This is a genomic window from Rhodococcus sp. GB-02 (genome assembly GCF_053470465.1).
Genome location: NZ_JBPUKE010000002.1, coordinates 518450 through 632375 on the forward strand (window position 1 = coordinate 518450; position 113926 = coordinate 632375).

113 protein-coding genes, 1 pseudogene and 1 riboswitch (2 of these 115 cut by a window edge) are annotated in these 113926 nt (G+C 62.6%); of the genes and pseudogenes, 58 read left to right on the forward strand and 56 right to left on the reverse strand.

Annotation, left to right across the window (positions count from 1 at the left end):
* The 3 genes from ACSW29_RS15530 to ACSW29_RS15540 all read left to right on the forward strand — a co-directional run.
* Window positions 1–762, forward strand: the 3' portion of a protein-coding gene (locus ACSW29_RS15530; protein ID WP_317828780.1) for an ABC transporter permease. It extends 432 nt beyond the left edge of the window; 762 of the gene's 1194 nt are visible here — the last part of the coding sequence; its start codon lies beyond the left edge, outside the window; the stop codon is at window positions 760–762.
* A gap of 93 nt (window positions 763–855) precedes the next feature.
* Window positions 856–2343: a carboxyl transferase domain-containing protein gene (locus tag ACSW29_RS15535; RefSeq protein ID WP_448277645.1), complete on the forward strand. Its 1488-nt coding sequence runs from the start codon at window positions 856–858 to the stop codon at window positions 2341–2343.
* Entirely contained in the window at window positions 2340–3380 is a 1041-nt protein-coding gene (locus tag ACSW29_RS15540) for a hypothetical protein (protein WP_347874465.1), read from the forward strand. The genes ACSW29_RS15535 and ACSW29_RS15540 overlap by 4 nt, the downstream gene beginning before the upstream one ends.
* A gap of 4 nt (window positions 3381–3384) precedes the next feature.
* Here ACSW29_RS15540 and ACSW29_RS15545 read toward each other — a convergent pair whose 3' ends face one another.
* Complete coding sequence (locus ACSW29_RS15545; protein ID WP_317828777.1) at window positions 3385–4656, reverse strand: MFS transporter; 1272 nt, start codon at window positions 4654–4656, stop codon at window positions 3385–3387.
* A 182-nt stretch (window positions 4657–4838) separates the two neighbouring features.
* Here ACSW29_RS15545 and ACSW29_RS15550 point away from each other — a divergent pair, with 182 nt between their 5' ends.
* The 3 genes from ACSW29_RS15550 (at window position 4839) to ACSW29_RS15560 (ending at window position 8504) form a co-directional block, all read left to right on the forward strand.
* Window positions 4839–6755, forward strand: coding sequence for a propionyl-CoA synthetase (locus tag ACSW29_RS15550; protein WP_448277646.1), 1917 nt, complete (start codon window positions 4839–4841; stop codon window positions 6753–6755).
* A gap of 92 nt (window positions 6756–6847) precedes the next feature.
* Window positions 6848–7693, forward strand: coding sequence for a mycofactocin-coupled SDR family oxidoreductase (locus tag ACSW29_RS15555; protein WP_317828775.1), 846 nt, complete (start codon window positions 6848–6850; stop codon window positions 7691–7693).
* A 301-nt stretch (window positions 7694–7994) separates the two neighbouring features.
* Entirely contained in the window at window positions 7995–8504 is a 510-nt protein-coding gene (locus ACSW29_RS15560; protein WP_317828774.1) for a hypothetical protein, read from the forward strand.
* Between the two features lie 7 nt (window positions 8505–8511).
* On the opposite strand, the gene ACSW29_RS15565 is transcribed toward ACSW29_RS15560, so the two are convergent.
* Complete coding sequence (locus ACSW29_RS15565) at window positions 8512–8898, reverse strand: DUF1304 domain-containing protein (protein WP_030535390.1); 387 nt, start codon at window positions 8896–8898, stop codon at window positions 8512–8514.
* 87 nt (window positions 8899–8985) lie between these two features.
* Between ACSW29_RS15565 and ACSW29_RS15570 the strand changes: the two genes are divergently transcribed.
* Both ACSW29_RS15570 and ACSW29_RS15575 read left to right on the forward strand, forming a co-directional pair.
* On the forward strand, window positions 8986–9579 hold the full coding sequence (locus ACSW29_RS15570) for a TetR/AcrR family transcriptional regulator (RefSeq protein WP_317828773.1): 594 nt from the start codon (window positions 8986–8988) through the stop codon (window positions 9577–9579).
* A gap of 46 nt (window positions 9580–9625) precedes the next feature.
* A complete protein-coding gene (locus ACSW29_RS15575; RefSeq protein WP_230814483.1) occupies window positions 9626–10246 on the forward strand; it encodes a GNAT family N-acetyltransferase in 621 nt (206 codons plus the stop codon).
* Here the strand turns inward: ACSW29_RS15575 and ACSW29_RS15580 are convergent.
* Window positions 10204–10794 (reverse strand): TetR/AcrR family transcriptional regulator, encoded by a 591-nt coding sequence (locus ACSW29_RS15580; protein ID WP_230814484.1) that lies wholly within the window; start codon window positions 10792–10794, stop codon window positions 10204–10206. The two genes, ACSW29_RS15575 and ACSW29_RS15580, sit on opposite strands and share 43 nt — an antisense overlap.
* Before the next feature lie 113 nt (window positions 10795–10907).
* Between ACSW29_RS15580 and ACSW29_RS15585 the strand changes: the two genes are divergently transcribed.
* The 3 genes from ACSW29_RS15585 (at window position 10908) to ACSW29_RS15595 (ending at window position 13250) form a co-directional block, all read left to right on the forward strand.
* Window positions 10908–12146, forward strand: a complete 1239-nt coding sequence (locus ACSW29_RS15585; RefSeq protein ID WP_317828772.1) for an MFS transporter — start codon at window positions 10908–10910, stop codon at window positions 12144–12146.
* Between the two features lie 133 nt (window positions 12147–12279).
* Window positions 12280–12726: a hypothetical protein gene (locus tag ACSW29_RS15590; protein ID WP_347874471.1), complete on the forward strand. Its 447-nt coding sequence runs from the start codon at window positions 12280–12282 to the stop codon at window positions 12724–12726.
* A 155-nt stretch (window positions 12727–12881) separates the two neighbouring features.
* On the forward strand, window positions 12882–13250 hold the full coding sequence (locus ACSW29_RS15595) for a VOC family protein (protein WP_448277647.1): 369 nt from the start codon (window positions 12882–12884) through the stop codon (window positions 13248–13250).
* Between the two features lie 4 nt (window positions 13251–13254).
* Here the strand turns inward: ACSW29_RS15595 and ACSW29_RS15600 are convergent, their stop codons facing one another.
* Window positions 13255–14601, reverse strand: coding sequence for a cryptochrome/photolyase family protein (locus ACSW29_RS15600; RefSeq protein ID WP_317828769.1), 1347 nt, complete (start codon window positions 14599–14601; stop codon window positions 13255–13257).
* Window positions 14602–14611: 10 nt separating this feature from the next.
* Window positions 14612–15199, reverse strand: coding sequence for a TetR/AcrR family transcriptional regulator (locus ACSW29_RS15605; protein ID WP_347874474.1), 588 nt, complete (start codon window positions 15197–15199; stop codon window positions 14612–14614).
* A gap of 76 nt (window positions 15200–15275) precedes the next feature.
* Between ACSW29_RS15605 and ACSW29_RS15610 the strand changes: the two genes are divergently transcribed.
* Entirely contained in the window at window positions 15276–15653 is a 378-nt protein-coding gene (locus ACSW29_RS15610; protein WP_317828767.1) for a DUF952 domain-containing protein, read from the forward strand.
* On the opposite strand, the pseudogene ACSW29_RS15615 reads toward ACSW29_RS15610, so the two are convergent.
* A pseudogene (locus ACSW29_RS15615) lies at window positions 15650–16645 on the reverse strand (ABC transporter permease). The gene ACSW29_RS15610 and the pseudogene ACSW29_RS15615 sit on opposite strands and share 4 nt — an antisense overlap.
* An 89-nt stretch (window positions 16646–16734) precedes the next feature.
* On the opposite strand from ACSW29_RS15615, the gene ACSW29_RS15620 reads away from it, so the two are divergent.
* From ACSW29_RS15620 to ACSW29_RS15630, 3 genes are read left to right on the forward strand one after another with little or no spacing between them, the layout of a single operon-like run.
* The gene (locus tag ACSW29_RS15620) at window positions 16735–17310 is read left to right on the forward strand and encodes a TetR/AcrR family transcriptional regulator (protein ID WP_448277648.1); all 576 of its coding nucleotides are present in this window, start codon (window positions 16735–16737) and stop codon (window positions 17308–17310) included.
* A 40-nt stretch (window positions 17311–17350) separates the two neighbouring features.
* Window positions 17351–18055 carry a response regulator transcription factor gene (locus ACSW29_RS15625; RefSeq protein ID WP_317828764.1) on the forward strand — a complete coding sequence of 235 codons (705 nt, stop codon included), beginning with the start codon at window positions 17351–17353 and terminating at the stop codon, window positions 18053–18055.
* On the forward strand, window positions 18052–19395 hold the full coding sequence (locus ACSW29_RS15630) for a sensor histidine kinase (RefSeq protein WP_317828763.1): 1344 nt from the start codon (window positions 18052–18054) through the stop codon (window positions 19393–19395). Before ACSW29_RS15625 ends, ACSW29_RS15630 begins: the two co-directional genes overlap by 4 nt.
* 5 nt (window positions 19396–19400) lie before the next feature.
* On the opposite strand, the gene ACSW29_RS15635 is transcribed toward ACSW29_RS15630, so the two are convergent.
* Window positions 19401–21677 (reverse strand): SulP family inorganic anion transporter, encoded by a 2277-nt coding sequence (locus ACSW29_RS15635; RefSeq protein WP_448277649.1) that lies wholly within the window; start codon window positions 21675–21677, stop codon window positions 19401–19403.
* Window positions 21678–21996: 319 nt separating this feature from the next.
* Between ACSW29_RS15635 and mgrA the strand changes: the two genes are divergently transcribed.
* Window positions 21997–23028, forward strand: coding sequence for an L-glyceraldehyde 3-phosphate reductase (gene mgrA, locus ACSW29_RS15640; protein WP_317828761.1), 1032 nt, complete (start codon window positions 21997–21999; stop codon window positions 23026–23028).
* A 13-nt stretch (window positions 23029–23041) separates the two neighbouring features.
* Here mgrA and ppk2 read toward each other — a convergent pair whose 3' ends face one another.
* Entirely contained in the window at window positions 23042–24007 is a 966-nt protein-coding gene (ppk2, locus tag ACSW29_RS15645) for a polyphosphate kinase 2 (protein ID WP_230814497.1), read from the reverse strand.
* Window positions 24008–24217: 210 nt separating this feature from the next.
* Between ppk2 and ACSW29_RS15650 the strand changes: the two genes are divergently transcribed.
* Window positions 24218–26635, forward strand: a complete 2418-nt coding sequence (locus tag ACSW29_RS15650) for a lysylphosphatidylglycerol synthase transmembrane domain-containing protein (RefSeq protein ID WP_317828760.1) — start codon at window positions 24218–24220, stop codon at window positions 26633–26635.
* A 30-nt stretch (window positions 26636–26665) separates the two neighbouring features.
* On the forward strand, window positions 26666–26878 hold the full coding sequence (locus ACSW29_RS15655) for a hypothetical protein (RefSeq protein WP_448277650.1): 213 nt from the start codon (window positions 26666–26668) through the stop codon (window positions 26876–26878).
* Between the two features lie 130 nt (window positions 26879–27008).
* Here ACSW29_RS15655 and ACSW29_RS15660 read toward each other — a convergent pair whose 3' ends face one another.
* From ACSW29_RS15660 to ACSW29_RS15695, 8 genes are all read right to left on the reverse strand, one after another.
* Entirely contained in the window at window positions 27009–28247 is a 1239-nt protein-coding gene (locus ACSW29_RS15660) for a GAF domain-containing protein (protein ID WP_448277651.1), read from the reverse strand.
* Window positions 28248–28352: 105 nt separating this feature from the next.
* Complete coding sequence (gene lpdA, locus ACSW29_RS15665) at window positions 28353–29750, reverse strand: dihydrolipoyl dehydrogenase (RefSeq protein WP_448277652.1); 1398 nt, start codon at window positions 29748–29750, stop codon at window positions 28353–28355.
* A 6-nt stretch (window positions 29751–29756) separates the two neighbouring features.
* On the reverse strand, window positions 29757–31289 hold the full coding sequence (locus ACSW29_RS15670) for a 2-oxo acid dehydrogenase subunit E2 (protein WP_448277653.1): 1533 nt from the start codon (window positions 31287–31289) through the stop codon (window positions 29757–29759).
* Between the two features lie 2 nt (window positions 31290–31291).
* Window positions 31292–32341 (reverse strand): alpha-ketoacid dehydrogenase subunit beta, encoded by a 1050-nt coding sequence (locus ACSW29_RS15675; RefSeq protein ID WP_070385568.1) that lies wholly within the window; start codon window positions 32339–32341, stop codon window positions 31292–31294.
* Between the two features lie 10 nt (window positions 32342–32351).
* On the reverse strand, window positions 32352–33275 hold the full coding sequence (locus ACSW29_RS15680; protein ID WP_317828793.1) for a thiamine pyrophosphate-dependent dehydrogenase E1 component subunit alpha: 924 nt from the start codon (window positions 33273–33275) through the stop codon (window positions 32352–32354).
* Window positions 33276–33606: 331 nt separating this feature from the next.
* Window positions 33607–35322, reverse strand: coding sequence for a glycerol-3-phosphate dehydrogenase/oxidase (locus ACSW29_RS15685; RefSeq protein ID WP_047270936.1), 1716 nt, complete (start codon window positions 35320–35322; stop codon window positions 33607–33609).
* A 48-nt stretch (window positions 35323–35370) separates the two neighbouring features.
* Complete coding sequence (glpK, locus tag ACSW29_RS15690) at window positions 35371–36879, reverse strand: glycerol kinase GlpK (RefSeq protein ID WP_230814506.1); 1509 nt, start codon at window positions 36877–36879, stop codon at window positions 35371–35373.
* Window positions 36880–36943: 64 nt separating this feature from the next.
* Window positions 36944–37771 (reverse strand): MIP/aquaporin family protein, encoded by an 828-nt coding sequence (locus ACSW29_RS15695; RefSeq protein ID WP_230814743.1) that lies wholly within the window; start codon window positions 37769–37771, stop codon window positions 36944–36946.
* Between the two features lie 239 nt (window positions 37772–38010).
* Here ACSW29_RS15695 and ACSW29_RS15700 point away from each other — a divergent pair, with 239 nt between their 5' ends.
* Window positions 38011–38994, forward strand: coding sequence for a sugar-binding transcriptional regulator (locus tag ACSW29_RS15700; protein WP_317828753.1), 984 nt, complete (start codon window positions 38011–38013; stop codon window positions 38992–38994).
* Here ACSW29_RS15700 and ACSW29_RS15705 read toward each other — a convergent pair.
* Complete coding sequence (locus tag ACSW29_RS15705) at window positions 38929–39201, reverse strand: hypothetical protein (protein WP_448277654.1); 273 nt, start codon at window positions 39199–39201, stop codon at window positions 38929–38931. The genes ACSW29_RS15700 and ACSW29_RS15705 overlap by 66 nt on opposite strands.
* 19 nt (window positions 39202–39220) lie before the next feature.
* A complete protein-coding gene (locus ACSW29_RS15710; protein ID WP_448277655.1) occupies window positions 39221–39637 on the reverse strand; it encodes a hypothetical protein in 417 nt (138 codons plus the stop codon).
* 786 nt (window positions 39638–40423) lie between these two features.
* Here ACSW29_RS15710 and ACSW29_RS15715 point away from each other — a divergent pair.
* From ACSW29_RS15715 to ACSW29_RS15725, 3 genes are all read left to right on the forward strand, one after another.
* A complete protein-coding gene (locus ACSW29_RS15715; RefSeq protein ID WP_448277656.1) occupies window positions 40424–41080 on the forward strand; it encodes a hypothetical protein in 657 nt (218 codons plus the stop codon).
* A 35-nt stretch (window positions 41081–41115) separates the two neighbouring features.
* Window positions 41116–41616 carry a hypothetical protein gene (locus tag ACSW29_RS15720; RefSeq protein ID WP_448277657.1) on the forward strand — a complete coding sequence of 167 codons (501 nt, stop codon included), beginning with the start codon at window positions 41116–41118 and terminating at the stop codon, window positions 41614–41616.
* Between the two features lie 296 nt (window positions 41617–41912).
* Entirely contained in the window at window positions 41913–42422 is a 510-nt protein-coding gene (locus ACSW29_RS15725) for a hypothetical protein (protein WP_448277658.1), read from the forward strand.
* A 203-nt stretch (window positions 42423–42625) separates the two neighbouring features.
* Here the strand turns inward: ACSW29_RS15725 and ACSW29_RS15730 are convergent, their stop codons facing one another.
* The 6 genes from ACSW29_RS15730 to pdxH form a co-directional block, all read right to left on the reverse strand.
* A complete protein-coding gene (locus ACSW29_RS15730) occupies window positions 42626–42796 on the reverse strand; it encodes a hypothetical protein (protein WP_448277659.1) in 171 nt (56 codons plus the stop codon).
* Between the two features lie 267 nt (window positions 42797–43063).
* Window positions 43064–43426, reverse strand: a complete 363-nt coding sequence (locus ACSW29_RS15735; protein WP_019744913.1) for an FKBP-type peptidyl-prolyl cis-trans isomerase — start codon at window positions 43424–43426, stop codon at window positions 43064–43066.
* 37 nt (window positions 43427–43463) lie between these two features.
* A complete protein-coding gene (locus ACSW29_RS15740) occupies window positions 43464–44762 on the reverse strand; it encodes a citrate synthase (RefSeq protein WP_230814510.1) in 1299 nt (432 codons plus the stop codon).
* 358 nt (window positions 44763–45120) lie between these two features.
* A complete protein-coding gene (locus ACSW29_RS15745; RefSeq protein WP_317828747.1) occupies window positions 45121–46068 on the reverse strand; it encodes an aldose 1-epimerase family protein in 948 nt (315 codons plus the stop codon).
* 41 nt (window positions 46069–46109) lie between these two features.
* Complete coding sequence (locus ACSW29_RS15750) at window positions 46110–47375, reverse strand: MFS transporter (RefSeq protein ID WP_317828746.1); 1266 nt, start codon at window positions 47373–47375, stop codon at window positions 46110–46112.
* On the reverse strand, window positions 47372–48085 hold the full coding sequence (gene pdxH, locus ACSW29_RS15755) for a pyridoxamine 5'-phosphate oxidase (RefSeq protein WP_448277660.1): 714 nt from the start codon (window positions 48083–48085) through the stop codon (window positions 47372–47374). The genes ACSW29_RS15750 and pdxH overlap by 4 nt, the downstream gene beginning before the upstream one ends.
* A gap of 245 nt (window positions 48086–48330) precedes the next feature.
* Here pdxH and ACSW29_RS15760 point away from each other — a divergent pair, with 245 nt between their 5' ends.
* The 4 genes from ACSW29_RS15760 to ACSW29_RS15775 all read left to right on the forward strand — a co-directional run bounded on the left by ACSW29_RS15760 (window position 48331) and on the right by ACSW29_RS15775 (window position 52633).
* On the forward strand, window positions 48331–49458 hold the full coding sequence (locus ACSW29_RS15760; protein WP_448277661.1) for a citrate synthase 2: 1128 nt from the start codon (window positions 48331–48333) through the stop codon (window positions 49456–49458).
* A 62-nt stretch (window positions 49459–49520) separates the two neighbouring features.
* On the forward strand, window positions 49521–50642 hold the full coding sequence (gene serC, locus ACSW29_RS15765; RefSeq protein ID WP_007733484.1) for a phosphoserine transaminase: 1122 nt from the start codon (window positions 49521–49523) through the stop codon (window positions 50640–50642).
* Between the two features lie 247 nt (window positions 50643–50889).
* On the forward strand, window positions 50890–51795 hold the full coding sequence (sepH, locus tag ACSW29_RS15770; protein ID WP_448277662.1) for a septation protein SepH: 906 nt from the start codon (window positions 50890–50892) through the stop codon (window positions 51793–51795).
* Window positions 51796–51847: 52 nt separating this feature from the next.
* Complete coding sequence (locus ACSW29_RS15775; protein WP_448277663.1) at window positions 51848–52633, forward strand: DUF6928 family protein; 786 nt, start codon at window positions 51848–51850, stop codon at window positions 52631–52633.
* A gap of 22 nt (window positions 52634–52655) precedes the next feature.
* Here the strand turns inward: ACSW29_RS15775 and ACSW29_RS15780 are convergent, their stop codons facing one another.
* The 3 genes from ACSW29_RS15780 to ACSW29_RS15790 are packed head-to-tail and all read right to left on the reverse strand — an operon-like array spanning window position 52656 to window position 54358.
* On the reverse strand, window positions 52656–52916 hold the full coding sequence (locus ACSW29_RS15780; protein WP_230814517.1) for a DUF2537 domain-containing protein: 261 nt from the start codon (window positions 52914–52916) through the stop codon (window positions 52656–52658).
* The gene (locus ACSW29_RS15785) at window positions 52913–53719 is read right to left on the reverse strand and encodes a TrmH family RNA methyltransferase (RefSeq protein WP_230814518.1); all 807 of its coding nucleotides are present in this window, start codon (window positions 53717–53719) and stop codon (window positions 52913–52915) included. The genes ACSW29_RS15780 and ACSW29_RS15785 overlap by 4 nt, the downstream gene beginning before the upstream one ends.
* Before the next feature lie 48 nt (window positions 53720–53767).
* Window positions 53768–54358 (reverse strand): TetR/AcrR family transcriptional regulator, encoded by a 591-nt coding sequence (locus ACSW29_RS15790; RefSeq protein ID WP_448277664.1) that lies wholly within the window; start codon window positions 54356–54358, stop codon window positions 53768–53770.
* Window positions 54359–54428: 70 nt separating this feature from the next.
* On the opposite strand from ACSW29_RS15790, the gene ACSW29_RS15795 reads away from it, so the two are divergent.
* Window positions 54429–54977 carry a hypothetical protein gene (locus ACSW29_RS15795; protein ID WP_448277665.1) on the forward strand — a complete coding sequence of 183 codons (549 nt, stop codon included), beginning with the start codon at window positions 54429–54431 and terminating at the stop codon, window positions 54975–54977.
* Here ACSW29_RS15795 and ACSW29_RS15800 read toward each other — a convergent pair.
* The 3 genes from ACSW29_RS15800 to ACSW29_RS15810 all read right to left on the reverse strand — a co-directional run bounded on the left by ACSW29_RS15800 (window position 54961) and on the right by ACSW29_RS15810 (window position 58325).
* On the reverse strand, window positions 54961–56268 hold the full coding sequence (locus ACSW29_RS15800) for an MFS transporter (RefSeq protein WP_230814745.1): 1308 nt from the start codon (window positions 56266–56268) through the stop codon (window positions 54961–54963). The two genes, ACSW29_RS15795 and ACSW29_RS15800, sit on opposite strands and share 17 nt — an antisense overlap.
* A 105-nt stretch (window positions 56269–56373) precedes the next feature.
* Window positions 56374–56805, reverse strand: a complete 432-nt coding sequence (locus ACSW29_RS15805; RefSeq protein ID WP_230814521.1) for a MarR family winged helix-turn-helix transcriptional regulator — start codon at window positions 56803–56805, stop codon at window positions 56374–56376.
* A 65-nt stretch (window positions 56806–56870) separates the two neighbouring features.
* Window positions 56871–58325, reverse strand: a complete 1455-nt coding sequence (locus tag ACSW29_RS15810) for an NCS2 family permease (RefSeq protein WP_003940242.1) — start codon at window positions 58323–58325, stop codon at window positions 56871–56873.
* 102 nt (window positions 58326–58427) lie between these two features.
* On the opposite strand from ACSW29_RS15810, the gene ACSW29_RS15815 reads away from it, so the two are divergent.
* Complete coding sequence (locus ACSW29_RS15815) at window positions 58428–58685, forward strand: DUF2530 domain-containing protein (protein ID WP_151531711.1); 258 nt, start codon at window positions 58428–58430, stop codon at window positions 58683–58685.
* A 470-nt stretch (window positions 58686–59155) separates the two neighbouring features.
* Entirely contained in the window at window positions 59156–59632 is a 477-nt protein-coding gene (locus ACSW29_RS15820; protein ID WP_448277666.1) for an ABC transporter substrate-binding protein, read from the forward strand.
* Here the strand turns inward: ACSW29_RS15820 and ACSW29_RS15825 are convergent.
* The 3 genes from ACSW29_RS15825 to ACSW29_RS15835 all read right to left on the reverse strand — a co-directional run bounded on the left by ACSW29_RS15825 (window position 59622) and on the right by ACSW29_RS15835 (window position 63742).
* Window positions 59622–60173, reverse strand: a complete 552-nt coding sequence (locus ACSW29_RS15825; RefSeq protein ID WP_448277667.1) for a phosphatase PAP2 family protein — start codon at window positions 60171–60173, stop codon at window positions 59622–59624. The genes ACSW29_RS15820 and ACSW29_RS15825 overlap by 11 nt on opposite strands.
* A gap of 6 nt (window positions 60174–60179) precedes the next feature.
* Window positions 60180–62852: a sacsin N-terminal ATP-binding-like domain-containing protein gene (locus ACSW29_RS15830; protein WP_448277668.1), complete on the reverse strand. Its 2673-nt coding sequence runs from the start codon at window positions 62850–62852 to the stop codon at window positions 60180–60182.
* 68 nt (window positions 62853–62920) lie between these two features.
* On the reverse strand, window positions 62921–63742 hold the full coding sequence (locus ACSW29_RS15835) for a DUF3027 domain-containing protein (RefSeq protein ID WP_317828792.1): 822 nt from the start codon (window positions 63740–63742) through the stop codon (window positions 62921–62923).
* A gap of 38 nt (window positions 63743–63780) precedes the next feature.
* Here ACSW29_RS15835 and ACSW29_RS15840 point away from each other — a divergent pair, with 38 nt between their 5' ends.
* The 3 genes from ACSW29_RS15840 (at window position 63781) to ACSW29_RS15850 (ending at window position 66869) form a co-directional block, all read left to right on the forward strand.
* Window positions 63781–64611, forward strand: coding sequence for a glutaminyl-peptide cyclotransferase (locus ACSW29_RS15840; protein ID WP_448277669.1), 831 nt, complete (start codon window positions 63781–63783; stop codon window positions 64609–64611).
* 69 nt (window positions 64612–64680) lie between these two features.
* Window positions 64681–66375 (forward strand): MFS transporter, encoded by a 1695-nt coding sequence (locus tag ACSW29_RS15845; protein WP_448277670.1) that lies wholly within the window; start codon window positions 64681–64683, stop codon window positions 66373–66375.
* The gene (locus tag ACSW29_RS15850; protein WP_207624414.1) at window positions 66375–66869 is read left to right on the forward strand and encodes a DUF2771 domain-containing protein; all 495 of its coding nucleotides are present in this window, start codon (window positions 66375–66377) and stop codon (window positions 66867–66869) included. The genes ACSW29_RS15845 and ACSW29_RS15850 overlap by 1 nt, the downstream gene beginning before the upstream one ends.
* Window positions 66870–66956: 87 nt before the next feature.
* On the opposite strand, the gene ACSW29_RS15855 is transcribed toward ACSW29_RS15850, so the two are convergent.
* Window positions 66957–67370, reverse strand: a complete 414-nt coding sequence (locus ACSW29_RS15855; RefSeq protein ID WP_007733502.1) for a cold-shock protein — start codon at window positions 67368–67370, stop codon at window positions 66957–66959.
* A 215-nt stretch (window positions 67371–67585) separates the two neighbouring features.
* On the opposite strand from ACSW29_RS15855, the gene ACSW29_RS15860 reads away from it, so the two are divergent.
* The 3 genes from ACSW29_RS15860 to ACSW29_RS15870 all read left to right on the forward strand — a co-directional run bounded on the left by ACSW29_RS15860 (window position 67586) and on the right by ACSW29_RS15870 (window position 69273).
* Window positions 67586–67813 carry a hypothetical protein gene (locus tag ACSW29_RS15860; RefSeq protein WP_003940194.1) on the forward strand — a complete coding sequence of 76 codons (228 nt, stop codon included), beginning with the start codon at window positions 67586–67588 and terminating at the stop codon, window positions 67811–67813.
* A gap of 33 nt (window positions 67814–67846) precedes the next feature.
* Window positions 67847–68236 (forward strand): YccF domain-containing protein, encoded by a 390-nt coding sequence (locus ACSW29_RS15865; RefSeq protein ID WP_003939919.1) that lies wholly within the window; start codon window positions 67847–67849, stop codon window positions 68234–68236.
* A 255-nt stretch (window positions 68237–68491) separates the two neighbouring features.
* A riboswitch (cyclic di-AMP (ydaO/yuaA leader) is annotated at window positions 68492–68701 on the forward strand.
* Window positions 68702–68709: 8 nt separating this feature from the next.
* Window positions 68710–69273, forward strand: coding sequence for a transglycosylase family protein (locus tag ACSW29_RS15870; RefSeq protein WP_230814530.1), 564 nt, complete (start codon window positions 68710–68712; stop codon window positions 69271–69273).
* Between the two features lie 82 nt (window positions 69274–69355).
* Here ACSW29_RS15870 and ACSW29_RS15875 read toward each other — a convergent pair whose 3' ends face one another.
* Window positions 69356–69544: a hypothetical protein gene (locus ACSW29_RS15875; protein WP_019744939.1), complete on the reverse strand. Its 189-nt coding sequence runs from the start codon at window positions 69542–69544 to the stop codon at window positions 69356–69358.
* Between the two features lie 60 nt (window positions 69545–69604).
* On the opposite strand from ACSW29_RS15875, the gene ACSW29_RS15880 reads away from it, so the two are divergent.
* Both ACSW29_RS15880 and ACSW29_RS15885 read left to right on the forward strand, forming a co-directional pair.
* Window positions 69605–71929, forward strand: coding sequence for a helicase-associated domain-containing protein (locus tag ACSW29_RS15880; RefSeq protein WP_347874495.1), 2325 nt, complete (start codon window positions 69605–69607; stop codon window positions 71927–71929).
* Window positions 71930–72016: 87 nt separating this feature from the next.
* A complete protein-coding gene (locus tag ACSW29_RS15885) occupies window positions 72017–72142 on the forward strand; it encodes a hypothetical protein (RefSeq protein WP_007733507.1) in 126 nt (41 codons plus the stop codon).
* 425 nt (window positions 72143–72567) lie between these two features.
* Here the strand turns inward: ACSW29_RS15885 and ACSW29_RS15890 are convergent, their stop codons facing one another.
* Together ACSW29_RS15890 and ACSW29_RS15895 are read right to left on the reverse strand one after the other, a co-directional pair.
* Window positions 72568–73218, reverse strand: coding sequence for a TetR/AcrR family transcriptional regulator (locus ACSW29_RS15890; RefSeq protein WP_448277671.1), 651 nt, complete (start codon window positions 73216–73218; stop codon window positions 72568–72570).
* Between the two features lie 54 nt (window positions 73219–73272).
* Window positions 73273–73587, reverse strand: a complete 315-nt coding sequence (locus ACSW29_RS15895) for a hypothetical protein (RefSeq protein ID WP_317828733.1) — start codon at window positions 73585–73587, stop codon at window positions 73273–73275.
* A 215-nt stretch (window positions 73588–73802) separates the two neighbouring features.
* Between ACSW29_RS15895 and ACSW29_RS15900 the strand changes: the two genes are divergently transcribed.
* The 5 genes from ACSW29_RS15900 (at window position 73803) to ACSW29_RS15920 (ending at window position 80829) form a co-directional block, all read left to right on the forward strand.
* Complete coding sequence (locus ACSW29_RS15900) at window positions 73803–74996, forward strand: LLM class flavin-dependent oxidoreductase (RefSeq protein ID WP_448277672.1); 1194 nt, start codon at window positions 73803–73805, stop codon at window positions 74994–74996.
* Window positions 74993–76072, forward strand: coding sequence for an alcohol dehydrogenase catalytic domain-containing protein (locus ACSW29_RS15905; protein ID WP_448277673.1), 1080 nt, complete (start codon window positions 74993–74995; stop codon window positions 76070–76072). The genes ACSW29_RS15900 and ACSW29_RS15905 overlap by 4 nt, the downstream gene beginning before the upstream one ends.
* 179 nt (window positions 76073–76251) lie before the next feature.
* The gene (locus ACSW29_RS15910) at window positions 76252–77910 is read left to right on the forward strand and encodes a DNA repair helicase XPB (RefSeq protein ID WP_019744947.1); all 1659 of its coding nucleotides are present in this window, start codon (window positions 76252–76254) and stop codon (window positions 77908–77910) included.
* A 102-nt stretch (window positions 77911–78012) separates the two neighbouring features.
* Entirely contained in the window at window positions 78013–80091 is a 2079-nt protein-coding gene (locus ACSW29_RS15915; protein ID WP_448277674.1) for a peptidase, read from the forward strand.
* A gap of 75 nt (window positions 80092–80166) precedes the next feature.
* Entirely contained in the window at window positions 80167–80829 is a 663-nt protein-coding gene (locus ACSW29_RS15920) for a DUF3239 domain-containing protein (RefSeq protein ID WP_003940490.1), read from the forward strand.
* Between the two features lie 9 nt (window positions 80830–80838).
* Here the strand turns inward: ACSW29_RS15920 and ACSW29_RS15925 are convergent, their stop codons facing one another.
* From ACSW29_RS15925 to ACSW29_RS15950, 6 genes are read right to left on the reverse strand one after another with little or no spacing between them, the layout of a single operon-like run.
* Window positions 80839–81825, reverse strand: coding sequence for an LLM class F420-dependent oxidoreductase (locus ACSW29_RS15925; protein ID WP_448277675.1), 987 nt, complete (start codon window positions 81823–81825; stop codon window positions 80839–80841).
* Between the two features lie 13 nt (window positions 81826–81838).
* Window positions 81839–83071 (reverse strand): MFS transporter, encoded by a 1233-nt coding sequence (locus ACSW29_RS15930; protein WP_317828728.1) that lies wholly within the window; start codon window positions 83069–83071, stop codon window positions 81839–81841.
* On the reverse strand, window positions 83068–84414 hold the full coding sequence (locus ACSW29_RS15935; RefSeq protein WP_448277676.1) for an LLM class flavin-dependent oxidoreductase: 1347 nt from the start codon (window positions 84412–84414) through the stop codon (window positions 83068–83070). The genes ACSW29_RS15930 and ACSW29_RS15935 overlap by 4 nt, the downstream gene beginning before the upstream one ends.
* A 31-nt stretch (window positions 84415–84445) precedes the next feature.
* Window positions 84446–85318, reverse strand: a complete 873-nt coding sequence (locus tag ACSW29_RS15940; protein ID WP_317828726.1) for an ABC transporter permease — start codon at window positions 85316–85318, stop codon at window positions 84446–84448.
* Window positions 85311–86132, reverse strand: a complete 822-nt coding sequence (locus ACSW29_RS15945; protein ID WP_003940477.1) for an ABC transporter ATP-binding protein — start codon at window positions 86130–86132, stop codon at window positions 85311–85313. The genes ACSW29_RS15940 and ACSW29_RS15945 overlap by 8 nt, the downstream gene beginning before the upstream one ends.
* On the reverse strand, window positions 86129–87208 hold the full coding sequence (locus tag ACSW29_RS15950; RefSeq protein WP_019744955.1) for an ABC transporter substrate-binding protein: 1080 nt from the start codon (window positions 87206–87208) through the stop codon (window positions 86129–86131). The genes ACSW29_RS15945 and ACSW29_RS15950 overlap by 4 nt, the downstream gene beginning before the upstream one ends.
* Before the next feature lie 277 nt (window positions 87209–87485).
* Between ACSW29_RS15950 and ACSW29_RS15955 the strand changes: the two genes are divergently transcribed.
* On the forward strand, window positions 87486–88448 hold the full coding sequence (locus tag ACSW29_RS15955; protein WP_317828725.1) for a sigma-70 family RNA polymerase sigma factor: 963 nt from the start codon (window positions 87486–87488) through the stop codon (window positions 88446–88448).
* Here ACSW29_RS15955 and ACSW29_RS15960 read toward each other — a convergent pair.
* The gene (locus ACSW29_RS15960; RefSeq protein ID WP_448277677.1) at window positions 88424–90145 is read right to left on the reverse strand and encodes an FUSC family protein; all 1722 of its coding nucleotides are present in this window, start codon (window positions 90143–90145) and stop codon (window positions 88424–88426) included. The two genes, ACSW29_RS15955 and ACSW29_RS15960, sit on opposite strands and share 25 nt — an antisense overlap.
* A gap of 186 nt (window positions 90146–90331) precedes the next feature.
* Between ACSW29_RS15960 and ACSW29_RS15965 the strand changes: the two genes are divergently transcribed.
* A complete protein-coding gene (locus tag ACSW29_RS15965; RefSeq protein WP_448277678.1) occupies window positions 90332–91510 on the forward strand; it encodes an acyl-CoA dehydrogenase family protein in 1179 nt (392 codons plus the stop codon).
* Between the two features lie 4 nt (window positions 91511–91514).
* On the opposite strand, the gene ACSW29_RS15970 is transcribed toward ACSW29_RS15965, so the two are convergent.
* Both ACSW29_RS15970 and ACSW29_RS15975 read right to left on the reverse strand, forming a co-directional pair.
* Window positions 91515–92141 (reverse strand): TetR/AcrR family transcriptional regulator, encoded by a 627-nt coding sequence (locus ACSW29_RS15970; protein WP_448277679.1) that lies wholly within the window; start codon window positions 92139–92141, stop codon window positions 91515–91517.
* A complete protein-coding gene (locus ACSW29_RS15975) occupies window positions 92138–92794 on the reverse strand; it encodes a TetR/AcrR family transcriptional regulator (protein WP_317828721.1) in 657 nt (218 codons plus the stop codon). Before ACSW29_RS15975 ends, ACSW29_RS15970 begins: the two co-directional genes overlap by 4 nt.
* A 183-nt stretch (window positions 92795–92977) precedes the next feature.
* Between ACSW29_RS15975 and ACSW29_RS15980 the strand changes: the two genes are divergently transcribed.
* Genes ACSW29_RS15980 through fadD11 form a run of 7 tightly spaced genes read left to right on the forward strand, consistent with a single transcriptional unit; the run spans window position 92978 to window position 101247 of the window.
* Window positions 92978–94534: a flavin-containing monooxygenase gene (locus tag ACSW29_RS15980; RefSeq protein WP_448277680.1), complete on the forward strand. Its 1557-nt coding sequence runs from the start codon at window positions 92978–92980 to the stop codon at window positions 94532–94534.
* Window positions 94534–95466: a metal-dependent hydrolase gene (locus tag ACSW29_RS15985; protein ID WP_317828719.1), complete on the forward strand. Its 933-nt coding sequence runs from the start codon at window positions 94534–94536 to the stop codon at window positions 95464–95466. Before ACSW29_RS15980 ends, ACSW29_RS15985 begins: the two co-directional genes overlap by 1 nt.
* The gene (locus tag ACSW29_RS15990; RefSeq protein WP_448277681.1) at window positions 95463–96554 is read left to right on the forward strand and encodes a PDR/VanB family oxidoreductase; all 1092 of its coding nucleotides are present in this window, start codon (window positions 95463–95465) and stop codon (window positions 96552–96554) included. Before ACSW29_RS15985 ends, ACSW29_RS15990 begins: the two co-directional genes overlap by 4 nt.
* Window positions 96551–97051 carry an SRPBCC family protein gene (locus tag ACSW29_RS15995; RefSeq protein ID WP_448277682.1) on the forward strand — a complete coding sequence of 167 codons (501 nt, stop codon included), beginning with the start codon at window positions 96551–96553 and terminating at the stop codon, window positions 97049–97051. The genes ACSW29_RS15990 and ACSW29_RS15995 overlap by 4 nt, the downstream gene beginning before the upstream one ends.
* Complete coding sequence (locus ACSW29_RS16000; RefSeq protein ID WP_448277683.1) at window positions 97048–98481, forward strand: aldehyde dehydrogenase family protein; 1434 nt, start codon at window positions 97048–97050, stop codon at window positions 98479–98481. The genes ACSW29_RS15995 and ACSW29_RS16000 overlap by 4 nt, the downstream gene beginning before the upstream one ends.
* 4 nt (window positions 98482–98485) lie before the next feature.
* Complete coding sequence (locus ACSW29_RS16005) at window positions 98486–99448, forward strand: SDR family oxidoreductase (RefSeq protein WP_448277684.1); 963 nt, start codon at window positions 98486–98488, stop codon at window positions 99446–99448.
* Window positions 99445–101247: a fatty acid--CoA ligase FadD11 gene (gene fadD11 / locus ACSW29_RS16010; RefSeq protein ID WP_448277685.1), complete on the forward strand. Its 1803-nt coding sequence runs from the start codon at window positions 99445–99447 to the stop codon at window positions 101245–101247. Before ACSW29_RS16005 ends, fadD11 begins: the two co-directional genes overlap by 4 nt.
* Here fadD11 and ACSW29_RS16015 read toward each other — a convergent pair.
* The 5 genes from ACSW29_RS16015 to ACSW29_RS16035 all read right to left on the reverse strand — a co-directional run bounded on the left by ACSW29_RS16015 (window position 101223) and on the right by ACSW29_RS16035 (window position 105048).
* A complete protein-coding gene (locus ACSW29_RS16015; protein ID WP_347874514.1) occupies window positions 101223–102308 on the reverse strand; it encodes a sulfate/molybdate ABC transporter ATP-binding protein in 1086 nt (361 codons plus the stop codon). The two genes, fadD11 and ACSW29_RS16015, sit on opposite strands and share 25 nt — an antisense overlap.
* On the reverse strand, window positions 102305–103114 hold the full coding sequence (locus ACSW29_RS16020) for an ABC transporter permease (RefSeq protein ID WP_230814555.1): 810 nt from the start codon (window positions 103112–103114) through the stop codon (window positions 102305–102307). The genes ACSW29_RS16015 and ACSW29_RS16020 overlap by 4 nt, the downstream gene beginning before the upstream one ends.
* Window positions 103111–103920, reverse strand: coding sequence for a molybdate ABC transporter substrate-binding protein (modA, locus tag ACSW29_RS16025; protein WP_317828712.1), 810 nt, complete (start codon window positions 103918–103920; stop codon window positions 103111–103113). Before modA ends, ACSW29_RS16020 begins: the two co-directional genes overlap by 4 nt.
* Before the next feature lie 28 nt (window positions 103921–103948).
* Window positions 103949–104344, reverse strand: a complete 396-nt coding sequence (locus ACSW29_RS16030) for a TOBE domain-containing protein (RefSeq protein WP_003940157.1) — start codon at window positions 104342–104344, stop codon at window positions 103949–103951.
* A 125-nt stretch (window positions 104345–104469) separates the two neighbouring features.
* Window positions 104470–105048: a carboxymuconolactone decarboxylase family protein gene (locus ACSW29_RS16035; RefSeq protein WP_230814557.1), complete on the reverse strand. Its 579-nt coding sequence runs from the start codon at window positions 105046–105048 to the stop codon at window positions 104470–104472.
* A 135-nt stretch (window positions 105049–105183) separates the two neighbouring features.
* Between ACSW29_RS16035 and ACSW29_RS16040 the strand changes: the two genes are divergently transcribed.
* A complete protein-coding gene (locus tag ACSW29_RS16040) occupies window positions 105184–106374 on the forward strand; it encodes a pyridoxal phosphate-dependent aminotransferase (protein WP_448277686.1) in 1191 nt (396 codons plus the stop codon).
* The gene (locus ACSW29_RS16045; protein ID WP_030535335.1) at window positions 106371–107381 is read left to right on the forward strand and encodes an AraC family transcriptional regulator; all 1011 of its coding nucleotides are present in this window, start codon (window positions 106371–106373) and stop codon (window positions 107379–107381) included. Before ACSW29_RS16040 ends, ACSW29_RS16045 begins: the two co-directional genes overlap by 4 nt.
* Here ACSW29_RS16045 and ACSW29_RS16050 read toward each other — a convergent pair.
* On the reverse strand, window positions 107378–107803 hold the full coding sequence (locus ACSW29_RS16050) for a VOC family protein (RefSeq protein ID WP_230814559.1): 426 nt from the start codon (window positions 107801–107803) through the stop codon (window positions 107378–107380). The two genes, ACSW29_RS16045 and ACSW29_RS16050, sit on opposite strands and share 4 nt — an antisense overlap.
* A 57-nt stretch (window positions 107804–107860) precedes the next feature.
* Entirely contained in the window at window positions 107861–108301 is a 441-nt protein-coding gene (locus tag ACSW29_RS16055) for an Lrp/AsnC family transcriptional regulator (RefSeq protein WP_020970517.1), read from the reverse strand.
* Window positions 108302–108380: 79 nt separating this feature from the next.
* Here ACSW29_RS16055 and ACSW29_RS16060 point away from each other — a divergent pair, with 79 nt between their 5' ends.
* The 3 genes from ACSW29_RS16060 to ACSW29_RS16070 all read left to right on the forward strand — a co-directional run bounded on the left by ACSW29_RS16060 (window position 108381) and on the right by ACSW29_RS16070 (window position 110726).
* Window positions 108381–109118 (forward strand): AzlC family ABC transporter permease, encoded by a 738-nt coding sequence (locus tag ACSW29_RS16060; RefSeq protein ID WP_317828707.1) that lies wholly within the window; start codon window positions 108381–108383, stop codon window positions 109116–109118.
* A complete protein-coding gene (locus ACSW29_RS16065; protein ID WP_003940007.1) occupies window positions 109111–109440 on the forward strand; it encodes a branched-chain amino acid transporter permease in 330 nt (109 codons plus the stop codon). The genes ACSW29_RS16060 and ACSW29_RS16065 overlap by 8 nt, the downstream gene beginning before the upstream one ends.
* A 140-nt stretch (window positions 109441–109580) precedes the next feature.
* Window positions 109581–110726: a HoxN/HupN/NixA family nickel/cobalt transporter gene (locus tag ACSW29_RS16070; protein ID WP_448277687.1), complete on the forward strand. Its 1146-nt coding sequence runs from the start codon at window positions 109581–109583 to the stop codon at window positions 110724–110726.
* A 22-nt stretch (window positions 110727–110748) separates the two neighbouring features.
* Here the strand turns inward: ACSW29_RS16070 and ACSW29_RS16075 are convergent, their stop codons facing one another.
* Window positions 110749–110913, reverse strand: a complete 165-nt coding sequence (locus tag ACSW29_RS16075; protein ID WP_448277688.1) for a hypothetical protein — start codon at window positions 110911–110913, stop codon at window positions 110749–110751.
* Window positions 110914–111125: 212 nt separating this feature from the next.
* Between ACSW29_RS16075 and ACSW29_RS16080 the strand changes: the two genes are divergently transcribed.
* The gene (locus tag ACSW29_RS16080; protein WP_448277689.1) at window positions 111126–111500 is read left to right on the forward strand and encodes a hypothetical protein; all 375 of its coding nucleotides are present in this window, start codon (window positions 111126–111128) and stop codon (window positions 111498–111500) included.
* A gap of 270 nt (window positions 111501–111770) precedes the next feature.
* Here the strand turns inward: ACSW29_RS16080 and gap are convergent, their stop codons facing one another.
* Window positions 111771–112766, reverse strand: coding sequence for a type I glyceraldehyde-3-phosphate dehydrogenase (gene gap, locus ACSW29_RS16085; protein ID WP_448277690.1), 996 nt, complete (start codon window positions 112764–112766; stop codon window positions 111771–111773).
* A 23-nt stretch (window positions 112767–112789) separates the two neighbouring features.
* Window positions 112790–113368: a TetR/AcrR family transcriptional regulator gene (locus ACSW29_RS16090; protein WP_448277691.1), complete on the reverse strand. Its 579-nt coding sequence runs from the start codon at window positions 113366–113368 to the stop codon at window positions 112790–112792.
* A 129-nt stretch (window positions 113369–113497) separates the two neighbouring features.
* Here ACSW29_RS16090 and ACSW29_RS16095 point away from each other — a divergent pair, with 129 nt between their 5' ends.
* Window positions 113498–113926: the 5' portion of a hypothetical protein gene (locus ACSW29_RS16095; RefSeq protein WP_448277692.1), read on the forward strand. Its footprint extends 156 nt past the window's final position; only the first 429 of its 585 coding nucleotides appear in the window; it begins with the start codon at window positions 113498–113500; its stop codon lies off the right edge, out of view.

The window sequence follows — 113926 nt, forward strand, 5'->3', positions numbered from 1 at the left end:
GCTGCAGGGATCGATCCGGCCCAACTCGCCGAAGCCACGTCCACTGCTGTGGTCACCATCGATGCCATCGATCCCCCGGATCCCGAACAGGGCCAACGCATAGCGATGTCGATCGCTGCCGTGGTGCTGCTGTACATGCAGATCTTGCTGTTCGGAACGTACGTGGCGATGGGCGTCGTCGAGGAGAAGTCCAGTCGCGTCGTCGAGTTGCTGCTCTCCACTCTGCGTCCGCTGCAGTTGTTGTGGGGCAAGGTTCTCGGAATCGGCGCTGTCGGCCTGATTCAGATGGCTGCTTATGCTGTCGCGGGCGTCGCCACCGGATTGGCGACGGGCGTCCTGACCGTGACGGGCACCGCGATCGGTGTTCTGTTCGGCACTCTCGGGTGGTTCATTCTCGGCTTCCTCTTCTTCGCCGTGCTGTACGCAGCGGCCGGGTCCATGGTCTCGCGACAGGAGGACGTCAATGCCACCGCGATGCCACTCGCGCTGCTTGTCATGGCAATGGTCAGCGTGGCTTTCGTCTCGGTGAGCAATCCAGAAGGAACCCTGAGCAACGTCCTGAGTTGGATTCCGCCGTTCTCGGCGATCCTCATGCCCCTGCGCATTTCCGCCGGTGTTGCTTCTCCTTTCCAGATCGTGGGAACCATTCTGCTGATGCTGGTCGTGACTGCTGCACTGTCGATGATCGCGGCAAAGATCTACCAGCGCTCCATCCTTCGCATCGGCAAGGTCGTTTCATGGAAAGAGGCGTTCGGACGCTGATTCTCCGGCGCACAACTGGCGCCACGCGACCCCGGCAGCACCCCGTCCAGGTAGGTTCATCCTGGACGGGGTGCTGCTTACTTGGAGGACGTTGTGCGAATCTCGGCCGAAGAACTACTCACTGCGGTACTCGATCCCGAGAGTTTCGCCTCCTGGGACTCCCCGCCCGTCGACGTCGGGCCCGGCCCGAAATACTCGGAAGACCTGGCGAAGGCCCGCGAGAAAAGTGGAGTGGACGAGTCCGTCGTCACCGGTGTCGGTACAGTTCGGGGCCGTCGGGTCGCGGTAATTGCCTGTGAATTCAGCTTTCTCGCCGGTTCCATCGGAGTCGCCGCGGCCGAGCGGATCGTGACCGCCGTCGAACGTGCTACGGCAGAACAACTCCCGCTGCTCGCCTCGCCCACCTCTGGCGGAACGCGGATGCAGGAGGGCACCGTCGCCTTCGTTCAGATGGTGAAGATCGCTGCGGCAGTGGCCGTTCACAAAGCGGCACACCTGCCTTACCTGGTTTACCTGCGCAATCCCACCACCGGCGGGGTCTTTGCCTCGTGGGGATCCCTCGGTCACATCACCGTCGCGGAACCCGGTGCTCTGGTGGGATTCCTCGGACCCCGTGTCTACGAATCGCTCTACGGCGAAAAGTTTCCCGATGGCATCCAGACGTCCGAAAACTTGTATCGCAACGGCGTTATCGACGGCGTCGTACCCGTCGACCGCCTCCGTCTGCTGGTCAATCGAGCGTTGTGCGTGCTCACCGATCCCCCGGCTCCGGCGACCGCGGACCCGATTCCCTCACCCGAGATTCCCGATGTTCCCGCCTGGCAGTCGGTGATGCTCTCGCGCCGGGCCGATCGACCAGGCATTCGGCAGTTGCTCCACCATGCCGCGACCGAACAGGTACCGCTCAGCGGCACCGGGCAGGGCGAAACCGACACGACGATCTTGCTCTCGCTCGCCCGCTTCCGAGGCTTTCCGTGCATCCTGCTCGGCCAGGACCGCAGTGGCCAATCCGCGCTCACCACGATGGGACCGGCCGCGCTTCGTGAAGCCCGACGGGGCATGAAACTTGCCGAAGAACTACAACTCCCGCTTGTCCTCGTGATCGACACTTTGGGCGCGTCGCTGTCCAAGGAAGCCGAGGAACGTGGACTGGCCCCTGAGATCGCCCGCTGCATCGCCGACCTCGTGACGCTGAAGACCCCGACAGTGTCGGTGTTGCTCGGCCAGGGGACAGGCGGCGGGGCTCTCGCGCTGCTGCCCGCCGATCGGGTGCTCGCGGCACAGAACGGGTGGCTCGCTCCCCTGCCGCCGGAAGGCGCCAGCGCGATCGTCCATCGCGACATCAGTCACGCACCGGAGATGGCCGCCGCGCAGGGCATTCGTTCGTTGGATCTGCTTCGAGACGGCGTGATCGACGCGATCATTCCCGAAACGCCTGACGCGGCCGACGAACCCGTGGAATTCTCCAAGAGGGTAGGGGCTGCGATAGCGCACGAGCTGTTCATGCTTGCCGAAGAGTCGGACACCGATCGCCAGTCCTCCCGTATCGCGCGCTATCGAAACCTGGGAGTTCCGCAATGACGACGAAGGACCGGAATGCGCTGACGCTGCCGCACAGTTACGACCGCGCGGCACTGGCTCGTTTCGAATTGTTCCTGTTCGCCGGCGTCGCGACCGTGCTGATCACCCGCGCCTATCTGGCAGCAACGGGCTATCCCCAGATCGGGGGCGGCGCCCTCCACATCGCACACGTTTTGTGGGGCGGATTGCTGATGGCCGTCGCCATCGTCGCTACCGCCATCACCGAAGGCTCTCGCACGCGTGACCTGGCGACCTTCGTCGGCGGAATCGGATTCGGCCTCTTCATCGACGAGGTCGGAAAATTTGTCACCGCCGACGTCGACTACTTCTACCAGCCTGCCATCGCGATCATGTACGTCGTCTTCGTACTCTTCTATCTGGCCGCGCGCGAGGTGGTGATTCGGCGCGGTATGAATGATCGTCATCGGCTCGCCATCGGCGCGCGAGCGCTCTCGGACCTCGCACTCGGCCAGCTCGACGAGATCCAGTACAACCACGCCCTCCGAGTGCTCGACGGCGTCGAAGACCGCAGCCTCACGGACCTCGTCGACTCGATCAAGGCCGGCCTGCACACACAGACTCCGCCGGTAGGCGGTATGGAATCGAAGATCACTCGTGGCCGCAATGCCTTCTTCCACCGCGCCGAGGAACTGCTCCGACACCGTGTCGTCCGCCGACTGGTACTGACCCTGTTCGTACTGCAGGCTCTTCTGGCGATAGTCCAGGTGATCTACGCGTTGGTGTCCGAGAACGTCGTCGAGGCCGACGACGTCTCCGATCTGGTGGTCCAGATCTCCACCGTCGCAACCGGAATTCTTGTGGTTCTGGGAGTGTGGTTCCTCTTCCGAGGTCCGTACCTGCGAGCCCTGAGGCTCCTGCGTGCATCCCTCATCGTCAGCCTCCTTGTGACGCAGGTGTATCTGTTCACACAGGACCAGCTCGGCGCGCTGTTCGGATTCGCAGTGTCACTGTTCATGCTCGCGACTCTTCGCATCGCGATTCGAAGCGAAGAGGCCGCCGCAGCTCTACCGCAGTAATCCTCTACCGCAGTGAGACCGCAGGCCGACTCGGTAGATCGCGGATCCCGCGGAGCGGGCTGAAGAGCAGGACCAATCCGCACGGCGCGATCAGGCAGGCCATGATCCACATTGCCCCGCGCAGTCCCACCGCGTCGCCGAGGTATCCTGCCGCCAGAGCACCGAGCGGAATGCTGCTGTGCAGCAGGAACATACTCGTTGCCACTACTCGACCGAGACGGTCCGGCGGACAGTAACTTTGACGGAAACTGCCGAGCACCACGTTGCACGACACGACGCCCGCAACCATCACCATGCCACCGGCACAGAACCAGAACAGGCCGGCCCCGTACGTCGTCAGAGGTGCCAACAGGATGAACGGTCCCGTCACCAACTGACAGATCAGAACACTTCGGGCAGTGCCGAATCTGCGGCCGAGCGGTCGCGCGATCATCGATCCGACAATTCCGCCCACCCCGGCAATCGCCAGGAGAAGCCCGAGTCCGAACTCCCCCACACCAACCGTCTTTTCCAGGAACACGATCTGAATCGTGGAGTACCCGGTGAGACCGAAATTGAGCAGAGTGCCGTAGACGACGATCGACCGCAGATACGGATCAGCTGCGACGAATCGCAGTCCGAGCGCTATCTGGCGCCGCAACGGCTCTCGGCCGCCGAGCCCGCGATCAACCGTTTCCTGCGCACGAATCAGCCAGATACACACGAAGCAGAAGACGAAGGTGAACGCGTCGACCAGCAGACCGGCAGCGAGCCCGACCGTCGCTACCAACAGTCCGCCGAAACTGGGGCCGATCACCCGGGTTGCTGCCTCGGCGCCCTGAATCTTCGAGTTCCCTTCGACAAGATCCGCTTCGGCAAGCACCGTGGGGAGATACGCGTGGTAGGCCGCCTGGAAGAAAACGGTGGCGGTGCCGGTGAGCAGCGCAACCAGAAGCAGGTGGCCGTACGTCACCGCCCCCATGAGGCCCGCAATCGCGACGCTCGCGAAGAGCACCGCGCACGCAGCGTTTGCGATCATCATGATCGGACGGCGGCGCAGCCGGTCGATCCAGGCACCGGCAGGTAATCCGACGATCAACCACGGCAACCAGACCGCCGAGGCCAGCACACCGATCTGGAAGTTACTCGCGTCGAGTTCGCGAAGCGCGATCAGAGGCAGTACGACGGTCGTGACACCGTTTCCGATGCCGCTGACTGCGTCGCCGGTCCACAGAAGTCGGAAGTCACGCTGAGCGAGGACTCCCCAGAAGCCTGCGCGTTGCGCTGCACCTGTCACATCGATCCCCCTTCCAATCCCTGGCCTATCCCGCCCCACCCGCACACACCACTGACCGACGGGACAGGCCCGCCCGGCGCAAAGGGACGGTACCCGCACCGCTACTGAGGCGCACCACACTGACGGTGACCTAAGGTGTTTCAGGTCACCAGTAAGCGAAGTTCACGAGAGGACACACGTCGATGAGCTCTTCTGAGCAGGCGTCCCACACCACGTATGCCGACGCATATCGCGAGAGCATGGATCAGCCGGAGAAGTTCTGGCTCGACGCTGCGCGTGCCGTCGACTGGGATGTCGCCCCAACGAGGGCTCTCGACGATTCCGCCGCACCGATCTATCGCTGGTTCCCGGATGCTTCGCTCAACACCAGCTTCAATGCACTCGATCGGCACGTCCGCGACGGCCGCGGCGATCAGACCGCGTTGATCTTCGACTCCGCGATGGTCCCCACCAAGGCCACGTACACCTACGCCGAACTCCTCGAGCAGGTCTCGCTCTTCGCCGGTGTCTTGAAAGATCAGGGCGTCGTGGCAGGTGACCGAGTCATCATCTACATGCCGATGATCCCCGAAGCCGCGATTGCGATGCTCGCGTGTGCGCGTATCGGCGCTGTGCATTCGGTGGTGTTCGGCGGCTTTGCGGCCAAGGAACTCGCAACCCGTATCGACGACGCCGGTCCAGTGGTGCTCGTGACGGCGTCCGGTGGCCTCGAGCCGGGACGAACCATCGAGTATCTGCCGATGGTCGAGAAGGCTCTGCAACTGTCGGCTACGCCCGCGCACACCGTGATCGTGAAGAATCGTGAGCAGATTCCCGGCGCCGCTGCCGACTACAAGTCAAGTGCCGCAGCCTGGTTCGATTGGGACGAGCTGATCGCCGACGCCACCGCGGCCGACCCGGTGTCGGTCGCCGCGACGGATCCGCTCTACATCCTCTACACCTCCGGAACGACCGGCAAGCCCAAGGGCGTCGTCCGGGACAACGGTGGCCATGCCGTTGCGCTGACGTGGACCATGAAGAATCTGTACGACATCAGCCCAGGACAGGTGTGGTGGACCGCCTCCGACGTCGGCTGGGTGGTCGGCCACTCCTACATCGTCTACGGACCTCTGCTCGCCGGAGCCACGACGGTCATGTACGAAGGCAAGCCCGTCGGGACCCCCGACGCCGGCGCCTTCTGGCGCATCATTTCCGAATACAACGTGTCGGCACTCTTCACCGCTCCGACAGCGATCCGCGCGGTCCGCAAGGCCGACCCGGACGCAAAAGAGCTTGCCAAGTACGACATCTCGTCGCTCGACACACTGTTCGCTGCCGGCGAGCGCTTGGACCCCGACACCTACGAGTGGGCTACTCGGATTCTCGATCGCCCGGTGGTCGATCACTGGTGGCAGACCGAAACCGGTTGGGCCATCTGCGCCAACCTGCGCGGCCTCGAACCCATGGCGATCAAAGCAGGCTCCCCCACCGTCGCCTGCCCTGGATACCGCGTCGAAATCGTCGACGGCAAGGGCGAACTCGTGGGTCCGGGCGCCGAGGGCAACATCGTGATCGGCCTGCCGCTTCCTCCCGGAACGCTCGCCGGACTGTGGCGTGACGAGGACCGTTACGTGAAGTCCTACCTGTCGACATTCGAAGGCTACTACCTCACCGGCGACTCCGGATACATCGACGAGAACAACTACGTCTTCGTCCTCGGACGTAGCGACGACGTGATCAACGTTGCCGGACACCGCCTTTCGACCGGAAGCATGGAGGCTGTCGTCGCCGGCCACCCGGCCGTCGCCGAGTGCGCCGTCATCGGCATTCACGACGAGCTCAAGGGGCAACGGCCGAGCGGCTACGTCGTGCTCAAGTCCGGCGTCGACATCGATCCCGAAACACTCCGACAGGAACTGGTCGCGCGGGTGCGAGACCAGATCGGTGCCGTCGCCACGTTCCGGGACGTCACAGTCGTCGCGGCCCTGCCGAAGACGCGCTCCGGCAAGATCCTCCGCAAGACCATGCGGCAGATCGCCGACAACGAGGAGTACACGGTCCCGTCGACCATCGAGGACGCGAGCGTACTGGACGAGTTGTCCAAACTCCTTCGCGGATAAGGATTCAGCGAATTCCCCTGCCTGTTTGCCTCCGGACGTAGCAGTATGAACACGTTCCAGTTCTGGCGATTCACACGGGCAGGGGAAGTTCGATGGGCAATTTGGACGGTCAGGTCGCATTCATCACCGGAGCGGCGCGTGGTCAAGGGCGCGCGCATGCCGTCAAGCTCGCATCCGAGGGCGCGGACATCATCGCGGTGGATCTCTGCGCGCCGGTCGCCACGGCGGGCTACGACATGGCCACCGAGGCCGACCTCGCCCAGACCGTCGCACTGGTCGAAGCTCAGGGCCGGCGCATCGTCGCGTCCGTAGCGGACACTCGCGACCTCGATGCCCTGAAATCAGCTGTCGACGCCGGAGTCGAGGAACTCGGCCGACTGGACATCGTGATCGCCAACGCAGGCATCGCGGCGTCGGCAAAATTATCCTGGGACTTGAGCGCCGAAGAGTTCCGCGAGCTGATGGACATCAACGTCACGGGCGTATGGTTGACGACCAAAGTATCGATTCCGCACATCATGAACGGCAATCGAGGTGGATCGATCGTGTTGATCAGCTCGATGGCCGGGCTTCGAGGCGTGCCGGGTATCGCACACTATTCCGCATCGAAGCACGCCGTTCGGGGATTGGCGAAGTCTCTGGCCAACGAACTCGGCTGGGCAGACATTCGGGTCAACTCCGTGCACCCGGGCAATGTACGAACCACGATGATCGACAACGAACCGATGGTTCGCGCGTTCCGTCCGGACTTGGAGAATCCCGTCCTCGCGGACACCGCTCCGATCATGTCGAAGTTGAATCTACTGCCCCATCCATGGGTAGATCCCGAAGTGATTGCGGATGCGGTGTTCTACCTGGTGGGGCCGGCCGGGCGCGGGATCACCGGGATCGCCCTACCGATCGATCTCGGCACCTCGGAAAAATTCGCCGGCGGCTGAAGGCCCGAACTGATGCAGAATTGCCTCTGCCGGATGGGTCTCGAGCACCATCCGGCAGAGGCAATTCCGGCTTGATCAAGCCTTCGTAGCAACAGAACAAGTAGTCGACAACCTCATAGGCGCTCCTCGTCTGGCGTGGGAAAAACCGTTGTGGGATGCGCAACAAACCCAAGACCCAGCGTAGAAGCATTTGGCCGCAAACGCGCGTCATTCGGCACTATTTTTTTGGATTCGGGCATACTGGACAACGCTCCCACCACGTATTATGGACCCGAGTTCACACTTACAGGGGGTAGGCACAGTGACGGTCAAATACGCCGTAATGGACCCGATTCACGGAAAAGTCGAGATCTCGTTCGATGTCGACACGGGGGTCGTCGACGTCCGAAACGGCAACTCACACGCTCTGTTGACGCGTCGAGTCGATTCCCCACGCCGTGAAGGCACACCCATCGGAACGCGCGCCGCCGCCGACTTGTTCTTCACTGTCGGTGGCGACGAAGTCGAACTCACTGTCGGCAAAGGGTTTCTGTCCCGTCGCTCGTACTCTGTCTCGGCACTCGTCGACGGCGTGAGTTTGAACTTCGCCCCAGTCGACGACGCGAACAGTGCCTTCACCCGCGACGGATTGCGGATCGGGCTCTTCTCCAAGAACGAGGAATCCGATCCTAGGCAGACCGACGCAGTCTGGTCGAGCATGCCGAGCACCGACGAACTTGTCATCGGATACGCCCTGGCCGAAGCCTTCGATTGTGGAGCACTCAACGGGGCTTTTGCGTTGATCGAATCACTGGTGCTCGGCGGCGGATAGAGACCACTCAGAGCAGGTGGATTACCAGCAGAACAACGGCAATAGCTGGGAAAAGCATCTGCACGACGGCTGCGCGGGCTTTGTCGGGAGACGAGAGAATCAGCACCAACCCCGCGGCAACCATCGATCCTGTGCCTGCCAGGACGAGGGCAATTCCGACCGACGCGGAGCCGGTCGCCGCAATCACGATGCCGACCGCCGACACGATCGCCAGGAAAAGATTGTAAAAGCCCTGGTTGAAGGCGAGCGGCTGCGTGGTGATCGCCTCTTCCTCGGACTTCACGCCGAACGCGGCGCGGGTCTTCGGGGCCGTCCAGAGAATCGATTCGAGGACAAAAATGTATACGTGCACTGCTGCGGCCAGTCCCGCGAAGATGTAGCCGGCGACGTTCATCGGTGAGCTCCTGTTGCTTCGAGTGAATTCTGTATCGTTCAGTCCAATATATACTGGACCGAACGATACAGAAAGAGCGAGGCTTTGATGGGCAGATCACAAGAATTCGACACAACAGCCGTGGTCGCTGCCGCGTTGGACGTCTTCTGGGCACGCGGATACGAAGGCGCCTCACTCGGCGACCTCGAATCCGCGACGGGGCTGAGTCGGTCAAGTCTCTACAACTCGTTCACCAACAAGCGCGGATTGTTCGACGCCGCCGTGCAGATGTACCTCGAACATGTCATCCGGCCACGTCTGCGCAGCCTCACTACGAATCCGGGACCGGACGTCATCGACGACTACCTTTCCTCGCTGGAACAAGCGATCGGCACCATGACCGCCGACTCACCGCGGCGAGGTTGCCTACTTCTCAATACTGCTGCCGGACTCGGCGCGCACGATGACGCGGCGGCAGCCGTGATCCGCGCTTATCGGCAAGAACTTGCTGTTGCCATTCGCAGCGGGCTACAAGCCACATTTCCGACCGAGACAGACGCTGCCCTGACGGATCGCACTCGAATCCTTCTCTCCTGCAACGTAAGTGCACTAGTCCTCGCGCGAGTTGATACCGAAGAGGCGATCGCAACTCTGAAATCCGCGCGCCGACTGAACGCAGAGTGGCAGAGCCGGAACATGTAGCTCGCATCGTTACCCACAATCGAACGGGTAAGCAATGATGCTTCACATGCCCAAGTTGACTACGCCCGCGATCGCCAGTGGCTATCTCGGGGGGATAGACCAACCCTCGATCCACGTCGGGACTTCAGCGATTCTCCGGCCGTGGACCTACGACGACGCCCCGGCTGTCGTGGAAGCCTTTCGAGATCCGTCGATTCAGCGTTGGCACGTACGCCGCGCCGACTCGATCGACGAAGCACGGAATTGGCTCACCCAGTGGCGAGACGGGTGGGCAAGCGAATCCGAATGCCATTGGGCGATTGCCGCCCCCGAGACGAATGAACTCCTCGGCCGAATCACGGCAAAGGGGGTGAATTTGTGGGACGGCACTGCTGAGCTCGCGTATTGGATGACGCCAGCGGCGCGCGGCCGCGGACTCTGCACCCAGGCTGTAACCACACTGTCCGAGTGGGCATTCCGCGATGCCGGGTTTCACCGCCTGGAACTCGAACACTCGATCCACAACCCACGATCGTGCCGAGTCGCCACCAAAGCAGGGTTCAGCGAAGAAGGTGTTCGACGAGGCTCCGCCAGGCATGCTGACGGCTGGCACGACATGCACGTCCACGCCCGCCTACGCAGCGATCAACCTTCGACAACGACCCGCGCCGCGAGGGCAAGTGTCTGATCCACCAATTCCGCAACGCGCTGCGGCGCGACCGGTTCGAGGTCGAACAGAATTCGGTAGATGATCGGCGCCACCACGTGGTCCACTACCGAATCACCATCCACGGCGGCAGCTTCCGGCCAACGTGCGAGGATCACGTCGATCTGCGTTCGACAGAAGAAGGCGCACTTGAACTTCTTCGTACCGTCGGGCGCGTGCGTCTGATCGTCGCTCATCAGCACATCTCGCAGCGACGCGCGACCGACGGGCGCGGACATCTCCTCGAGATATTCCTGCGCCCAGACCGTCAGATCTCCTCGGAGTGAACCCGTTTCGCGAGGGTCGGCGTCCGGACGCAATCGCTCAATCGAGACATCGGCAAAAACTTCGTTGATGTCGCCCCAACGCCGATAGATGGTCGACGGGGTCACTCCCGCATCGGTCGCGATCATCGGCACCGTGATCTCGGCTCGATCACGCTGTTCCAGTAACTTGCGCGCCGACGCGTGGACGGCCTGTTGGATACGCGCACTGCGGCCACCGGGGCGCGGACCTGCGGACGGACTCATGATTCCAATACTAACGCAAAGATGTTGCATTAGGATACGGCCAGGCGTAGCGTCCCAAAAGCAAAGCATTTGCGTTTGAAGTCTTCATCACCCGCACGGGAAGCGCCACGACAATGACAACGACCACTTCACCACCGGCCGAGAGCACTTCGCGCCCACGCTTGGGGCGAGGCGTCGCTTTCACACTCATCGCCGTCATCATCGCCACGTTCCTGGGCGCCTCCGCGACCCCGACGCCGCTGTACGAGCACTACCAACAGTTATGGGGATTCTCCTCGCTGGCGTCGACGCTCGTGTTCGGCATCTACGCTCTCGCATTGCTCGCCACGCTCTTGACCGCCGGATCCCTGTCCGATCACATCGGCAGGCGCCCGGTCCTGCTCGGAGCACTCGCGCTCGAGGCAGTCTCGCTTGCACTGTTCGCCTCGGCCGACGGTTTGACCATCCTGCTCATCGCCCGGGTCGTACAGGGTGTTGCCACCGGCGCCGCAATCAGCGCTCTGGGTTCGGCGTTGATCGACCTCGAACGCACTCCTGGCCGCGGATCGATCATCAACAGCGTCGCTCCGACCGTGGGACTTGCCCTCGGAGCCGTGGGTTCGAGTCTCATCAGCGAGCACCTGCCACGACCCACCAGCACTGTCTACCTGGTCCTTCTCGTACTGGTCGTTCTCGAAATCCTCGGGGTTTGGGCCGCTCCCGAGACTTCGGGCGGTCGCCCCGGAGCTTGGCAGTCGCTACGCCCCACCCTTGCTGTTCCTCGCGAGGCCCGAACCATGATTGCGCTCACCGCACCGTGCCTGATCGCGGTCTGGGCACTGGGCGGTTTCTACCTCTCACTCGGACCGGCGCTGGCGCGCAACGCACTTGACGTTCACAGCTCGCTCATCGGTGCCATCATGGTCGCAACACTGACGGGATTCGGAGCCGCAGCGGTGCTCACCTTCCGCAAACTCGGCGGCCGAACCGTGATGCTGATCGGAACCACCGCATTAGTGCTCGGGGTGGCCGTCACACTCATCGGTGCTGAAACATCCTCTGCAGTATTGATTCTGGTCGGTACGGCTGTTGCCGGGATCGGCTTCGGAGCAGGATTCCAGGGAACCATCCGCACTGTCATGCCGCTGGCCGAGAACCACGAACGCGCGGGGTTGTTGTCCACCGTCTACGTCATCGCATATCTGGCCAACAGCCTTCCGGCATTGCTGGCCGGCTACCTGGTCGGCAAGGTGGGGTTGGTGGATACGACGCGTGGCTACGGAGCACTCGTCATGGTTCTCGCGGCCGCCGCACTGATCGGTCTGCTGGTCACCGGCGAGCGAAAGGTCGAAGCTGTCTCCGTGTCGGAGTAGGTGTCCCCCGATCGGTGGACACACCGTTCCTCCTGCACAGGGTCCAGGGAGTGGACATACGACATCGATCCGCTCCGACATAGTTGTCTTCGAGACAGACAACCGAACGCCCACCCGGACAAGGACATCAACGATGACGAACCCACGCTACGTAGTTGCCGCAATCACGGCTCTGGCCGCTGGTGCCCTCACTTTGGGGTTGAGCGGAATCGCCAGTGCCGGAACCCTTCCCGCGACCGGCAACACCATCACGATGACGATCAGCAACGACACCGAACAGACAATTCATCTCCAAGGCGCCGACAACCCCTACGGACAGTGGATGCAGAGCCCACGCCAGTCGCTCGCGCCCCACGAGACCGAGATCGTCACGGCATACAACCAGGACCCGCGCGGCCTGACCGTCGACGTCGTCTATTCCACTCCCGGCGGCGGACAAGCCGTCTTCATGGCCAACGACTATCCGCAGTTCGACACCGACGGAACTCGCACCACCGACCCTGATCACTACTTCATCTCGAGCTACATCGACGGCTACTACCCGAACCTGAGCGTCGGGTACCACCTCAGTGCGGTGTGACTGCAGCAGTCGTCATAAGTAATCCAGCTGCCTCTCAGACGCACTTGTTCTTGGACATTCGTCCGGCGCGCGGGGATTGTTGAACACAGCCCCGCACGACCAGGCACACGCCCCGCTGCCGGTGGCCCGAAATCAACGGGAGAGGGAAAACCACAGTGCGACTACCCAACCAGTTTCTGATCTACGTCAGCGATGCCGCCTCCGCAGCAGCGTTCTACGGCGAATTGTTCGACGCGAAGCCTGAGGTCCTCAGCCCTCGGTACATGACCTTCGACCTCGGCGGCGGTGTGGTCCTTGCACCGTGGAGCGGCAAGTCACGAGACCTCGATCCCGCGACACCGCGCAATTTCGAAGTCGGCATGTTGGTCGACGGCGGGAGCAATGAAATTCGGGCGATCTACGACGAGTGGGTGGCCAAGGGTGTCGAGGTCGTCGAAGAGCCAAACGAAGATGTCTTCGGTCTGACATTCGTCATTTCAGATCTGGACGGAAACCGCCTCCGCGTAGCGCCCGCAGATCACTGAGCACTCAGCCCTTGACCTCGCCGTACCGGCGCAAGGCTTCCTCACGCTCATGCGCGTGATCGACGATCGGGTCCGGGTAGTCGACCGGGCGCATCGCCTTCAACGAGTGGACGGCCTTCCCGGGAACATCGCGGAGTTCGGGTACCCACCGACGGACGTATGTGCCGTCGGGATCGAACTTCTCTCCCTGCGTGATGGGGTTGAAGACGCGGAAGAAGGGCGAAGCATCTGTGCCCGACCCTGCAGTCCACTGCCACCCGTGCTGATTGGAGGCCAAGTCACCGTCCACCAGATGCGACATGAAGAACCGTGCGCCACGCCACCACGGAATGTGCAGGTCCTTCACCAGAAAAGACGCGACGATCATTCGCACCCGATTGTGCATCCAGTTCTCGGCAGCGAGTTGCCGCATGCCGGCATCCACGATCGGGAAGCCGGTCTTGCCCTCACACCAGGCAGTGAAGGCAGCGTCTGCGTCGACTCCCCCGTCGTGACGTAAACGGTCGAACTTGTCGTCGTAGTTTTTCCGCGCGCTGTCGGGGCGTTGAAACAGGATGTCTGCGTAGAAGTCTCGCCACGCCAACTGGCGACGGTAAGCCTGAGCGCCGTCGCCGAGTCGCTTGGAGAGATCTGCCAACATCGTTCGAGGATGGATCGTGCCGTACTTGAGCGGAATCGACATCCGGCTCGTGGTGTCGAGGTCAGGCCGATTTCGTTCGTCGTCGTACCGGTCAAGATCGTTCTCACAGTATTCTTTCCACTGTTCGAGGGCGCCGACCTCACCGACGAAATCGCTGACGGCGGCGGATGGCGCGGGGATACTCACCCGGCGCGGGCCACCGTCCTTGTCGCTCGGATCGAACCAACGGACCGTCTGCGCATCGGTCGACGCGGGGCCCCGCCAACCGTGTTCCATCCACTGACGGAAGTACGGCGTGAACACCTTGTACGGGTCACCGTCCGCCTTGGTGACGCGTCCGGGTGCGACGGCGTACGGAGATCCGGTGGCGATCAACTCCACCTGCTCCGCCACGGCCGCGTCGCGCCGTCGGCCGTAAGGTCCGTAGTCGGCACTGATGTGAACTTCTTCGGCACCAACGGATTCCGCTACACGGGGCACCACGTCCGCCGGATCACCTCGAACAACCATCAGTTTTCCGTCGAGTTGATGATCGAGCGCCGTCAAGTTGGCGAACAGTTGATCCTGACGGGGTGAGCCTGCCGGTCCGAGCAGGTTCTCGTCGAGAACGAACAAACCCAACGTCTGCCCGCCGGCATCCGACGCTGCACTCAGGGTGGGAAGGTCACCTACCCTCAGATCACGTCGAAACCAGACCACAGAGTTACTCACCCAGTCGAGCCTACCGATCAGATCCCAGAACGCATCCCACCGCACGAGCCGCAAGTTGCGCAGCTCTTTCTGCTGTCGGTTCGGAAGCGAGCCCGAGCAGTCGCTGCCGGTGCTCCTCCCCGAGCAGCAACGTGTACAACTGATCCGCACGCAGCGCAGCCTTCTGACCATGCTGATCGAGCAAAGTTTTCTCCAGGAAGGCAATCGACTTGGCCGGGCCGGATTCGTAGAACGCGGTAGCCAGTTCCGGGAACTGCACGGCCTCGCCGATCATCATGCGGTGCAGCCCAATCGAATTGTCGCTGTGCAGGGCGATGACGATGTCCACTGCAGCGGCGAGCAGGTCCGACTGGTCGCCACCGGCGTTCTCGACATACGCGTGCTGACGCGAAACAGCAGCAGCGAAGACCGCGGATTTGTCGCCGAAATAGCTGTACACGGTGCGCTTGGCGACGCCGGCCGCCGTGGCAATGGCGTCGATGGTCGTTCGAGCGAACCCGACTTCTCGAAACGAGTCGACCGCGACGTCGAGAATCTCGTTGCGTCGATCAGCTCGCTCCGCGTCGCTGGTTCTCCCACGTCTACGAGGTTGCTCCATCAAGTCCCCTACTACCGTGCCACTCAATTAATGCTACGTTGACGTTTCATTATTTCGAACGCTACAGGAGCACTGCATGACCGGACAACGACTCGTCCACGTCGCCATCGCCGACGACTGGGAAGCATGCAAGCGTTTCGGTGAGTACGAGGTCTCGACGCGCGGAATCAGTTACGACGAGGCAGGATTCATTCGCGCAACCACCCCGGACGCACTCGCTTCGGTGCTCGATCTGGTGTTCGGCGACCTCGCCTTGCCACTGATCGTCGCCGTCATCGACGAGGACGCCCTGACCTCAGCAGGTATCGACGTCGAGTGGGAGGCGGGAAAGCCCCGAATCCTCCGACCCCTACCGATGGACGAGGACACCGTGGTCGCCGAACTGGTCGTGGAACGCGTTGACGGGGTCTGGCCGATTCCCGACCTGACCCCGTACGCAAACCGCGCCGGCTAGACCAGCGCAGCTTCGGGTTCGACCACGGGGGTCAACGCCTTCTTCCGGCCGGCGGCGACGCACAGCGCGATCCCGACGGCAATCCAGCACACCAGCACCAGAAGTGGCGTGGCGGCGCCATGGCCGTCGAAGAACGCCATCGACCGGACGGATGCTCCTGCGGCTCCAGGTGGGAGCAGTTGCCCCAATGCACCCCAGCCCGCGGGCAACCACGCGGCAGTTGTCGCCATCCCCGAGAGTGGGTTTCCGACGAACATCATCGTGACGGCACCCAACGCGAATCCCTTCATCCCGAGCAGGGATTCGAGTCCCAGAATGGGAAGCGAGATAGCCGAAATACCCACTGTGAGTGCGAGGGCGGTGAGCAGGTAGTTTCCGTCAATGCTGTTCGTGCCGAACTACAGAATGGCAGTCAGTGCAAAACCCGCGACAACCGCAACGCCGACGGCGCCCAGTACTCGCTTGACAATGCTGCGCGGAAACAGTTGTACAAGAACAACAGCGGGCATGATTCCACCGAACACCAGAGGCAAGGCCAGGGCTGTGAGCCCCGCACCGGTCGGGTCGTCCGCCGTCAAAGGCACAACGTCTTCGACGGGCACCTTCGCCCCCGATCTCTCCGCGAGCCCACTGGCCACACCGGTCAAGGTTTGGGCGGTGGGGATTCCGCCTGCAGTCGCGATCAGTACGTGAGGACCAGTGGCATCAACGGCGATTCCGCCGACCACGTCGCGATTCCGAATCGCGTCACGCAGGGCGTCGGCGTCAGCGAATTCTCGAGTATCGAAGGCGCCTTGCTTACTCGCCTCGAGCGAGGTGCTGATCTGTTCGGTTGCCGGAGCTGGACCGGTGATGCCCAACTTCAGTTCGTGCGGGCCACTGTTGACCGAGGGCAGTACGAAGGCAAGCAGCATCAGCCCGATCACGGCGGACAAGCCCAACACCACAGCCACCAACTTCTTGCGGTCCCGTGCTTCGACTTCGGCGTTCATAACTACCTTCCCTAAGTGGAGGTTTTTCCTCCACTATTTGTGGAAGATATTCCTCCGGTTATGATGAACTGTCAATACCGGAGGTGACTGTGCGAGCCGATGCACGTGAACGCAGGAACTCAATAGTCGACGCCGCACGAGCGGTGTTCACCGAACGCGGGCACGACGCGCCCCTCGACGCAGTCGCAGAACTCGCGAAAGTGGGCATCGCCACGCTGTATCGGAACTTTCCGACGCGCGAGGACCTGGTGACCGCCGTCGCCGTCGCAACACTGACCGATGTCCGCGAGGCTGCCGACATCGCACTCACGGGAATGTCCGCCGACCCGACAAACGCGTGGCACTCGTTGGTGGACCGACTCGTGGAACTGCGCCTGGGTGCACTCATTCCTACACTGGTGGAACGCAGTTTCACCGAGCTGGCCCCTGAAGTTCTGGCCGTGCGTGAGGTGACGAAAGCGAAGATGACCGCGACGATCGGCGCCGCTCAGAGCGCCGGACTGGTCCGCCCCGATCTTCAACCCCTCGAATTTGTCATGGCTCTGGCCAAACTGACGCGCCCCCAAATCGAATTGTCTGACGAGGCCATGCCGAACCTCGTCCCGCGGTTGGTCGCGGTGTTCATGGCCGGTCTACGTCCGGACGGTACCGACTTGCCGGTCTGATCGGCGAAACCCGACGTACCAGGCAAGGCACAATGGGGCTGTGACCGAGATACCGAAAATCCTCGTAGTCGACGACGACGCAGACGTCCTGACCTCACTCGAACGCGGATTGCGGCTCTCGGGGTTCACCGTACTGACTGCAGTGGACGGCGCCGACGCGCTCCGCGTGATCTCCGACAAGCGACCGGACGCAGTGGTCCTCGACATCAACATGCCGGTGCTCGACGGCACCGGCGTGGTGACGGCACTTCGTGCCGCAGGCAACGAAATCCCGATCTGCGTACTCAGCGCACGCAACTCGGTCGACGATCGCATCGCCGGGCTCGAATCGGGTGCAGACGACTACATGGTCAAACCTTTTGTCCTTGCCGAACTGGTTGCCCGGATCCGCGCGATGCTCCGGCGCAGCAACACTCCGGCCGGCGATCACGTGGAGGGTACGAACTCCTTGCGCGTCGGAAACCTCGACATCGACCTCTCCGGCCGCAGAGTTCGTGTCGACGGCAAGGAAGTACCGCTCACCAAGCGCGAATTCGAGCTACTCGAAGTGCTCGCACACAATTCCGGCATCGTGCTCACTCGCGAACGTCTCCTCGAACTGGTGTGGGGCTACGACTTCGTCGCCGACACGAACGTCGTGGACGTCTTCATCGGCTATCTGCGTCGAAAGTTCGAATCCGGCGGTTCACCTCGTCTGCTGCATACCGTTCGCGGCGTCGGGTTCGTGCTTCGGGAGAACCCGTGAAGCGTCGCCGCTTCTCACTACGAACCCGCGTTGCCGCAGCCGCGGCACTGGGGGCGACGTTCATCGTCATCGCCCTCGGTGTTGTCGTTGCGTTGGCCATCGCTCGAAACAACCTGTCCCAGCTGGACCGTCGCCTCGAGACCGCATCGACAGTGATCGTGGCCAATGCGGCCACTGCCGGACCATTCCTGGGAGCATTCGGAGATGGCGGCGCATTTTCCGTGACCATCCGCTCCGACACCGACGGAACCGTCAAATCCAGCACCCCGACCCGTCTGCCCGAACTACCGGTCGGCTCGGCCACCGTCGATGTGGACGGCACCAAGTACCGGGCATACACCGCCGAGGCCGACGGCATCAATGCCCTTGTCTCACTGGCAGTTCCCTACGCCGAAGCGCGGGACATCACCGTCGACCAACAACGCCAGGTCGCTTTCTTCGGCGTCGGTGCCGTCGGGGCCGCTGCGGCTCTCGGGTGGTTGTTCGGTGGTCCGGCCGTGCGCCCACTCGTGGAATTGACCCGCCGGATCGCCCGACGCGATCCCGATCTCGCCACCGAAATTTCCGGCATCCGTGAAGCGGACGAGCTTGCCGCAGCAGCAGAATCGATGCTCAGCGATGTCGCCCGGGCACAGGCCGCGACCAACTCGGCCCTTGCCGCCGCTCGGGACTTCGCGTCCGCCTCAGCTCACGAGCTCCGAACTCCGTTGACGGCGATGCGAACCGACATCGAGGTGTTGTCCATTCACGACCTCGATCACGAACAAAGACGCGAGATACTCACAGATCTGGCCCGCGCGCAGGGCCGCGTCGAATCAACTCTGCGAGACCTCGAGCGACTGGCGAAGGGTGAACTCTCGACTGCCGAGGATTTCAAGGACACGGATCTGACCGAGGTCTGCGACATCGCTGCCGACGACGCACGCCGACATCATCGCGGCCTCGACGTCAGCGTCGTCACCGTGGATTCTCCACTCCCCTATTGCATCCGGGCTCTTCCCGGCGGAATCCGGTTGATCCTCGACAACGCGATCACCAATGCCGTCCGCCACGGCGGCGCGAGCACCGTGCGCATCACCCTCGCACGCCCGACCGATTCACCGGACACAGTCACGATCACGATCGACGACAACGGTTGTGGAATACCGGCCGAGGAACGCTCGAGCGTCTTCGAAAGGTTCACCCGCGGGTCGACGGCAGGCAAGACGGGCTCCGGTTTGGGCCTGGCACTGGTGGCGCAGCAGGCGGCCCTGCACGGCGGACGCACGACATTCCACGACAGTCCGCTCGGCGGGGCTCGCCTGCTGGTCGAACTCAGGGATCAACCCGGATCCGTTTAACCCCTTCAGGTCTCGATCAGCTCCCCGATCCCTGACGCTGTCACTTCGATGACCCGAGCCGAGCCGATGTCGAAGAACAGTCCGGCGATACGCAGGCGACCATCCACACGGGCCTGACCGACCAGAGGATGGCGTTCGAGAGTCTGCAATTGGACTGCAACATTGACCATTCCGAGCTGATCGACCTCCGAGAAACCCGCCTCGGCGGCAGCGCGGGCGACCGGGTGGCCACTCGTGTAGGCCTGCAAACTCGTTTCGGCGTGACGCAGCCATTCCTCGATGGCTCCCGATTCCGAGGAACTGTTGGTCAGGAGTGCTTGCATCGCTCCGCAGCCTGAATGTCCGCACACGACAACCGAACTGACACCCAACTCGTCGATCGCAAATGCCAATGCCGCTTCCACTGACGTATCGCGGCCACTGGCTGGAACCAGGTTTCCGACGTTGCGCACAGTGAACAGGTCTCCTGGGCCACTGCTCGTGATGATGTTCGGCACCACTCGCGAGTCTGCGCAGGTGAGGAAAAGAGAGTCCGGATTCTGCCCGTCGCGCAACTGATCCATGTGTGGCCGTATCGCTTCGGCGCGGTGGCGATGGTAGTTGGACACCCCGTCGAGAATGGGCCGCAGCGCAGGCGGGCTGCTCAGATTCCTTCCCGAAGCCTGTGGTTGCCAACTCCCCCACGGAGCGAGCAAGCCTCGCAGGTCGGTGACTGCTGCGCCGCGCTTGGGCGGCCCGGTGGTCGCGCTCTCCATGCTCACCGATCCGACTTCGTCGATGATCACCGACCCACCTGCCAACTCGTACTGCCTCGCCCACTCTTCGATGACGTCGAAGACGGCGTGGTCGAGAAAGTCGACGGACAGTTCGACCGTGACGTCCGACCGCGGTGGGATGCCGGCGAGTACCGACGTGAGCTTGGGCAGCACGAGGAAGGTGCACGATCCCTCGACTAGCACTCGCCACTTCCCGGAATCCTTGTCACCCAACTCTTCTGCTGTGACCGACGCACGGATGACACGCCACACCAGGAGGGCGATCGCCAGCGCCAGTCCGATGAGCACGCCCTCGAGCAGGTTCAGGAACACGACTCCGACCACCGTGATGCCGTACACCCACAGGTCACCGGTCTGCCGGGCCAAACGGATGTGCGCCAGCTTGACCAGTTGAATACCGATGACTATCAGCAGACCGGCAAGCGCAGACTTCGGAATCTGCTGAACCAACCCGGCCAGCGCGGCCGAGAACAGCAGGATCCACAGGCCGTGCATGATCGACGACGCACGGGACTTCGCACCGGCTTCGACGTTGGTGGCGCTGCGCACGATCACTCCCGTGACGGGCAGCCCGCCGATCGCCCCTGACACCATGTTCGCAGTACCTTGACCGAGCATCTCGCGGTCGAAGTTCGAACGCGGTCCCGAGTGCATCTTGTCCACGGCCACAGCCGAGAGCAGACTCTCGACGCTCGCAATCAGGGCGATGGTCAGGATGCCGGTTGCGACGCCGAGCCACTGGCCGTCCGGCAGGGCAGGAAGTCCGATCGAATCCAGCAGCGACCCGTCGAGAGCAATTCGCTCGACGTCGATCGGCAGCACGAGCGAAGCGAAAGTTGCCAATACGATGCCGACCAGCGCAGCCGGAACCTTTCGAACACCCGCGGGGAGGTAACGCCAGCCGACAAGGGTGGCGACGACGACGAGCCCGATCATCAAGTCCTCGACGTGCAAGGCACCGATCTGCGCGGGCAACTGCCGTAGATTGTCCAGCGCCGAACTGGCCGAGCTTCCGCCTAGCAACACGTGAACCTGTTGTAGCGCAATGGTGATGCCGATACCGGCGAGCATCGCGTGCACCACCACCGGTGCGATAGCGAGTGCCGCACGGGCAATTCGGCTGAGCCCGAACACGATCTGCAGAAGACCGGCGCCGACGGTGATCAAGCAGGTGACTTTCCACCCGAACTTGCCGATCAGTTCGGCGACCACCACGGTCAGTCCTGCCGCGGGACCACTGACTTGCAGCGGTGAACCTCCCACCGCTCCGGCCACCACTCCGCCGACGATGGCGGCGATCAGACCTGCCATGATCGGCGCCCCGGACGCGATAGCAATTCCCAGGGACAAGGGAAGCGCTACCAGGAAGACGACCAGCGACGCCGGCACGTCGTATCTGATCAGTTGCTCGAGATAACGCCGGCTTCCACCACCCGGCGGAGACGGATCCCCGACGACGCTCTCGTCTGCGGATGATTGTGCGTGCACTACGGACTGCGTCGACATAGATCTCCTCGCCGGACCCCGGATCCGGCTGCTGGGCAACATGTTCGAAGCGAATCGGCGATCGGTATCGCCGATCGACTGTGACCATGGTAACCGCGATTCCTTACCGTTCCCTTAGATGCGCACCCAGACGTGGTCGACGTCACCGCCGCCTGACGCTGTGACTCGAACCTGAACGTCGGTCCAAAAGATCGATCGAATTGCTTTAAACCGCAAGCATTCTGACTGAGACACCTCCCAGCGACCAGCGCACCTGAGTGGCATCGGCGATAATGGGTGGACGCTCAACCGCAACCACAACGATGTGAAGGCAGGCACCATGTCCGATCAGTACGTCGCCGCGCAGGACCGCTACGAAGCCATGCCGTACCGCCGGACCGGCCGGAGCGGTCTCAAACTCCCGGCGATCTCGCTCGGCCTCTGGCACAACTTCGGCGACGACGCACCGATCGACAACCAGCGCGCAGTTCTGCGACGGGCGTTCGATCTCGGAATCACCCACTTCGATCTTGCCAACAACTACGGACCTCCCTACGGAAGCGCCGAGACGAACTTCGGCAGGATCCTGCGTGAGGATTTCTCTTCGTACCGCGCGGAATTGGTCATCTCGTCCAAAGCCGGCTGGGACATGTGGCCCGGCCCCTACGGATTCGGCGGTTCCCGCAAGTACTTGCTCTCGTCTCTCGATCAGTCGCTCGGTCGACTCGGAGTCGACTATGTCGACATCTTCTACAGCCATCGCCCCGACGCCGAGACTCCGATCGACGAGACCGCAGGCGCCCTGATCAGTGCCGTCCAGCAGGGCAAAGCCCTGTACGCGGGTATCAGTTCGTATTCACCGGAGCGCACCCGTGAAATCGCCGCACTGCTCGCCGCTGCCGGGGTTCCGTTGTTGATCCACCAGCCGAGCTATTCGATGCTGAATCGGTGGATCGAACAGGAACTGCTTTCGGCTGTCGACGATCTGGGAGTGGGCGTCATCGCGTTCTCACCGCTCGCGCAAGGCATGCTCACCGACCGGTATCTGAACGGTGTTCCCGAGAATTCTCGTGCCGCCCAAGGCAAGTCACTCGACCCTTCGTGGCTGACCGACGACGCTCTCACGCACATTCGTGCGCTCAACGACATCGCGTCAGCTCGCGGCCAGTCGCTGGCCCAGCTTGCACTGAGCTGGGCACTTCGCGATTCGCGGGTCACCTCGGTATTGATCGGTGCGTCCAGCGTCGCGCAGCTCGAAGCCAACGTCGGCGCGCTCGACAATCTCGAATTCAGCGCAGCCGAACTGGCCTCCATCGATCAGCACGCCAAGGACAGCGGCATCAATCTGTGGGCAGAGGCCAGCTCGATCTGAGTGAGAACTCCAGCTAGAGCGCAGGCAACTCCACGTTCACGTGCTCGCCCTCTTCGAATACGGCCGAGGCCGGCCCGACGATCAAGGGATCCGGAGTACCGACTGCCCGGTGATCCTTGTTGGGATAGTCGAAGCTGGCGAGCACGTGACGCATCGCTTCGAGGCGGGCGCGCTTCTTGTCGTTGCTCTTGATCACCGTCCAGGGCGCATCCCCGGTATCGGTGTAGAAGAACATCGCTTCCTTGGCCTGCGTGTAGTCGTCCCATTTGTCCAGCGAAGCCAGGTCGGTCGGTGAGAGCTTCCACTGACGCACCGGGTCCGTTCGACGGGCAGCGAACCGCGCCAACTGCTCTTCGCGGCTGACCGAGAACCACAGCTTGTGCAGATGAATCCCGGAGTTGACGAGCATCCGCTCGAAGTCCGGGGTCTCTCTCATGAACTCGAGATACTGCGTCGGCGTGCAGTAACCCATCACACGTTCGACGCCGGCCCGGTTGTACCAGGACCGGTCCATCATCACGATCTCGCCGCCGCTAGGCAGGTGAGCGACATAGCGTTGGAAATACCACTGGGTGCGCTCGATGTCCGTGGGCTTCTCGAGCGCGACGACGCGGGCACCACGGGGATTGAGATGCTCTGTGAACCTCTTGATCGAGCCGCCCTTACCGGCAGCATCGCGACCTTCGAAGATGATGAGCACCTTCTGACCGGTTTCCTTGACCCACAGCTGCAGCTTGAGCAGCTCGATCTGCAGACGCCGCTTCTTCCGCTCGTACTCGCGGCGAGACATCTTCTTCTCGTAGGGGTAACCCTGCTTCCAGGCATCCGCGAACTCCGAAGGCTCCAGCACGCCCAGCTTGTGCTTGAGACTCGAGAGCTCGTCGATCTCGGCCGCATAGTCCTCGGTGACGGAAATTCTGGTCGACGGGGTCGGCAGGTCAGGAACCCGACCGTCCACACCGCTGGCGTCGGGGCTCATGAATACGCACTCCCTGTCGTCGAAATGAACGAACGTCCGGAAAGTGAATTTTACGCGCCGAAGCCCGCCGCCGCGGGGCCGAAGCGAATGTTGCTTGGCATCGAGGAGGTAACGACAGGTCCGGCTTCCCAGTCTCCGAACCCCCACGCGGTACCTTGATCGAGGTAACTGAGACGGTCAGTATCCCCGAGAGAAGAGAGTTCTGGCGAGATGCGAGTAGACGGACGGGAGATCCCGGTAACGGGAAGTCTCCTGCCACCACTGCACCGCCGTACAAGCGATATCATGCGGGTCGCCATCGCTGCCGTGCTGCTCGGCGGCGTTATCGCGGGATCTCTGATCACTCGAAGTCAGTGGGACGCCCTCGAGACGTCGGTGTCCAACATCGTCGGCGTTCTGTCGCCGAGCCTGTCAGACACCGTGTATCTGCTCTACGGCATCGCAATTCTGGCGCTACCGTTCGCCATTCTGATCGGACTGATCGTCGGTCGCCGATGGAAGTTGCTGGCCGGATACGCCGCCGCCGGCCTCTGCGCCGGTGTCGCGCTCTCCTTCACCGGAACGGGCCTCGCCGCGCCCAAGTGGCACCTCGACGTCCCGGACAGACTCGACGCCACGTTCCTGTCTCAATTCCTCGACGATCCACGATGGATCGCGATGCTCGCGGCGGTGCTCACCGTCTCGGGCCCGTGGCTTCCGAAAAAGTGGCGACGAGCCTGGTGGACGCTGCTTCTGCTTTTTGCTCCCATTCACCTGATCGTCAGCTCGATCGTTCCCGCCCGCTCGATGCTGGGTCTCGCGGTCGGGTATCTGATCGGCGCTGTGATCGTTCTGGTCGTCGGCACACCAGCCCTCGAAGTGCCGCTGGACTCGGCAGTGCGCGTACTCGCGCGGCGTGGATACCGGGTCACCACTTTCCGCGTCGTGAGCCCTTCCGGAATCGGGCCTCTCGTCATGTCTGCCGCCATCGACAAAGCACCGGACGATGAACCCTTCGACGAATTGATCGTCGAGTTGTACGGACAGAACCAGCGAAGTAGCGGAGCAATTCGACAGACATTTCGCTGGATCTCGTTCCGGAACCGGGAAACTCCTCCGCCCTACGGATCGCTTCGTCGTGCCGTCGAACACCGGGCGCTCATGGGCATCGCGTTCGCCGACATCGGTCTGGCCAGCTCCAAAGCCGTCGCCATCTCGGTCCTCGATCGCGGGTGGGAGATGTACGCGCGCCCGAGTCCTCGCGGCATCCCCCTGGCCGTCGCGGTCGAGAACCAGGCGGGCGAGGAAGAATCCACCAAACTGATCGACGCGCTGTGGCAAACACTGCATACCGCTCATGTGCACCAGATGGCGCACGGCGACCTGCGCGCTTCCGAGATTCGTGTCGAAGGCGGGACCATCCTCTTCGGCGGGTACGCATACTCCGAATTCGGCGCCACCGAAGTTCAGATGCAGTCCGACAACGCTCAACTTCTTTTCGCCACCGCATCACTGTTCGGCGTCGACGCGGCGGTGGACGCCGCGATTCGCGCGCAAGGCGCAGACACGATTCTCGCGGCGTCGGGCCGATTGACCACTGCGGCGTTGCCCAACCGCATCCGGCGGACCGTCGCGGATTCCGCGAAACTGATGACCGAGATCCGAGACGAGGTCGGTACGAAGAACGGGATCGAGAAAGTCGCTCCCGCACAGGTCACCCGGTTCAGTCGCAATCAACTCATCCAGCTCGTTCTGCTCATCGGTCTGGTCTACGTCGCCTATCCGTTCATCAGCCAGGTACCGGCATTCATCACCGAACTGAAGACAGCCAACTGGTGGTGGGCGATGCTCGGCCTCGGCGTCTCCGCGCTGACGTACGTCGGCGCAGCAGCGGCCCTGTGGGCGTGCGCGTCGTCGATGGTCAGTTACCGCAACCTCCTGATCATGCAGGTGGCCAACACTTTTGCGGCGACGACAACTCCCGCCGGAGTGGGCGGGCTCGCCCTGAGTGTGCGGTTCCTGCAGAAGGGCGGGCTCGGTACCGTCCGCGCAACGGCCGCTGTCGCGCTTCAACAGACGGTTCAGGTGGTCACCCACGTCGGCTTGCTGATCTTCTTCTCTGTCGTCGCCGGCCGCGATACAAATCTCTCGCACTTCATCCCCGGGTCCACTGTTCTGTATCTGGCGGGCGGAGTCGCGCTCGGAGTTCTCGGCGCATTCATGTTCATCCCGAAGCTCCGTGGGTGGCTGCGCGACGATCTGCGTCCTCAGATCACCGAAGTGTTGGGTGAACTGAGCCAGCTCGCGCGAAACCCCACGCGTTTCCTCATCATCGTGGGCGGCAGCGCCGCAACAACTCTCGGTGCCGCTCTGGCGCTGTGGGCGAGCGTCGAAGCATTCGGCGGCGGAACGACGTTCATCACCGTCACCATCGTGACGATGATCGGCGGCACGCTGGCCTCGGCAGCTCCGACACCGGGTGGCGTCGGAGCCGTCGAGGCCGCCCTCATCGGCGGCCTGTCCGCATTCGGACTTCCTGTGAGCATCGCGGTCCCGTCGGTCCTGCTCTACCGAGTGCTGACCTGTTGGCTCCCGGTGTTCTGCGGTTGGCCGACGCTGCGATGGCTGCAGAAGAACGACATGGTCTGAGCCGTTCCCCTTTTACTGCCGGCGAACGATGTGCGCCGGCAGCGCTTCTCCGCCCTCGTCGACCCAGCCTTTGCTCTGCGCGTAATCGACCATCGCGGCAACACCTTCGACGTCGTCGAGGTACCAATGCGCTTGGTACTCGTCGAGGATCGGCGTGATCCGCTCGTCGCCACCGGATTCGGATCGGCGAAGTCCGTCGTGAAGGTCGGACCGGCGAGGAACGTGGTGTTGGGGCAGCCGTAGTGATCGTGCAAGGCCACCATGTGGATCATCTGGGTGCTGGTGGCCACCGTGACCTGGCAGAACGGCTACGAGTACGCGCAGGTGAGGCGTTCGCGCCGCTCTGCTGTGCGCCTTTACTAAGCCCCCGCGGTTAATAAAGGCGCACACCAGGGATGGTCTTTACCCGCACAGCCGGGTCGTAGCGATAAGGCTGCGCCAATAGGATTCCGGCCAATCGCTTACGCAACCTCGACATCTCGGCCCGAACGGTCACCGTCTTGCGCGGATCGCCGAACAGCTGTGAGGCGAGCTGCGAGGCCGTGAGGCCCTCGGACGTCTGCGTCAGAGCGAGGAGGATCTGCGAATGGCGCGGGCTGAGGTCGATACTCCAACTTCCCATGGCCGAGGAGTATCGCAGTTCCATCGCATTCGGATCTCGCAGGTCCAATTCGACTTCGGCACAGACAGTTCCGGATGTCGGGTCCAGCTGAGGACGGATGAGCCAACCACCCGGAAGCGGCTCGCACATACATAATCCGAGCGACGGGAGCCAATGCTCGCCGCTGCTCATCACTTTCGGCAGCGCGATGCGGTAGATCGGCGCCATCGAATCCACGGCCGCGACCCAGCCACTACGGTCCACGACCACTGTCGGCTGACTCGCGCGAGCCAGTGTCGACGCCGAGATCATCCGGAGCTGATCCAATCCGATTCGATGCTTCTCCCGCAGTGCGGATTCCGCCAGCCTGGCCACACTGTCCACCAGCGCGAGAGTCGACGGGTGGACCGTGTCTGCTGCGCCGGCGACGTTGACGACGGCGATGGCCCGGCGACTACGCGGATCCCGAACCGTCGCTCCGGAGCAGGTCCACGGATGCTGCGAGCGTGAGTAGTGCTCGGCCGAGAACACCTGTACTGCCGAACCTGACGCCAAGGAAGTGCCGATCCCGTTGGTCCCGACAGCTTCCTCGGTCCACGACGCACCCTCGATCATCCCGAGCCGTTCGGCCCGATCCAACATTCGACTGGGCCCGTGTCGCCAAAGGATGCGCCCGTGGCGGTCCGCCACCACGATCAGACTCGCGTCGCCTGGGCCGACGAGTGGCGCCAGACCGTGCACCGCCACGTCGAAGATCTCCGTCATGCCGGCGGCGCGTCTGCCCTCTTCGATCTCGGATTCGCGGCCCGTCTTGGTGATCGAGCACCGCTCCGGATCGAGTCCGAGTGCGCGCAGACGCGACCACGAATTCGCGATGACGGAGCGCGGACGTGCAGGCGGCTTGCGCCCCGACATCGTCGCTTCGTACACGGATTCGAGAACACGTGCGTACTGCGCCGGGTCTTCACCACTACCCAGAGCCGGTTCGAGTCGATTCGTTGCGCCGATCACACTCCAGTCCTATGCGACGGGGTCACCGAAAGCGAGCGTTGCACCCGGTTGCAGCGTTGTCCGCGTGCGTGAACGTAGGACGGGTTTCACGCACGCGGACTGTGCTCACGCGTTGAGGGGTCTCCCCAGCGCCGAGAGCACCGACTCGTGCATTGCCTCCGAGAGCGTCGGATGAGCAAACACGACCTCGGCGAGATCCTCGCCGGTGGCTTCGAGGGATCTGGCGATTCCGAAGCCCTGAATCTGCTCGGTCACATCCGGACCGACCATGTGCGCGCCGAGCAGTTCCCCGGTATCGGCGTCGAAGATCGTCTTGACGAAGCCTTCTGCCTCACCGATCGCCAATGCCTTGCCGTTCGCTTGCAGGTCGAAGTGCCCGACCCGCAACGTGCGACCAGAGTCGGCGCATTGCTTCTCCGTCAGACCGAGACTCGCTACCTGCGGGCGGGCATACGTGCAACCAGGAACGTAGTCGCGATCGAGCGGATGAACGTCGGGCACACCGGCAAGCTTTTCGACGCACAAGACGGCCTCGTGACTTGCCTTGTGCGCCAAACACGGAGCGCCCGCCACGTCACCGATGGCGTAGATCCCGAAAGCACTGGTACGGCACCACTCGTCGGTGACGATCGCACCGCGCTCGATCTCGACGCCCACGGCCTCCAACCCGAGATCCTCGACGTTGCCGGTAATTCCGGCCGCCACCAACACCCGGTCCACGGTCAACGCCTGGACACCGTTGCTCGTCTGCACACTCACCTCGACGGCGTCGGCGCCAACGGTCACCGACGACACCGAGGCCCCGGTGTGAATCGTGATGCCCCGTTTCTCGAACTGCTTGCGAACGAAGCCGCAGATCTCCTCGTCTTCGACCGGCATGATGTGCGGTGCCATCTCCACGATGGTCACCTCGGTGCCGAGATCGCGGTACAGGCTGGCGAATTCGACTCCGATCGCGCCGGACCCGATCACGAGCAGCGACTTCGGCAGTTCCGTCGGGACGAGTGCGTCGAGGTAGGTCCACACCCGGTCGCCGTCCGGAGCGACACCGGGAATCGAGCGCGGCCGGGCGCCGGTTGCAATGATCACGTGGTCGGCTCGATACGTCCGATCTTCCACGGATACGACGCTCTTGTCCACCAGCTTCGCAGTGCCGGAGATGACGTCGACGGCGTTCTTCTTCATCAGATAGGCAACACCGCCGGACAACCGCTCCGAAACGCCACGGCTGAACGCCACCAACTTCGAGATGTCGAATTCAACAGACGCCGAACTGAATCCGTATTTGTCGAGTTCGCTCAAGGTATGCGCAACATCCGCGCCGTGAAGCATCGCCTTGGTGGGGATACAGCCCCAGTTGAGGCAGATACCACCGAGGCGATCACGTTCGACCAGCGCAACGCTCAACCCCAACTGGGCAGCCCGGATCGCCGCAACGTACCCACCCGGGCCGCCGCCGATGACAAGAACGTCATACTTCTGAGACGTATTGCTTTCCACCACAGCCCCTTACACCAACATCAGCGCGGGAGACGCAACAAAGCGCTGGAGTTCCCGAAGGAAGGTTGCACCCAACGCTCCGTCGATCACCCTGTGATCGCACGAGAGAGTCACGGTCATCAGCGTCCGAACCGAGACGGTGTCGCCGACCACCACGGCCCGCTTCTCCCCCGCACCAACGGCGAGGATCGCACCCTGGGGCGGATTGATGATCGCGTCGAAGGCCTTGATCCCGAACATACCGAGGTTGGACACCGTGAAGGTCCCACCCTGGAATTCTTCGGGACGGAGTTTGCCGGTCTTCGCCTTGGTGGCCAACGAGAGCACCTCACCTGAGATGTCCGCCAACGACTTGGTGTTCGCACTGCGCACGATGGGCGTGATCAGCCCGGTCGGAAGTGCAACTGCCACCGAGACATCCGCCGACGCGAATCGAAGAACCGATTCGTTCGCAGCATCGAACTGAACGTTCACGTCCGGCACCTTCATCAACGCAGCGGCGCAGGCTTTCACGATGAAGTCGTTGACCGACAGCTTGACCGCCGGGACGGACGAATTGATCTCCTTGCGCAGAGCGAGGAGCGCATCGAGCTCGAGATCCGTCGAGAGCCGGAAATGGGGAGCCTGCTGCTTGGACGCCTGCAACCTACCGGCGATTGCCGATCGCATGGGTGTGAAAGGAACTGTCTCGTAATCGGGTTCGACGGCAACGGTTCCCGTCTCAGCCACCGGGTCTGGCAGGAGCTGCGCGGAACGGGCGGCGTCGTGCACGTCGGCGACGCAGACGCGCCCCCTCGAGCCCGTCGGACGACAGTCATGCAAATTGACGCCCAGCGATCGCGCAGTTCTGCGTGCGACCGGGGTGGCCGGCACGGCGCTGTCATCGATAGTCGATCGCAGCGGAAGTCCGGATCTCGTGACCGTCGCCGCGGGCGCAACAGTGCCACCGGCATCGCGAATCGCGTCGTCGATGTCTCGGACACTGACCCGGCCGAGTGGGCCCGTACCCACCACGGCGGCGAGATCGATTCCGAGTGCTTCGGCACGTCGGAGTGCGCGAGGACTAGCAAACACGTCACTCTGCGTCGTGCCCTGTAGAACGCTCGGTATGACGGTGCTTGGTGCGACGGTGGCGCCGGTTGGTGCAGGTTTCGGTGCAACAACCACCTTCGCAGCCGGAGTCGGCAGAGGTGCCGCGGGAGCCGCCGGCGCGGCAGCCGGTGACGGTGACGGCTCTTCCGCCGGCGCGGTTGCGCCGCGACCGGCGAGGAACTGCTCGATCTCCGCATCCGTCGTGGACGCATCGGCGGACACACCGATCACGGCACCGACGGGCAGAGTCTGCCCCGGTATGCCGACGATCTTGCGGAGAACACCGTCGAACGGCGCCTCCAGCTCGTTGGTGATCTTGCTGGTCTCGATCTCACAGATCAACTGGCCCTTGGTGAACGAGTCACCTTCCTCGATGAGCCACGCGTTGACCAACCCCTCCTCCATGGAGAGCCCCCATTTGGGGATGTCGATAGCTTTGATGTCAGCCATGATCAGGCTCTCACCAGCTTGCGAACCGACTCTTCGATGCGCGCCGCGTCAGGCAGCCAGGCAGTTTCGAGGGTCGGTGAGAACGGAACCGGAGTATGTGGCGGCGTGATCAGTTCGATCGGCGCTTTCAGGTAGTTGAATCCCTTGGTGGCGATCAGCGCGGCCACGTCGTGCCCGAAACCGCAGCGGGCGGCGGATTCGTCGACGATCACGACGCGTCCGGTCGATGCGACGGATTCGAGGATGCCGTCCTCGTCCAATGGTGAGACGGTACGAGGATCGACAACCTCGACCGAAATACCCTCGGCGGCCAGCTTGTCCGCTACGTCATTGGCGCGGTTCACCATTGCGGACAAAGCGATGATCGTGACGTCGTCGCCCTGCCTGGTGTAGTTGGCGACGCCGAACGGAATCGCGTACGGCTCGTCCGGCACCTCGCCCTTGAGGTCGTAGAGCACCTTGTGCTCGCAGAACACAACAGGATCGTCGTCCCGGATAGCTTGGATGAGAAGACCTTTGGCGTCGTAGGCATTGGACGGAGCGACCACCTTCAGACCAGGCACCGCCGCGAACACGTTGTACGGGGACTGAGAATGCTGTGCAGCGGCGGAGAATCCTGCGCCAATCATGCCTCGCACCACCAGCGGAGTTCTGGCCTTGCCACCGAACATGTAGCGGAACTTGGCAGCCTGGTTGTAGAGCGCGTCGTAGGAAACTCCGAAGAAGTCCATGAACATCAACTCGGCGACCGGCCGCAGTCCGGTCAGTGCGGCTCCGGCAGCCATTCCGATGATCGCGGATTCGGTGATCGGGGTGTCGATCACACGCTCCGATCCGAACTCCGTCCACAGGCCCTTGGTGACACCGAGGACACCGCCGAACGCCTCGATCTTCTTCGTCTCCAGGTCGGGATTGGTACCGGCATGCCCGCCGCGTACGTCCTCACCGATGAGGACGACGCTCGGATCTCGTTGCATCTCTTGGGCGATGGCCTCTTTGACGGCCTCGCGGTAAGTCTTCTTCGACACGTTCTCGGCTTCCACGCTTGTCATCTCGGGCTCCTCAGTACGACACGTAGACATCGGTCAGCAGATTCTCGACGGGCGGATACGCCGCGGCGCGCGCCTTCGCGACCGCCTCGTCCACCAACACTCGCGACTGCTCGTCCACCGCGTCCAGATCAGCGGCGCTGACCTTCTTCGCGTCGACACTGCTACGGAAGTTCTTGAGCGGATCTTTGGTTTCCCGCAGTTGCGCAACCTGTTCCGCTGTGCGGTACAGCTGCGCGTCGCCCTCGAAGTGGCCGTGCCAACGGAATGCCGCCGCCTCGATCGTGGTGGGTCCACCGCCGGTCCTGGCACGCTCGGATGCTTCCGCCATTGCGTCGTAGACCGCGAAGAAGTCGGTGCCGTCCACCTTGACGGCAGGCATGCCGAAGGATGCGGCGCGCGCCGCGATGTCGGGTGCACCGACGGCGTAGTCGGTTCCGGTGGCTTCCCCGAATCCGTTGTTCTCGATCACGAAGACGATCGGAAGATCCAGCACCACAGCCATGTTCATCGCCTCGAAGACGGTTCCCTGGTTGGATCCACCGTCACCCGTGAACGAGGCTGCGATGACTCCGTTTCCGAGCGTCTTACCACTCAGTGCTGCACCGATCGCCAACGACGGTGCGCCGCCGACAATCGCGTTGGCGCCGAGCATTCCCACGGACAGGTCGGCGATGTGCATCGAACCACCCTTGCCGCGACACAGGCCGTCGTCCTTGCCGAAGATCTCCGCCATCATTCCGTTGAGGTCACAGCCCTTGGCAATGCAGTGCCCGTGACCGCGGTGTGTGGATCCGATGTAGTCGGCGTCGCTGAGGTTCTCGCACACTCCGACGGCGATGGCTTCCTGGCCCGAGTAGAGGTGAATGAAGCCGGGGATGTCGCCGGTTGCATTCTCTTCGTGCAAGCGATCCTCGAAGGCACGGATACGTGACATCTTCTCGTACGCCTTCAGCAATGCTTCCCGACCCAACCCTGAATGAGGCTTGGCCCCGGTCTTTTTCGATCCTGGCGTTGTCGGCTTCTGCGCCGTCCGTTGAACCACCGTCACACTCCTCGTTCTCGATCACTCGTCGCCATGCAGTGTCGTTTAGGTCACGGACGAAGAGAAAGAGTTGCGTACGGTTGCCGGGAGTTGCGAAGGGTTGCAGCTGTTGACTTTCGAGCGTTGATTCAGGTGCCGCTGAGGCAGTCGCGTCTGATCTTGACCAACTCCACAAAAAATCGGCCGGGACGCAGCGTCCCGGCCGATCATTGGTGTCTCAAACTCAAACCTGTCCGACAGTAACTCCGGTGCGAACGTCCGGTGCACCGAGGCGCGCCGCATCAGCCGTCAAGTCATCGGGCTGCTCCTGCGATTCCCGCTCGGCTGCAACGCGCAACCGGTAGTGCTCGATCTCCTCGGCAATGTGCTCGGGTGTCCAACCAAGCACGGGCGCAACCAGTTCGGCCACTTCCGCGGCTGCCGCGTCGCCACGGTCGGTCACCTCGATGGAGATTCGAGTACGACGGGTCAGGATGTCGTCGAGATGCTGTGCACCCTCGTGGCTCGCAGCGTAGTGAATCTCTGCCTTGAGGTACTCGGGAGCAGAGTCCAACGGTTGCCCCAGTTCCGGTCGCGCCTCGACGAGTTCGAACAACTCGTCAGCCAAAGTGCCGTACCGACCCAGTAGGTGCTCGATGGTCGAAACGTGCAGACCCGTGCGCTCAGCGGTGAGATGCCGATTGTTGTGCGCGGCGAAGTAGCCGTCGGCACCCACCAGTTGGATACGCTCGGTGCAGGACTTCGGCACCTTCTGTTCCAATCCGTGCACCGCGGAATCGACAGCGTCCTTGGCCATCACGCGGTAAGTGGTGTACTTGCCACCGGCGACCACCGTCAAACCTCGGACCGGACTCGACACCGCGTGCTCACGCGAGAGAGTGCTGGTCGAATCCGATTCGCCGAACAGCAACGGACGCAACCCCGCGTACACACCGACGACGTCCTCGTGCGTCAACTCGTCCTGAAGGAGCTTGTTGACATGTCCGAGGATGTAGTCGATATCGCTTCGGCTCGCTGCCGGATGCGCGAGGTCGAGGTTCCAATCGGTGTCCGTCGTACCGATGATCCAGTGGCTTCCCCACGGGATCACGAACAGCAGGCTCTTCTCGGTCCGCGTGATGATCCCGGTCGAAGAATTGATCCGGTTTCGCGGGACAACCAGGTGCACGCCCTTGGAGGCACGAACCTGGAATTGTCCTCGTCCACCGACCATTTCCTGAATCTCGTCAGTCCACACGCCGGCCGCGTTGATGACCTGGCGAGCACGGATCTCGAAGGCGCGACCCGTTTCCAGATCCACGGCCTTCACTCCGACGACGCGGTCCTCCTCACGGAGAAAACCGATGACGCGAGTGCTGTTGACGCACAGGGCGCCGTACTCAGCCGCCGTGCGCGCCAGCATCATCGTGTGGCGGGCGTCATCTACCTGACCCTCGTAGAACTTGACCGAACCCCGGATAGCAGAACGCTTTCCGGAAGGGAACGATTCGAGAGTCTTCTTCTTGCCCACATGCTTGTGGTGTGAAGGAACCCCACGGCCTGCGCCCATCACGTCGTAGACGCCGATGCCCAGACCGACGTACGGCCGGTCGATCAACTTCTCGAGCGGGTAGATGAACGGCACCGGCTTCGCGAGATGCGGGCACAGCGAGTTCAGAACCAGCGACCGCTCACGCAGCGCCTCGAACACGAGCGCAAAATTGAACTGCTCGAGGTAACGCAGTCCACCGTGGAACAACTTGCTGGACCTGCTCGAGGTTCCGGACGCGAAGTCGCGAGCCTCCACCAAGCCCACCTTCAGACCGCGGGTTGCGGCATCGAGCGCGCTACCCGCACCGACCACGCCACCGCCGATGACCAGGACGTCGAGTTCGGTTTCTTCCAACTTCTTCAGCGACTCCGCCCGCGAGGACGGACTCAATGCTTGTGCTGTGCTCATGAAAACTGTTCCTTCACTTGAAAATAGGTAGAAATGCGGGCGCCGCGATCAGTCTGCGTCGACCCAGTCCAGCGTCCGAGTGACGGCCTTCTGCCAGCCTGCGTACAACCGGTCACGCTCCGCCGAATCCATCGACGGCGTCCAACTCTTGTCCTTCGCCCAGTTGCTGCGAATGTCGTCCTCGCTCTCCCAGTACCCGACCGCGAGACCAGCGGCGTATGCGGCACCCAATGCCGTGGTCTCCGCAACGACAGGGCGGATCACCTCGACGTCGAGCAGATCGGCCTGGAATTGCATGAGGAGTTCGTTCGCGACCATTCCGCCGTCGACCTTGAGCACCTTCAAGTCGACACCCGAGTCGAGGTTCATCGCCTCGATCACCTCACGGCTCTGGTACGCAGTCGCTTCGAGTACCGCCCGGGCAAGGTGCCCCTTGTTCACGAACCGGGTCAGACCGACGATCGCGCCGCGTGCATCCGCGCGCCAGTGCGGTGCGAACAGACCCGAGAACGCGGGCACGAAGTACGCGCCGCCGTTGTCCTCCACGGAGCGAGCGTTCACCTCGATGTCAGCCGCATTGTCGATCATGCCGAGATTGTCGCGAAGCCACTGCACCAGCGAACCCGTCACGGCGATCGATCCTTCCAGCGCATAGACAGTGGGCTGCTCGCCGATCTTGTAACAGACCGTTGTCAGCAATCCGTTCTTGCTCATCACCTTTTCGGTGCCGGTGTTGAGGAGCACGAAGTTGCCGGTTCCGTAGGTGTTCTTCGCTTCTCCGGGCGAGAGGCAGGCCTGGCCGAAGGTTGCAGCCTGCTGATCACCGAGGATTCCGGCGATCGGCACGCCGGACAGGGTGCCACGTTCACGGACGAATCCGAAGACCTCGGACGAGCTGCGGATCTCGGGAAGCATGGACTCCGGAATTCCCATGTCGGCACAGATCGCCGAATCCCAAGCGAGAGTGTCGAGATCCATCAGCAGGGTGCGCGAGGCGTTGGTCGGATCGGTGGCGTGCACTCCGCCTTGGACGCCGCCGGTCATGTTCCACAACACCCAGGTGTCCATCGTGCCGAAGCACAACTCACCGGCTTCGGCCTTGTCGCGAGCGCCCTCGACGTTGTCGAGGATCCACTTGACCTTGGGGCCCGAGAAGTACGTTGCCAACGGCAGTCCGGTGACCTCGGTGTACTTCTTGGGACCGTCTTCGCCCGCAAGCGCCGTGCAGATCCGATCAGTGCGCGTGTCCTGCCAGACGATCGCGTTGTAAACGGGCTTTCCGGTTGCTCGTTCCCAGACCACTGCCGTCTCACGCTGATTGGTGATTCCGACGGATGCGATGTCGGCTGCGGTCAGGTCTGCATTGGCCAGGGCGCCCGCCGTGACATTGCGGACGTTGTCCCAGATCTCGATCGGATCGTGCTCGACCCAACCCGCCTGCGGGAAGATCTGCGAGTGCTCATGCTGTTCGACGGCAACCACGTGCCCACTGTGATCGAAGATCATGCAACGAGTGGAGGTGGTTCCCTGGTCTATCGCGGCTACGAACTGCGCCATCGTGCTACCCCTTTGGTGTCGAAGAAAGTGCGAAAGATTTACTGTCAGAGATGATGATTCGCCATCACGCCGGTATTGTGGCCGGCTCCTCGGCCGCCTGCTCCACCGATTCGTCAGGCAGGAATCGTCCAACCAGCTTGTCGTAGAGGAACACCCCGATCGGAGCGCCGATCAGCGGTCCCACGATGGGCACCCAAAAGTACAAACTTCCGTACTGATCCCGCCACGCACTGCCGTAGCCAGTGAGGTACGACGCCAGTCGCGGGCCGAAGTCACGGGCCGGATTGATGGCGTAACCCGCGTTGGTCGCCCAGGCGAATCCGATTCCCACCACGATCAATCCGACGACGAAGGGCGCCAGATTCGCAAGCGGCGGAGTGCCGCGGGAATCCGTCACGGCAACGATGAGAAACAGCAGGATGGCCGTACCGATGATCTGATCGATCAGTGCCGAGCCGAGACTGACCGGAAGCGTTCCGTTTCCGGGCATGGTCGAGAAGATCGTCTGAGTGGCCGTGGTGTGTCCGGGATCGATGGCGTTGAGCATGTCGTTGTAATTCCATCGAACGATCAACGCCGCCACGAAGGCTCCCGCAGTCTGCGCCAGCGTGTACGGCAGCACCTTGCGCCAGGAGAAGTCCCGGAAGATCGCGAAGGCGAACGTGACAGCAGGGTTGAGATGAGCACCCGTCGCCCGGCCTGCTACATAGATGCCGAACATCACGCCGAGCCCCCAGGCCCACGCAATGCTGTCGTGCCCACCGAGACCCCCTGCGCTCCCGCCGGACACCACCTGCGCCACCACTCCGACGCCGAACAAGATCAAGATCATCGTTCCCGCGAACTCGGCCGCCAATTCACCGAGAAGCCCCAATCGCTTGGCTTTCTCCATCCCCACCCTCACTTCGTTGTGATGCATGTCATAGTTGGGACTGCTGCATTCGTAGCGTAAGGCCCTTTGCACATTCACGCATAGCTCATGCACATATGTGCAAATTGCCAATTGACGCACCGTAACGCGGGTAACAGACACACTTCAGGGACTTTGCGTGATCGCACGGTTCAGCCTGGTCCTACTCGGATAAGATTCGGTTCAGTGCTCTTGCACGTACGTGCAGACAGGACGAAACCATGGAAACTCCCACTTCCGACTCCCCAACCTCCGACCCGGCGGACCCACGAATCGCCGACGCCGTTCAGGCCGCTCGCCTCTACTACTTCCAAGATCAGACGATGGCTGCCATCGGGCGCGACATGGGAGTCTCCAGATCCACCGTCTCCAGGCTGATCACCTACGCACGCACTTCGGGACTCGTCGAGATCAAGATCAGCACGCCGCACGGCCAGGCGCCTCGCATCGAACGCGAGTTCTCGGAACGGTACGGAGTACGCGCGCACGTAGTGACCGTGCCGGAACTGGTGGGGGATCTCGAGCGACTCGAGAAGGTCGCTACTTTCGCGGGGCGCCTGTTGGCCTCGTTCTTCGACAGCGACATGGTGATGGGAATCGCCTGGGGAACCACTCTCAGTGAAGTCAGCAAGCACCTCGCCCCCAAACGCACGTACAACTCCTACGTCGTGCAACTCAACGGTGCTGCCAATACCCGCACCACGGGAATTTCCTACGCCAGCGACATCATCAGAACCATCGCCGACGCCTACGGCGCTCTGCCACAAGGATTTCCGGTCCCTGCATTCTTCGACTACCCGGAAACCCGGGAACAGTTGTGGCGCGAACGTAGCATCAAGCGAGTACTGGACATGCAGAAGCGAATGGACCTGGCGGTCTTCAGCATCGGCGTCCCGGGTGGCAACGTACCGAGTCACGTCTACACTGCCGGATACCTCGAACCCGATGAAGCAGAAGCACTTCGACGCGACGGAGTGGTCGGGGACATCGCAACTGTGTTCTTCCGGTCCGACGGGAGCTATCGCGGCATAGAACTCAACGAGCGCGCGAGTGGACCGCGACTCGACCTTTTCGAGAAGGTCGCCAGACGCGTGTGTATCGTCGCCGGAACAGCAAAACTGCCCGCCCTGGAGGGAGCACTACGGGGCGGGCTGATCACCGACCTGATCATCGACGACGTCAGTGCCACCGCGCTGGTGTCCTGACCACTGAACCAACGTCTCGATTCCGTCGAGCAGAAGGCCCAGCGAGAAACTGAAATCGAAACCATCATCGCCGGCGGCCTCGCCCTCCGGACTGCCGTCCTCGAAGCCGCCCTCCTCGATTGCAGCACTGAGGTAGGGAAAGTCCTCGCGGTAGAGGAGCACGACAACTCCGGATCGATACTCGAACCCCAGATACCCGGACAGCACGACGTGCGGGCGCCGGGATTTATTGTGCGTGGCTACAAATTCGGTTAGGTAGGCGGCACATTTGCGCCATCACAGGCTCGGCCAGGTTCACAGAAGACGTAGGAACACGAACATGATTGGAGAAACATCTCAGCACCTTCAGGGATGTCTGTTCGATCCGATGTCTACAGACGCGGTCCGCGGCGTTGCTGTTCGTGTTCGATCGTGTTCGTGCTCGGCGCGGCGTCGGCTTTGTTTTCGGGTCGGGCGCGCCGGCCACCGAGGTGATGTCGGTGATGGTGTAGCGCTCGCGGTATGCCTGGATTTCGGGGGCGCTGCGATCCCACTGCGCTGCCAGCTCAGAATGGTCGCTTTCGGTCACAAAGCGACGCAGGTCGCCGCCTCCTAGCTGGCGCGGCCCCGGACCTTCAGTTACAAGTTGGTGATCCGTAATCATGTCGTGACGGTGACGCGCACCACAAGCCAGCCCGCCTAACTTTGCCCTGCTCAGAAGCATGGTTGCGCTTCAGACTTCTCTCCCGAATCTCATTTCGCGGCCCTTTCAGCCTCGGTACCACCATGCAAAAATCGGGATGATTGGTACGGTCTGCCGACAAGTTAGTATTCAGCTATCTGTGATCAGGGGTATCGGATGAAATGGTTGCCTGCTGTATCCGCCTTTGTCGGCGCTGTGGTGGTCGTCGGCCTTGTCGCGGGGTTGTCGCCGACGGTCGCGGAAGCAGAAACACCGGCTGAGCGTTGCTCTCGTGAGACCTCGGCGTACAACAGTGCGTGGGCTGCCAGCTGGGCCGCTTCTCATCCAGGCAATCCTGGGCCGGCACCTGCGCCGCCGGTGCCTTACGTGTGCGTCGATCCTGGTAGCCCTCCGACAACGACGTCGTCACCTCCGACAACGACCCAGGGGCTGCCCACAGCCCAGTCCCCGGGCGGCGGGCCCAATGCAGGTGCGAACGCGCCGACGAATTGGCCGACGTACAACGGAACCCCTATCGTCCCGGTCCCCGGGGTTTCCACGTCTGGCGATCCGGTCGTTCCGACGACCGGTCGTGCGCCCGAAGGTTCTGCGGCTCCGACGCCTACGGGCGACCCCTCCGGAGCGGTAGAACCTACGACACCACGCGATTCTGCGAATCCGCTCTCCGGGGAAGACGCTTCCGCACCGAATAAGATCGATCCATCCCGCGAGGCGCTTAACCAGGTTGCGGGAACGTACTCGTTCCGAATGGGCGACAGCGGCCAGATATCGATGATCGGTTGCTGGTCCTGGTCCTGCGTATTCAACGGCGCCGTGTGTGCTGTGTCTATTCTCAACATCATCGTTCCGATTCTGAAAGTCGCCCGAATAGCAAAAATTCTTGCTCAGATCGCGAAACGACGTGCGGATCTCGCATGGCAAATAGACGAGATTATCGAAAAGATTGAACGGAATCCCAGCCCGTACTCGATCTGGAACATATTAAAGGGGCAACCCGATATCCTCTCTCTTATTCAGGAGCTTTTGGGAATCGGCGGCGTCATCAAAACTTGCGGCCCATTCCTGGATGAGGCTTTCGGGGACGATGGCGGAAACGGCAACGGCGACACCGGCGACGGCGACACCGGCGACGGCGGCGGAGCCGGGAACGGCGCAGGAAACGGCAACGGCGACGGTGCCGGCGGACAAGGCGGAGAAGCGGCTCCCACCACCGCGCCGCAGCAAACCCAGCAGGCTCAACAGACCCAAGCCCCCCAACAGACCTACACCCCGCCGCCGCAGACTCAGCCCCAGACTCAGGAGCCTGAACCCACCGCGCAGACTCCGCCGCCGACCGTCGAATCGACCCCACCGCCGACCGCAAAGCCACATTCCTGCGAGCCCTGGCCCACGTGCGCCCTCTGACCTGAGATCACGACATGCGAAAGGAGTTGAACGACATGACCCGTGACACGAAAACCTCCTCGGAAACAGGTGTGGACGAGGCTTTTCCATCGGCAACGGCGAACCCAACCCGCCGCCGGAAGACTGCAATTATCGGCGCCGTAGTGGCGCTACTCGCGGTAGTTCTCGGCATCGCGCTGATCGCGGCAGTGCGTGATGATTCCGATCCGGTAGTCGATCAGGACGCAAGACTTGGGCAAGCGGTCGACGGCATGTACAGCGATCTGCTGCGCGGTGATACGCGTAGCGCGTATCAGTACCGTTCGGAGCGTTGCCGCCGTGCCCTGAACGAGGAGCAATACAACGATGCGATCACCGAACTCTTCGAAGGACAAGACACCGGCAAGGGATCGATCGAATACCGCGTCATGACTCGTGCCCCCGGTCAAGCCACTGTCGATATCACCTTCGACGGGATCGACGTACCGATCCTCGAAGGATATTCCAGACTCTGGACGTTGGAGAACGGAGATTGGAAATACGACAGTTGCGAATAGATATCTCAGGTGTCCTAAAGTTCGCACGTCTACTATGATTTGTGAAAGTATCATTTCAAAACACATCTTTGGAGGTGAACGATGAAAATTCTAGATCTGTCGGAAATTTTGATGGGGCTCTCTGCATTATTGTTTTTCATATATTCGATCTGGCAGTTGATTGGCGGATCGAGCACCTTCATTGTCTACGTCATGCTGGTATCGAGCCTGGTGTTGTTGGGCAGAATTGTCTATCTCGTCGTCAAGGGACGAGTTGACCCCGATTTCCGCAGAGAGCGATAACGAGGAGAACTAGAGTGCGCCTGTTCGATCGAAAAATCAGTGCAGGGATCACCCTGCTCCTGTGTGTGTCCGTCGCACTGGTGGCGGGGTTCGCATCGGTGTGGCTCTTCGATGACTCGAAGGACATCGACGACGGCAGTCGGACGGGATCGATTACCTCCGCCGACGCCGAACAGCCTGTGGAATTTGCTGTGCAGTCGGTCGTGAACGCGTACAACGCCGGTGATTGGGAGGCGGTCGCGCAGGGAAGCTGCGGCGACGTCGCGGCCCGAACCTTGGAGGAGTCACGAGGCGGTCTCGCAACGAACAGAGCTGACGACGAGGTCCGCATCATCGGGCTGGACGACTTCGAGTTCACCACGGTCGACAGCGCAATGAACGCGTACACGTTCGCGCGGGTGACGATCGGCCGCCCCGACGACCCTACCGGCGATGCCGACGCTGTCGCTTTCTTCGCCCTGCTCGATTCCGGGGACGGTTGGAAGGTGTGCACGTCGCAGATCGTGAGCACGACCGGAATTTAGCTCTGAGTTCATTCGCAGAACGAGACAACCCTGTCAGCATGGCTGGCTGGGTTGTCTCGTTGTCGCTGAGAAGAATTGATGGCTTCGCGCGTGTGGATCCTCTTCCCGGCGTGTGAACCACTGATCGAATCTCGGTTGATAGGAAACGCGCCAGGTCTCGAAGACCTGGCGCGTTTGCTGCTCAGTTGGGGCAAATAGGTCAGTCAGTTGTTGGCGTCGGTCTTGACGACCTCGCCATTCCTGTCGACAACCTGCACCTTCACTTCGGCGGTGATGGGTCCGATTTTGGAGGCAGGCTTGTCGGCGGCGTAGCCGAAAGTGTTGTCCTTCGACGACTGGCGGCCGGTCATGGTCCTGGCTTTGCCGTTGGGCATCGTGAGCCTCCTTCACAGCTCTTCGATGAACTCAGCGTACGCGACTTCATCCCATCGGATGAGGCAAGCTATGCCAGTTTTGATCGGCTCGACGGGCGTGGCGGCGCTGAGACTACGGATTGCTCCGTCAGGCGCGATCTCACAGGTGTCGTAGAAGTAGATGTCCTGATCGTAGGGGTCACAAGAAAGCCCCACACCTGATGGTGCGGGGCTCGCTTGCTGTGCGCCTTTGTTAACCGCGGGGGGTTAACAAAGGCGCACAGTGAATTACTTGGCTTCCAGCAGATCGATCACGAAGACCAAAGTCTTGCCGGAAAGCTGGTGCCCTGCACCGGCGGGGCCGTATGCCAGCTCCGGCGGAATGGTGAGCTGACGACGTCCGCCGACCTTCATGCCCGGGATGCCGTCCTGCCAGCCCTTGATCAGGCCACGAAGCGGGAACTGAATGGACTCGCCACGGCTCCAGGAAGAGTCGAACTCTTCGCCGGATTCGAACTCGACACCGACGTAGTGAACGTCGACGGTGCCACCGGGAACGGCTTCGGCGCCTTCTCCGACAACCAGGTCCTTGATAACCAGATCGGTCGGCGCGGGGCCTTCCTGGAACTCGATTACGGGCTTGCTACTCATGGGTCCTCCTCGTTGAGGCGAAAATTGTGGGCAGGGGCTAGCGGGTGGTGATTTCCCGATAGTCGCGCTCGGTGTAGCCGGTGTAGATCTGGCGTGGGCGGCCGATCTTCGTAGCCGGATCCTCGTGCATTTCACGCCAGTGCGCAATCCAACCGGGCAGCCGGCCCATGGCGAACAGCACCGTGAACATACGCGGCGGGAAGCCCATCGCGCGGTAGATGAGGCCGGTGTAGAAATCGACGTTCGGGTAGAGCTTGCGCTCGATGAAGTAGTCGTCCGTGAGGGCGGCTTCTTCGAGTTGCATTGCGATGTTGAGCAGTTCGTCGTCGCCGCCGAGCTTGGCGAGGATGGTGTGCGCGGTTTCGCGGACCAGCGCAGCGCGCGGATCGTAGTTGCGGTAGACGCGGTGCCCGAAGCCCATGAGCTTCACGCCGTCTTCCTTGTTCTTGACCTTGCGGACGAACTCGGCTGCGGTGCTGCCGCTGGCCTTGATCTCGTCGAGCATCTCGAGCACTGCCTGGTTCGCGCCGCCGTGCAGCGGGCCCCACAGTGCGTTGATGCCGGCAGAGACGGAGGTGAACAGGTTGGCGTCCGACGAGCCGACCATACGCACGGTCGACGTCGAGCAGTTCTGCTCGTGGTCCGCGTGCAGGATCAGCAGCATGTCGAGTGCCTTGGCGACCTCGGGATCACCCTGGTACGGCTCGGCGGGGAAGCCGAACGTCATACGCATGAAGTTCTCGACCAGGTTCAACGAGTTGTCCGGGTACAGGAACGGCTGTCCGACGGACTTCTTGTACGCGTACGCAGCGATGGTCGGCAGCTTCGCGAGAAGACGGATGGTGGACAGTTCCACCTGTTCCGGATCCTCGGGATCGAGCGAATCCTGGTAGTACGCCGACAGTGCGTTCACTGCGGACGAGAGAACCGGCATCGGGTGAGCGTTGCGCGGGAAACCGTCGAAGAACCGCTTGAGGTCCTCGTGGAGCAGGGTGTGTCGACGAATGCGGTCCGTGAAGGACTCGAGCTGGGCGTCGGTCGGAAGTTCCCCGTAGATCAGCAGGTAGCTGACCTCAATGAACGTCGACTTACCCGCCAACTGCTCGATGGGATATCCGCGGTAACGCAGGATCCCCTTCTCGCCGTCGATATAGGTGATTGCAGAACTGGTGGATGCAGTGTTCACAAAACCGGGGTCAAGGGTGGTGTACCCCGTTGTGGCCAGCAGCTTTCCCAGCTCGATGCCGTCATTGCCCTCAGTTGCCCTGGCAATGGACATCGTGTACTCACCACCGGGGTAAGTAAGCGTGGGCTTTGTGTCATTGTCAGCGGGCACGAAGGATCCCTCTCAAGCTCGAACCAACGAGTAACTACATGCGATCAACTAGAAACTAGTCGCACGGGCGAGATCGTGCCGAAGGAGGGTCGCTCCACGGCTATTTTTCGGGTACTCACGAACCCGACATACCCGCCGAAACTGAAACACGTTACAGGCTGAATTTTCTCCCTCGCGCGACCGATACTCCAGTCTACGGAATCATGCGTTCACCCACACTGATCTGCACGTCTCGACAGGAGCACACGATATGGACGAACGATGGACCTTCCGTACCACTGACACCGCGTACTGAAAACTGATTGTTATCGGCTGATGCCTACTTGGCGTTACACGATCCCACGGTATGAGAGCCGGATCACAGAGCCTTGATGCCCCAGCTACCCGTCCACGACTGATTCGGTTGAAGGACCAGGAGATCGATGCCCGAGTTGAAGGCGTCGGGCGGGCATGTCATCGGTTCCAATGCCAATGCGCGTCCACGGTCGGGATATCCCTTGTCATTGGCAGGATCTGCGATGAATGCCTGAACCCACGGGAACTCGCGGTTGGTCCACAGCGCGGTGCCCGTTCCGTCCGGCGCGAGCAATTCGTGCTGAGTGCGACCACTCCCGTCGACGACGTCCAACGCGCTGTACGGCGTGTCCAACTGAACTCCGGCGAGCGGTCTCGGTGTCCGGAAGTCGTAGTCCGTACCGGCGACTGCCTGCGAATACGCATTCGGCAGCATCCTCGCCGGATCGATCGGTAACCGCGTGCCGGCCGCCAGATGCAGCGCACATTCGTCGAGCGGAAAGTCGCCGGCGCGAATGAATGTGTGCATTCCGAGCCCGAACGGCGACGAGGTCGCACCCTTGTTCGTGGCCGTATGCGTGACGGTCAACCCGTCGGCACCGACTGCGTAGGCGATCGTCAGCTGCAACGGATACGGCCAACCCTTGTGCAGTCCGACGTCCACCGACAGTTCGACGCGCTCGTAGGTGTGGTCCACGAGGCTCCAATTGCGACGACGGACGAACCCGTGGCTCGCGTTCCCCAGCGCAGGTTCGGTGATCTCGAGTTGATGCTCGATGCCGTCGAACATGAAGTGCCCGTCGCGAATTCGGTTGGGCCACGGCGCGAGAACCAATCCGGCCGACAGCGGTGGCTTCGATCCGAGTGCCCAGGTCTCGGTCAGCGCGCGCTGACCGTTCGGTCCTTCGTGATCGAGAAGCCGCAACCCGGCACCGGCCGCGGCGATCTCGGCTCGATAGCCGCCACCACGGATCTCGAACCCTCCCCTACCCGTGCTGTGCGGCGCAGTCATACGTACCAGTTTCCACCACGAGCGACCGGTTAACCAGAACGTCAGGCGGCGCGTCCCACCTTGTAACGAACGAACGCCGGAAATGCGAGAGCAGAAAGGACAACGCCGACAATCACCAGGAAGCCGCCGCCGGCCGCCGCGACACCGGTTCCGAGCAAGAAGGCCGCTCCGCCGTGCAGTACGTCACCGATGCGCGGACCACCTGCCACGACCACGATGAAGACGCCCTGCAATCTTCCACGCATATCGTCGGTTGCCACTTGCTGGAGCATCGTGCTGCGGAATGCGGCCGAGACCATGTCGACGGCGCCGCCGAAAGCCAGGAACGCCACCGCGACCCAGAGCAGAATCACGCTGGAACCCGGACTCGCGAAGTACACGGCAACGCCGAAGCCGACCATGGACAGTCCCCACAGCGCGATGCAGACCAGCACGGCGCGTCCCTGGTACTGCACCCGCGGCAACCAGCCCGAGAAGACTCCGCCCAGAACAGCTCCCACCGACATCGCCGCGAACAGCAGTCCGAGGGCAAAACCACCGCTGGCGGGGTCACCGAAGGATTCGTGGGCGATCTCCGGGAACAGTGCTCGCGACATCCCGAACACCATCGCGATGATGTCCACCACAAACGATGCGAGCAGAACCTTCTGCGTCGCCAGATACGTGAAGCCGCCCAGCACCTCGCTCAATCCGGCCCGCCGAGAGGTCCCGGTCGGCGGAATCGCCGGGAGCTTCCACACTGCCCACAACGTGGCGAGCAGAAAGATCGAGTCGACCAGGTACAGCAGCTGCAGACCTGCCTTCGGAATCAGAACGCCGGCCAGCAGCGGGCCGGCTATCGCACCGAACTGCACGACGGTCATGTTCAGCGAGTTCGCGGCAGGTAACTGTCGGCCCGGAATCAGCCGAGGAATGATCGCCGCTCGCGTCGGCTGGTTGACGGCAAAGAACGCCTGTTGAACCGAGAACAAGCCGAGCACCAACCACACGTTGTTCACGTTCAGCGCGGCTTGGATCCAGAACAGAACCGACGTGACACCGAGTCCGATCGAGGTGATCATCAACAGCCGTCGTCGATCCATGACGTCGGCGAGAGCGCCGCCCCACAGACCGAAAACGATCAGCGGTACCAGGCCAAAAATTCCCGTCAGACCAACATAGGCCGAGCTCAAGGTGATCTGATACACCTGCTGCGGTACCGCGACCACACTGAGCTGAGCGCCGATGACGGTGACGATGCCGGCCGTCCACAGTCGTCGATAGTCGCGATTCTCGAGCGGAGTCGTGTCCGCAAGTAGCCTGCTCACGGCTGGAGTCGGACGGCGGACCACTGACCGTCGACCAGACTCGTGCGAACTCGATTGTGCATGCGGTTCGCGCGTCCTTGCCAGAACTCGACAGACTCCGGCCGGATCAGAATCCCGCCCCAGTTCGGTGGCACCGGAATCTCACCGTCCACGCCGAATCGAGCAGCAACCTCACGTAGTTGCTCGTCGAGATCGGCACGCGAGCCGATCGGACGAGACTGCGACGACGCCCACGCGCCGAGCTGCGATCCACGAGGCCTGGTTCGCCAGTACTCTTGCGTCAGTTGAGCACTCACCCGTTCGGTGGCGCCGCGAACGATCACCTGCCTGGCAAGAGTCAGCCACGTGAAGTTGGCCGACGCGTACGGATGGGCGTCGAGTTGACGAGCCTTGTCGGATCCATAGTTGGTGAAGAAGAGCACGCCGTCTTCGCTGAGGCCCTTGCAGAGCACGGTGCGCGACGCCGGGTGTCCACGGTCGTCCACCGTCGACAGAGTCATGGCGTTCGGTTCCGGCGCGTCCGCTTCGACGGCGTCCACGAGCCATTGACGCATGAGGGGCAGCCAACCGGTCTCGACGACCGAGGTATCCAATTCCGCACTCATGCGGTCCTCGACGGACTCCGATTCGCTGCCTGCTTGCGGATAGCCCACACGCATGGCCGCGAGTTCGTTGTCCACCGCCTGCGGGTCCTGACGTTCATTCGACACAGCCGAGAACGCTACTCCCGGGTACTCACTGGCCAACGGCTACGCGGCACGCGCTAAAGTTTGCCGTGGCTAGACCCGACCCGGACCGCGAGCCGCACCAGCGACAGCAACCGAATCGGGACGAGACGATTGCGCAGTACTAAACACGGTGCGTGCTCATCCCTGCGAGCACCGAGGCGCAGTCACTGAAGCTGAGGCAGTGCGACTGTAGACCTGGCGCACTCGAACGAGGAGAGTCCACGAGAATGGCAGCGAGCGCAGCAATACCGGACGATTTTGTGAGCGGACTCGAAGGCGTCGTCGCCTTCACCAGCGATATCGCAGAACCCGACAAAGACGGCGGCGCACTGCGCTACCGCGGAGTCGACATCGAAGACCTGGTCGGCCAGAGGGTCACCTTCGGCAACGTATGGGCCCTTCTCGTCGACGGCCGCTTCGGCCCCGGCCTCCCGCCGGCCGAGCCGTTCCCCCTCCCCATTCACACCGGCGACGTCCGTGTCGACGTCCAGGCCGGACTTGCGATGCTGGCTCCCATCTGGGGCTACGAGCCGCTCCTCGACATCGATGACGAGACCGCCCGCGACCAGCTCGCCCGCGCATCCGTCATGGCACTGTCCTACGTCGCGCAGTCCGCTCGCGGCATCTACCAGCCCGCAGTCCCCCAGAGCCGCATCGACGAGGCCAAGACGGTCACCGAGCGCTTCATGGTGCGCTGGAAGGGTGAGCCCGATCCGGCACACGTCGAGGCAATCGACGCGTACTGGGTCTCCGCAGCCGAGCACGGCATGAACGCCTCCACCTTCACCGCCCGCGTCATCGCATCCACCGGCGCCGACGTCGCGGCCTCGCTCTCCGGCGCCATCGGCGCGATGTCCGGCCCGCTGCACGGTGGCGCTCCGGCCCGCGTTCTTCCGATGATCGAAGAGACCGAGAAGACCGGCGACGCCCGCGCACTGGTCAAGGGAATCCTCGACCGTAAGGAAAAGCTCATGGGCTTCGGGCACCGCGTCTACCGCGCCGAAGATCCCCGTGCACGCGTGCTCCGCGCCACCGCGAAGCGCCTCAACGCTCCCCGCTACGAGGCTGCCGCAGCTCTCGAGCAGGCAGCACTGACGGAACTGCGTGAGCGTCGTCCCGATCGCGCGATCGAGACCAACGTCGAGTTCTGGGCTGCAGTCATCCTCGACTTCGCCGAGGTTCCCGCGCACATGATGCCCGCCATGTTCACCTGTGGTCGCACCGCCGGTTGGTGTGCACACATCCTCGAGCAGAAGCGTCTCGGTAAGCTGGTACGCCCGGCCGCCATCTACACCGGCCCGGAGCCCCGCACTCCTGAGTCCGTCGAGGGCTGGGACCAGATCAGCCACGCGTGACACCCGCTCGAATTCGCCAATCACGGTAGTACAGAACACAAGTGAAGGAACAGAAAGAAGCGATGACCTCCACACCGATCATCCCCGCCGACCTCAAGCCCGCCGACGGACGCTTCGGCTGCGGTCCTTCCAAGGTTCGCCCCGAGCAGCTGCAGTCCCTGGTCGAGGTGGGCGCTTCGGTGTTCGGCACCAGCCATCGCCAGAAGCCGGTCAAGAACGTTGTCGCCAGCATTCGTTCCGGCCTCGCCGATCTGTTCTCACTGCCCGAGGGCTACGAGGTCGTCCTCGGCAACGGCGGAACCACTGCGTTCTGGGATGCGGCTGCATTCGGCCTCATCCGCGAGAAGTCGCTGCACCTGACCAACGGCGAATTCAGCTCCAAGTTCGCTTCGGTCGCAAAGGCCAACCCGTTCATCGGTGACCCGATCGTCGTTTCCGCCGATCCGGGCAGCGCTCCGGTGCCGGTCTCGGACCCGTCCGTCGATCTCATCGGCTGGGCGCACAACGAGACCTCCACCGGTGTGTCGATCCCCGTCTCGCGTCCCGCGGGTTCGGAGAACGCCCTGATCGCCATCGACGCCACCTCGGGCGCCGGTGGACTCCCGGTCAACGTCGCCGATTCCGACGTCTACTACTTCGCTCCGCAGAAGTGCTTCGCTGCAGACGGCGGACTGTGGATCGCGCTGATGAGCCCGGCCGCCCTCGAGCGCGTCGCGGAGATCAAGGATTCGGGACGCTGGACGCCTGACTTCCTCTCGCTGCCCATCGCCGTGGACAACAGCTCCAAGGATCAGACGTACAACACCCCGGCCCTGGCCACGCTGTTGCTCTTCGCCAACCAGATCGAGTGGATGAACAGCAACGGCGGCCTCGACTGGACCACCGCTCGCACCGCGGATTCGTCCTCGCGCCTGTACAACTGGGCCGAAGCCAGCGAGTTCGCAACGCCGTTCGTCGCTGATCCGGCACACCGCTCGCAGGTTGTCGGCACCATCGACTTCAACGACGACGTCGACGCTGCCGAGGTCGCAAAGATCCTGCGCGCCAACGGAATCGTCGATACCGAGCCGTACCGCAAGCTCGGACGCAACCAGTTGCGTGTCGGCATGTTCCCGGCCATCGACCCCGATGACGTCACCGCTCTCACCAAGAGCATCGACTGGGTCGTTTCTCAGCTCGGCTGATTTTCGCACTGCTTCACCGCTCGGCCCTCGACATCGTGTCGGGGGCCGAGCGTCGTTTGTGCAAGACGTCGTTTGCGCAAGACGTCGTTTGTGCAAGACGTCGTTTGCGCAAGACCTTGTGAGCTACCACACCGGCAGGCGGATGCGAGGTCATCTCGCCCTGCGTGTCCTGCCGAGTCCATGGTCACGAATGAATTACAGTTGAGCGCGGCGCAAAGTCGCGAGCCGGCGCGATAAGGAGGTCAATGTGCGAGAGCTTCGAGTGATCGGACTTGAACCCGATGGATCGCATGTGGTGTGCGCAGATGCTGAAACCGGCCAGAAATTCCGGCTTCCCGCCGATGACAAACTTCGTGCAGCTTCCCGCGGAGACGTGGCTCGACTCGGCCAGATTGAGATCGAAATGGAAAGCCAACTCCGTCCCCGCGAAATTCAGGCGCGCATTCGTTCCGGTGCTTCCGTAGAGCAGGTCGCCGAAGAAGCGAAGATCCCCATCAGCAAAGTCGAGCGCTTTGCGTACCCCGTTCTGCTCGAGCGTTCTCGCGCCGCGGAGATGGCTCAGGGCGGACACCCGGTGCGCGACAACGGCCCGACGGTTCCGACCCTCTCCGAAATCGTGACTCACGCATTCCGCGCCCGCGGCCACAGCATCGACGAGGCCACCTGGGATGCCTGGCGTGACGAGGACAATCAGTGGGTCGCCCAGTTGCAGTGGCAGGCCGGTCGCACCACCAACGCCGCACACTGGCGCTACCAGCCCGACGCGCACGGCGGAACGATCGTCGCACTCGACGACGCGGCATTCGACTTGATCGATCCCGACTTCGGTCGCCCGCTCCGCGGCCTGGTACCGGTGGTCTCGAACGAGCCGGAACAGCTCGAACTGTCCAGGTTCGACGTCGAACCTGTGGCGGAGATCGAGCCGGAGCCCGCAATAGTCCCCGAGCGGACGGTAGTGGCGGAACGGATCGTGGCGCCCGAGCCGATTGCCGTCGAACCGGAAACCGTCGTCGCCGAAGAGGTTCCCGAACCCGCACCGGATGTGACGCCGAAAACCGTGCCGCAACAGACGCAGACCAAGGACAAGCGCGGAAGGCCTGCTCTGCCCTCGTGGGACGACGTTCTTCTCGGGGTCCGCAGCAGCGGTCGCTGAGCCGAAGGAAAGTATTCTTCTTTCGAGCGAGGCTGAGGAGAGAGGGCTGCCGGTGGCTGCACGGGTGTCGACGATCTGGTTTCTGGGCGGCGCAGACGCTCGCACCGAATTGAGCAAGTACCCTCAGCCGGATCAGACAGAGGCGCTGAAAATCGCCATGTCGCTGTACCCGGACAAGGAGTTCGAATCCCTCGGGCCCCAGCCGTTGGCGATGGCCGCGACGGTGAGCCCCGGTTACGTCTTCATCGGCGCGTACAACCAGGTGAGCGTCGTGTGCAGCGCCGAACTCAGTACCTTCGTCCCCTCGAAACTGCCTGAGTCCTGGCACCTTTCGGCCTGGGGTGGTTCGACGCTGCTGATCAGCTCCGTCCCCGAAACCGCGCAGGGCTCGTTTGCACTGTGGGAGGACGGCGAGCTACGGCGCTCGTTCAGTGCCATCCCGATCGACATCGTCGAAAATGTGGGGATCCCACAGACCTGGGAACGGGAATTCTGGGCCGGCGATCATCCTCTACGCTATCCGCCTGGGATCCTGCCCGATCCACAGTCACTGCCGTTCCACCCGCAACAGTTCGCGGAGTCCGCCAACCTCGAGTGGCTGGGATTCCGATACACCGGCGCTCCGCGAGAACACGAACTGGACACGACGCAGATTCTCCTGTGGGGCTTCAAGATTCACCGCCCCGGCGAGGCGCCCAAACCTGCGCCACCAGTTTCCGTGTCGGTACCCGAGCAGGCACCGCCCGAGGTAACCATGCAAGAGAACATGCCGCCGATCCACGAATCACCGGCAGCCAAGCCGCGCAGACGCCTCGCCCGGTACTTCGGGTTCAAGTAGCGGCGAGCTGCCTCTCAGACGTTCACGCGGCTATCGCTGCGATCCACCCGAGCGGCACGCCGACAACTGCCCCGAAGACCACCCATCGCCAGACGGGAATCGCTCGCCAGCGCCACACGGTCGGCGCAAGTCCGCCTACCGCAATAAGATTGACGACAATCGCCAGGAGCACGTTTACGTTGCCCAGCGCGATGCAGAACGCCGCTACGGCACTGGTCGAGAGCATCGCGGCGAATACCGACACCGCGATTCCGGTGAACCAGGGAGTGCGGTCCTGAGTCACTGGCCGGTCCTCACACGTTCGTAGAAGGCCATCGCCGCTGCGGTCGCGACGTTGAGCGAATCGGTGCCTGGTGCCATCGGTATCTTGGCGCGAATGTCGGTGGCGCGCATCGCATGTTCGGTCAGTCCTGGCCCCTCGGCGCCCAGGAGTAGCGCCACCTTCTCCCCGGTCATCGCTTCGGCCAGAGTGACAGCCTCCGGGTTCGGGGTCAAGGAGATGAGCTGAAAACCGTTGCCACGCAGCTCCTCCAGGTCGTACGGCCATTTCGCCACATGCGCGAAGGGCACTCGCAGCACGTGCCCCATCGACACGCGGACCGAGCGCCGATACAGCGGGTCGGCACAGCCCTTCCCGAACAGAACGGCGTCGACGCCGAGCCCCGCAGCGTTACGGAACATCGAGCCGAGGTTCTCGTGATCGTTGACGCCTTCGAGGATCGCTACCGTCTTCGCGTCCTTCAACACGTCCGAGACCGCGAGCGGTGCCGGACGTGCCGCTGCAGCGAGGACGCCACGGTTCAGGTGGAATCCGACGACCTCGGCCATCACTTCGGCGCTCGTACGGTAGAACGGCACGTCCACCCCATCGAGGTCGTCAGCCAACTCCACGAGCCGTCGTTCGACGCCGAGGAGACTGATCGGCTCGAACCGCGAGGTCAGCAGCCGCTGGGTGACGAACACTCCCTCGGCGATCACCAACCCCTTGCCCTCCGGCAGGTCAGGGCGTCGATCCGAGGAGTTGAGATCGCGAAAGTCATCCAGCCGGGGGTCGGCGGGATCTGAGATGTCGATGACGTGAACCACGGGTCTATCGTGCCGTACGCACCGCGAGCTCCCGTCAGTACTCCCGATCTAGCGCAGCAGTGTGGCGAAATGCGCGTCGAGCACCCGGCTGATCACGTCCTGATTGGTTCGGTCGGGATTGTCGACGCCGTGCGACGCGAGCCCGTCAGCCACCGCATGCAATCTCATCGCCTCGATCTCGACCGAGGCGCCCGGCCGTAGAAATCCCGCTTGGTCCACTGCTTCGACGAACGAAAAGAAGTGTTCGAACAAAGTCCGATCCGTCTCGTCACGCACCGCCGTCAACGCCGGATCGGTCTGAGCGGCAGCAGCAAAGGCCTCCCAGACCTGCATTTCTTCACGCCGGTCTTCGTCGAGGGGAACGAACTGATCGGTGAACTGACGGATCGCGCGGCGGATGTCGGGGTCAAAGTCGATGCCGGCAATCCTCTTCTCCACCCGGACAGTCACGAGCGTCATCGCGAACAGCAAGAGTTCGGACTGCGTGGCGAAGAAGTGACGTAGCGAGCCCGTCGACATCTTTGCCTCGTCCGCGACGGCCCGGACGCTGGCGCTCGCGACACCGTCGCGTCGAATCACACGCCAGACAGCCTCGGCGATCTCTTCTCGTCGCTCGTCGGGACTGCTTCGTTTCACCACTTCACAAAACTAACACAACTGTGCTAGTTTTCCATCACTAATACAGTCGTACTAGAAATGAGCTGATGTCATGATCGTCCACTTGATCATCGCGTGCGAAATCATGTTCTGGGTGTTCATCGCCGCCGGTCTCACCGCCCGCTATCTGCTGCGCCGCAAGACACTGGGCGCCGCGCTGCTCATCTGCGCTCCCCTGGTGGATGTCGTACTGCTCGTCGCCACCGCCCTCGATCTTCGTGGCGGTGGCGAGGCGAACTTCACCCATGGGCTTGCCGCGGCCTACATCGGATTCTCCGTTGCGTTCGGACACAGCCTCATCTCCTGGGCCGACGCCAGGTTCGCCTACCGATTTGCCGGTGGCCCAACGCCCGTGGCACCGCCCAAGTACGGGAGTGCGCGGGCCCTGCGCGAATGGCGCGAGTTCGGCAAAGCCGCGATCGCCTGGGCGATCGCGTGCGGGCTTCTCGCCGCCGCCATCTTCCTCGTCGACGACCCCGCCCGTACGGGGGCCCTCGACGGATGGATCAGCAAGCTGACTGTGGTGCTGGGAATCTGGGGAGCAATCGCATTGAGCTACACGGCATTTCCCAAGCGTGAGAAGGTCATGGCGCGCGGCTAGCCTCGACTGCCTGTTCGGTCGCATCGCACACGATCACCGGGCGCAGGACGAACACCGGCAGCCTGCCACCGTCTTCCGGTCGCGCGAGCCGAAGTTTCAGCCCTTCGCTACGTAGCAGGTACACCCCGGCCACAGTGCCCGAGACGAGCGAGATCACTCCGCCCACGATCAGGGGTGCACGTGGGTCCACGGAGTCGGCGAGCCAACCCAGCAGCGGACTTCCCAGCGGTGTGCCACCGAGGAAACTGAGCATGTAGATGCCCATCACCCGCCCGCGCATCTCGGAGGGGACCGACATCTGCAGGATGTTCATCGCGGACGTCGTGAACGTCAACGTCAGTGCGCCCGTGGGAATCAACATCAGCGCCACCAACGCGTAGGTAGGCATCAATCCCACCGCGACCTCGAACACGCCGAAAGCCACGGCGGCACCGAGGAACGTTCGCAGTCGCGGCGCTTCCTTGCGCCTTGCGGCATACGCAGCGCCGGCAAGAGTTCCGACGGCGAGCGTCGTCGACAGGAGTCCGTAGCCGTCTGCCTCGAGACCGAACGTGTTACGCGCCATCACCGCCAGGCTGATCGCGAAGTTCAGTCCGAACGTCGAGACCATGAAGACGGACACCATGATCACCCGAAGGTCCTTGCGGCCCCACACATATCGGAACCCGTCGCGCACCTGCCCCTTGGTACGCGGAGCCGGTTCGGACGGGATCAACTCCTTCTTGTTCATGAGGTAGAGCGCGATAAGCACCCCACCGAACGTCGCGACGTTGAGCAGGAACACCCACCCGGTACCGATCAGGTTGATCAGAACACCCGAGATGGCCGGGCCGACGATGCGGGCCGTGTTGAATGTCATGGAGTTGAGCGCGATGGCGTTGGAAAGGTGCTCCTTGCCTACCATTTCGATAGTGAACGACTGACGCACCGGTGCGTCGAGCGCCGAGACACAGCCGAGTGCAAAGGCAATCAAGAAGACGTGCCACAACGCGACCAGCCCGCCGACGTCCAACACACCCAGTACGAGCGCGCACACCGCACTCGCCCACTGCGTGAAGATCAGGATCCGACGCTTGTCGTACCGATCGGCCAGCACACCGCCCCACACAGAGAGGAACAGCGTCGGGCCGAACTGCAAGGCCATGACGATGCCCACCGCCAACGCGTTGCCGTCCGAGAGCGTCAGTACCAGCCAGTCCTGGGCGATGCGTTGCATCCACGTGCCGACCAGAGAAACGATCTGTCCGGAAGCCCAAAGGCGGTAGTTACGGTTGTGGAGCGCGGCAAACATGCCGGAATCGGGATCTCGGGGCACCACACCATCTTGCCCCTCGAGTAATTCGTTTGGGCAACGACCTCTATGTAGCGGAGCTACGCGACCTATGGCATTGCGGAGCTACTCCGTCTTGTTGACCATCTCTGTGATGATCTCGACAGCCCCGCGCAGCGTCGCGAGTTCTTCGCCACCCAACCCCGCCAGCTGCTCGTTCATCCACACTTCACGCGCATGGGTCTCGTCCGCCAGCAACGCCTGCCCGGCGTCGGAGAGGTTGACGATGATCTGACGACCGTCAGTGGGATGCGGCGAACGCTCGACCAAACCGAGCTCGGCGAGAGAAGCAACAACCCGCGTCATCGACGGCGGCTGAACCTTCTCACGTGCTGCGAGTACGCCAGGAGTCATCGGGCCGTACTGATCCAGGCTCGCCAAAGCGGACAGTTGCGTCAGCGATACCTGAGCGTCGACTCTGCGGCCGCGCAGATGCCTGGTGAGACGCACTACAGCCAGGGAAAGATCGCTGGCCAGCGCACGAGTTTCGGTGGTCACGCGTCAGACAATACGTCACGAGCTGGCCGGTAGCTCACGTAATCGAATACCGGTCAACCCCGATTTCACGTAAGCGCGTCGGTAATGGGTCCGACAGTGAAGTAGGCCACAAAAAGTGCCGCCACGATCCACAGCAACGGGTGGATTTTCTTGATACCACCGCTGGCAGCGTGCAGGACCACCCACGAAATGAAGCCGACGCCGATGCCGTTGGCGATCGAGTAGGTGAACGGCATGACGATCATGGTCAGGAACGCCGGGAGTGCCACCGAGAACTTGGTGAAATCGATGTCTCGGACCTGTCCGATCATCAGCGCACCGACGACGACGAGGGCAGGCGCAGCTGCCTCGATCGGCACAACGGAGTACAGCGGCGTCAGGAACATCGCGACGAGGAAGAGCAGTCCGGTGACCACGTTTGCCAGACCCGTGCGGGCGCCTTCGGCGATACCCGACGCGGATTCCACGAACACGGTGTTCGACGACGCCGAAGCGCCACCGCCGACGATCGCGCCCGCGCCTTCGACGACAAGCGCGCGACCGACGTTGGGGAGGTTTCCGTCCTTGTCGGTCAGGCCGGCTTCCTTACCGAGACCCGTCATCGTGCCCATGGCGTCGAAGAAGTTCGCGAGTACGAGGGTGAAGACAAGCAGGCTGGCGGCCAGAACACCGATGCGGGTGAATGCGCCGAAGATGCTGACGTCGCCGACCAGGCTCAGATCAGGCATACCGCCGAGCATCTCCGGGATCGCGGGGATGCTGAGGTTCCAGCCCTTGGGGTTGGTTCCGAGCGAGGGTCCGACGTCAGCGACTGCCTCGATGATCGCGGCGAGGATCGTCGTGACGACGATGCCGATCAGCAGTCCACCACGAACCTTGCGCACGACCAGAACACCCATGAGCAGGACACCGAAGATGAACACCACGGTCGGCCACGAAGCGATGGAGCCGTTGATTCCGAGTCCGACGGGAACCGTCGTACCGGCGGCGTCGGGGATACGGCGGACGAACCCGGCGTCGACGAGCCCGATGAAGGCGATGAACATGCCGATACCGGCCGCGATCGCGGACTTCAATGCCGAGGGAATCGCATTGAACACCGCAGTTCGGAAACCGGTGAGTGCCAACAGAACGATGATCACGCCGTCGATGACCACCAGGCCCATCGCCTCGGGCCAGGTGACCTGAGGTGCGATGGTGACGGCGAGCAGGCTGTTGATGCCGAGACCCGCGGCGATGGCAAACGGATAGTTGGCAACGACACCGAAGACGATGCTCATCAGGCCGGCAACCAGAGCGGTGACCGCAGCCACCTGGTTGACCGGAAGGATGTTGCCGAGAACGTCGGTCTTCGCTGCGGCGTCGTCAGCCGAGAAACTGCCGAGGATCAGGGGGTTGAGGACCACGATGTAAGCCATCGCCACGAAGGTGACGACACCGCCGCGAATCTCGGTCGAGATCGTCGACCCTCGTTCGCTGATCTTGAAATAGGTGTCGAGGATCTTGCCGGGTGCCGCCATGTTTGTTCTTTCCCCATCGCTGTAGGTCGCCGTGTGCCGGCGCACATGAAGCCGGTCGCACTAGGGAGAGTAGGCCACCGGGGTACGGGTAGCGTTAATTTTGTGACGGAGACTCGCAACACAACCAGCCTGATCGGCAAATTGTCCGCACCCGCGCCGGCACTGATCGTCGGCACCGCGTTGTGGGTGGTCGCCACGATCGTGGTCGCGGTGAGCGGCGATCGTTGGTCGGATGCACTCCCGATCTGTTACGCGGGCATCGGAGTCGGTTTCCTCGGTTTCGCTCTGTTCTCGATCCAACGGCGCGCAGCCGTACGCGGCGACAAGGGCGCGCAACAGGGCGCCGGTCTGGTCGACTGAGCGGGTCGATTCACCCCTTCAGTATGGTAAGCCTACCCTGCACTTTTGTGCGGATCCCGGCTTGCCGCCGCTGAAAGGAAACACGCCACCGTGAGGATCTCCCTCCGAAATCGTCGGAAAAGCCTCGACCGTAGTAAAAGCCGAGGACTGACGTCCGTTGCCCTGGTCGGCACAGCACTCGTCTCCTGCGGATCGGGCGACGACGACGCGACAAATAGTTCGTCGACTTCCGGAGGCGGCGCCTTCCCCGTCACGATCGATCACGCCTTCGGCAGCACCACGATCGATTCCGAACCACAGCGGATCGTCACCGTCGGCTACAACGATGAGCACGCTCGGGCTCTACTCGAGCATCGACAAAGACCTGTACAGCACACTTTCCGCGATCGCCCCCCACCGTTGCGAAGGATCCGGCCTACGGCGACTACGCAACCCCGTGGCAGATCACGACCAAGACCGCGGCAAAGGCAGTGGGCCGCGAAGCCGACGGCGAGAAGTTGGTCGCCGACATCGACAAGCAGTTCGCCGACGCGAGAAGCGCTCACCCCGAATTCGCGGATCAGACCGCGGTGATCATCAGCGTCGACACGACTCCGGAGTTCTACGCCTTCTCCTCCGAGGATGCCCGCGGACGGATCCTCGGCAGCCTCGGATTCAAACCTGCTCTCGCGGTCGAGGCGTTGATGAACGGCGAGTTCTACGCTCCGATCTCCACCGAACGACTCGATCTCCTCGATGTGGACCGTCTCGTGGTCATCGGCAATCCCGATGCCGCCCAGGCGGTCCGGAACACTCTCGGCTTCCAGCAACTCGACGTGGCCAAGAACAACCGTGTCGTTTACGTCAACGACGATCAGGCCCCGCAGGTCGGCGCTGCTCTGACCGCAAGCTCAGCGCTGAGCTTGCCTTGGGCTACAAGCGAATTACTCGCCGAACTTACGAAGTAACCGGCGTCCGGCGCGCCTTGATCTGCGCAGTTCCCCAAATCCAAACTCCGGCCCACATCATCCCGAACGCCCAACCTGCCAGAACGTCGGTCATCCAATGGGCAGCCAGGTAGACGCGGGAGAATCCGACGGCGATCATGTACAGGCCGAGGCTCGCGAACATTACCAACTTCGCGAGCCTCGGCAGGACAAGCCGAAGAATCACGGCGGCAACCGAAGTCGCGAGGATCGCGCTCATCATCGCGTGGCCCGACGGGAACGAATACGAATCGATTTCGATCAAACGCTCCGGAACGGGTGGACGGGTTCGGGTGAAGATGCGCTTCAATCCGCTCATCACGAGTAGTCCGGTCAACATCGACCCGGCGATCAACAGAGCTTCGGTGCGCAGCCCTCGAACCAGAAGCACGATCGTCAGCAGCGTCGCGATCAGCCACGACGCGAGTGTTCCGCCACTGTCGGTGATGACGTCGACCACGTCCACGAGCCACGCCGCCCGCTGACTCACTGCGCTGTCGAGCACCCACTGATCAAAAGACATCTGTCCTCACATTCCTTGCGGCAGTGTCCACGTGCGCATCACGTGATGAACGCCGTCCGAGTCCACCCACCACGGCACGGTCACTGTCGCCTCCACTGCTCCTGTCAGTTCCACCGACAGTTCGTGATGGATCACTACCTCGCCGGCGGGAACCTCACGGCCGAGGGCTGCGAAGCCGAGAACTGCCTGTGGTTCGTTCGCCCAAGTCGTGACGACGCCGGCACTCCTCACTCGTCCGTGAACGGATGCAGACGCCGTTGCGATGTCGAGGAGATCCGCCAGTGCGTCGGCCGTCTCGAAGCTGCCGAGCACCACTCGTTGCGCAGGCAGTGCCGCTCCCAGCCATGGCCGGTCGAGAACAAGAGCGTCGCCGGGATCCACCAGGTCACCGGAAAGACCGCGTACGAATGGCGGTAGGCGCAGTTCCTCGAGGTCGAGAACCCGTCGCTGCGCTGCCTCACCCAGTAGTCGGTGCGTCCGCGCAACGACGGCGGAGGCCGGCATCCGTAGTGGGTCGGCAAGCCGATCGAGCAGCAGCTGAGCCAGTTCCGGATCGTCGACGGTATCCGATGCCAGCAGTCCGGAAAAGAATCCGGCGTCGGGGTGTTCGGCAGCGTCGAGCAATCCTTCGAAAGTGCGATCGCCCGGAGCTCGCAGCAGCCCCAGAACCTCACCGCCCAGTTCCGCATTCGAACGCAACCACCACGCCGTGTATCCGCGGCGGTCGACGAGCAGCGCCCGCGTCGCCGGCGACTCGACCAGCAGCGACAACGCCTGAGCCCAGCGGTCTTCGTCCACGAGATCGAGATCGCGCACGGCTTCGATGTATTCGGGATCCTCGTCGAGGGTGTCCCACCATGCGTCTTCGGCGTCGAGATCGTGATCCGGGCCGGACGGCAATTCCTCGCGGACCACAGTGAAGCCCCACCCGACACCGACTACCCGAAGTGCCTGCTCCCCCACCTGCTGCACGAAATCAGCGTCGACTGTGCCGAAGGGAGAATCCTCGACCAGGACACCCGCGAGGGGAGCCCCCGGAAGCAGAAGCTGGTCGGCGGAACGCAATTCTCCCTCCGAATCAGGAAGCAGCACTTCACCGATCCATGACGGCAGCGCCCCCGGCGCCACGTGGGCCGCCAATCCGAGCACCACCTGCGCCAAGTCCGTCACTACCGAATCATCCTGATCCGCAGCATCTTCGATCAATGCGCGCAGCGCCGGATCGGACAGCAGGTCGGTGGCACTCGCGGTCTGTGCTCCCAATCGAGACAGCAACGGGTGAGCCGCGACGGGATGAACCAACCTCGTCCACTGCACCGACGGTGCGTCTTCACCCAGTTCGACGCCGACGACGACGGTCCGTGGACCGGTCACGATCCGTCCGTCGGATAGTGGAACCGGCAGCGTTCCAAGTTCTTCCACCGCAAGAGTGTCGATCACCAAGGGCTCGAGGGCCGCATAGAGTCGATTCCACCAACTCGGTTCACGTTCGAGTCCACTGAGCAGTTCCGCGATGCGCGCGAGCCCGATGCGGTGCGTCGACACCGCCGCAAGTGCTCGCTCGTGCTTGGGGCCGGAGAGTTCGGGGACAACCAGTCCGCCGATGATGTCGGTGAGCAAATCGGCGAGTTCGTCACTGAGCCCGGGAACCACGGATGCTCGCTGCGGCGCCCGGTCGGGTTCACCGACCACCGGAAGCCACTCGTTCTCCTGCAACTCCTTCAGAAGCGCTTCGCGCAGAAGCGAATCCGTTTCACTTCGGGCGAAGGCAGGAATCGGGACGAGCGCCGTGCGCTGCCGGGACGGCAGTGCGGCAAGGAACTTCGCGTATCCCTCGGCGAGCGGAGCGATCGGCGCAGCGGGCATGATGCGTCGGCGATCGGGTTGCATCGCTATGTCGGCGATGACGATCGCCGGGATCGACAGCTCCTCGTCGGATCGCGTCGGGGCACGCAGGACGTCGTCGGACACCGGCTCGACGATCCCGTCGTGGACCGGTACCAACCATCGTGCGTTCGGCGCCGAGTACTGCCACCACGTACGGTCTCCGATCGCTATCTCCACGAGACCGGATTCCAGCACTCGTTCCGATCGCTGAAAAGTCTTCTCACCCAGACGAATAGATCCGAGGGCCGGGAGTTCGAGCAGCAAGTCGACGGCCTCGCGCGTCATCTGCCCAAGCAGCGCCGCGGCATCGACATCCGGCCGCAGAGTCAGCACCACTTCTGAATCGGCACCGTCGCTGGGCAATTCGACCGAGGGCCACACCAAACGGAGTACGGGGACACCGGTTTCCGGCACGGGAAGTTCGTGAGACTCGATCTCGCGCAGGGTTTGCGAGGCGGAGAACCGAATCGATCCCGTCGACGAGCGCAGTTCCACCTCGTCACTGACCGAGAGAACTGCCGAGAATCCGACGCCGAACCGACCCGTGACGCCTTCGTCGGCATCGACCTTGTTCGACGCTCGCAGCGCCGTGAGCGCGTGCACGCCGGATTCGTCCAGCGGACGGCCCGTGTTCGCCACGGTCAGCGTCTGACCGTCCAGGTCCACCCACAAAGAGCCTGCGATGCCCTCACGTGCAGCCGCATCGGCAGCGTTCTGTGCCAACTCGGTGAGCAGACGGTCGCGGTACCCGGCCTTCGCGAGATCGGATTCAGCAGCCGCGTCTTCACGCAATCGCGTCGGAGATTCCGACCACGCGCGCAGCGTCGCTGCCCTGAGTGCGTCCGTGCCGAACGGATCTTCTACTCGGTGGATACCGAATCCTCAACTGCAACAACGCTCGACGGGCGAGCTGGCGCCGCAATCAGCTCGACTGCTCCGTCGTCGAATGCGTCGAACTGCGGCGAACCCGCACCGAGCGGCAAGCTGGTGTCCGAGTGCGCGCCACAACCGTAGGACACGCTGACCACACGACCGTCTGCGGAGAGTTCGTTGCCGCACACGCCGAACGCTGCGTGCAGCGAACCGGCGAGCGGAAGGAAGAACCCACACAGCCCACACGTCGACGGCGCGGCCTTCGCCATTTCCGACTCCGGGCCGAAGTCACCGTCGAACCAACGCTGTGCGGCATCGAGTCGGCCCTCGAGGCTCATGACCTGTTTGCGGCCGAGCCCGATTTCGAGAGCTACCTCGTCGACTTCCGGGTCACCGGTGGCGACGTAGCCGGGAACGAGGCGAGGATCCTCGGCCGGCGGAGCCAACAGGTCACCGACGGAGAGATCGCCGGGACGAATCCGCTGATCCCATGGCAGCCATTCCGGCGCAACCAACGCGTCGGGACCTGGCAACAGCGCCAACTCACTGACCGTGGCGTGGGTGTCCTCCGGTCCGGCAGCGACGACAACCGCCCACTGCCAACCGCGGTATCCCGGAATGTCTGCTGCAAATCGATGGGTGGCGGCAAATTCGTCCTCCGACGTCACGCCGAGGTATGCCCCCACACCGCCTTCATGCAGGTCGACGACTGCCGTTCGGGCAAGCTCGACCGCATCGGCCAGTACTGGGCGCGGCACTGCACGCTCTGGAGAAGTAGCAACACTCACTCCTCCAGTTTGCCGCACCACCGCAAGTCCGCAACGCACTGGGCTGCCATGCTGGGCAGATGGGTAGGTCACACGCCAATTCCGTGCGCAGTTTCGCAGCGGTCGCCGTGATCGCGTCGGCGCTGACGGGGTGCTCCGATTCCCCCAGCGCTCCCGACAACCTCACGACCGAAACCGGCTCCGTCGAGATCGTTCGAGTGTCCGCGCATGACCCCGACGCGTTCACACAAGGCCTCGAGATCGACGGAAATCGTCTCTACGAAAGTACCGGGCGCGTCGGCCGGTCCTGGGTCCGCTCGACTGGGATCTCGGACGAGCAGGCTCCCGCTTCGGGACCGGAAGTCGCACGTGCCGATCTCGACCCGCCGTTGTTCGGTGAGGGCATCACGGTCGCCGGAGACACACTGTGGCAACTCACCTGGAAAGACGGCGTTGCCATCGCCCGTGACAAGGACACCTTGATCGAACGCGGGCGGTTCCCACTCGACACCGAGGGATGGGGAGTCTGTTCGCTCGGGGATCGGCTGGTCTCCAGCGACGGTTCGGCCACGTTGACCTTTCGCGATCCCGAAACCTTCGCGTCGATCTCCACGATCGACGTCACCAGGTCTTCGGAGTCCGTCGGCAAACTGAACGAACTGGAATGCGCCGAAGACGGCTCCGTCTACGCCAATGTCTGGACCACGGACACCGTCGTCCGGATCGACCCGTCGGACGGCAGCGTCATGAACGTGTACGACGCGTCGCTGCTCCGCGAAGAACTCGTCACGGACGGATCGACCAGTACCGTCGACGTTCTGAACGGCATCGCGCAGATTCCCGGTACCGATCGATTCCTGCTCACCGGTAAGTATTGGCCGCAGATGTTCGAAGTCCGTTTCGTTAACTGAGTCCGACATGACACAGGACTCGCAGGGGTGTGCGTGGTAGCCGCGCCGACACTAGGACAGAATTGAGTGGTGACCGGACCGCGCGAACCCTACGACCCCGAAACTCGGCGAATCCACGACGAGCCGGAGGGGCAACAGGTGCACCCCGGTTACGACAATTACCCACCCGCGGCCCGCCAGGACACCTACCCGCCTTCGGCCCGTCCCGCGGCCCGTCGCACGCCTTTGCCGCCGCTGCATCCGATCCCGGAATCACGGGGAGACTCGGATTCCGCGTCCGGTTCGAAGGCACCGGGTGCGGACGCTCCCAAGGCTCCCCCGATGCCTCGCAAACTCACCGTCACCCGCGTCGCAGCGATGCGCAGCCGTGAACTGACGAACAAGGGCATCGCGACCTTCCAGCGCGCAGCGAAGGCCGACGGCGCGGACAAGTCCGGCCTGACCGCTCTCACCTACGCGGTGATGACGAACAATGCCACCGACGCGGCCATCTCCGTCGCCCTCGCCAACACGCTGTTCTTCTCGGCCGCGACGGGCGAGGACAAGACCAAGGTCGCGCTGTATCTCCTGATCACGATCGCGCCGTTCGCCGTAATCGCGCCGCTCATCGGTCCGATGCTCGACCGCTTGCAGCGTGGCCGCCGAATCGCGCTCGCGTCGTCGTTCGGAGTCCGGACGCTCCTCGCGGTGATCCTGGTCTTCAACTTCGACAGCTGGATTCTGTATCCGGCCGCGCTCGGCATGATGGTGCTCAGTAAATCGTTCTCGGTACTCAAGAGTGCGGTGACTCCACGCGTGCTACCACCGGAAATCGACCTGGTGCGAGTCAATTCGCGTCTGACGGTCTTCGGGTTGATCGGTGGAACGATCGGGGCCGGCGCTGTCGCGGGTGCGCTCGCCCTCGCTTTCGGTTCCACCGGCGCCTTGTGGTTCGCGGTTGCCGTCACTGTCTTCGGCGCATATCTGAGCATGCGAATCCCGTCGTGGGTCGAGGTCACCGAGGGCGAGGTTCCCGCGACAATCACTTACCACCCGGACGAGGCACATCACGCCGGCAGCGCCCCACCACAGCCGAACGCGAAACCGGCCAAGGTCCGTCAGCCTCTCGGACGGGCAGTGATCATCGGACTCTGGGGCAACGGAACCATCCGAGTGCTCACCGGCTTTCTGACGCTCTACATCGCGTTCGTCGCCAAATCACGTACCGATCACGAGCCACTCCAGCAGGCCATGATGCTCGGATTGGTCGGCGCAGCCGCCGGTCTGGGTAACTTCGCCGGCAATGCCGCGGGCGCTCGCCTCAAGCTCGGCCGGCCCGCGTTGATCGTGCTTCGGTGCACGGCCTCGGTATGGATCATCGCCGTGATCGCCGCTCTGACGGACAACCTGATGACCGCCGCCCTGGCCACGCTCATCGCTTCCGCCGCCAGCGCCCTCGCCAAGGTCTCGCTCGACGCATCACTGCAGCACGACCTGCCCGAGGAATCGATCGCGTCCGGATTCGGCAGATCCGAGACGGTTCTGCAGTTGAGCTGGGTACTCGGCGGCGCATTGGGGGTTCTGCTTCCGACCGAATACTGGATCGGGTTCACTGTTGTATCGGTGTTCCTGACGATCGGGCTACTACAGACCTTCCTGAGCTACCGAGGAAACAGCCTCCTGCCCGGCCTCGGCGGGAAGCGACCCGATCTGGCCGAACAAGAAGTGACCGAAGTGATTTACACCGGTAAATCCAACCGAGGACAAGGAAGTACTCCGCAGTGATGATGCGCTCGAGAACAAAGAAGATCGTGGCAGCGATCAGTGTCCTGATGGTGGTGGCACTGGTTGCTTACGTCTCCGTTCTTTTCGTGATCATCAAGAACATCAACGACGACCCCGACAAGCTGCCGGTCATCACTGCATACGCACACGGCAAGACGATCGAGACCAACCCTGCCGGGTTCTGCACCATCGATCTGTCCCAGTGCGCCCAGGTGGGCGACATCTACGCACTCGACGTTCCAGCGGGCTATCCGTTGCAGCTGTCGTTGTCGACGGACGTCTCGGATGCGCAGTGGGCATTGCTGGCCGTCTACGAGGATGCCGACGGCAACCAGACCGGCGAGCCCCGAGTCTTCGAGCCCGGTGAGGCCTTGGCCGTGACGGTCGAATCTTCGAGCGATCCCGTCAAACAACTCGTCGGCGTCGAAATCCACCTCGCCGTCGGTGAGGGAAGCGAGCAGGGACTGCTGATCTGGTCGATCAAGACCGCCTGATCCCCGGACCATGAAAATGCCCTGTACACCGATTGGTGTGCAGGGCATTTTGTCAGCAGCTGTGTACGGCAGCTCGTGTCGAAGCGATCAGGTGTCGAGCTCGCGCGCGACGGCCCGGACGACCTCGGAGATCCGCTGAGCGGTCTTGCGGTCCGGGTACTTGCCGTTGCGCAGATCCGGCTGGACCTTCGCCTCGAGCAACGTGATCATGTCCTCGACCATGCCGTGCAGCTGGTCAGGGGTGTGCTTACGCTCGACGGGCTCACGACGCGTCGCCGTAGCGCCGCGCAATGACGGCGCCGGCTCGAGCACCTTCAGGCTCAGCGCCTGCGGACCGCGGCGACCTGCAGCCATGCCGAACTCGACGCGCTGGCCGGCCTTCAAGCCCTCGACGCCCTCGGGGAGAGCGGAAGCACGGACGTAGACGTCCTCGCCCTCTTCCTGCGACAGAAAGCCGAAACCCTTTTCGACGTCGTACCACTTCACCTTGCCGGTCGGCACCGCGTTCACCTGCTCATCACTCGACTGGGGCATCTGCCCCAATGTGCTCGGGAGGCTCTCGAAAGAGCCTCATGGCCTTGCTCGCATCGCTTCCGGTGGAAGAATGCAAAAGAACGCGCCCCACACTTGCTTCAGCGGGGCGCGCAGTCTGTTAACAGTCTACCTGTGACGAACCCGGGTCGGCACCCAGGTTTACAGGCACTATCCTCGTACGTGTGGACCCTCAACCGAACCCGCGCACTTCCGGCACCGGAAACGGTCTGTTCCGTACTGCGATGGCACTGTTCATCGTCGGATTCCTGGCAATCGTGGCCATCTTCGCGGTCCACATCTTCAGCGACACTCCGCCCGGCCTGGCCTTGTACCTCGTCGCACTCGCATGCCCGATCGGCTTCCTGCTCGCGATCGTCTACACGCTGAGATCCGGTCGACGCGTGCGCTGATCTCTCCCGCCTCCTACCGAAAGGTCACTGACCATGAGAATCCTCCTGAACGTGATCTGGCTGGTGTTCGGCGGCTTCTGGCTGGCATTGGGTTACTTCGCCGCAGGCATCATCTGCTGCATCCTCATCATCACGATTCCCTTCGGAATCGCAGCGTTCCGCATCGGCATCTACGCACTGTGGCCGTTCGGTAAGACCGTCGTCGACAAGCCGACCGCCGGTGTCGGTTCGATGATCGGCAACGTCATCTGGGTGATCATCGCCGGCATCTGGTTGGCGATCGGACACATCGTCACCGCCGTCGCAATGGCAATCACGATCATCGGAATTCCGCTCGCGGTCGCGAACCTGAAGATGATTCCGATCTCGCTGATGCCGCTCGGCAAGGAGATTGTCGACGTGGACCGCGTCAATTACGCATAGCCGTCGAATCCATCCCTGTAACGATGTGACCTTGATCACATTACGGATGGATAACAGAACGGACACAACCGGACATTCACTGAAGCACCCCCACCTACCTGGGAAGAGTCTCCTGCGCTTTGTGTGACGGGTTGTACGTCTTTCGCCACGCCGCGTTATCAAATGGTGACACGAGGGACGCGAGCCGTTACCGTCGTTTTCGGCCGGGAAACTCGGCCACCTCCGGCCCGCCGCGCCAAGCCTTGTCCCGCGGGTACCGGACTTCCGACAGAGCATTCCAGGGACGAGGACGGGGGACCCAAAGTCCTCTGTGAGAACAGAAAAGTTCTCCAGTGGACACCGGTTCGGTCGCAAGACCGAATCTTGGGGTGAAGCCAGACCCTTTCCAGCCAGGAAAGGCGAGGCCGGGCGACCTCTCAGCCCGAACCCGACAGCTGACCTCGCAGGCGCGTGTGGAGAGGATTTCGACCATCATGAGCGGACGCCATCGCAAGCCCACCACCACCGGCCGCACTGTCGCCAAGGTCGCCGTCACCGGCGCCATCATGGGCGTAGCAGGAATTGCAGCCACCGGAACCGCAAACGCTGCCCCCGACTCCGACTGGGATCGTCTCGCCCAGTGTGAGGCCGGCGGAAACTGGGCCATCAACACCGGCAACGGTTACCAGGGCGGATTGCAGTTCTCCCCCAGCACGTGGAACGCACACGGCGGCGGACAGTATGCAGCCACCGCAAACCAGGCCTCTCGCGAGCAGCAGATCGTTGTTGCCGAGCGTGTTCTTGCAAACCAGGGTTGGGGCGCATGGCCCTCCTGCTCCTCCAGCCTCGGACTGAGCAGCGGCGCCACCGAGCGTTCCGCTCCAGCCACCACGGCTCCTCAGGCAGCTCCGGCTCCGGCTCAGCAGGTCGCTCAGACCGTTGCGCACCCGGTTGCCGACGCCATCGATCAGGCAATCGCGTTCGCCAAGGCCAACGGCATCCCGGTCGACCCGCAGATCCTCGCAGCCGCAGACACCGCGAAGACGTTCCTCAAGTAACACCGGCAAGACTGTCCGCTCGGACGCTCGAACTAGAGAAGGCCCGCACCGAATCGGTGCGGGCCTTCTTCTTGTCGAGTTGTTATCGGTTGATGACTGTGTGCGGGTGTACGTAAGGGAGTGACTCCACCGGAACCGGAAAGGTGGTGTCCTCGCCGAAGGGTGAAAGTCCACCTGCACGGGTCGATGACAATTCGGTCACTGCGTGATCTCCGTCTGCAGTTTCCGGCCATCCTGGATCTACATAGTGTTGCTTCGAATTGTTGGCCACGAAGTCATTTTGACAGGACGCCGTTACGCCGTACAGACCAGGTCTCTAATCTGATACCTGATGACCGAAACACGTGGCACCCCGGCGGGCAGTTCCGCAGCCGAAAGTCTGACCGATTGGCTCTCGGCGCGCAGTGACGCCGAGTTGACGGAGTTGCTGCGTCTGCGCCCCGATCTGGCCGTGCCACCGCCGAGCACGATGGTGGTTCTCAGCGGTCGGGCGCAGCAACGCGCGTCGGTCAGCCGAGCGGCCGACGAGCTCGACACCCTCGATTTCGGTCTTCTCGAATTGTTGGCACTCGGTGGCGCTGAGGAAACTCCGATGACTCGGGCGGAACTCAACAGTGCAATCGCCGACCGCGCACTGACCGGCAAGGGCAAGGTCACCAAGAAGGCCGTCGACAAGTCGCTGTCGAAGATGCGCGAGTCCGCCCTCATCTGGGGTGTCGATCCCATCAGCGTCGTCCCGGCAGTCATCGGGATGATTCCCTGGCGTGTGGGTCGTGCCCTCGAACCTGCCGAGGCGATGTCCGAGACCGAGATCTCGGCGGCCCTCGACGCTCTGGACACCCGAGAACGGGATCTCCTCGAGACTCTCGCCAACTCCAGCCCGATCGGCCGCACCCGCGACGCTGCCCCTGGAACGCCGCCCGAGCGCCCGGTTCAGCGACTGCTGGCAGCCGGCCTGTTGCGGTGGCTCGACGAGCAAACCGTCGAACTCCCGGCGACGGTTCGTCAGGTCATCCGCGGCGAGCCGGTTTTCGATCCGACGACACTGACCGCACCGGTCATCGGGGGCGACAAACTCAAACCGGCGGACGTGAACGCCGCAGCAGCCGGCGAGGCGCTCGAGTTGGTACGCCAATGCGAGAACGTGATCGCAGTTCTGGGAGCAGCACCGGCCCCCGCCCTGCGAGCCGGTGGACTCGGCGTTCGAGAACTACGACGTGTAGCCAAAACTGCCGATCTCGACGAAGCGCGTGTGAGCCTGCTTGTCGAATTACTCTCCGCAGCCGGACTCATCGCGAGCGGAACGCCCGACCCGGCGCCGATCTCGGACAACGCGGACGAATACTGGACGCCCACACTCGCCGTCGACGGCTGGCTGAACGCGTCCACAGCGCGACGGTGGGAGGTCCTGGCGTCCGCCTGGGTCGATGTACCGCGTGTTCCGTGGATGATCGGGCTGCGGGATTCCACCGACAAGCCGATCGCGGCACTGTCCGAGGAGGGCCGGGCACCGGCGGCACCGCGAGATCGTCAGGCCATTCTGGGGCTGCTAGCCGAACTCGACAGTGGTCAGACTGCGTCGGCCGTCGAGGTCAGTCGGCTGTTGGCGTGGCGACGTCCGCGGTGGAGCGGACGCCTACGGACCTTCGCGATCGAGCGGACTCTGGACGAGGCCGCCGCACTCGGACTGGTAGCCCGCGGCGCTTTGTCGTCACCGGGACGAGCATTGCTACACGGCGGGGACGCCGAAGCCGAAATGCAGTCCGCGCTACCCGACCCGATCGACTACATCCTGGTCCAGGCAGATCTGACTTTGGTTGCGCCCGGCCCGCTCGTACCGGATCTGCTCGAGCAGGTGAGCCTGGTCGCGGACATCGAGTCGGCAGGATCGGCCTCCATGTACCGCATCAGCGAGGACAGTGTGCGTCGTGCTCTCGACGCCGGTCTGACGGCCACCGAACTGCATGCCATGTTCGCCTCGAAATCGAAGACACCTGTCCCCCAATCGCTTTCGTATCTGATTGACGATGTTGCACGTCGGCACGGACGACTGCGCGCCGGGGTCGCAGCGTCGTTCATCCGGTGCGAGGACGCATCACTGTTGGCGGAGGTACTCGCATCGGCGGTGGCCGAGTCCCTGGCATTGCGCGCGTTGGCTCCCACGGTCGCGATCTCCCAAGCCCCGCTACGCGAGGTCCTGGCCGAATTGCGCGCAGCCGGATTTGCGCCGGCCGGCGAAGACTCCTCGGGAACGCTGGTCGATCTTCGCCCACGCGGGGCTCGCGTACCGAACCGTCGCAGCCGACCGGCGTCGAGAATGCCTGCGAGCCCGTCGGCGGATCAGCTGGCGTCGTTGGTACGCACGATGCGTGCGGGCGACCGCGCTTCCGCCCCCGGCCGTGGCGGCGTTCGAACGGACGGTTCGCGCGAGAACAACGCTGCCACCATCGCCTTGCTGGCCACGGCGGCACGAGACAATTCCAGCGTCAACATCGGCTACGTCGACGCTCAGGGGGTCGCGACGCATCGCATCGTCGACCCCGTCAGCGTGGGCGGCGGACAGCTGGACGCCTTCGACCCGGCAAGCGGCGCGGTTCGCCGTTTCACGTTGCACCGCATTACTTCCGTCAGCCCCGTCGACTCCGGAAAAAAGTAGCGAAAAAGAAGCAACTGGCATTTTTCTGTAAATGAAGTATGGTCGAGGTCAGTTTGTGATTGCCACTTCGAAAAATGAGGAGCGACAATGGCTGACAAGGCGCCGGGTAAGAACATGAAGAAACCCGCCCAGTCGATCAAGGAACGCCGCGCGGAAAAGCGGGCGAAAACTGCGGAGTCTTCCGAGTTCATCCGTAAGCGGAAGCGGAGCTGACAGCAAAGTCCAGAGGAAGACGAGCTGACTGCGAAGCTGACCAATGCCTACCTCCACCGACACCCTCGTGCACCTGCACGAAACATTCAACCTGTTCAAGTCGCGTAATCGAGGAACTGACGCACGCTCGCGCGGCTACGCAGCGGGCATGACTCTCGCTTCACTCTGCGTCCTCGACGAACACGCTCGGCAATCCGGAATACTTCTATCGGATTTACCGCAGAAAGAGAATCAACCATCGTGAAAAGAACAATCCACACCCTGGACCGTATTCAAACGAGACTCGAATCGGAGCTTGATTCCACTCCGGGTGATTCCGAAAAGAATATCGGTTATCGGTCCGGAATTTCCGAAGCTATTACTCATGTAATGGAAATGCGGAAGTCAGTGGTCGCACAGAAATAGGAGGCGCATCGATTAGGCGCTCACCCCAATAACTGCCGCACACCACCCACCAGAAAGACGACCTGGTCCTCGTAGAAGTCGGCAAGCCGCTCCGGCGCGAGCGGCTTGCCACTTCCGCTCCAATCGTCCGCCCGGCTCAACGCCTGGAGGAAGCCCATCAAGGCAATCGCCCAGCGAGTCTCGAGCCTTTCCGGATCGGTAGCAGGAAAGGTACGACGGACCTGTTCGAGAAGATGATCACGCAGGTGCAGTTCGGTCGCTTCAAGGGCTGGATGGCCCGGTCGCGACATCTGCGGCTGCGAGATCTGCGTGACGATTCTGATCCATCGCATTCCCCGCGTGCGATGGCGAAGGAGCATTGCCTTGTAGGGCGCAGTGACGGCCCGTACCAGCGCCTCGACCGTCGGCGGCGTCTTGTCGGCGGCGAGGGCGTCCACGTTCGCGCTGATCTGATCTCGCACCGACGTTCCCATGTCCAACAGCACCGCGGCGACCAGATCGTCCTTGGTTCCGAAATGGTAGTGGACTGATGACGGCCCGAGACCGGCCGCGGCGTTGACCGAGCGCAGCGAAACTGCATCCAATCCCTCTGTCGCGAAAAGCCGTTCAGCAGTTTTGAGCAAACGCAGACGCGTCGCGTCGCCTTGACGGTTCTGCCGGGAGTCGGTCATACGAACGAGCTTCGCACGGGCTCGACAAACGTCTCCACAATGGTGAACGCAGAGTCAGAGTGATTCACGGTGTGCTCGCACCCTGTTGTCGCGATCGACCCAGCCGTGGGCGCGTGCGTAGTCCACCATCGCCGAGAACTTCTGCCTCCACTCGGTGTTTCCGATCCGGGCCGCGACGGCTTGCTCCAGGTGAGCAATGTCGAGCCAGATGTGATCGTCCTCGAGTTCCCCCCACGGTTCCAATACCCGACTCAGAGTCTCGGATCGATCGTCGCCGCCAACGACGACGACCGAGAGACTGGTGAAGTCGTCGACATTATTCAGTTCGACGGTCGAGGAGGTGGGGGTGATTATGACGTCCAGTTGCATGACCTCTTCAACGCTCCTTCTCAAAATCCTGGTTCAGTTGATCGACTTGTAACAACGATAACCGACGTCACTGCGCCAGATGGCGTTGAACTACAAGTGATTACAAACGTCCCACTGTGCGGGAGGCTCAACTTATTGGATCAGTTGATCCATGTTAGACATCTCAACCAGAGCGAGTGATCCAAATCACTCCCCTGTCGACAGGAGATGTCATCGTGTGGTCCGCATCGTCCATCCGCTTCGGAGCCTTCCTCGCCCCATACCATCCGCTCGACGCCGATCCCGCCCTGCAACTCAGACGCGATATCGACCTCATGACACACCTGGACCACCTCGGATTCGAGGAAGCGTGGATGGGTGAGCATCATTCGACCGGTGCCGAGATCGTGCCTGCTCCGGACATGTTCATCGCGGCCGCCGCAGAGCGGACCGAGCGTATCCAGTTCGGCACAGGTGTGACGTCCCTGCCCTATCACCACCCACTGATCACGGCCGACCGCATCACTCAGCTCGATCTGCAGACCCGCGGACGGCTCATCTTCGGCACCGGCCCAGGCAAGATCCCCCTCGATGCGCACATGATGGGCATCAACCCGCCGGACCAGCGTCGTCGCCAGGGCGAAGCGCTCGAGGCCATTCTCGCGCTGCTCCGCGGCGAGGTCGTCAACATGGAAACCGACTGGTTCACGTTGCGTGACGCACGCGCACAGCTGCCCACCTATCGTGCGGACGGCATCGAGACCGTGACAGCGTCGACGATTTCACCCAACGGTTCGGTGCTCGCCGGAAAGAACGGGCTCTCCCTGCTCTCACTCGCGGCGAGTTCACCCAGCGGATTCGACGCACTGGACCGCAACTGGGATGTGTACGAGAAGGTCTCGGCCGAGCACGGCCACCGCGCCGACCGGGCGACGTGGCGTGTGGTCAATCCGATGTTCATCGCCGAGACCCGAGCCGAGGCCGAGCGCGCCGTGAGCCGACGGATCGGATCGATGGCCTCCTACGTGAATCGACAGACCGGCCAGAGCCCGGCCTGGGCAGATACACCTGCCGGAATCATCGACCAGTGGCGCAACGACACACTCGGCGAGTTCGGTCAGGCGATCATCGGTACGCCCGAAGATGCGATCGCTCAGATCGAGCGTCTGATCGAGAAGACAGGAGGGTTCGGCACGTTCCTGATCCTTCACGTGGACATGGCGAGCTGGGAGGACACCAAACGCAGCTACGAATTGTTCGCCTCCGAGGTGGTCCCGCACTTCCGGAAGCGGAATGTCGGACGTCAGGCGAGCATGCAGTTCGCCGAGGACAACCGCGAATACCTGATCGGCGGGCTGGTCGGAGCGATCACCAAAGCCCATACCGACTACTACGGCCAACCAGCCGAGACGGGAGCCGTGCGCGCATGAGGGCCGTCCGATTCCAACAGGGAGAATTCGCCGTCGCCGAGATGGCCGACGCGCCGCCGTTGGCACCCCATCAGATCCGCGTCGACGTCGTCGCCTGCGGAATCTGCGGCAGCGACCTGAGCATGTCGAAGGACCCGTGCCGATTCGTCGAGGTCGCACACAACGGTGGCTACCCGCTCGCCACCTTCGATCCAGACGCACCCGTGGTGCTGGGTCACGAATACGCGGGTATCGTCTCCGAGACCGGTTCTGCAGTAGACGATTTCATGATCGGTGATCGGGTGGCCGGCATCGGCTTGGCCACCGACACGGCTACCGGAATACCGACGATCATCGGTTACTCGAACGAATACCACGGCGCGTTCGGCGATCACATCGTTGTCGACGCATTCTGGGTTCGCAAGGTTCCCGACCATCTGTCACTCGAGCACGCCACACTGGCCGAACCTCTACACGTCGGCGAGATGCATCTCCAACAGTCCGGCCTCACCTCGGCCGATTCAGCGCTCGTCGTCGGTTGCGGGACGATCGGACTGGGTGCCATCGTCGCTGCGAAAGCGAGAGGGGCACAGATCGTCATCGCGTCCGAGCCCTCCCCCAAACGCCGCGAGCTCGCCAAGAAGATGGGTGCGGACATCGTCGTCAACCCCTTCACACAGGATCCGATCGAACTGTGGAATCAGATGGTCGCCGAAGGCAACCCGCTCGTGGGCCAGGCCGCGAACGGCATCCTGATCGCCTACGAATGCAGCGGCCGGGCGGGGGTCATCGGCGAACTGATGCGCACCCTGCCGTTCAACTCGCGGATTCAGGTCCTGGCTGCGCCGTTCGGCGACGAGACCATCGTTCCCGTCATCGGTCAGTTCCGAAGGATCTCGATCAACTTCGGTCATGGCCCCTACGAGAACGCGTACGACATCACCCTTGCTCGGTTGGCCGCCGGCGAGATCGACGCCGAAGCGATCATTACCGGCCGTGTCGGGCTCGACGGAGTCTCGGATGCTTTTGCGGCTCTTCGCGCACCCGACGAGCACGTGAAGATCCTCGTCCTGCCCGCCGCAGGTCGTCCGGAATAGCGGTTGGTCCTGCCCTGTTGACGTAGGGGTGCCCGAACTCGGGCACCTCTACTTCTGGCTGTGCGAGCGTCGCATGTTGGCGTTGCGCTCCGATACCAGGACAATGGCAGGGTTGGCGTCAGCCGACAACGCCGTGCAACGCTCTGTGGCTGCTGCGTTTGTTTCACTAGGAGGCTTCCGTGACCGACGGACCGTTGATCGTCCAATCCGACAAGACGCTGCTGTTGGAGGTCGACCACGAGCGCGCCGGCGATGCCAGGCAGGCAATCGCCCCCTTCGCGGAACTCGAACGCGCCCCCGAGCACGTCCACACGTATCGCATCACTCCCCTGGCCTTGTGGAATGCCCGCGCCGCCGGACACGACGCCGAGCAGGTTGTCGACGCTCTGGTTTCGTTCTCACGATTCGCAGTTCCGCAACCGCTGCTGGTCGACATCGTCGACACGATGGCCAGGTACGGACGCTTGCAGCTGGTCAAGAGCCCGGTGCACGGCCTCATCCTGGTCAGCCTCGACCGGGCAGTCCTCACCGAGGTGATGCGACACAAGAAGATCTCACCGATGCTCGGTGAGAAGGTCGACGACGACACCGTGATCGTCCACCCGAGCGAACGCGGCCGCCTCAAGCAGATGCTGCTCAAGGTGGGCTGGCCGGCCGAGGACCTCGCCGGCTATGTGGACGGCGAAGCGCACCCGATCGATCTCGCTTTCGAAGAGGGCCACTGGGAACTGCGCGACTACCAGCAGATGGCAGCGGATTCGTTCTGGGCCGGCGGCTCAGGCGTCGTCGTGCTGCCATGTGGCGCTGGTAAGACGATGGTGGGCGCAGCAGCCATGGCAAAGGCCAAGGCCACCACACTCATCCTCGTCACCAATACCGTCGCCGGTCGTCAGTGGAAGCGTGAGCTCATCGCCCGCACATCGTTGACCGAGGAAGAAATCGGCGAATACTCCGGCGAGCGCAAGGAGATTCGGCCGGTCACGATCGCGACCTACCAGGTGATCACGCGTCGCACGAAGGGCGAGTACAAGCACCTCGAACTTTTCGACTCCCGCGACTGGGGACTGGTGATCTACGACGAGGTCCACTTGCTGCCCGCGCCCGTCTTCCGGATGACGGCAGACCTGCAGTCGCGCCGCCGTCTCGGCCTGACCGCAACGCTGGTTCGTGAGGACGGCCGCGAAGGCGACGTCTTCTCGCTCATCGGCCCCAAGCGCTACGACGCTCCGTGGAAGGACATCGAAGCGCAGGGCTGGATCGCGCCGGCCGACTGCGTCGAGGTGCGAGTGACGATGACGGACGCCGAGCGCATGTCCTATGCCGTCGCCGAACCGGAGGAGCGCTACAAACTGTGCTCGACGGCGCACACCAAAATTGCTGTCGTGAAGTCGATTCTGGCGAAGCACCCGGATTCACCGACCTTGGTGATCGGTGCGTATCTCGATCAGCTCGACGAACTCGGCGAAGCCCTGAACGCGCCGGTGATCAAGGGATCCACCAAGAACAAGGAACGTGAGATCCTGTTCGATCAGTTTCGTAACGGTGAGATCCAGACGCTGGTGGTGAGTAAGGTCGCGAACTTCTCGATCGACCTTCCGGAGGCGTCTGTCGCCGTGCAGGTTTCGGGAACCTTCGGATCGAGACAGGAAGAAGCTCAGCGGCTCGGACGACTGTTGCGACCCAAGCACGACGGTGGTCAGGCCCACTTCTATTCGGTGGTTTCCCGCGACACTCTCGATGCGGAATATGCGGCACATCGTCAGCGATTCCTCGCCGAACAGGGCTACGCCTACCGGATCACCGACGCCGACGACCTGCTCGGACCTGCAATCGGCTGAGCATTTCTGCAACACGTTGCAGAATCAAATGGACATACGTCCAGTTATCTGTAGAGTGTCCCCTGTCACAGTCGTGTCCATCGGCCGGGGGTCACCAGCACCATGCGCTCAGTTCCACGTCTACGGGGTCGGCTCGCCGGAACCATCTCGCTGCTGACTGCCGCCGTCGTCGTCGCCACGACCGGCGTCAGCGCGGCGGCACCGAGTCCTGCTCCTACCGCGCAGAACTCGGTGTACGCACTTGCGAACGGTTGCTTCGCGCTGCGCACCGAGTCTGGTGATTTCGTCCGTCGTGACGGGTCGGCGTACCTCACCGACGTAACGAAAGCCGCAGACGCCGAACCGTTCCGCCTGCATGCGGCCCAGTTGGGTCGTTTCATGCTGTACGGCCCGGATGGGTCGATGCTCTCGCACGACGGCGCGGACTCGGTACTCGCCACCTCCGAAGCAACTCCCTCCACCGACTGGACCGTAATGTCCACCGGCGAGTCCTTCGTTCTGACCGCGACCTCGAACGGCCGTCAACTGATCTCGCGAGATTCGATGCTCACGATGTCCGATCCCGGTGACGTTCCCGAATCTGCGTTCACGCTGATCCCGCGCGACGGCTGCGCCGATTTCCCCGAAGCGGAGGTGGGCGCAAACGGCGTTCCGGAAGAAATCGGACCGAACGGTGAAGTCACCGGATTCATCGACACACACGTGCACATGAACGCCTCCGAGTTCATGGGCGGAAACCTGCACTGCGGCCGACCTTTCGACCCTCAGGGCGTCACCGCAGCGCTCGTCGACTGCCCGGACCATCAACCCGACGGGATACCGGCGCTCCTCGAAAATGTTCTGTCGTACGGCAATCCCTTCGAAACTCACGACACCACCGGCTGGCCGAGTTTCGCCGACTGGCCGGCGCACGATTCACTGACGCACGAACAGACGTACTACAAGTGGGTCGAGCGAGCTTGGCGTGGTGGTCTGCGAATCTTCACCAATCTCTTTGTCGCCAATCGTGTCCTGTGCGAGCTGTATCCGAGCAAGCGAAATCCCTGTGACGAGATGGAGACCGTCCGGATCCAGGCGAAGCAGACACGCGAACTCCAGGACTACATCGACGCCCAGTACGGCGGTCCCGGCCGGGGTTGGTTCCGCATCGTGAGCTCGCCGGAACAGGCCAGGCAGGTGGCCGCCGACGGGAAGCTGGCCGTCACCCTCGGAGTGGAGGTGTCCGAACCCTTCGGTTGCTCTGTGCGTAACGGGATTCCGCAGTGCACCGAGGACGACATCGACCGCGGCCTGGACGAGTTGTACGACTTGGGTGTCCGGCAGATGATCGTCACGCACAAGTTCGACAACGCCCTCGGCGGTGCCCGTTTCGACGGCGGAGTCACCGGAGTGGCCGTCAACATCGGCAACTACCTGGGCACCGGGGAGTTCTGGCAGTCGGAATCATGCACCGGCGTCGCCGAGGACAACGTGCTGCCCACCAAGGTCGACGGCGCACAGAATCTTCTCGCAGTACTCCCACCCGGAGTGACACTTCCGGTGTACCCCGCTGGTCCGCAATGCAATTCACACGGCCTGACCGACCTGGGTGCATACACGATCAGCGGTTTGATGGACCGAGGGATGATCGTCGACATCGATCACATGAGCGTCAAGACCGCCGAAGCAGCCCTCGATATTCTCGAAGCCGCGAACTATTCCGGTGTTGTTTCCAGTCACAGCTGGAGCGACCCGAGCCTGTACAAGCGGATCTACGCGCTGGGAGGGTTCGTCGCCCTGTACGCCGGGCAACTCGACGCCTCGGACGACAAGCCCGAAGAGCGCGGATTCATCGACCAGTGGCGCGACGCGCGGGCAATGCGAAGCGAGAACTACTACTTCGGTTTCGGCTACGGCGCCGACACCAACGGCTTCGGGCCGCAGGCCGCACCGCGCGGTGACGCCGCCGAAAATCCGCTGCAGTATCCGTACACCGCCTTCGACGGCACCATCATGGACCAGCAGCGCGCAGGCACCAGGGTTTTCGACGTGAACACCGATGGCGTTGCCCAGTACGGGATGATTCCCGACTGGATCGCGGACATGCGTATTGCTGCGGGCGCCGACGGCGACACGATCATCGAGGACATGAGCCGCGGCGCCGAGGCCTACCTGCAGATGTGGGAGCGAGCACGAAACTAGCTACGCTGGTGGACGGCTCCCGGAAGATCGGGGGCCGGTCCTAGATCGTCCGGCACCACCCGAAGGATTTTTTTCGTGGCTGACTTCCAGTTCACCGTCGACAAGGCCCACGCCAAGTCGGTCAACGACACACTGGCCGACGTACGCCGCCTGCAGATTTCCGCAGTGATCTTCGCGATCGTCCTCGCCGCGGTCGGAGCCTGGCTGATCAGCATGGGCGAGGTGTGGTCCATCATCATCGGCGCGGTCCTCGCCATCGGTGCGGCCAGTTCACTGTGGGTCGCCGTGTGGGCACCTCGCAAGGTGGGAAGCGTCGAATCTCTGTATGCAGACAACCCACTGGTTCCCGCGATCGTCACCGAGGTTCACCCTCGAGCGGCGACCCTGACGGCACTGATCGACATCGCGAAGCCGGCGGCCGGAGCACCGAAGTACGCGCTCGTCAGCCGCAATGTTCGACTCAATCCGAAGTGGCGAGTCGGCGACCGCATTCCGTCGGTGGCACTGCGTTCGGATCGTTCCACCCGAAGCAAGGCTGACACGTGGCAGATGGTCAGCCCCATGCCGATCGAGTGGGGGACCAAGGACTCGGCAGTGCTGGCACGCGCGATCGCAGCTGTCAGTGCGAGCGAGTGGAACTTCCTGCAGAGCCGGATCCCCGACTCCGAAGAAGTTCGCACCCACCCCGATCGCCGGGTTCTGATCAACCCGGCCGATCTTCCTGACTCCCTGCGCTAGCCCAAACGGTTACGCGAGCGCGGGCAGCACTTCCTTCTCGAACATCTCGATTCCCGACGTGTCGTACGCGGCCTCGGGGAAGTAGAAGATTCCGTACTCGAGTCCCTGCGCCTTGAGCGCCGACAGGTTCTCGATGATCTGCTCGGGTGTACCTACGGCAGGCATTCCGCGGAACGCATCGAGCGACGCATCGGCGGCAGCTTCGCCGACCAACGGCGTCAGTCGGGCCTTCAGTGTCTCCAACCGCTGAGCCACCTCGGATTCCGTCGCGCCGATGGCCACGTTGTAGTTGGCCGAACGGACGATGGCGTCGAAATCGGTACCGACGGTGTCGCAGTGCTTCTTCAGGATCTCGGACTTGTGCGCGAAGCCGGCCGGGGTGCCGTCGAAGTTCGTGTACTGCGCGTACTTGGCCGCGATCTTGAGTGTGACCTTCTCGCCGCCACCGGCAACCCAGATGGGAATTCCGCCCTCTTGCAACGGAAGTGGACGGCACAGCGCTCCGTCGACCTGGTAGTACTTGCCGTCGAGCGTCGCGCTGCCGGTCGACCACGCCTGCTGCATGATCTGGATTCCTTCGTCGAGGCGGCCCAGACGCTCACCGGCAGAGGGGAAACCGTAGCCGTACGCGCGCCACTCCTGCTCGTACCAACCGCCGCCGATACCCATCTCGACGCGTCCACCCGTGATCAGGTCGGTGGTCGCGGCGACCTTGGCGAGGTACGCCGGGTTTCGGTAACTCATGGCGGTACACATCTGGCCCAGTCGGATACGCGAGGTCGACGCACCGAGTGCGGCCATCAACGTCCACGCCTCGTGAGTCGCTTCTTCCGTCGGCTGGGGAACGGTGTGAAAGTGGTCGTAGACCCACACCGACTCCCACGGCCCTGCCTCCGCGCGCAGCGTGAAATCTCGCATCACCTCCCACTGCTTCGCGGGGTCGATGCCGACCAGGTCCAGACGCCAGCCTTGAGGTACGAACAGTCCGAATCGCATGTAGCGAGCCTACCTACAGTTTCCCGACGCGCGAGAGGGGTGACACCCGCGGAGAATAGACCGGAATGAAGCGGAACATCATCGCCGCGCCGGCAAACGACGTCGCGCCCAGTGCGGCAAATGCCCACCCGAGCGGGAACACCGCGGCGAGAAGACCGATCGCGAGCGGCCCACCGAGCATGCCCGTGTCGTGCGTCAAACGCCATGCAGCGAGGAACTCGGCGCGCTCTTCGGGCGGGGCGATATCAGCACCGAGAGTCATGATCACGCCGTTGCCCAGTCCGTTGCCGATCCCCATCACGACAGCAACCACCGTCAATTCCACTGCGCCCGTCGAAAACGGCAACATCAGGTACGACACACCGATCACCGTCAGCGAAGGCACCGCGACCAACCTACGTCCGTATCGGTCCATGATGTGTCCGGCCGGATACGAGCACAGCAGGTCCACGGCCGCACCGATACCGAAGATCACACTCACCTGGGCTGCATCCAACCCGAGGTGCAATGCCCACAATGGAAGAACGGCCTCACGCGAAGCGCGGGCGGCGCCCATCAGAAGGGAGCCTGTCCCGAGCGTCGACAGAGCGGCACGATGACGGCGAAGGATCTCCGGGAGGGTGACGTGCCCGTGATCGCTGTTGCCCGCCTGCACCTTTCGTGGCGGGTCGGGAACGCGGGCCATCAGCGCCCCGGCGAGCACGACGCCCACCAACTGGACGAGGAATCCTCCGCGCGCTCCCACCAGGAGAATCACGCCGGCACCGATGAGCGGTCCCAGGAAGAAACCCAACCGCCACATCGCGGCGAACGACGACATTGCTCGGGCCCGAAGACCGAGTGGCACGGTCTCGGCGAGGTAGCTCTGCCGCGCAAGGCCCCACACCGCATTCGCCAGTCCGGTCAACAGTGCGCCGATACCGAGCATCCACGGAGTCTGTGCAAGCAGACAGATCACCACTCCTGTTGCACCCAACGAACTTCCGCCGATGATCGATCTACGCTCACCGAAACGCGACACTATCCGGCCGGCAGGGAGGTCACCGAGTACGGCACCCAAGCCACCGAGCGCAACGATCAGGCCGGCGACGGCGACCGATGCACCCAGGTCGCGCGCGGTGACGGCCACGATGGGGGCAGCCGCACCCTGACCGATCCCGAAGATGGCCGCCGGCACGAAAACCGTTGTGACCAGTGGCTTGAGTCCGGCAATCGCCGGCTGTTCCTTGGGCAGTGTTTCCGTCACGCGCTCACTTCTGCCGCGTCAGCGGCCCGCGAGAACCGGTTCGCCGGACGATCGAGGCCGTAGTGGCCCCGCAGGGTCGATTCGGCGTACTCGGTTCGGAAGAGCCCACGCGCCTGCAGAATCGGCACGACCCGGTCGACGAACACCTCGAGCCCTCCGGGCAGATAGGGCGGCATGATGTTGAAGCCGTCCGCTGCGCCCTTGTCGAACCATGCGGTCAACTCGTCCGCGACCTGCTCCGGTGTCCCGGCAAATGTCCGATGCCCACGGCCACCGCCGAGTTTGCCGATCAATTCACGGACGGTGAGGTTTTCGCTCGCTGCAAGATCTTTGACGAGCTGGTATCGACTCTTGTTCCCTTGGATGCGATCGATGTCCGGCAACGGTGGCAGCGGGGCATCCAGAGAATGCTCGGTGAGATCGACACCCACCATGTTCGAGAGCTGGCGCAGCGAATACTCGGGAGAGATCAGGTCCGTGAACGACTGCTCCAGAGCCTTCGCTTCTTCTTCCGTATCCGCGATGAAGGGCACGATGCCCGGCAGCACCTTGATCTCGTCGGGACTACGCCCGTACTTGATCAGCCGCGCTTTGAGGTCGGTGTAGAAATCCTGCCCCTGCTCGAGTCTTCTTTGAGCGGTGAACACGGCTTCGGCATACCTCGCCGCGAAATCCTTACCGCTCTCGGAGGAACCGGCCTGTACAAGCAGCGGACGTCCCTGTGGAGACCTCGGCGAATTGAGCGGGCCAGCCACCGTGAATCGTTGACCGTCATGGTCGATGCGATGGACACGATCAGGATCGGCGAAGATTCCGGTCTCTTCGTCCAGGACAACTGCCCCCTCTTCCCAGCTGTCCCAGAGTCCGAGCGTCACGTCGAGAAACTCCTCGGCGCGCTCGTAACGACCGCTGTGCGTCGGTACCGCATCGAGGCCGAAGTTCGCGGCCTCGTCGGCGCCGGCCGACGTCACGATGTTCCACCCGCCTCGTCCGCCACTGATGTGATCGAGGGAAGCGAACTTCCTTGCGAGAGTGTACGGATCGATGTAACTGGTCGACGCGGTTGCAATCAACCCCACCTTCTCGGTGGCCGCAGCGATCGCCGACAGCAAGGTGACGGGTTCGAAGATCGCCTGAGTGTTGTATTTGACCCGCGGACCGACTGCTAGACCGTCGGCGAAGAACACCGAGTCCAGCTTTCCACGCTCGGCGATTCTCCCCAGTTCCTGGAAGTGCTTGACGTCCAGAAGGTTGGCCGCATTTGTGCGAGGGTGGCGCCACGCCGCCTCATGATGGCCGACGCCCATCAGGAAGGCGTTCAGATGAAATTGTCGTTCGGACATGAGTTCGCAGAATCTTTCCGTGAAAGTGTGGTCAGGTGGTGACGCGCCAGCGCGAGAGCCGACGTTCGATCAGGACCAGAATCGCGTTGATTGTCAGACCCAACAACGAGATCGCGACGATGCCCGCATACATGTTCGGGATCTGGAAGTTGAGTTGGGAAGCGGTGATCAGATACCCGAGACCGGCTTTGGCCCCGACCATTTCGGCGGCGATCAGCACGAGAATCGACGACGCGGCGGCCATGCGGATACCCGTGAAGATCGTGGGAACTGCGGCGGGCAGAACCACCTTCTGGAACAGCCGAATCGAGGAGAACCCCAGCGAGGCAGCGGACTTGATCAGCAGGGGGTCCACTGTTCGCACACCGGAGATCGTGTTGAGCAGAATCGGGAAGGTGCAGGCGTAGATCACCAGAGCGATCTTCGATTCCTCACCGATTCCGAGAATCAGCACGAAGACGGGAAGCAGAGCCAAGGCTGCTGTGTTGCGGAACAATTCGAGAATCGGGTTGAGGAAGTCGGAGACCGGGCGGTACCAGGCGATCGCGATTCCCAACGGAATCGCGATCGCAATGGCCACGAAGAATCCGGTCAGCGCACGCGTCAGACTGGCCGAAACATGCTCTTGCAATTGTCCGTTCTCGGCGAGAGTGAAGAATGCGGACACAACTTCGGCGAAGGGCGGCAGGAAGACCTTGTCCACCAGCCCGAGCCGAGGTGCCGCTTCCCAGATCCCGAGGAAGATCGCGATCGCAATCGACGGCTTGGCAATCCGCCAGGCGGTGGAACCGATGTAGCGCGCCGCCTTGCCGCCGGCCTGGCTCCGCTGCGCAATGTCAGGTGTTCTGTCGGCCAACGGTTTCGGGGTGGCGACCACCTCCGGCGTCGCCAATGCGCTAGACATGTGCAACCTCCTTGGCAGGATCGAGTTCGCCGGCCCGAGCGCGCTCGACTTCACCGTGCAGCAGCGTCCAGATCCGGTGCCGGAACACACGGAACTCCTCGCCTGATCGCACGTCGTCGCCGGACCGGTCGATGTCGATGTCGACGATCGTCTTGACGCGCCCCGGGCGCGAAGTCAGTACTGCAACACGTTGCCCGAGGTAGATGGCCTCGTCGATTCCGTGGGTGATGAACAGGATGGTCTTGCCGGTGGCCTTCCAGATGCGCAGAAGCTCGTCCTGCAGCGACTCTCGCGTCTGTGCGTCCAGCGCAGCAAATGGTTCGTCCATCAGCAACACTTCGGGATCGAATGCCAAGCTGCGGGCGATCGCGACTCGCTGCTTCATTCCACCGGACAACTCGTGCGGATAGCGATCCGCGAAACCTTGCAGACCGACCAGTTCGAGGTAATGCTCGGCGAGTTCGCGTCGCTCGCTCTTCTTCACGCCCTTCGCTTCGAGTCCGAACTCGATATTGTGACGTGCAGTTCGCCATGGAAGTAGCGCGTATTGCTGGAAGACGATTCCCCGATCCAAGCCTGGGCCCGTGATCTGCTTGCCGTCCAGAAGGATTCGACCGGAAGTGGGCGAACTAAGTCCTCCGAGGAGGTCCAGCAGAGTCGACTTGCCGCAACCACTCGGCCCGACGAGGACCAGGAACTCCCCCGGCGCCACGTCGATGTTGATGTCCTCGACCGCGGTGAAAACTTCGTCGGTCCCACGAATGTCGAACTGTTTGGTGACGTGCTCGAGCCGTAGTTTCGGTTCTGTGCTCATTTTGCTGCCTCCAGTGCCTGTCCGTCAGCGCCGCTGTCGGGTGAATACGTTCCGTTGGCGTACGGGTTGAATTCGTTGGTGTAGATGTCCGACGGCTTCAACTTTCCTTCTTCGAGTTCGCCGTTACGGGTGAGCCAGTCGATCCACGTGCTGATCTCGGTATCGGTGATCGTTCCGCCGGGACCGGCGACTCCTGGGCTCTTCCAGTAACTGATGAGCTTGGTGTCCTCGTTGCGTCCGCGGCTGTTGATGATCGACGTCAGCTTCGCGATCACTTCTTCTCGTGGGTGCGTCTGCGTCCAGCGGATGGCCCTCGCTGTTCCCTGTACGAAATCGGCGACCGCCTCCTTGTTCTGCGCGATGTAGTCGTCACGGAACACCAACGTGCCGTAGGTGAACGAGCCGAACAGCGATTCGTCGGTGAACAGCTCGCGAAGACCACCGCGTTCGAGCGCTGAGTCACGGAAGACCGAGCCGAGGGTGGCGACATCGATCTGTCCCTGGCGCAGCGCCTGTTCCGTGTTGACCGGCGGAACGACGATCAATTCAACCTGCTTGATCTCGTCAGGCGTAAGTCCCTGCCGCGCAAGCCATTCACGGACGACGAACTCGTGGTGCGCACCGAGGGTGTTCATCCCGACCTTCTTGCCGATCAAGTCCTTCGCCGACTTGATCGGACTGTCGTCGAGTACGTAGTACCCGTTGAAGCTCTCCTTGTCGGAGCCGTAGTACCCGATGACCGAGGTGATCGGTGAACCGGCGGAAGCCAACTTCACCACCGCACCGTTGAACGCTCCGCCGAACTCGGTTTGACCAGTCGCTGCGTTCTGGATGCTCTGAGGGCCGCTGGTCGTGTCACCGATCCAGTTGAGCTCCACGTCGTTGAAGTAGCCGAGGTCAGCGGCCAGTTCGGGGTAGATGACCTGTCCGGTGCTGCCCTCGTACCGCAGGACGGTCTTGCCGTCGGCGGTCTTGACGACTTCGTCGGAGGAGCCCGAGCAGGCAACGGCAAGGCTGGACAGAGTGACAAAGGCGACGGCCGCGGCTACCGAGCGCGCGAAACGAGGGCGAATCATGAAGTTGCTTCCTGTAGAAGATGATTGGTTCAGTTCTCGGCTACACCTGTCCGGAGCGCCGTGTGCGGCGCTCGGCACAGGCAGGTGTGGGGAATGTCAGTTCAACGACAACAGTTGAGCGACATGAGCGGGAAAGACCGAAACACGTGGGACTCCAATGAATGTGACGACGGAATCGAGCCGTTAGCAGTGCCGAAACCATACGTCGGCACCCACTACCTGGGTCAACGGTTACATTCATGCCGGATTTAATGTGTGAGGTCCGTATCATGAGGGCATGCTTTCGCCGACGACTGCGCAGGACTTCGAGCAACACCGTGGCCACCTGACGTCGGTGGCCTACCGTCTCACCGGAAGTTTCAGCGACGCTCAGGATGCGGTGCAGGAAGCGTGGATACGGCTTCAAGTTGCCGAAACCACGCGAGGCGAAGAGCTGCAGATCCGCGAACTGCGCGGATGGCTCACCACTGTTGTCGGACGGATCTGCCTCGATCATCTCAAATCGGCCGCGGTCAGAAGAGAAAGCTATGTCGGACAGTGGCTTCCGGAGCCGATCGTCACGCCCGTCGACGCCACCGCGGGCACACCCTCAGCGACACCCGATCCGCTGGAGTACGTCGTGACGCAGGAGCAGAATCGTTTCGCTGCCCTCGTCGTCCTGGACACCCTTACTCCCGCTCAACGCGTTGCCTTCGTCCTGCATGACGGCTTCGACGTGCCCTTCGCCGAGGTTGCGCGAATCCTCGACATCGAAGTTGCCACTGCCCGTCAGTTGGCCTCGCGGGCCCGTAAAGCCGCAGCCTCGGCGCCGGTCCCGGTCAGTAGCGAGGAGCATGCTGCCGCCGTCGAGCGATTGGTGACGGCTATCGCGAGTGGAGATCTGAACGCCGTGATCGATGCACTCGATCCCGATGCCGTCCTGATCGGTGACGCAGGCGGAACTACCCGCACGGCAGTCAACGTCGTCCGCGGCAGTGATCGTGTGGCGCGGTTCTATCTGGGGTTGGCCCGCAAGTACGGACCGGCGGCGCTGTTCTCGATGACACCGGTTCTCGTCAACGGACGGCTCGGCGGTGTATTCGCCGGCTCACCAGGGGATGACCAGTACCCGCAGTTCGCCGCTCGCGTTGCCGGCTTCACTGTCCGCGACGGAGTTGTGTGCGCAGCCTACGATATTGCGAATCCAGCCAAGTTCAGCGCTGTGCCGATGCTCGATCACACCGAACCCGAACGCAAGTAACGAGACTCCCATTCCTCGAGGTGTGATCTGGACACCTGCGTTCCGAACCACAGTCGGTGCAGTACATCCGATCCCAGATGATGCAATTCGGTGTGCGTCCTCCACTGCTGCGACGCCCACTCGGGTTCGTTGTGGGCGGCGTCGATCCCGGCCATCGCGCTACCTCGCAGTTCGAAGTCCAGGTCCCGTCGAAGCTCCGAAAGCTCCGACCAATTCGCCTGTGGTGCATAGTGCCTCGCGCGAATTTCGGTCAGTAGCTTGAACAGGACGCTACTCGCCCGTTCGTCGACCCAGATCAGAGTGCGTCGATGCGCACCGCGCCCCACCGTCCACAGGACCACCAACGCCACGACGACGCCGATTGCCGTCTCGAGCATGCGGCTGAGGATCAGATGTTGGACGGTCCCGTGCGCACCACCGGCCGCGCCGAGGAGAATCGCGAGGGCGGTGATGAAGATGACGGCTATCCCGTAATTCCGCACCAGGAACAGCTCGATCCCGGCCATCAGGACGGCAAGTACCGCCACCAACCACAGACCGGTCGGACTCCAGGCGTAGATGGCACCCAACAGAATCAACCCGAGGACGGTTCCGCCGATGCGGTGGATTCCGCGATAGGTGCCCAGTATTCGATCCGGTCCTTGATGAAGGACCATCGCCGCGGCGATCACCGCCCAGTCCGGGCGATCGATGCCGAGCAGGACGGTGAGGGTTCCCGCGGCCATGCAGGCAATGGACAGCCGAAGTGCCGTGACCGACGCTCGGCTGGACGGATTGCAGGCGCGGAGGAACCGATATCGGATCGTCGGGTCGGGCAGAGGCGGGTGAGCCCCGACCTCGTCGACGTCGAACGCGGGGTCCGCCATGAGCTCCGGATCGTGGTCGTCGGAGATCGCTCTGGCCATCGAGATCTGCGCTCGTTCGAGTTCACGGGTCAACGGGTGGTCTTTCCCGACGATTGCGCCGCGGTAAAGGCACTGCCACGCGTCGTGCAGCCGAAGTGCTGCAGCGTGGCGTTTGTCTCGCGTGAGTTCGGGTGGGGCGTACGCCGCCTGGGCGTCCGTGTAGTCCGAACCGGCCGAGACGGCTGCCTGTACAGTGCTGCGTTCGACAGTTCTCGGTGCCCACAGGATTCCCGTCATCGAGACGACCACCGCGCTGATCCCACCGATTGCCGTCCACATCGCGACCTCGACCGGCGGCTGGCCGGGAGTGGCGATCACGGAGCTGATCTCGGTGGTGAGCAACAGAAAGAAAGCGCCCGGTGGGCCCAATCGAAGCGCGTCGACGGTGAAGGCGCAGGTCGACACCACGACGGCCATGATCAGCACGACAAAGACGAGCAGCACCGTCGGCGCTCCCTCGGCGATGGCTCGGTGGACGGGCTCGCCCACTGATGCCCCGATGAAGGACAGGATCGTCAGCGCCGTCGCGGCGATACCGACTGCCTTCCACCTGCTCCGGTAGGGACGGCCCTCACCGTAGATCGATGCAAATGCACCGAGGCCGACCAGGAGCGACGCTGACCCGAATCCGAGAAGTGTGGCGATGGCCGCCGGAATCGCCAGCGCGAGGGCGACGCGAACCGCTCCGGGGTACCGGTTTCCCACCGGCGGCAATCCGAACAGGACGCTGCGCGCCGGCCGCGGAGCCGGGAGGTTGGACTCGTGACCCGCTGATGTTTCTTCGGGGTCCACTGCCCATCCTTCGCGCCGGCCTGTTCGTGTCTGTGTCGTCCCATTCTTGCGGGCGGCCGACGTGGAATTCGAGGCGGGGCTGGAGGTCGATTCGACCACCCTTTATTGACACTCTGTCAACAGTGTGGATGATAGGTGGAGTCGGATCCGCTCGCGGGTCGCATTTCATCGATCGGGAGAATCACGATGACGCAAGGATCTACCGCAACCCGAACCACCGAACGCCGGTCCCCGTGGATGGACGACGAATTGGAGGCCGTGGCCGACCTGGCAAGGAACTTCTTCGCCAAACACGTCACACCGCATCAGAAACGCTTCGCGTCCCAGGGTTTTCCTGACAAATCCGCATATCGAGAACTCGGGACGCTCGGGCTCGCCGGCATGTCGATCCCCACCGAGTACGGCGGTGGCGGAGGAACGTTTGCGCACGACGCCGTGCTGTTCCACGAGCAGGTCATGGCGGGTGATCATTCGCTCCAGCTCGGCGTGCACTCGGGAATCGTGCCGCACTACCTCAATGCCTACGCCGATCACGAGCACAAACTGCGCTGGCTACCGAAGCTGGTGAGTGGCGAGTGGGTGGGCGCAATCGCCATGACCGAGCCCGGCACCGGATCCGACTTACAGAACATCACCACCCGCGCCGTCCGCGACGGTGACGACTATCTGATCAGCGGCGCAAAGACATTCATCTCCAACGGTCGCAATTGTGATCTGGTGATCATTGCCGCCAAGTCCGATCCCAGCCTCGGAGCGCGTGGAGTGTCGCTCATCGTGGCCGAGGTCGATGACAACACACCGGGTTTCGAGCGGGGGCGAATACTCGAGAAGGTCGGACAGAAGGGCCAGGACACCACCGAGCTGGTCTTCGACCGCTTGCGGGTGCCTGCAACAAACCTGCTCGGGGACCGCGAAGGCACAGGGTTTGCCCAGCTGATGCAGCAGCTACTGCCTGAACGATTGATCTGTGGGGTTGCAGCCACTGCGGCAATGGAGCGTGCAGTCGCCCTCACCGTCGAGTACACCAAATCCCGAAACATGTTCGGGCAAACGCTCTTCGATCTGCAGAACACCCGCTTCGAACTTGCCGAGTGCGCGTCCATCGCTCGTATCTCACGAACGTTCATCGACGACTGCATCGTCAAATACCTTGCCGGGCAGCTCGATGCGACTACCGCCGCGATGGCCAAGTACTGGCTCACCGATCAGCAGTGCGCCGTGATCGACCGCTGCGTGCAACTACACGGCGGGTACGGCTACATCCTCGAATATCCCATCGCCCAGATGTACGCCGACGCTCGCATTCAGCGAATCTACGCCGGATCGAACGAAGTCATGAAGGACCTCGTGGCGAGATCACTCTGAGCAATCAGGAATCCGCCTCGCACGCCGGCAGAACGTCACGCACGATGGCGAGCAAACTGCGTACCAGCAGAAGGTGCACCTGTTCGCGGTCGAGCGCTCCCGTCACCAACCACTGCTTACTGGCGGCCTTCGCCAATCCTCCGTACGCCACGATCATCGAATGAACAGCAGCCTCGCTGCCTTCACTCGGTCGAATCTCGAGCGCATCCATCATGCGTCGCGCAGCAACGTCGTCAGCGTCCTGCAGGATCCGATCCATCTCGGGATCACGGCGGAGGTCGTCGGACATGACTGTCGAGATCCACATGTCGCGATGACGCCAGGCGACGTCGAGCCACCGATCGATCACGGCGCCGATCCGCTTCTCCTGGCTCGCCGATCGCTGAATACGGTCCACCGCCACTTCGGGAATGAAGACGAATCGCCGCACGACGTCGAGGTACAACTCCCGCTTGGAGCCGAAGTAATGATTGAGCAGCGGACGACCGACCCCGGCCGCCTTGGCCAACTCGGTCATCGAGACGTCGGCAAAAGACTTCTCCTCGAAAACCTTTGCCGCGCTGACAATGATCTGCTCACGCCGGTCTTCAGGACCGAGACGCTTTCCGCCTGTGGCCGACGCGGACGTCATTCTTTTCTCGCGGGCGTGCTGTTGACCGTCGCCTGCGCTTCGACCATGAGCGAAATGTGTTCCACCAAACGCTTTCGAGAGATCTTGGAGGACGGGGTGTGCGCCTGATAGATGAACGCGAGGGCACCGAACAGCCCCACCGAATTGAGTTCGGAGTTCGCGGAGTCGGTTGCCTCGCCGCCGTACATCAGCTCGAGCGACGCGGAGATCGGATTGGTGAACTCCGCCATCAATTCTCGCCCTCGCTCCCACAGCGCAGGTTCCGCCTGGGATTCGACGAACATGATGCGTCCACGGCGCGGATCCTTGAATACATAGGTGGTGAAGGCCTTCACCACGTGACGGATCAGGGCCGACGGTTCGGAAGGCGCCGCCTCGAGAGCGTCCAGAATAGTGTCGCGTGCCCCGAGAACGACCTCGTCGAGCACGGCGACCAGCAGTTCGTCACGATTGGCGAAGCTCTCGTAGAAGTACCGTTCGGTCAGCGCAGCCTCGCGGCAGGTCGCACGCATGGTCGCGGCGGCCGCACCCTCGGTGCCCATGATCTGCAACCCGGCTTCGATCAGCTGTGCCCGGCGCGCGGCGCGGCGATCTTCTGGTTCCTGCCCACGCCACCTGCGCGAGCCGGTGCGCCGAGCCTCGGTATCCGTCATGTCCCCATGTTCTCACTGACCGGCAGTGCTCTCGACCTCAGGTTATCGCGCCGACTCCCGCGAGCGAACTGACATCGCACGATGTCAATCAATTCAATTCTGACATCAATCGCTGTTGACATCACTTGATGTCAGCCTTACTCTTCGTTCAGTTGTTCACGCAGCAATCAGGAGGCGTCACACATGGTCGACATCGACCCAACCTCGGGGCCATCGGCCGGTGACGAGGAAACTCGAACTCGCCAAACACGAGTCGTCGTCATCGGAGCCGGTTTCGGCGGCATCGGAACGGCTGTCCGCTTGAAGCAGTCCGGGATCGACGACTTCGTCGTTCTGGAACGTGCCGCGGAGCCCGGGGGGACCTGGCAGGTCAATACCTACCCCGGTGCACAGTGCGACATCCCGTCGATTCTGTACTCGTTCTCGTTTGCGCCCAATCCGAACTGGACGCGGCTGTATCCGCTACAGCCCGAGATCTACGACTATCTCCGGGATTGCGTCCATCGCTTCGGACTGGCCGGTCATTTCCACTGCAACCAGGACGTGACAGAAGCTTCGTGGGACGAGCAAGCCCAGATCTGGCGGGTACACACTGCGGAAACCGTCTGGGAGGCACAGTTCCTGGTCGCGGCCACCGGCCCGTTCAGTGCCCCCGCCACACCCGACCTTCCCGGGCTCGAATCGTTTCGTGGTCAGATGTTCCACACCGCGGACTGGAACCACGACCACGATCTTCGCGGTGAGCGGATAGCCGTGGTCGGCACCGGCGCCTCTGCGGTGCAGATCATCCCCAGACTGCAACCGCTCGCGGACACGTTGACCGTGTTCCAGCGGACACCGACGTGGATCCTGCCGCATCCGGATCAGCCGATGACAGGCTGGCCAAGCGCTCTCTTCGAGCGGGTGCCGCTCACCCAACGACTGGCACGCAAGGGACTCGACCTGCTTCAAGAAGCCCTGGTACCCGGATTCGTGTACAAGCCGTCACTGCTCAAAGGTTTGGCTGCACTCGGCCGAGCACACCTCCGACGGCAGGTGCGGGACCCGGAGCTTCGCGCAAAGCTGCTCCCCCACTACGCATTCGGATGCAAGCGTCCGACGTTCTCGAACACCTACTATCCCGCGCTGGCGTCACCCAATGTGGAGGTGGTGACGGACGGAATCGTCGGGGTGCAGGAGCGCGGAGTTCTCACCGCGGACGGAACCTTCCGGGAAATCGACACCATAGTCATGGGAACCGGCTTTCGGATGGGAGACAACCCGTCGTTCGACATCATCCGAGGCCAGGACGGCCGCAGCCTCGCGCAGACATGGAACGGCAGTGCCGAGGCCTTCCTCGGCACCACCATCAGCGGTTTTCCGAACTTCTTCATGATCCTCGGCCCCAATTCCGTGGTCTACACCTCGCAGGTCGTCACGATCGAAGCGCAGGTCGAGTACATCGTGAGCTGCATTCTTCAAATGGACGAGCGCGGCATCGGCAGCATCGACGTCCGCGCAGACGTGCAACATGAGTTCGTGCGCGCAACAGACCGCCGACTCGCCACCAGCGTGTGGAACGCCGGCGGGTGCAGTAGTTACTACCTCGTCGACGGCGGCCGCAATTACACCTTCTATCCCGGATTCAACCGATCCTTCCGCGCCAGGACCAAACGAGCCGACCTCGCTCACTACGCGCAGGTACAACCCGTCTCGTCCGCAGCGCTCACCACTGCTCGAGAAACCGTGAGGAGCCGATAATGCTCGGCATCAACGCCTTCCGAGGCACACCCGTCGTCGCACCGTCCGGCGCTCGCCGCTACACCGACGAAGCACATGCGATCGCCGCCCGTGACGTCGATTTCGACTGGGACGGCGTACCACTGCATTACGTGCCGAACGAACCGATGGTCACCCACGTCATCAACTTCATGCATCTCGTGTTACCCGAGGGAGAGCGGGCCATGTCCGCAACGCTCGCCGAAGCACTCCCGCTCATCGAGGACACCCGCCTGCACGAAGAGGTGGTGGGATTCGTCGGCCAGGAAGCAACACACGCGTCGTCGCACAAAGGCGCCCGCGAGCATCTTGCGGACCTCGGCATGGACATGAAACCGATGTCACGCCGGATGGACTGGCTCGTGGACAAGATATTGGGCGACAAAGGATTGACCGGAAAAGCCAAGCACGCCTGGCTCTGTGAACGTCTCGGCCTGTTTGCCGCCATGGAGCACTACACGGCAGTGGTCGGGGAATGGCTGCTCACCGATCCCGCCCTCGAAGATGCCGGCATGCACCCGATGATGCTCGACATGGTCAAGTGGCACGGTGCCGAGGAGGTCGAACACCGCAACGTAGCCTTCGACGCCTACATGTACGTGGACGGCAGCTACGCCAGACGCGTTCGCACGGCGCTGCTGGCCAGCTTCACGTTGTTCGTGCTGTTCATCGCCTCGATGAATTACCTGTTCCGACAGGACCCGTCCACGACGAAGGGCCGACTGTGGCCTCTCCAACTGATAAGCGCCACTCGCCGCGGCCTGGTACCCAACATGAAGTTCCTGATCACCGAGATTCCTCCGTATCTGCGGCCGAGCTTCCATCCTTCCCAGATCGGGGACATGGACGTCGCCATGCGTTACCTCGCTCGCTCGCCTGCCGCCAATCGTTCCTCCGAAGTGAGTGAAAGATGAGCAAGACGACTGCCGACAGCCCCCACGACGCACACGACTTCACACCGACCCGGTCGTTGAGGTTTGCCGCACAGGCGACGGGCGCATACCGCCGAATCTTTGCAGCAAGTCCGGCAGCGCACATACTTTCGCGCCCCAGCCCGGTCCGCTACAGCGGGTTCGACATGACTCTGGACGTGAAGTCCGTCCGGTCAGAGTGCGACGACGTCCTGAGTGTCACCTTGACCCCGAGGGAAGGAATCACCCTTCCGTCGTGGATTCCCGGCGCCCACCTCGACATCTTTCTCCCCTCGGGAAGGCAACGACAGTATTCGTTGTGCGGCGACCCCGACGACTTGTCCTCGTATCGGATCGCCGTCCGGAGGATCGACGAGGGTGGGGGCGGCTCGCGCGAGATACACGAGTCGCTGAAACCCGGCATGGTTGTCGACGTACGAGGGCCACGCAATGCATTTCCGTTTGTCGCTGCTCCGTCGTACCTCTTTGTTGCGGGCGGAATCGGGATCACTCCGCTCCTTCCCATGGTGCAACGTTGTCACCGCCGCGGAATCCCGTGGCGTTTGGATTATCTCGGACGAACTCGGACGGCCATGCCATTTCTCGACGAGATCGAGGAATACTCCAGCGGCCGGGTAACCATCCGACCGGACGACGAGTTGGGCCCGACGGATATCGAAACACTGGTCGCTGCTGCGGATCCCGGTGCCGCGGTGTACACGTGCGGACCGGCGCCGCTGATGAACATGGTGCGCGCGGCGACCTTCGCCGGCAATCCGACCGGATCGGTGCACAGCGAGAGGTTCTCCCCACTCCCGGTAGTCGACGGCAAGGAGTTCACGGTGCATCTGGCGCGCACCGGTCTCACCGTCGATGTGGGCGAGTCCGAAAGTGCTTTGGCTGCGATACGACGCGTACTTCCCGGAGTAGCGTATTCCTGCCAACAGGGCTTCTGCGGTACGTGCAAGGTTCGGGTGCTCTCGGGGAGCGTCGATCATCGAGACACCTTGCTCACCGAATCCGAACGTGCCGATTCGATGTTGACCTGTCGATCACGTTCCACCGGTGGGTCTTTGGTGGTGGACCTGTGAAGGGAAAATTCTCTCTTGCGGCGGCCGACGCAGCCTTCATCCGATCCGCTCCGCTGGTGATCACTCACCGGATCGAATCCGAAGCGACATGTGAGAGCTTGTGGCAGACGTTGACCTCGAACGGTTCGATCGCGTCGTGGGCGCGCGGGATCACCGGAGCCGACTGGACCTCGGCCAGACCATTCGGCATCGGGACCATGCGAACTGTGCGGGCCGGCGCTTTTGCTGCACTGGACGAGAGATTCTTTCGCTGGGACGAGGGGAACCGGATGTCGTTCTATGTGGAGTCGGCGTCACTTCCGGGATTCAAGCGTTTCGCCGAAGACCTTGTGCTGGAACCGACTTCGACTGGAAGCCGTCTCACCTGGACGTTCGCTGTGCAGGCGCAGCCGTGGTTCGCCCCGATTCTGTCCCTTGCCAGACCGATCCTCGGCCGCGTGACCCGCAACTGGGCCGACGGCGCCGTCCACCACACACTTCAGGGGACTCCGCGATGACAACAACCGAGATCGACACGACCGCGCATGCGACCGACCACACGGTGACACAGGCAGTGCGCGAAGCGCGAGTCGCCGCCGCGTGGTGGGCGGAACTGACTTTCGAGCAACGCGCCCGCCGACTTGATCGGTGGCGAGGAATCATCGCTCGTCGAGCATCCGAACTCGCCGACGTCGTGCACCGGGACATGGGCAAGCCGCACCCCGACGCGATACTCGAAATCGCCATGGCACTCGAACATCTCGCGTGGGCGTCGAAGAATGCCCGAAAAGTATTGGGCAGGAGCAGCGTCCGCTCCAGTTTGTTGACGGTTAATCAGGCCGCCTCGGTGGAGTATCGACCTCTCGGGGTGGTCGGTGTGATCGGTCCGTGGAACTATCCGGTCTTCACCCCGCTCGGTTCGCTCTCGTTTTCGCTGGCTGCAGGCAATGCCGTGGTCTACAAGCCGAGTGAGTTCGCGCCGGCAGTCGGGCAATGGTTGGTCCGAGCGTTTGCCGAGGTCGTCCCTGAACATCCTGTGCTGCAAGTTGTCACAGGCGACGGTTCGGTCGGCGCGGCACTGTGCCTGGCCGGTGTCGACAAGATCGGGTTCACGGGATCGACCGCGACGGGCAAGAAAGTCATGGCAGCGTGCGCCGAGACCCTCACACCGGTGTTGATGGAATGTGGCGGTAAGGACGCACTCATCCTTGATGCCGACGGAAATGTTGGTGCCGCCGCGGATGCTGCGGTGTGGGGCGCATTGTCCAACTCCGGTCAAACCTGTCTGGGCGTCGAGCGTGTGTACGTGCACGAACAGGTCTACGACCAGTTTGTCGACAAGACAATCACTTTGGCCGCCCGCGTTCATGCGGGTCCTAATGCCGACGACAAGATCGGTCCGATCACCATGCCCTCTCAAGTCTCCGTCATCCGGCGCCACATCGACGACGCGGTGTCGCGAGGTGGACGTGTCGTTCTCGGAGGGCTCGGCTCGATCTCCGGTCAGTACGTGCAACCGACCATCATGGTCGACGTCCCCGAAGACAGCCTCGCCGTCACGGAGGAAACTTTCGGCCCGACGATGACGATCACCAAGGTCGCCTCGATGGACGAGGCGGTGGAGTTGGTCAATGCGTCGCCATACGCATTGGGAGCAAGCGTGTTCGGCAAGGATGGAGCGGCTGTTGCCGATCGGCTCCGATCCGGAGGAGCGTCGGTGAACTCTTACGTGATGTATGCCGCGGTTCCCAACCTGCCGCTGGGTGGGGTCGGAGCATCTGGTTTCGGGCGCGTTCACGGCCCAGATGGTCTGAAGGAGTTCACCTACGCTCGTTCGACGACCCGGCAACGATTCCGTTCGCCCTTACCACTGACGACATTTCGAAGGACCGCCCGAATCGACTGGCTGGTCAAGGTTCTCATCCGCGCTCTACACGGAAGGCACTGAAGCAATGACGGGACGCTTGTCCGCAATTGCGGGAACAATCCGCGATCTGGGCATTCCACTGCCCGGACGCCGAATCGACTACGACGTCGCCGGAAAGGTCGTACTCATCACCGGCGGAGGCGACGGTATCGGTTCCGCGTTGGCGCGCACTCTCCACCGGCGTGGGGCCACCGTGGCGCTGGTCGACGTCAACGAGAGTTCATTGGCAACGGCCGAGCGCTCATTCGAGTCACAGCGAGTCGTGACGGTGACGGCCGATGTCCGAGATCGGAACGGCATGAAAGCAGCCGTGCAAACGATCATCGAGCAGCTGGGCAGAATCGACGTCGTGGTGGCCAACGCCGGAATCACCCCTCCCCCGGCAACATTGCGCCAGATCGATCCCGACGCCTTCGATCGCGTGCTCGACGTCAATCTCACCGGCGTCTTCAACACCGTGCATCCGACCATCGACGAGGTGATCCGCAACAGTGGGCACATCGTCGTCGTGTCATCGGCGGCGTCGTTCGCCCCCGGTTTGGGCGGCGCTTCGTACATGATCAGCAAGGCTGGGGTCGAAGCGCTCGGCCGGGCGCTGCGTCTCGAGGTTGCCGGCTACGGCGCCACTGCCGGCATCGCGTACTTCGGGATGGTGGACACACAACTTGCGCGCGCAACTCTCGACGACGACGAGATCGGGCGCAAACTTGACGCTCGACTGCCCGGACCCCTCCGCCATCGAATCTCCCCGGACCGTGCCGCCACGGTGATCGCCGACGCGATCGCGCGCCGCGCCGCCCGAACCCTCGCGCCCGCTGCCTGGGAACCCTGGGCGTGGGGACGCGGTTTCATCAATGTCCTTGCCGACGGCTATCTGGCCAGGGACAAACAGGCACACGGCCTGATCCGCGAACTCGAAGACAGAACCACCGCTGCGGCCCCGACGAATGCATCAGCCCTGACAAAGGCATCCAGGAGAACATCATGACCACGTTGTGTGCAGCCTTTCAGCGAGTGTCGGCGGTAGCGCCCGACGCAGTGGCCCTGCGAGACATCGGCGATGCGCGAACACTGACGTGGCGCGAGTACGCCGAACAGGTCCGCGAGGTTGCCGCGGGATTGGCCGGAATCGGCGTGGGACACGGCGATACGGTTGCCCTGATGATGAGCAACCGCATCGAGTTCTACCCGATCGACGTCGGTGCCCAACATCTCGGCGCGACGTCCTTCTCCATCTACAACACGTCGGCACCCGAAGCCATCCGTTACATCCTTGCCAATTCCGGTGCACGGGTTCTCGTCTGCGAAGACCGGTACGTGGATACGGTCCGCCGCTCGGGCGCCACACTCGAGACGATCGTCGTCGTCGACGCGCAATCGCATGTCCACCAGCCCGGCACCGTGTCCCTGGAGCAGATGAAGAATTCTGCCGCATCAGATTTCGATTTCGAGGGCACCTGGCGTGCCGTGAAACCGAACGACGTCGCCACGTTGATCTACACCTCCGGCACGACCGGCAACCCCAAGGGCGTCGAGACGACTCATGCATGCCTGTTGTTCGAAACCAACGCCGTAAGCGCTGTACTCCCCGTCGAATTCGGTGACCGCATCACCTCGTACATGCCGTCGGCGCACATCGCCGATCGGCTCACCTGCCTGTACATGCAGATGGTGTTCGGCACCCAGATCACTGTCGTGCCGGATCCGAGCCAGGTAGCGGCCGCGCTTCCGGACTGTCGCCCCACGATCTGGGGCAGCGTCCCCCGTGTGTGGGAGAAACTGAAGGTTGCCGTCGAATCGGCCGTCGCCAACGAACCGGACGACGCGCGGCGAGCGGCGTTGCAGTGGGCACTCGACGTCGGTGGCACTCGTCTCGCACACTTGCGAGCCGGTGAAACAGTCCCCGCCGAACTGGAAGCGGACTACGCCCGAGCCGATACGATGGTCCTGTCCGCTCTGCGTGCGAAACTCGGCTTTGCCGAACTGAAGTGGGCCATCTCTGGCGCCGCACCGATTCCGCCGGACACATTGGCATTCTTTGCAGCCCTGGGAGTTCCGATCTCGGAGATCTGGGGAATGTCCGAGCTGACATGCATCGCGAGCACCGCGCCGGCCGAGCCGACCAAGCTCGGAACGGTCGGAAAGTTGCTTCCAGGCATGGAAATGCGCATCGAGGCGGACGGCGAGCTACTGGTTCGAGGCCCGTTAGTCATGAAGGGGTACCGCGGCGAACCGGCAAAAACGGCCGAAGCGATCAGTGCAGACGGGTGGCTCTCGACCGGAGATGTCGTCACCGCCGACGCGGACGGCTACCTCACGGTGATCGATCGCAAGAAGGAGCTGATCATCAATGCGTCGGGAAAGAACATGTCACCGGCCGCCATCGAGACGGCAGTGAAGACGTCGTCGTCGTTGATCGGTGAGGTCGTGACGATCGGAGACTGCCGAAAGTTCAACACAGCGTTGATCACTCTCAGCGCCGACGCCGCGGTCGGAGCGGCACGCTCACTGGGACTTGCGGCCGAGGCCGCGGTACTCGCCAAGGACGCTCGGATCGTCGACATCGTTGCAACTGCTGTCGCCGAGGGAAACTCGCGTCTGTCGAGGGCCGAGCAGATCAAGCGGTTTCACGTGCTCACCACGTTCTGGGAGCCAGGCGGCGACGAGCTGACGCCGACGATGAAGCTCAGGCGCAAGCCGATAGCCGAGAAGTACGCGTCCGAAATTGCAGCCCTCTATGCGGATTCGGTCGTAGAGGACGTCTACGAGCCTGCACCTTGCGCATAGATCAGCGTCTCGGTGGCCTTGACCACAAACGTAGCGGCCGATCCCGGAACCAGATCGAGTTCGGCCGCTGCGCTCGCCGTGATGTCGGCAGACAAGCCCGGCTGGCCGGCTTCGTCCTCGGCTCGCACTCGGACGACATCGCCTCGGTTTTCGATCTCCGCGATCGTGACCGCAAACGCGTTTCGTGGGCTGCCGTGCGGCGGATCCAGGTAGACCGACACTGCTCGCGGCTCGAAGACCGCCACGGCGGCACTGCCGGCCGGTAGGTCGGTCTCCGTCTGGCCCGCGATATCCACCCCGACCGGACTTCTGAGCACTCCGTCTCCGGCCATCGTGCCGCTGCGCAAATTGATCCCGGCGATCCGTGCTGCGAATGCACTACGCGGGCGGGTCAGAACTGTTCGTACGTCACCACGTTCGACGACCCGGCCACCGTCCATGACGACAACCGTGTCGGCCAGCGCCAGTGCGTCCAGAGCGTCGTGCGTGACCAGTACGGCCGTGCGATCGCCGGTCCTGAGCACTCGGCGCAGTAACGACCGCAGCGCGGGGGCGGAGGCGACATCGAGCGCGGACATCGGTTCGTCGAGCAGAAGCAGTTCGGGTTCAGCAGCCAATGCCCTCGCCACTGCAACCCGTTGCGCTTGGCCGCCGGAGAGCTGTGAAGGCCTGCGGTCAGCCAAATCGCCGGCGTCGACTGCGTCCAGCCAATGGCGCGCGGACTCGGCGGAATCGCGACGCGACCGCCCTGCACTGCGCGGCGCGAACGCCACGTTCGCAGCCGCACTGAGATGGGGAAAGAGAAGTGCCTCTTGCGCGAGTAGGGCAGTGCCGCGCCGATGGGGTGCCAACGCGACTCCCCTACGGGTATCGGTGAGAACGCGGGAATTGAGTTCGATCAACCCGCGCCGCGGATGATGCAGTCCGGCAACCGCCGCCAGTACCGTCGACTTGCCGGCGCCGTTCGGCCCGAGGATGGCGGTCACCTCGCCCGCCGCGACGTCGAACGTCGCAACGACGTCGCGCTCCGGGATCTCGATGTCGACGTGGAGGCCACTCACAACGAACCCGCCGATCCGCGTCCACGCACCGCAACCACGATGACCACCGCGACTACGACCAACACCAGCGAAAGCGCTACCGCTGCATACGGATCGGTCTCACGCTGGAGATAGATCTCCAGCGGCAGGGTACGCGTCACCCCTTGCAGACTTCCCGCGAAGGTCAGCGTCGCACCGAATTCCCCCAGTGCGCGAGCGAAAGCCAGAACTGCCCCTGACACCAGACCGGGAAGCACCAGCGGCAGAGTCACCCGGCGAAGCACAGTGGTCGGGCGGGCTCCGAGCGTCGAGGCAACGGCCTCGTATCTTGTACCCGCAGTGCGTAGTGCACCTTCGAGGCTGACAACGAGGAACGGTAGCGCAACAAACGTCTGCGCCAGGACCACCGCGGTTGTCGAGAATGCTATCTGGATGCCGAGCACTTCCAACTGCTCACCGATCAGCCCTTTGCGCCCGAACGTGTACAGCAACGCGATACCGCCCACCACTGGCGGCAGAACCAGCGGGAGCAGAATCAAGGATCGAAGAACGGACAGTCCCCGAAAATGACTGCGCGCCAAAACCGCGGCCATCGGTACCCCGAACAGGATGCACAGCAGCGTGCTCATTGCCGCTGTCTTCAAACTCAGTTTCAACGCGGCAACCGACGATTCGGAAGTCACGAGTTCCCAGAACTGCGACCACTGCACGGTGGCCAGCATCGCAGCCAAGGGCGCGATGACAAACGCCCCGCCGATCAGCGCCGGAAGGTAAATCCATACCGGCAACCCGAGCGGAGCCCGGGCTGCCGGTCTTAGGTGTATCACGGGGCAGCGAATCCCGCGTTACTCAGAACTGCCAAGCCCTTGGGCCCCTTCACGAGACCGACGAACTTAGTTGCCGTTTCCGAATTCTTCGAATCCTTCAGCACCGCAATCTGGTACAGGTTGACCACCGTGGTGGCTTCCGGGAACGCGACCGTCTGCACCTTGTCACCCGCGGACTTAGCGTCGGTGACGTAAACGATGCCGGCATCGGCCTGCCCGGACGTCACCTTGTTGAGAACGTCGGTCACCGACGATTCCTCACTGACGGGCGAGAGGGTCTCACCTGTGGCCGTCTCGACCTTCTTCGTAGCCGCGCCACACGGGACCTGCGGAGCGCAGATCACCAGTTGCGTCCCCTCCTTTGCCAGATCGGCGAAGGACGCGATGCCCTTCGGATTGCCAGGCGGTACAACGATCGTCAAGGTATTGCTCGCGAAATCCGAGGGCGACCCCGCGACGACACCGGCATCGGTGGCCTTGGTCATGTTGGCGGCGTCAGCCGAGGCGAACACGTCAGCCGGTGCGCCCTGGGTGATCTGGGCGACCAGATCCGAGGACCCGGCAAAGCTGAATGTGACCGATGAACCGGGGTTCTCGGACTCGAACTCCTTACCGAGTTCGGTGAAGCTGTTCTTGAGTGACGCCGCCGCGAAGACGGTGATGCTTCCCGTGGCACTATCACTGGAAGTGGTCGTGGTCGGAGCGGCCGACGACGTCTCCGACGCCGAATTGTCGGAGGAACTACAACCGGTCACCAGGGCAAGCGAAAAGGCACCTGCTGCAACAAGTCCGACTACACGCTTCACGAATTTCCTCCAGTATGTTTTTGCAGAGTTACGGCGTTTCCACGATGACCGTGGTGGCCTTCACGATTGCGACTCCGATACTCCCGACCTCGAGTCCGAGCTCCCGAACCGCGTCGGTGCTCATCAACGAGACGACAGTGAAGGGCCCACACTGCATTTCGACCTGGGCCATCACCTTGTCGGTGACGACCTTGGTGACGAGGCCGGCGAACCGGTTGCGGGCCGAACTCGCACCCGTGAGCGGATCGGCCGGTGCGGGTCCGGCGTTGGACCGGGCGAAGCCCGCCAACTCGGCACCGTCGATGACCTTGCGGCCGGAGTCGTCCGTCGTCGCGGTGAGAAGCCCACCGTCGACCCACCGTCGAACGGTGTCGTCACTGACACCGAGCAGACCGGCAGCTTCGCGGATTCGAATGTTGGGCACCAGGTGATCGTAGGTCGCAAGTGCGGACCTAACAAGCCGAAACACTCCGCAGATGCGTGAGCTAGTCAATCATGATCACGTATCTGCGGAGCATTGTCGATAGTTGCCGTAGACGAGTCAGCGCATCATTCTTCGGCCCAGGGCACGCGGCAGGAGTCTGTGCTGAACCCTTGCTCGATGATCCCCAACGCCGAATACATCCGTGCGCGCATGTTTTCGAGCCCGATCTGATAGGTCAGTTCCACGACGCCCGCTCGCCCGAACCTGCGCTCGAGATCCGCGACCTGCTCGTCCGTCACCCCGTTCTCCCCGTGGGGGTCACCGGTCATGGCATCGGCGTAGGCGATCGCGGCCCGCTCGTCCTCGCTGTACTTCGGTGAATCCCGGTAATTCGCGATCCCTTTCAGCTTGTCGATGTCCAAACCGTCCAGGCGCGAGAGCATCGTCCCGAAGTCGACACACCACGAGCAGCCGACCGTCCAGGCGACGCGATAGACGGCCAGTTCACGAATGTTCGACGGCAGCACCTTCGACGCCTTCTGCACGGCCATCTCGTGACGGGCAGCGGCGACGAACAATTTCCGATGGTTGGCCAGGACGGCAAAGGGCTCGGGGACTTCGTCGTACTGCCTGGCGGCGAATTTGTATGCCACTTTGATCAACGGACTGGCTTCTGACGGTGTCACTGCGGGAATGCGAGTCATGGCAAGCCTCCGTATGTTCTGGGGCACCGGATTCGATGCTCTCTACAGAGTTGGACGATGGCGGCGATTCAAACGTGACAAGCACCGCGTCCGAGCGGATGTGAGGATGCGGTGTCAGCCGACTAAGCTGCAAAGATGCCTTCGACGCCCCGCAACCGCACCGTCTCGCGTCTGCAGCCGTTCGCATCCACGATCTTCGCCGAGATGACAGCGTTGGCCACACTTCACGACGCGGTCAACCTCGGTCAGGGCTTTCCGGATACCGACGGTCCTGCGGCCATGCTCGAAGTAGCGCGTCGAGCCATCGCCGAAGGCGTCAATCAATACCCGCCCGGTCCGGGCATGCCCGTCTTGCGTCGGGCCATCGCGGAGGATCGGCGCATCCGCTACGGACTCGACAGTGATCCCGACTCCGAAGTTCTGGTCACCGTCGGCGCCACCGAGGCGATCAGTGCTGCGATTCTCGGACTGGTCGAACCCGGCGAAGAAGTAGTGCTGATCGAGCCGTACTACGACTCCTACGCTGCATCCGTCGCATTGGCAGGCGCTGTGCGTCGCACAGTTCCGCTGGTTGCCGCGGGAGACGGATTCGCGGTCGATCTCGATGCATTGCGCGGCGCGATCACCGCCAAGACGAAGATGCTGATCGTCAACAGTCCTCACAACCCCACCGGCACCGTATTCACCGATCACGAACTTCGAGCGATCGCCGAACTCGCGTGCGAACGCGACCTGATCGTGTTGAGTGACGAGGTCTACGAACACTTGGTCTTCGACGGCCTCACCCACACACCGATGGCGTCGCTCCCGGGCATGCGTGAGCGCACCGTCACTGTGTCCAGTGCCGCAAAGACTTTCAATGTCACCGGCTGGAAAACCGGCTGGGCGATCGGCCCCCGAGAACTCATCGACGGAGTCCGTGCCGCCAAGCAGTTCATGTCATTTGTTGCCGGTGCACCGTTCCAACCGGCCATTGCCTACGCGCTCACCAACGAACAGCCGTGGGTCCTCGAACTTCGACAGAGCTTGCAAGGCAAACGGGACGTACTCGGAAAAGCGCTGACCGAGGCCGGTTTCACGGTGCATTCCGGCGGCGGCACGTACTTCCTCCTTGCCGACATCAGACCATTGGGTGAAACCGATGGAGGAGATTTCTGCCGCGCACTGCCCGAGCGTATCGGCGTCGCGGCCGTACCGGTCGACGTGTTCGCAGACAACCGCGACGATTGGAAGCACCTGGTGCGCTTCGCCTTCTGCAAGCAGGACCACATTCTGTCCGAAGCTGCACGCCGTCTCCACCTGCTCCACGGAGCAACGCACCCATGACAGCGCGGACAATCCCGACCGCATTCGTCCACCGCTATCTCGCGTTCTCGCCGGACAACGACGTCGACTTGTCAGGTGCACTGCGAGCTGCTGGGATCGACCTCGAGACATTGTCCGACCCGCGCGCCCGGCTGACCCCGACTCAGGTCACCACGTTCATTCAATCCACCTGGCAGATCACCGACGACGAATTGTTCGGCCTCGGATCCGCCCCGGTCCCCCGTGGCACTTTCCGATTGATCTGCCTGACATTGATCCATTGCCCTGACCTCGGATCAGCCTTCGCTCGAATGTCCGACGTGATCCGTGCGCTACCGGCTCTGGCACCACTGTCGATCGAGAAGGGTGAGGAAAGCACTCGGGTGAGTTTCGCTGTCCGAGCTCGCGAAGGCGTCGCCGAACCTGATGTCGCAGAACGTGTCACGACCGATTTTGTCCTGATCTTGCTGCACCGATTTTCCGCGTGGTTGATCGGAAAGCGCGTCCGACTTCGGGCAGTCGAATTTCCGTACTCGGCACCGGATGCGCGGTTGGCGCAGGACTACGACTACATCTTCGGAGCGCCCGTCACCTTCGGCGCGCAGCGAGCGGCACTGGAGTTCGACAACTCGGCAATGCGTGCACCGATCATCCAAACCGAGGAGACATTGGAGGAGTACCTCCGAGAATCTCCGATTCAGCTCATGTCAGAACGCGATTACGACAGCACCGCGTCGGCGCAGGTGCGACGGGTCCTGGAACTCGGGGTGAAAGGCCGAACCTCCACGGCCGAGGAGATCGCCGAGATGCTCTCGATCAGTGTTCCCCATCTGCGTCGACTGCTGCGGCGTGACGGAACATCGCTGAATCAACTACGGGAGGAAGTGCTCCGCGACGTAGCCATCGCTGGTTTGCGGCGCGGAGAATCCGTCGAAGTACTCTCGGCGCGATTGGGATTCTCCGAGCCCAGCGCGTTCCGTCGGGCCTTCAAACGATGGACCGGCGACACTCCGAGTTCGTACCGCTAGCCGACGCAGAACTCGTTTCCTTCGGGATCGGTCATCGTGATCCACACGCTCGGCCCCTGCGCTCCTCGGTGCAGGATCGTCGCCCCCACCTTCTCGAGTTGCGCTGCAACATCCTCGCGCTTGTCGCCCACGCGTATGTCGAAATGGAGTCGGTTCTTCACCGTCTTCGATTCCGGAACCAGTTGGAACAGAACGCGGGGACGTTCGGGATGCTCCGGATCGCTGATGGCCGCACCTTCGCGCCAGACGAGGACTCCCTCGAATGTCGTGGTGTCGGATTCCTTGGCGTGACCAGCGGCGACGAGGCCCCTGATGAAGTCTTCGTCGCTAGGCTCCGCTGCCCACCCGAGTGCTGCGGCCCACCACTTCGCTTGTTCGTGCGGATGTGCCGAATCTACTGTGACTTGAAATTCGTATCCCATGTTCCGACGTTAACGCCTACCACCGACACCTAGAGCAGGTTCAGCCGAGTCCGGGCGTCAGTCGACACTCTTGATGGTCTTCATGGTGATCAGCGACGTCACCCGCGAGACAGCCGGAAGCCCGCTGAGCTTGGTGACCATGAAGTTCTCGTACGTCGCGAGATCTTTCACCGCGACCCGAATGAAGTAGTCGGGAATTCCGAACAATCGCCGACATTCGATCACTTCGTCGAAGGCTGCGACCTGGGATTCGAAGTCCTCGATGGTCGCCTGATCGTTGACTCCGATCTCGGCGGTGACGATCACCTGAAATCCTCGACCGAGCGCCTCCTGACTGACGATCGCGCGGTACCCGGTGATGATTCCATCGGCTTCGAGCTTTTTCACGCGGCGCAGGCAAGGGGACGGTGTCAGACCCACCAGATCCGCCAATTCCGTGTTCGTCAAACTCGAGTCCTGACGGAGGTGAAATAAAATTGCGTCATCCATGGCATCCATCGCACTATTATTGCGCACTGTTCAATATGTGGGCATTCTGAGCAATCGATCACCTCGATCTTTGTTATAGATTTGCGTCGTGATCGAACCAGCATCGTCGACGGCCGCACCAGCCGTCGAACTCCCACCGCGAACCCCGGCGTGGCGGCACGCCTTCCAGCTGTCGCTACCGGTCGGATTCGGCCTGCTCCCACTCGGGATCGCACTTGGTGTTCTTGTGGTCCAACAAGGGCTCAGCCCTTGGTGGGCAGTCGCTTTCACCTCGCTGATCTACGCAGGATCGCTGGAATTTCTCGCCGTCGGAATGGTCGCGGCCATGACACCACTGCCGTACGTCGCTCTGACTGCACTGCTGGTCAACTTTCGACATGTGTTCTACGCCTTGAGTTTTCCGCTGGAGAAGATTCGAAATCCCTTCGCTCGCTTCTACAGCATGTTCGCGCTGACCGACGAGGCGTACGCGATGTCGGTGACTGCCGATCCCAAGGCACTCACCGGCCGCACCATCGTCTACTCCCAGCTGTACCTCCACGGCTACTGGATCGGTGGCGCGATTCTGGGTGCGACAGCAGGACAATGGATTCCGGACTCGATCGTCGGCCTCGACTTCGCCCTGACGGCGTTGTTCGTCGTCCTCTCGATCGAAGCAATTCGCGCGCAAAAAGGATTCGCGGTGCCGGTCGCCGCGGTCACCTGCGCTCTGGTCGCCCGGCTGGCAGCGCCGGACCACATGTTGCCAATTGCGATGGGCGCCTTCGTGCTCTTCCTGATCTGCCGCTTCGTCTACGACTCGCGCAAGGCGAAGATCGATGCCTGACACCTCGTACATCTTTGCGGCGGTCGCCGTCATGGCCGTGGTCACCTTCGCGCTGCGGGCGATTCCGTTCGCCGCGCTCATGCCACTGCGCTCCTCCGCCCTGGTCGGGTACCTCGGCATCTACATGCCAGCAGGCGTCATGTTGATCCTCGTCATGTATTCACTCAAAGGGGTGTCGATCACCGCTCCTTCTCACGGCCTACCCGAACTGATTGCAGTGTGCGCCACGATCGCCGCGCACCTCTGGCGAAAGAATGCCGTCCTGAGCATCGTCGTCGGAACGACGATCTACGTCGCGCTGGTCAATACCGTGTTCGCCTGAGCATTTCCCATCGACGCGCAAAATATCTTTACTCCCGAATGGGCAATTTGTAACCTCCAGGCGCTTATCTGAACAGTTGAACACTTATACGATTTCAGTAGCGTGGCCGCCGGCCGCGACTGAAGGATCGGTGAGGTTCGATGTCCACGACAATGACCACGACGGGCACTCGAATCGCCAGCGCTTGGCACAGTCTGGATCGAGGCCAGCGTCGAAGCATCATCGGGATGACCGTCACCGTCGTAGCGCTCAACGTCGTCGGGTGGGCAGTTCTTCTCGGTCTGGTTGTCCCCGGCCACTACACGATCGAAGGCAGTGTCTTCGGCATCGGACTCGGTGTCACGGCGTACACGCTCGGCATGCGCCATGCATTCGACGCCGATCACATCGCCGCTATCGACAACACCACTCGGAAGTTGGTGGCGGACGGCAAGAAACCGATGTCCGTCGGGTTCTGGTTTTCGCTCGGACATTCGACCATCGTCTTCGTTCTCGTCGCCCTCTTGGCTTTGGGTGTGCGGCAACTGGCCACCAGCCTTTCCGACGACAACTCCGATCTGGAGAAGTGGGCCGGCTTGTTCGGCACCACCATTTCCGGCACGTTCCTGATTTTGATCGGAATCTTGAACCTTGTCTCTCTCATCGGGATTCATCGGGTGTACACGAAGTACAAGGCCGGAACCTTCGACGAGGAACAACTCGAGAAGGAACTCGACAGCCGCGGCGCCCTGAACAAGATTCTGGGCCCGGTGATGAAGATGGTTCGCAAGCCCTGGCACATGTACCCGGTCGGTCTCCTGTTCGGACTGGGATTCGACACCGTCACCGAAGTCGGACTGTTGGTGATCGCCGGCGGCGCGGCGGCGACAGGGCTCCCGTGGTATTCGATCCTCGTTCTGCCGATCCTCTTCTGCGCCGGGATGTCGCTTTTCGACTCGATCGACGGATCGTTCATGAACTTCGCCTACGGTTGGGCATTTGCTCAGCCGGTCCGAAAGATCTACTACAACATGGTGATCACCGGACTCTCGGTGGCAGTCGCCCTGCTGATCGGGACCCAGGAAATCATCTCGATCTTCACCGACAAACTCGACATCCACGACGGGATTCTCGGCGCTGTCGGAAACCTAGATCTCGGTGCGATGGGCTTCATCATCGTCGGACTCTTTGTCGCCACCTGGCTGATTGCTCTACTCGTGTGGCGGTACGGCCGCATCGAAGAACGGTGGCAAGCGCAGTCCGGTGCAGCGGTAGCACGACGAGCGACGGCAGACGACGTGATGTGAGTTCGACTCGGTCCCCGCGGAATCATGGGCCACCCGAAAGCGAATAGCTGATGTACGTCTCGCCCCATGGCGGCGCAAAGACATCAGCGCTGCGATAAGTGAAGGCCAGATACAGGTAGGCCGCCACCACAATCGTTGCCAGCGCTACCGCGCCGATCTTGAATGCACGTCGAAGCAGGGTCGGCATGGCTCACGGTACAACGAGCGGAATTTGCACCCCTGGTCGATCAACCGAAATGGGCAGAGGTCGCAGACTCGACTGCCCGAGTGATTCGCAATGCAATTCTCCTGTCGGGCACGTTCAGTGCGATTCCCACTTTTATCGAAAGACGCATCCCGAGGAGTTGGCGAGATGCAATAGTGGAGTTCGAACGGGGTCAGCCCCGGCTAGGAGAAACGGTGCGGATCCGTCATCCGGTAGTGGGTGTGGCAATCACGGGACTTGTTCTTGCAGTGGCCGGATGCGGTAGCGGCGACGGCGAAGCTGCCGAAGGACCAGGGATCGCCGTGGCAGCGGAAACCAAGCAAGTTCCCGACCGGGTGACCGTGCATCGACCTGCCCTCATCGACACCAGCATTTCCCCGTTCGACGTGCCTGCATGGCCAGGGCCGCACCCCTCCGAATTCCTCGAACCCCACCCGCCGTCGGGTGAGAGCGGTGAGATCGCCGGCGACCAAGCTGCGGCAACGTACGCGGCCTCGCTCGACAACCCCGATGCACTGTGGAACGTAGATGGCACGGTGCAGTGGCTGGTTGTCGATCCGCTTCGGTGAGTGTCTCCACCAGGATGTGCACATCAGCTTGTCCTGCACCTTTCCTGGGTTCTGGCGACGCCAATCAGGTTCGGCAGTTGTGAGCGGGCACTGAAAACGCATCTCTATCCCACGCCCTTGGCCAGTCGAGACGATGGCGGATCGATATTGCGGGCACCACGCCTGGGTATCGTCCGTGCGAGGGTTTCCCAAGGGACAGCAGTTCTCATCGCACAGCAGTTCTCATCGCACAGCCTTACAGGCAAAGCCTCCCGCCCTTGCGTCTGGTCTCTATGAGCCGACGCGCTGCGAGAGGTCGACGAGGCGATTCGAGAAACCCCACTCGTTGTCGTACCAGGCGAAGACCTTGACTTGTTCGCCGACGACCTGTGTGAGGGGCGCATCGAAGATTGCCGAGTGACGATTGCCGACGATGTCGGCAGAGACAAGTGGCGCCTCCGAATAGGCAAGGTAAGACGAGAGTTCGGGAGTCTGCGATGCGGCGCGGAATGCTTCGTTGATCTCCACGACAGTCGCCGGTCGTGAGAGGTGGGCAGTGAGGTCGGTGATGGAACCGACTGGCACGGGGACGCGTAGCGAGAGTCCGGTTAGTTTTCCGTCCAGCTCTGGGATGATCCGCCCGATGGTGGCGGCGGCGCCGGAGGAAGTCGGGATCGTGGACAATGCCGCGGCGCGGGCGCGCCGGAGATCGCTGTGAGGAGCATCGTGGAGGCGCTGGTCGCTTGTGTAGGCGTGGACCGTCGTCATAAGTCCGGACTCGATGCCGAACGCCTCGTGCAGCACCTTCACCATCGGTGCGAGGCAGTTGGTCGTGCAGGATCCGTTCGAGAATACGTCCTCCGACATATCGAGGACGTCGGCGTTTACCCCAAGTACAACTGCAGGGACATCGCTGTCGGCCGGCGCCGAAATGATCACCTTTCGCGCTCCCGCTGTCAGGTGTTGGCGAGCGTTGACCGAGTCCGTGAATCGGCCGGTCGACTCTATGACGACATCGACGCGTTCGGCTCGCCAGGGGATGAGGGAAGGCTCGCGCTCAGAGGTGACGCGAATGCGCTTTCCTGCAACGAGAATCGCGTCCCCGTCGACCTCAACGCCCTCCAGATGACCGGACACCGAGTCCCACTCAAGGAGCGAAGCGAGGGTTGCGGCGTCGGCGATGTCGTTGATCGCGACGATCTCGACATCCGCATCGCTGCGTAGCGCAGCCCGCAGGTAGCTGCGACCGATACGGCCGAAGCCGTTGATTCCGACACGAACGGACATCGATTTTCTCTTTCTCGAGTTGGTCAGTGATCGGTGCGGAGAGCGGACTGGGCGGCGTCGAGCAGGGAAATGGCTCCACGAACCGCCGCGTCCATCGGGCCCTGTTCACCCTGCGCGCGGGCAAGTACATAGCCGCCCTGCAGGACGGCTGCGAGCGTGCGCGCGAGATCCGCCGGGACGATGCTCGTCGGAAGTTCTCCTGCAGCAATCGCGGCAGTGATCGCCCGCTCCCAATGGTTCAGCATGGTGTCGAAGGCATTCGCAACGACTGCGATCAGTTCTGGGTCCGTGACCACTTCCGGGTCCTGGGTCATCCGACCCACCCGGCACCCCCGAGTACCCGGTCGCGGCAACGAGAGATAGCGCTTCATCTGCTCGAGGGGCGAGCCTTCTCCACCCAATGGAGATGACTTGCCCGTCATTTCTCCGGTAACTGCAGACAGCGCTTCTACCGCGAGTTCGTGCTTTCCACTGAAATGGTGATACATGCTGCCCTGACCAACCCCGGCACGTGCCATCACGTCACGTGGACTCGTCGCCGCATAGCCGCGCTCCCACAACAGCTCTGCCATCGCACCCGTCAGCTGGTCCTTTGAGTTCACGATCCGACTGTAACAACTAGTATGTACAATCTCAACGTGGGTTCGACCAACAGGCCGGCCGGGCGATTGTGCGGTAATCGACCAGAGCATCGTTGCCGTTCTGGACGTGGCATCTGCAAGACTCCTGAAATGAAGCACGTCGGGCGCGAAGCAGCGGCACTGCTCAACGGAGCCGGGATAGAACTCAGCGAGGGCCTGACCGATGCTGAGTTCGATACCGTCCACGAACGCTTTGGATTTCATTTCAATCCAGACCACCGCAGCCTCCTTGCCACGGCGCTACCACTTGGCGACGGTTGGCCGAACTGGCGCAGCGCCGACGACGTCGAGTTGGGAATTTGGTTGGATAGTGTCACCGAAGGTTTCATTTGGGATGCACTGCATCAACAACCACCGTTCTGGCCGGCATCGTGGGGCACAATGCCCGCCTCACCCGAGGACGTTGCCACAATCGTGCGTCAACAGATCGGAGCGTGGCCGCGCCTTGTCCCGGTCTTCAGACACCGCTTCACGCCCGCCGCAACCTCTCCCTCAGGGTCGCCAGTGATCTCCGCGTGG

What these genes read in the sequence shown, in the direction of transcription:
- ACSW29_RS15540 (WP_347874465.1), top strand. Translation starts at nt 2,340, where the DNA reads ATGACGACGAAGGACCGGAATGCGCTGACGCTGCCGCACAGTTACGAC.
- ACSW29_RS15550 (WP_448277646.1), top strand. Translation starts at nt 4,839, where the DNA reads ATGAGCTCTTCTGAGCAGGCGTCCCACACCACGTATGCCGACGCATAT.
- ACSW29_RS15555 (WP_317828775.1), top strand. Translation starts at nt 6,848, where the DNA reads ATGGGCAATTTGGACGGTCAGGTCGCATTCATCACCGGAGCGGCGCGT.
- ACSW29_RS15565 (WP_030535390.1), bottom strand. Translation starts at nt 8,898, where the DNA reads ATGAACGTCGCCGGCTACATCTTCGCGGGACTGGCCGCAGCAGTGCAC.
- ACSW29_RS15570 (WP_317828773.1), top strand. Translation starts at nt 8,986, where the DNA reads ATGGGCAGATCACAAGAATTCGACACAACAGCCGTGGTCGCTGCCGCG.
- ACSW29_RS15575 (WP_230814483.1), top strand. Translation starts at nt 9,626, where the DNA reads ATGCCCAAGTTGACTACGCCCGCGATCGCCAGTGGCTATCTCGGGGGG.
- ACSW29_RS15580 (WP_230814484.1), bottom strand. Translation starts at nt 10,794, where the DNA reads ATGAGTCCGTCCGCAGGTCCGCGCCCCGGTGGCCGCAGTGCGCGTATC.
- ACSW29_RS15585 (WP_317828772.1), top strand. Translation starts at nt 10,908, where the DNA reads ATGACAACGACCACTTCACCACCGGCCGAGAGCACTTCGCGCCCACGC.
- ACSW29_RS15590 (WP_347874471.1), top strand. Translation starts at nt 12,280, where the DNA reads ATGACGAACCCACGCTACGTAGTTGCCGCAATCACGGCTCTGGCCGCT.
- ACSW29_RS15605 (WP_347874474.1), bottom strand. Translation starts at nt 15,199, where the DNA reads ATGGAGCAACCTCGTAGACGTGGGAGAACCAGCGACGCGGAGCGAGCT.
- ACSW29_RS15610 (WP_317828767.1), top strand. Translation starts at nt 15,276, where the DNA reads ATGACCGGACAACGACTCGTCCACGTCGCCATCGCCGACGACTGGGAA.
- ACSW29_RS15635 (WP_448277649.1), bottom strand. Translation starts at nt 21,677, where the DNA reads ATGTCGACGCAGTCCGTAGTGCACGCACAATCATCCGCAGACGAGAGC.
- mgrA (WP_317828761.1), top strand. Translation starts at nt 21,997, where the DNA reads ATGTCCGATCAGTACGTCGCCGCGCAGGACCGCTACGAAGCCATGCCG.
- ppk2 (WP_230814497.1), bottom strand. Translation starts at nt 24,007, where the DNA reads ATGAGCCCCGACGCCAGCGGTGTGGACGGTCGGGTTCCTGACCTGCCG.
- ACSW29_RS15650 (WP_317828760.1), top strand. Translation starts at nt 24,218, where the DNA reads ATGCGAGTAGACGGACGGGAGATCCCGGTAACGGGAAGTCTCCTGCCA.
- ACSW29_RS15670 (WP_448277653.1), bottom strand. Translation starts at nt 31,289, where the DNA reads ATGGCTGACATCAAAGCTATCGACATCCCCAAATGGGGGCTCTCCATG.
- ACSW29_RS15675 (WP_070385568.1), bottom strand. Translation starts at nt 32,341, where the DNA reads ATGACAAGCGTGGAAGCCGAGAACGTGTCGAAGAAGACTTACCGCGAG.
- ACSW29_RS15680 (WP_317828793.1), bottom strand. Translation starts at nt 33,275, where the DNA reads ATGTCACGTATCCGTGCCTTCGAGGATCGCTTGCACGAAGAGAATGCA.
- ACSW29_RS15685 (WP_047270936.1), bottom strand. Translation starts at nt 35,322, where the DNA reads ATGAGCACAGCACAAGCATTGAGTCCGTCCTCGCGGGCGGAGTCGCTG.
- glpK (WP_230814506.1), bottom strand. Translation starts at nt 36,879, where the DNA reads ATGGCGCAGTTCGTAGCCGCGATAGACCAGGGAACCACCTCCACTCGT.
- ACSW29_RS15695 (WP_230814743.1), bottom strand. Translation starts at nt 37,771, where the DNA reads ATGGAGAAAGCCAAGCGATTGGGGCTTCTCGGTGAATTGGCGGCCGAG.
- ACSW29_RS15700 (WP_317828753.1), top strand. Translation starts at nt 38,011, where the DNA reads ATGGAAACTCCCACTTCCGACTCCCCAACCTCCGACCCGGCGGACCCA.
- ACSW29_RS15710 (WP_448277655.1), bottom strand. Translation starts at nt 39,637, where the DNA reads ATGATTACGGATCACCAACTTGTAACTGAAGGTCCGGGGCCGCGCCAG.
- ACSW29_RS15715 (WP_448277656.1), top strand. Translation starts at nt 40,424, where the DNA reads ATGGGCGACAGCGGCCAGATATCGATGATCGGTTGCTGGTCCTGGTCC.
- ACSW29_RS15720 (WP_448277657.1), top strand. Translation starts at nt 41,116, where the DNA reads ATGACCCGTGACACGAAAACCTCCTCGGAAACAGGTGTGGACGAGGCT.
- ACSW29_RS15730 (WP_448277659.1), bottom strand. Translation starts at nt 42,796, where the DNA reads ATGCCCAACGGCAAAGCCAGGACCATGACCGGCCGCCAGTCGTCGAAG.
- ACSW29_RS15735 (WP_019744913.1), bottom strand. Translation starts at nt 43,426, where the DNA reads ATGAGTAGCAAGCCCGTAATCGAGTTCCAGGAAGGCCCCGCGCCGACC.
- ACSW29_RS15745 (WP_317828747.1), bottom strand. Translation starts at nt 46,068, where the DNA reads ATGACTGCGCCGCACAGCACGGGTAGGGGAGGGTTCGAGATCCGTGGT.
- ACSW29_RS15760 (WP_448277661.1), top strand. Translation starts at nt 48,331, where the DNA reads ATGGCAGCGAGCGCAGCAATACCGGACGATTTTGTGAGCGGACTCGAA.
- serC (WP_007733484.1), top strand. Translation starts at nt 49,521, where the DNA reads ATGACCTCCACACCGATCATCCCCGCCGACCTCAAGCCCGCCGACGGA.
- ACSW29_RS15795 (WP_448277665.1), top strand. Translation starts at nt 54,429, where the DNA reads ATGATCGTCCACTTGATCATCGCGTGCGAAATCATGTTCTGGGTGTTC.
- ACSW29_RS15800 (WP_230814745.1), bottom strand. Translation starts at nt 56,268, where the DNA reads ATGTTTGCCGCGCTCCACAACCGTAACTACCGCCTTTGGGCTTCCGGA.
- ACSW29_RS15810 (WP_003940242.1), bottom strand. Translation starts at nt 58,325, where the DNA reads ATGGCGGCACCCGGCAAGATCCTCGACACCTATTTCAAGATCAGCGAA.
- ACSW29_RS15825 (WP_448277667.1), bottom strand. Translation starts at nt 60,173, where the DNA reads ATGTCTTTTGATCAGTGGGTGCTCGACAGCGCAGTGAGTCAGCGGGCG.
- ACSW29_RS15840 (WP_448277669.1), top strand. Translation starts at nt 63,781, where the DNA reads ATGGGTAGGTCACACGCCAATTCCGTGCGCAGTTTCGCAGCGGTCGCC.
- ACSW29_RS15850 (WP_207624414.1), top strand. Translation starts at nt 66,375, where the DNA reads ATGATGCGCTCGAGAACAAAGAAGATCGTGGCAGCGATCAGTGTCCTG.
- ACSW29_RS15865 (WP_003939919.1), top strand. Translation starts at nt 67,847, where the DNA reads ATGAGAATCCTCCTGAACGTGATCTGGCTGGTGTTCGGCGGCTTCTGG.
- ACSW29_RS15870 (WP_230814530.1), top strand. Translation starts at nt 68,710, where the DNA reads ATGAGCGGACGCCATCGCAAGCCCACCACCACCGGCCGCACTGTCGCC.
- ACSW29_RS15880 (WP_347874495.1), top strand. Translation starts at nt 69,605, where the DNA reads ATGACCGAAACACGTGGCACCCCGGCGGGCAGTTCCGCAGCCGAAAGT.
- ACSW29_RS15885 (WP_007733507.1), top strand. Translation starts at nt 72,017, where the DNA reads ATGGCTGACAAGGCGCCGGGTAAGAACATGAAGAAACCCGCCCAGTCG.
- ACSW29_RS15890 (WP_448277671.1), bottom strand. Translation starts at nt 73,218, where the DNA reads ATGACCGACTCCCGGCAGAACCGTCAAGGCGACGCGACGCGTCTGCGT.
- ACSW29_RS15895 (WP_317828733.1), bottom strand. Translation starts at nt 73,587, where the DNA reads ATGCAACTGGACGTCATAATCACCCCCACCTCCTCGACCGTCGAACTG.
- ACSW29_RS15905 (WP_448277673.1), top strand. Translation starts at nt 74,993, where the DNA reads ATGAGGGCCGTCCGATTCCAACAGGGAGAATTCGCCGTCGCCGAGATG.
- ACSW29_RS15915 (WP_448277674.1), top strand. Translation starts at nt 78,013, where the DNA reads ATGCGCTCAGTTCCACGTCTACGGGGTCGGCTCGCCGGAACCATCTCG.
- ACSW29_RS15925 (WP_448277675.1), bottom strand. Translation starts at nt 81,825, where the DNA reads ATGCGATTCGGACTGTTCGTACCTCAAGGCTGGCGTCTGGACCTGGTC.
- ACSW29_RS15935 (WP_448277676.1), bottom strand. Translation starts at nt 84,414, where the DNA reads ATGTCCGAACGACAATTTCATCTGAACGCCTTCCTGATGGGCGTCGGC.
- ACSW29_RS15940 (WP_317828726.1), bottom strand. Translation starts at nt 85,318, where the DNA reads ATGTCTAGCGCATTGGCGACGCCGGAGGTGGTCGCCACCCCGAAACCG.
- ACSW29_RS15945 (WP_003940477.1), bottom strand. Translation starts at nt 86,132, where the DNA reads ATGAGCACAGAACCGAAACTACGGCTCGAGCACGTCACCAAACAGTTC.
- ACSW29_RS15950 (WP_019744955.1), bottom strand. Translation starts at nt 87,208, where the DNA reads ATGATTCGCCCTCGTTTCGCGCGCTCGGTAGCCGCGGCCGTCGCCTTT.
- ACSW29_RS15955 (WP_317828725.1), top strand. Translation starts at nt 87,486, where the DNA reads ATGCTTTCGCCGACGACTGCGCAGGACTTCGAGCAACACCGTGGCCAC.
- ACSW29_RS15965 (WP_448277678.1), top strand. Translation starts at nt 90,332, where the DNA reads ATGACGCAAGGATCTACCGCAACCCGAACCACCGAACGCCGGTCCCCG.
- ACSW29_RS15970 (WP_448277679.1), bottom strand. Translation starts at nt 92,141, where the DNA reads ATGACGTCCGCGTCGGCCACAGGCGGAAAGCGTCTCGGTCCTGAAGAC.
- ACSW29_RS15975 (WP_317828721.1), bottom strand. Translation starts at nt 92,794, where the DNA reads ATGACGGATACCGAGGCTCGGCGCACCGGCTCGCGCAGGTGGCGTGGG.
- ACSW29_RS15980 (WP_448277680.1), top strand. Translation starts at nt 92,978, where the DNA reads ATGGTCGACATCGACCCAACCTCGGGGCCATCGGCCGGTGACGAGGAA.
- ACSW29_RS15985 (WP_317828719.1), top strand. Translation starts at nt 94,534, where the DNA reads ATGCTCGGCATCAACGCCTTCCGAGGCACACCCGTCGTCGCACCGTCC.
- ACSW29_RS15990 (WP_448277681.1), top strand. Translation starts at nt 95,463, where the DNA reads ATGAGCAAGACGACTGCCGACAGCCCCCACGACGCACACGACTTCACA.
- ACSW29_RS16000 (WP_448277683.1), top strand. Translation starts at nt 97,048, where the DNA reads ATGACAACAACCGAGATCGACACGACCGCGCATGCGACCGACCACACG.
- ACSW29_RS16005 (WP_448277684.1), top strand. Translation starts at nt 98,486, where the DNA reads ATGACGGGACGCTTGTCCGCAATTGCGGGAACAATCCGCGATCTGGGC.
- fadD11 (WP_448277685.1), top strand. Translation starts at nt 99,445, where the DNA reads ATGACCACGTTGTGTGCAGCCTTTCAGCGAGTGTCGGCGGTAGCGCCC.
- ACSW29_RS16035 (WP_230814557.1), bottom strand. Translation starts at nt 105,048, where the DNA reads ATGACTCGCATTCCCGCAGTGACACCGTCAGAAGCCAGTCCGTTGATC.
- ACSW29_RS16040 (WP_448277686.1), top strand. Translation starts at nt 105,184, where the DNA reads ATGCCTTCGACGCCCCGCAACCGCACCGTCTCGCGTCTGCAGCCGTTC.
- ACSW29_RS16045 (WP_030535335.1), top strand. Translation starts at nt 106,371, where the DNA reads ATGACAGCGCGGACAATCCCGACCGCATTCGTCCACCGCTATCTCGCG.
- ACSW29_RS16050 (WP_230814559.1), bottom strand. Translation starts at nt 107,803, where the DNA reads ATGGGATACGAATTTCAAGTCACAGTAGATTCGGCACATCCGCACGAA.
- ACSW29_RS16055 (WP_020970517.1), bottom strand. Translation starts at nt 108,301, where the DNA reads ATGGATGCCATGGATGACGCAATTTTATTTCACCTCCGTCAGGACTCG.
- ACSW29_RS16065 (WP_003940007.1), top strand. Translation starts at nt 109,111, where the DNA reads ATGCCTGACACCTCGTACATCTTTGCGGCGGTCGCCGTCATGGCCGTG.
- ACSW29_RS16070 (WP_448277687.1), top strand. Translation starts at nt 109,581, where the DNA reads ATGTCCACGACAATGACCACGACGGGCACTCGAATCGCCAGCGCTTGG.
- ACSW29_RS16075 (WP_448277688.1), bottom strand. Translation starts at nt 110,913, where the DNA reads ATGCCGACCCTGCTTCGACGTGCATTCAAGATCGGCGCGGTAGCGCTG.
- gap (WP_448277690.1), bottom strand. Translation starts at nt 112,766, where the DNA reads ATGTCCGTTCGTGTCGGAATCAACGGCTTCGGCCGTATCGGTCGCAGC.